This is a genomic window from Streptomyces malaysiense (genome assembly GCF_000980885.2).
GTDB lineage: Bacteria > Actinomycetota > Actinomycetes > Streptomycetales > Streptomycetaceae > Streptomyces > Streptomyces malaysiense.
Map to the genome: position 1 here is coordinate 1 of NZ_LBDA02000020.1, position 98,792 is coordinate 98,792.

89 protein-coding genes and 2 pseudogenes are annotated in these 98,792 nt (G+C 73.4%); 52 read left to right on the forward strand and 39 right to left on the reverse strand.

The genetic code is table 11. The features are described from left to right. Positions 1-209: 209 nt before the first annotated feature. The 6 genes and pseudogenes from VT52_RS38685 to VT52_RS10845 form a co-directional block, all read left to right on the forward strand. Positions 210-371, forward strand: a pseudogene (locus VT52_RS38685) (IS5/IS1182 family transposase); the annotation flags it as partial. 2,772 nt (positions 372-3,143) lie between these two features. Beyond that, positions 3,144-4,079, forward strand: a complete 936-nt coding sequence (locus tag VT52_RS10825) for a beta/alpha barrel domain-containing protein (RefSeq protein ID WP_046419201.1) — start codon at positions 3,144-3,146, stop codon at positions 4,077-4,079. After that, positions 4,076-4,897, forward strand: a complete 822-nt coding sequence (locus VT52_RS10830) for an alpha/beta fold hydrolase (protein WP_046419202.1) — start codon at positions 4,076-4,078, stop codon at positions 4,895-4,897. Before VT52_RS10825 ends, VT52_RS10830 begins: the two co-directional genes overlap by 4 nt. After that, positions 4,887-7,091, forward strand: a complete 2,205-nt coding sequence (locus VT52_RS10835; protein WP_046419204.1) for an isocitrate/isopropylmalate family dehydrogenase — start codon at positions 4,887-4,889, stop codon at positions 7,089-7,091. The genes VT52_RS10830 and VT52_RS10835 overlap by 11 nt, the downstream gene beginning before the upstream one ends. Then, positions 7,088-7,792: an RraA family protein gene (locus VT52_RS10840; protein WP_046419207.1), complete on the forward strand. Its 705-nt coding sequence runs from the start codon at positions 7,088-7,090 to the stop codon at positions 7,790-7,792. Before VT52_RS10835 ends, VT52_RS10840 begins: the two co-directional genes overlap by 4 nt. After that, positions 7,779-8,663: a DUF6282 family protein gene (locus VT52_RS10845; RefSeq protein ID WP_046419209.1), complete on the forward strand. Its 885-nt coding sequence runs from the start codon at positions 7,779-7,781 to the stop codon at positions 8,661-8,663. The genes VT52_RS10840 and VT52_RS10845 overlap by 14 nt, the downstream gene beginning before the upstream one ends. Positions 8,664-8,765: 102 nt before the next feature. Here VT52_RS10845 and VT52_RS10850 read toward each other — a convergent pair whose 3' ends face one another. From VT52_RS10850 to VT52_RS10870, 5 genes are all read right to left on the reverse strand, one after another. Beyond that, positions 8,766-9,668 carry a LysR family transcriptional regulator gene (locus VT52_RS10850; RefSeq protein WP_046419212.1) on the reverse strand — a complete coding sequence of 301 codons (903 nt, stop codon included), beginning with the start codon at positions 9,666-9,668 and terminating at the stop codon, positions 8,766-8,768. A 182-nt stretch (positions 9,669-9,850) separates the two neighbouring features. After that, a complete protein-coding gene (locus tag VT52_RS10855; RefSeq protein ID WP_079174977.1) occupies positions 9,851-11,140 on the reverse strand; it encodes a multidrug effflux MFS transporter in 1,290 nt (429 codons plus the stop codon). 187 nt (positions 11,141-11,327) lie between these two features. Then, positions 11,328-11,525 carry a tautomerase family protein gene (locus VT52_RS10860; protein WP_031050342.1) on the reverse strand — a complete coding sequence of 66 codons (198 nt, stop codon included), beginning with the start codon at positions 11,523-11,525 and terminating at the stop codon, positions 11,328-11,330. 229 nt (positions 11,526-11,754) lie between these two features. After that, positions 11,755-13,215: a cellulose-binding domain-containing protein gene (locus tag VT52_RS10865; protein ID WP_046419216.1), complete on the reverse strand. Its 1,461-nt coding sequence runs from the start codon at positions 13,213-13,215 to the stop codon at positions 11,755-11,757. 138 nt (positions 13,216-13,353) lie between these two features. After that, positions 13,354-14,691 (reverse strand): radical SAM protein, encoded by a 1,338-nt coding sequence (locus VT52_RS10870; RefSeq protein ID WP_046419218.1) that lies wholly within the window; start codon positions 14,689-14,691, stop codon positions 13,354-13,356. Between the two features lie 306 nt (positions 14,692-14,997). Between VT52_RS10870 and VT52_RS39675 the strand changes: the two genes are divergently transcribed. The 3 genes from VT52_RS39675 (at position 14,998) to VT52_RS10885 (ending at position 16,426) form a co-directional block, all read left to right on the forward strand. Further along, positions 14,998-15,201, forward strand: a complete 204-nt coding sequence (locus VT52_RS39675) for a hypothetical protein (RefSeq protein WP_053055463.1) — start codon at positions 14,998-15,000, stop codon at positions 15,199-15,201. Further along, the gene (locus VT52_RS39680) at positions 15,198-15,596 is read left to right on the forward strand and encodes a beta-galactosidase small subunit-related protein (RefSeq protein WP_053055464.1); all 399 of its coding nucleotides are present in this window, start codon (positions 15,198-15,200) and stop codon (positions 15,594-15,596) included. The genes VT52_RS39675 and VT52_RS39680 overlap by 4 nt, the downstream gene beginning before the upstream one ends. A gap of 95 nt (positions 15,597-15,691) precedes the next feature. After that, entirely contained in the window at positions 15,692-16,426 is a 735-nt protein-coding gene (locus VT52_RS10885; protein WP_046419222.1) for an alpha/beta fold hydrolase, read from the forward strand. Here the strand turns inward: VT52_RS10885 and VT52_RS10890 are convergent. Beyond that, the gene (locus VT52_RS10890; RefSeq protein WP_046419224.1) at positions 16,360-17,166 is read right to left on the reverse strand and encodes an isocitrate lyase/PEP mutase family protein; all 807 of its coding nucleotides are present in this window, start codon (positions 17,164-17,166) and stop codon (positions 16,360-16,362) included. The genes VT52_RS10885 and VT52_RS10890 overlap by 67 nt on opposite strands. 120 nt (positions 17,167-17,286) lie before the next feature. Here VT52_RS10890 and mmuM point away from each other — a divergent pair, with 120 nt between their 5' ends. Then, positions 17,287-18,222, forward strand: a complete 936-nt coding sequence (gene mmuM, locus VT52_RS10895) for a homocysteine S-methyltransferase (RefSeq protein WP_046419226.1) — start codon at positions 17,287-17,289, stop codon at positions 18,220-18,222. A gap of 25 nt (positions 18,223-18,247) precedes the next feature. Here mmuM and VT52_RS10900 read toward each other — a convergent pair whose 3' ends face one another. From VT52_RS10900 to VT52_RS10910, 3 genes are all read right to left on the reverse strand, one after another. Further along, positions 18,248-19,816 carry a carboxylesterase/lipase family protein gene (locus VT52_RS10900; RefSeq protein WP_206306488.1) on the reverse strand — a complete coding sequence of 523 codons (1,569 nt, stop codon included), beginning with the start codon at positions 19,814-19,816 and terminating at the stop codon, positions 18,248-18,250. A 284-nt stretch (positions 19,817-20,100) separates the two neighbouring features. Then, the gene (locus tag VT52_RS10905; RefSeq protein ID WP_206306485.1) at positions 20,101-20,352 is read right to left on the reverse strand and encodes a hypothetical protein; all 252 of its coding nucleotides are present in this window, start codon (positions 20,350-20,352) and stop codon (positions 20,101-20,103) included. After that, a complete protein-coding gene (locus VT52_RS10910; RefSeq protein ID WP_046419228.1) occupies positions 20,349-21,212 on the reverse strand; it encodes an isocitrate lyase/PEP mutase family protein in 864 nt (287 codons plus the stop codon). Before VT52_RS10910 ends, VT52_RS10905 begins: the two co-directional genes overlap by 4 nt. A 557-nt stretch (positions 21,213-21,769) precedes the next feature. Here VT52_RS10910 and VT52_RS10915 point away from each other — a divergent pair. Beyond that, positions 21,770-22,402: a VOC family protein gene (locus tag VT52_RS10915; protein ID WP_046419231.1), complete on the forward strand. Its 633-nt coding sequence runs from the start codon at positions 21,770-21,772 to the stop codon at positions 22,400-22,402. Between the two features lie 16 nt (positions 22,403-22,418). Here the strand turns inward: VT52_RS10915 and VT52_RS10920 are convergent, their stop codons facing one another. Further along, positions 22,419-23,726, reverse strand: a complete 1,308-nt coding sequence (locus tag VT52_RS10920) for a YihY/virulence factor BrkB family protein (protein WP_240509711.1) — start codon at positions 23,724-23,726, stop codon at positions 22,419-22,421. A gap of 163 nt (positions 23,727-23,889) precedes the next feature. Here VT52_RS10920 and VT52_RS10925 point away from each other — a divergent pair, with 163 nt between their 5' ends. The 15 genes and pseudogenes from VT52_RS10925 (at position 23,890) to VT52_RS10985 (ending at position 39,066) form a co-directional block, all read left to right on the forward strand. After that, complete coding sequence (locus VT52_RS10925) at positions 23,890-25,527, forward strand: acyl-CoA dehydrogenase family protein (RefSeq protein WP_046419233.1); 1,638 nt, start codon at positions 23,890-23,892, stop codon at positions 25,525-25,527. 340 nt (positions 25,528-25,867) lie between these two features. After that, positions 25,868-27,163: a GAF domain-containing protein gene (locus VT52_RS10930; RefSeq protein WP_420856274.1), complete on the forward strand. Its 1,296-nt coding sequence runs from the start codon at positions 25,868-25,870 to the stop codon at positions 27,161-27,163. Between the two features lie 201 nt (positions 27,164-27,364). Further along, a complete protein-coding gene (locus VT52_RS10935; RefSeq protein WP_046419238.1) occupies positions 27,365-28,696 on the forward strand; it encodes a hypothetical protein in 1,332 nt (443 codons plus the stop codon). An 89-nt stretch (positions 28,697-28,785) separates the two neighbouring features. After that, complete coding sequence (locus VT52_RS10940) at positions 28,786-29,358, forward strand: GNAT family N-acetyltransferase (protein WP_046419239.1); 573 nt, start codon at positions 28,786-28,788, stop codon at positions 29,356-29,358. A 127-nt stretch (positions 29,359-29,485) separates the two neighbouring features. After that, positions 29,486-29,569 carry a putative leader peptide gene (locus VT52_RS39545; RefSeq protein WP_310739661.1) on the forward strand — a complete coding sequence of 28 codons (84 nt, stop codon included), beginning with the start codon at positions 29,486-29,488 and terminating at the stop codon, positions 29,567-29,569. A 155-nt stretch (positions 29,570-29,724) separates the two neighbouring features. Beyond that, on the forward strand, positions 29,725-31,422 hold the full coding sequence (locus VT52_RS10945) for a nitrite/sulfite reductase (RefSeq protein ID WP_046419242.1): 1,698 nt from the start codon (positions 29,725-29,727) through the stop codon (positions 31,420-31,422). Next, positions 31,419-31,595, forward strand: a complete 177-nt coding sequence (locus tag VT52_RS37900) for a hypothetical protein (protein ID WP_167377681.1) — start codon at positions 31,419-31,421, stop codon at positions 31,593-31,595. The genes VT52_RS10945 and VT52_RS37900 overlap by 4 nt, the downstream gene beginning before the upstream one ends. Before the next feature lies 1 nt (position 31,596). Then, complete coding sequence (locus VT52_RS10950; protein WP_046419244.1) at positions 31,597-32,307, forward strand: phosphoadenylyl-sulfate reductase; 711 nt, start codon at positions 31,597-31,599, stop codon at positions 32,305-32,307. A 143-nt stretch (positions 32,308-32,450) separates the two neighbouring features. Next, a pseudogene (gene cysC / locus VT52_RS10955) lies at positions 32,451-33,008 on the forward strand (adenylyl-sulfate kinase); the annotation flags it as partial. After that, positions 33,005-33,940, forward strand: coding sequence for a sulfate adenylyltransferase subunit CysD (gene cysD, locus VT52_RS10960; RefSeq protein ID WP_046419248.1), 936 nt, complete (start codon positions 33,005-33,007; stop codon positions 33,938-33,940). The pseudogene cysC and the gene cysD, both read left to right, overlap by 4 nt. A gap of 2 nt (positions 33,941-33,942) precedes the next feature. After that, the gene (locus VT52_RS10965) at positions 33,943-35,277 is read left to right on the forward strand and encodes a sulfate adenylyltransferase subunit 1 (RefSeq protein WP_046419251.1); all 1,335 of its coding nucleotides are present in this window, start codon (positions 33,943-33,945) and stop codon (positions 35,275-35,277) included. 245 nt (positions 35,278-35,522) lie between these two features. Continuing rightward, positions 35,523-36,632: an aliphatic sulfonate ABC transporter substrate-binding protein gene (locus VT52_RS10970; protein ID WP_046419253.1), complete on the forward strand. Its 1,110-nt coding sequence runs from the start codon at positions 35,523-35,525 to the stop codon at positions 36,630-36,632. A 34-nt stretch (positions 36,633-36,666) separates the two neighbouring features. Further along, complete coding sequence (locus VT52_RS10975) at positions 36,667-37,446, forward strand: ABC transporter ATP-binding protein (protein ID WP_046419255.1); 780 nt, start codon at positions 36,667-36,669, stop codon at positions 37,444-37,446. Continuing rightward, positions 37,433-38,323: an ABC transporter permease gene (locus tag VT52_RS10980; protein ID WP_046419258.1), complete on the forward strand. Its 891-nt coding sequence runs from the start codon at positions 37,433-37,435 to the stop codon at positions 38,321-38,323. Before VT52_RS10975 ends, VT52_RS10980 begins: the two co-directional genes overlap by 14 nt. Before the next feature lie 5 nt (positions 38,324-38,328). Then, the gene (locus VT52_RS10985) at positions 38,329-39,066 is read left to right on the forward strand and encodes a sirohydrochlorin chelatase (RefSeq protein WP_046419261.1); all 738 of its coding nucleotides are present in this window, start codon (positions 38,329-38,331) and stop codon (positions 39,064-39,066) included. A gap of 31 nt (positions 39,067-39,097) precedes the next feature. Here VT52_RS10985 and VT52_RS10990 read toward each other — a convergent pair whose 3' ends face one another. The 3 genes from VT52_RS10990 to VT52_RS11000 all read right to left on the reverse strand — a co-directional run bounded on the left by VT52_RS10990 (position 39,098) and on the right by VT52_RS11000 (position 41,453). Next, positions 39,098-39,421: a hypothetical protein gene (locus VT52_RS10990; RefSeq protein WP_046419263.1), complete on the reverse strand. Its 324-nt coding sequence runs from the start codon at positions 39,419-39,421 to the stop codon at positions 39,098-39,100. Between the two features lie 440 nt (positions 39,422-39,861). After that, positions 39,862-40,878 (reverse strand): ketopantoate reductase family protein, encoded by a 1,017-nt coding sequence (locus tag VT52_RS10995; RefSeq protein ID WP_046419264.1) that lies wholly within the window; start codon positions 40,876-40,878, stop codon positions 39,862-39,864. 23 nt (positions 40,879-40,901) lie between these two features. Continuing rightward, positions 40,902-41,453: a DUF1697 domain-containing protein gene (locus VT52_RS11000; protein ID WP_046419267.1), complete on the reverse strand. Its 552-nt coding sequence runs from the start codon at positions 41,451-41,453 to the stop codon at positions 40,902-40,904. Between the two features lie 303 nt (positions 41,454-41,756). On the opposite strand from VT52_RS11000, the gene VT52_RS11005 reads away from it, so the two are divergent. Then, positions 41,757-42,620, forward strand: coding sequence for a phosphotransferase enzyme family protein (locus VT52_RS11005; protein WP_046419269.1), 864 nt, complete (start codon positions 41,757-41,759; stop codon positions 42,618-42,620). A gap of 88 nt (positions 42,621-42,708) precedes the next feature. Here the strand turns inward: VT52_RS11005 and VT52_RS11010 are convergent, their stop codons facing one another. Beyond that, positions 42,709-43,431, reverse strand: coding sequence for a 3'-5' exonuclease (locus VT52_RS11010; RefSeq protein ID WP_046419272.1), 723 nt, complete (start codon positions 43,429-43,431; stop codon positions 42,709-42,711). A 110-nt stretch (positions 43,432-43,541) separates the two neighbouring features. Then, a complete protein-coding gene (locus VT52_RS11015) occupies positions 43,542-44,780 on the reverse strand; it encodes an SAV2148 family HEPN domain-containing protein (RefSeq protein WP_046419273.1) in 1,239 nt (412 codons plus the stop codon). 280 nt (positions 44,781-45,060) lie between these two features. Here VT52_RS11015 and glgX point away from each other — a divergent pair, with 280 nt between their 5' ends. Then, positions 45,061-47,169, forward strand: a complete 2,109-nt coding sequence (gene glgX / locus VT52_RS11020) for a glycogen debranching protein GlgX (RefSeq protein ID WP_046419275.1) — start codon at positions 45,061-45,063, stop codon at positions 47,167-47,169. Between the two features lie 125 nt (positions 47,170-47,294). Continuing rightward, positions 47,295-49,637 (forward strand): malto-oligosyltrehalose synthase, encoded by a 2,343-nt coding sequence (gene treY / locus VT52_RS11025; RefSeq protein WP_046419277.1) that lies wholly within the window; start codon positions 47,295-47,297, stop codon positions 49,635-49,637. Here treY and VT52_RS11030 read toward each other — a convergent pair. Continuing rightward, on the reverse strand, positions 49,624-50,553 hold the full coding sequence (locus VT52_RS11030) for a LysR family transcriptional regulator (RefSeq protein ID WP_046419280.1): 930 nt from the start codon (positions 50,551-50,553) through the stop codon (positions 49,624-49,626). The genes treY and VT52_RS11030 overlap by 14 nt on opposite strands. An 88-nt stretch (positions 50,554-50,641) precedes the next feature. Here VT52_RS11030 and lpdA point away from each other — a divergent pair, with 88 nt between their 5' ends. Then, a complete protein-coding gene (lpdA, locus tag VT52_RS11035; protein ID WP_046419383.1) occupies positions 50,642-52,126 on the forward strand; it encodes a dihydrolipoyl dehydrogenase in 1,485 nt (494 codons plus the stop codon). A gap of 124 nt (positions 52,127-52,250) precedes the next feature. After that, complete coding sequence (locus tag VT52_RS11040; protein ID WP_046419282.1) at positions 52,251-53,504, forward strand: M14 family zinc carboxypeptidase; 1,254 nt, start codon at positions 52,251-52,253, stop codon at positions 53,502-53,504. A 9-nt stretch (positions 53,505-53,513) separates the two neighbouring features. Here the strand turns inward: VT52_RS11040 and VT52_RS11045 are convergent, their stop codons facing one another. Beyond that, positions 53,514-53,921, reverse strand: a complete 408-nt coding sequence (locus tag VT52_RS11045; RefSeq protein WP_046419284.1) for an SSI family serine proteinase inhibitor — start codon at positions 53,919-53,921, stop codon at positions 53,514-53,516. Between the two features lie 80 nt (positions 53,922-54,001). Continuing rightward, a complete protein-coding gene (locus VT52_RS11050; RefSeq protein WP_046419286.1) occupies positions 54,002-54,565 on the reverse strand; it encodes a DUF1707 and FHA domain-containing protein in 564 nt (187 codons plus the stop codon). Positions 54,566-54,767: 202 nt separating this feature from the next. Between VT52_RS11050 and treZ the strand changes: the two genes are divergently transcribed. Continuing rightward, entirely contained in the window at positions 54,768-56,513 is a 1,746-nt protein-coding gene (gene treZ, locus VT52_RS11055) for a malto-oligosyltrehalose trehalohydrolase (RefSeq protein ID WP_046419288.1), read from the forward strand. A 15-nt stretch (positions 56,514-56,528) separates the two neighbouring features. On the opposite strand, the gene VT52_RS11060 is transcribed toward treZ, so the two are convergent. The 5 genes from VT52_RS11060 to cyc2 form a co-directional block, all read right to left on the reverse strand. Then, a complete protein-coding gene (locus tag VT52_RS11060; protein WP_046419290.1) occupies positions 56,529-57,461 on the reverse strand; it encodes a phosphotransferase family protein in 933 nt (310 codons plus the stop codon). A 72-nt stretch (positions 57,462-57,533) separates the two neighbouring features. Beyond that, the gene (locus VT52_RS11065) at positions 57,534-58,661 is read right to left on the reverse strand and encodes an aminopeptidase P family protein (protein WP_046419292.1); all 1,128 of its coding nucleotides are present in this window, start codon (positions 58,659-58,661) and stop codon (positions 57,534-57,536) included. A 219-nt stretch (positions 58,662-58,880) separates the two neighbouring features. Next, the gene (locus VT52_RS11070) at positions 58,881-59,402 is read right to left on the reverse strand and encodes a PDZ domain-containing protein (RefSeq protein WP_046419295.1); all 522 of its coding nucleotides are present in this window, start codon (positions 59,400-59,402) and stop codon (positions 58,881-58,883) included. Positions 59,403-59,598: 196 nt separating this feature from the next. Further along, entirely contained in the window at positions 59,599-61,482 is a 1,884-nt protein-coding gene (gene phsA, locus VT52_RS11075; protein WP_046419297.1) for an O-aminophenol oxidase PhsA, read from the reverse strand. 118 nt (positions 61,483-61,600) lie between these two features. Beyond that, on the reverse strand, positions 61,601-63,763 hold the full coding sequence (gene cyc2, locus VT52_RS11080; protein WP_046419299.1) for a germacradienol/geosmin synthase Cyc2: 2,163 nt from the start codon (positions 63,761-63,763) through the stop codon (positions 61,601-61,603). Between the two features lie 133 nt (positions 63,764-63,896). Between cyc2 and VT52_RS11085 the strand changes: the two genes are divergently transcribed. Next, on the forward strand, positions 63,897-64,757 hold the full coding sequence (locus VT52_RS11085) for an alpha/beta fold hydrolase (RefSeq protein WP_046419301.1): 861 nt from the start codon (positions 63,897-63,899) through the stop codon (positions 64,755-64,757). Beyond that, on the forward strand, positions 64,754-66,016 hold the full coding sequence (locus VT52_RS11090; RefSeq protein WP_046419303.1) for a cytochrome P450: 1,263 nt from the start codon (positions 64,754-64,756) through the stop codon (positions 66,014-66,016). The genes VT52_RS11085 and VT52_RS11090 overlap by 4 nt, the downstream gene beginning before the upstream one ends. 43 nt (positions 66,017-66,059) lie before the next feature. On the opposite strand, the gene VT52_RS11095 is transcribed toward VT52_RS11090, so the two are convergent. The 3 genes from VT52_RS11095 to VT52_RS11105 form a co-directional block, all read right to left on the reverse strand. Continuing rightward, positions 66,060-67,232 (reverse strand): damage-control phosphatase ARMT1 family protein, encoded by a 1,173-nt coding sequence (locus tag VT52_RS11095; RefSeq protein WP_046419386.1) that lies wholly within the window; start codon positions 67,230-67,232, stop codon positions 66,060-66,062. A 22-nt stretch (positions 67,233-67,254) separates the two neighbouring features. Continuing rightward, positions 67,255-67,899, reverse strand: coding sequence for a ScbR family autoregulator-binding transcription factor (locus tag VT52_RS11100; protein ID WP_037655450.1), 645 nt, complete (start codon positions 67,897-67,899; stop codon positions 67,255-67,257). A gap of 309 nt (positions 67,900-68,208) precedes the next feature. Next, positions 68,209-68,859 (reverse strand): hypothetical protein, encoded by a 651-nt coding sequence (locus tag VT52_RS11105; protein WP_046419308.1) that lies wholly within the window; start codon positions 68,857-68,859, stop codon positions 68,209-68,211. Between the two features lie 838 nt (positions 68,860-69,697). Here VT52_RS11105 and VT52_RS11110 point away from each other — a divergent pair. The 3 genes from VT52_RS11110 (at position 69,698) to VT52_RS11120 (ending at position 71,393) form a co-directional block, all read left to right on the forward strand. Then, complete coding sequence (locus VT52_RS11110) at positions 69,698-70,393, forward strand: DUF6230 family protein (protein WP_046419314.1); 696 nt, start codon at positions 69,698-69,700, stop codon at positions 70,391-70,393. Positions 70,394-70,398: 5 nt separating this feature from the next. After that, the gene (locus VT52_RS11115) at positions 70,399-70,839 is read left to right on the forward strand and encodes a DUF6114 domain-containing protein (RefSeq protein WP_206306486.1); all 441 of its coding nucleotides are present in this window, start codon (positions 70,399-70,401) and stop codon (positions 70,837-70,839) included. Between the two features lie 98 nt (positions 70,840-70,937). Next, complete coding sequence (locus VT52_RS11120) at positions 70,938-71,393, forward strand: tellurite resistance TerB family protein (protein ID WP_046419317.1); 456 nt, start codon at positions 70,938-70,940, stop codon at positions 71,391-71,393. Between the two features lie 65 nt (positions 71,394-71,458). Here the strand turns inward: VT52_RS11120 and VT52_RS11125 are convergent, their stop codons facing one another. The 8 genes from VT52_RS11125 to VT52_RS11160 form a co-directional block, all read right to left on the reverse strand. Further along, entirely contained in the window at positions 71,459-72,379 is a 921-nt protein-coding gene (locus tag VT52_RS11125; protein WP_046419319.1) for an ABC transporter substrate-binding protein, read from the reverse strand. Positions 72,380-72,473: 94 nt separating this feature from the next. After that, complete coding sequence (locus tag VT52_RS11130; protein ID WP_046419321.1) at positions 72,474-73,142, reverse strand: ABC transporter permease; 669 nt, start codon at positions 73,140-73,142, stop codon at positions 72,474-72,476. Next, a complete protein-coding gene (locus VT52_RS11135) occupies positions 73,139-73,792 on the reverse strand; it encodes an ABC transporter permease (RefSeq protein WP_046419322.1) in 654 nt (217 codons plus the stop codon). The genes VT52_RS11130 and VT52_RS11135 overlap by 4 nt, the downstream gene beginning before the upstream one ends. Continuing rightward, entirely contained in the window at positions 73,789-74,901 is a 1,113-nt protein-coding gene (locus tag VT52_RS11140; RefSeq protein ID WP_046419325.1) for an ABC transporter ATP-binding protein, read from the reverse strand. The genes VT52_RS11135 and VT52_RS11140 overlap by 4 nt, the downstream gene beginning before the upstream one ends. A 131-nt stretch (positions 74,902-75,032) precedes the next feature. Next, positions 75,033-75,440 carry a peptide-methionine (R)-S-oxide reductase MsrB gene (msrB, locus tag VT52_RS11145; RefSeq protein ID WP_046419327.1) on the reverse strand — a complete coding sequence of 136 codons (408 nt, stop codon included), beginning with the start codon at positions 75,438-75,440 and terminating at the stop codon, positions 75,033-75,035. Between the two features lie 13 nt (positions 75,441-75,453). Then, positions 75,454-76,845, reverse strand: coding sequence for a UDP-N-acetylmuramate--L-alanine ligase (gene murC, locus VT52_RS11150; protein ID WP_046419330.1), 1,392 nt, complete (start codon positions 76,843-76,845; stop codon positions 75,454-75,456). 124 nt (positions 76,846-76,969) lie between these two features. Further along, positions 76,970-77,443 (reverse strand): indole-3-glycerol phosphate synthase, encoded by a 474-nt coding sequence (locus VT52_RS11155; RefSeq protein WP_206306487.1) that lies wholly within the window; start codon positions 77,441-77,443, stop codon positions 76,970-76,972. A gap of 130 nt (positions 77,444-77,573) precedes the next feature. Next, positions 77,574-78,377 carry a pyrimidine reductase family protein gene (locus VT52_RS11160; protein WP_046419388.1) on the reverse strand — a complete coding sequence of 268 codons (804 nt, stop codon included), beginning with the start codon at positions 78,375-78,377 and terminating at the stop codon, positions 77,574-77,576. Positions 78,378-78,414: 37 nt separating this feature from the next. Between VT52_RS11160 and zapE the strand changes: the two genes are divergently transcribed. From zapE to VT52_RS11190, 6 genes are all read left to right on the forward strand, one after another. Continuing rightward, positions 78,415-79,518, forward strand: a complete 1,104-nt coding sequence (gene zapE / locus VT52_RS11165) for a cell division protein ZapE (RefSeq protein ID WP_046419333.1) — start codon at positions 78,415-78,417, stop codon at positions 79,516-79,518. Positions 79,519-79,639: 121 nt separating this feature from the next. Continuing rightward, positions 79,640-80,218 (forward strand): carbonic anhydrase, encoded by a 579-nt coding sequence (locus VT52_RS11170; RefSeq protein WP_046419335.1) that lies wholly within the window; start codon positions 79,640-79,642, stop codon positions 80,216-80,218. A 79-nt stretch (positions 80,219-80,297) separates the two neighbouring features. Next, entirely contained in the window at positions 80,298-81,305 is a 1,008-nt protein-coding gene (locus VT52_RS11175) for a slipin family protein (protein WP_046419337.1), read from the forward strand. Positions 81,306-81,315: 10 nt separating this feature from the next. Next, positions 81,316-81,906, forward strand: coding sequence for a YbhB/YbcL family Raf kinase inhibitor-like protein (locus VT52_RS11180; RefSeq protein ID WP_079174979.1), 591 nt, complete (start codon positions 81,316-81,318; stop codon positions 81,904-81,906). Positions 81,907-81,977: 71 nt separating this feature from the next. Continuing rightward, positions 81,978-82,820: a PPK2 family polyphosphate kinase gene (locus tag VT52_RS11185; protein WP_046419339.1), complete on the forward strand. Its 843-nt coding sequence runs from the start codon at positions 81,978-81,980 to the stop codon at positions 82,818-82,820. 83 nt (positions 82,821-82,903) lie between these two features. Continuing rightward, the gene (locus VT52_RS11190) at positions 82,904-83,758 is read left to right on the forward strand and encodes a polysaccharide deacetylase family protein (protein ID WP_046419341.1); all 855 of its coding nucleotides are present in this window, start codon (positions 82,904-82,906) and stop codon (positions 83,756-83,758) included. Between the two features lie 3 nt (positions 83,759-83,761). Here the strand turns inward: VT52_RS11190 and VT52_RS11195 are convergent, their stop codons facing one another. Together VT52_RS11195 and VT52_RS11200 are read right to left on the reverse strand one after the other, a co-directional pair. Beyond that, the gene (locus VT52_RS11195) at positions 83,762-84,433 is read right to left on the reverse strand and encodes a hypothetical protein (protein ID WP_046419343.1); all 672 of its coding nucleotides are present in this window, start codon (positions 84,431-84,433) and stop codon (positions 83,762-83,764) included. Further along, positions 84,430-85,293: an ABC transporter ATP-binding protein gene (locus VT52_RS11200; protein ID WP_046419345.1), complete on the reverse strand. Its 864-nt coding sequence runs from the start codon at positions 85,291-85,293 to the stop codon at positions 84,430-84,432. Before VT52_RS11200 ends, VT52_RS11195 begins: the two co-directional genes overlap by 4 nt. A 163-nt stretch (positions 85,294-85,456) precedes the next feature. Here VT52_RS11200 and VT52_RS11205 point away from each other — a divergent pair, with 163 nt between their 5' ends. The 5 genes from VT52_RS11205 (at position 85,457) to VT52_RS11225 (ending at position 91,369) form a co-directional block, all read left to right on the forward strand. Further along, entirely contained in the window at positions 85,457-86,161 is a 705-nt protein-coding gene (locus VT52_RS11205; protein WP_046419347.1) for a peptidyl-tRNA hydrolase, read from the forward strand. 85 nt (positions 86,162-86,246) lie between these two features. Then, on the forward strand, positions 86,247-87,422 hold the full coding sequence (locus VT52_RS11210; RefSeq protein WP_046419350.1) for an MFS transporter: 1,176 nt from the start codon (positions 86,247-86,249) through the stop codon (positions 87,420-87,422). Positions 87,423-87,521: 99 nt separating this feature from the next. Next, entirely contained in the window at positions 87,522-88,814 is a 1,293-nt protein-coding gene (locus VT52_RS11215) for an MbnB/TglH/ChrH family RiPP precursor modification enzyme (RefSeq protein WP_046419352.1), read from the forward strand. Positions 88,815-88,884: 70 nt separating this feature from the next. Next, positions 88,885-89,664, forward strand: coding sequence for a TIGR04222 domain-containing membrane protein (locus VT52_RS11220; RefSeq protein WP_046419353.1), 780 nt, complete (start codon positions 88,885-88,887; stop codon positions 89,662-89,664). Between the two features lie 109 nt (positions 89,665-89,773). Beyond that, positions 89,774-91,369 carry an alpha/beta hydrolase gene (locus tag VT52_RS11225; RefSeq protein ID WP_046419354.1) on the forward strand — a complete coding sequence of 532 codons (1,596 nt, stop codon included), beginning with the start codon at positions 89,774-89,776 and terminating at the stop codon, positions 91,367-91,369. Between the two features lie 3 nt (positions 91,370-91,372). Here VT52_RS11225 and hemQ read toward each other — a convergent pair whose 3' ends face one another. Next, positions 91,373-92,104 (reverse strand): hydrogen peroxide-dependent heme synthase, encoded by a 732-nt coding sequence (gene hemQ, locus VT52_RS11230; RefSeq protein ID WP_046419356.1) that lies wholly within the window; start codon positions 92,102-92,104, stop codon positions 91,373-91,375. A 5-nt stretch (positions 92,105-92,109) separates the two neighbouring features. Beyond that, positions 92,110-93,564, reverse strand: coding sequence for a protoporphyrinogen oxidase (gene hemG, locus VT52_RS11235; protein ID WP_046419358.1), 1,455 nt, complete (start codon positions 93,562-93,564; stop codon positions 92,110-92,112). A gap of 89 nt (positions 93,565-93,653) precedes the next feature. On the opposite strand from hemG, the gene VT52_RS11240 reads away from it, so the two are divergent. Beyond that, a complete protein-coding gene (locus VT52_RS11240; protein WP_046419360.1) occupies positions 93,654-95,039 on the forward strand; it encodes an FAD-dependent oxidoreductase in 1,386 nt (461 codons plus the stop codon). Positions 95,040-95,124: 85 nt separating this feature from the next. Next, the gene (locus VT52_RS11245; protein ID WP_046419362.1) at positions 95,125-95,952 is read left to right on the forward strand and encodes a rhomboid family intramembrane serine protease; all 828 of its coding nucleotides are present in this window, start codon (positions 95,125-95,127) and stop codon (positions 95,950-95,952) included. Positions 95,953-95,955: 3 nt separating this feature from the next. On the opposite strand, the gene hemE is transcribed toward VT52_RS11245, so the two are convergent. Then, positions 95,956-97,023: a uroporphyrinogen decarboxylase gene (gene hemE, locus VT52_RS11250; protein WP_046419365.1), complete on the reverse strand. Its 1,068-nt coding sequence runs from the start codon at positions 97,021-97,023 to the stop codon at positions 95,956-95,958. A gap of 110 nt (positions 97,024-97,133) precedes the next feature. Here hemE and VT52_RS11255 point away from each other — a divergent pair, with 110 nt between their 5' ends. Both VT52_RS11255 and VT52_RS11260 read left to right on the forward strand, forming a co-directional pair. Then, positions 97,134-97,811 (forward strand): DUF3000 domain-containing protein, encoded by a 678-nt coding sequence (locus VT52_RS11255; protein ID WP_079174981.1) that lies wholly within the window; start codon positions 97,134-97,136, stop codon positions 97,809-97,811. Between the two features lie 282 nt (positions 97,812-98,093). Beyond that, on the forward strand, positions 98,094-98,753 hold the full coding sequence (locus VT52_RS11260; protein WP_046419368.1) for a response regulator transcription factor: 660 nt from the start codon (positions 98,094-98,096) through the stop codon (positions 98,751-98,753). Positions 98,754-98,792: the final 39 nt, after the last annotated feature.

Sequence of the window (98,792 nt, forward strand, 5' to 3'; positions counted from 1 at the left end):
GCAGGAGTCCCCGCCCGGCATGGGCAGCGAACTCGGCCTCCCACCGCTCGTCCCAGCCGTAGCGGGCCAGCGGGTGCGACGAAGCGGAAGAAGCCGGAAAAGAGGAGGAATTCAAGGGGAACCCTTCACAAGGGCGGCCCCGGCCACGCGCACGTATGCGCTGCGAGAAAGGTCAGCCGGCGGCCCACGGCCATCGCCTCAAGCGGTGGCAGCGCCGCCACAACAGCACACACGCCAAGATCCGCCGCCTCGGCGAGCAGTCCATGGCCGCCCTGGAGTGCTGGCGCCTCCTACGGAAGCTCCGCTGCAGCACCAACCGCATCACAGCGACCGCCCAGGCCATCCTCGTCCTTCACCACGCTTCAGCGTGAGGTTGGAAAAGGCTCACCGAACAGGCAGAGGGGGCTGCGCTGCGCACCACGCAGCCCCATGCTCACGTCGGGCCAGGCCATATGGCTTTTGGCGGTGGTGTCTGTCACATCGTCATCTTGTGGCAGGGACGTGAGCCTCCATGGCGACACCTGTCGGGATGACGAACGTCACCTCTCAGTCGAAGTCAGCCCCTCCGTAGGAGAGGTGGGATCCCACGCTGGTGCAGTACGCGTAGGACGATATGCCACTGCCGAGCGGTTCCTCCTGGCCGTATACCTCTATTCCGTTTTGACATACGGCCCACGCGCGGAAATGCGTCTCATTAGAGTCCCACCCAGAGGAGCAATTGGCCCCGTAGGTGTTGCTGTCGTGCCAATACGTGCACTGCGGTTGCGAGGCACCGGCGGCTGCAGGAGTCGCGGCGGCTACTCCAAGTACGAGTGGAGCTGCAGCCACGGCGGCGACGGCAATTGCGCGGAACTTTCTCATTCAACTGCCCCTCGGTGAGGATGAATTGGAATTTTCGCCCGTCAGAGCGCGTAGCCTGAGATGACGGGATGTCACGTACCGCAGAAGTGGATCTTACACGCGTTCGGCGCACTCGCATGATGTCCAGCTCGTGATCACGCGAGCCCCAGGAGGGCGAGTGAGCGCTGCACCCTGCGGACGTTGCGCGCGGCCGACCGCGGTGCTTTCGGCGCCGCTCAGCCGCAGGGCGACGAACACGAGGTCAGCGCCAAGCAGTCATCGAACAGGGTGCGTTGTACGGCCCTGCCCCCGGATCGAGGGGACCGCGTTCAGCGGCCGCAGGAGATGGGTGATGGTCCTCCCGCATCCGCGAACGGTCTGACGCGCGAGGCCGCGACCCTGCTCGCAGCGTTCGCGCCATCCAGACTTCCCAGCTTCGCCGCCTCGATCCAGGCAAGCCCGGCAGCAGTCCGCTGTCCGGCCTCAGCCGCCTCCCGGCCGGCAGCGAGGAATTCCTGTATCTGCGCCGACTCGGATGCGGGCCTGGCCGAGGTCGTAAAAGGCTCCCGAGGGAAGTGCGTGGAGTGGTTCGCCGATCCAGCAGAAGTACCTCTCGTGCCAGGGCGCTTGCAAAGTCGCGGTGATCTCGTGGGTGTGCAGGTCACGGCGGTGTGACGATGCCGGGAGGGTGCGCGAGCGGACGCAGCGAAGCTCCGTTGCGGAGGTGATCTTGCCAAGTCGCCTGCGCCCAACGGAGTTTCGATGTGCCGTCAGTCTGCCACCGTCTGTCTGGTCAAGTCGCCCACCCGTCAGCACTGTGCGACGGGTCCGCCGGCCGAGCGGCTGGCCGCGCTGGCCGATCCGCGGTGCCGGCATGGGAAGCGTCGTCCCTTCGTGGCAATGCCGCTGATCGCCTGCTCCGCTGTGGTGACCGGGGCGAGTAGCTTCGCGGCGATGGACGAGTGGGCCACCGACGCCCCACAGGACGTTCTGGCCCGGCTCGGTGCCCGCACCGCGACCGCCCTGGCCGTGCGGGTCCTGCCCAGCGCCGCCGGGACATCGGACCGGTGGCCTCGCCGGACCGACGTCACCTGGCGGGCGGCCAATGCGCGGCGCGGCGCCGGCGCCGCCCACCGCGGCCGACGGGACCAGGGCCGAGACGGCCGGTCACCGGCGGAGCAGCGCGCACGCTCATGGCCGGTCAGGGCGCGGACGCCGTCCGGTCGAGCCGTCGCGTCGTCACCGCACGTGGCGCACAAGGCCGTTGCCGGGTGCACGCCGTCCTCGTGCCAGGCCGAGTAGGCGTTGTGGGGCGCGGCCGGCGCGAGGGCCGCGCCGAGGACTTCCCGCCAGATCGCGGCGGCCGGGCCCCTGTCCGCCGCCCCGCTGAGGCGGCGCAAGGCCGAGGGGGCGTCCGAGGCGTGCGTCCGGACTCCGGCGCTCGCGCGTCTCGTCGGGCGGGGCCGCGAACGGTCCGACCGGTTCCACGATCGCGGCTCTCAGGGGGCGGACCGGTCGCGGCCGCGATTTCGAGGAGCAGGGCACGGCCGCCGCGCCCGCCGAGTGAAGGCGCGGCCCTCGTGGCGGTCTTCGCGTCCGACTCGTCCGGTCGTTCCTGCCGTTCGGGGCCGGGTCCGGGGCGCGCCGGCGCGCGCGAGGCAAAACGGTGTCGAGTCCGTCGAGCGGCACCGGATCGGCTGTCGCGGGCGCCCCTTCGTCGAATCGGGCCGGGGGCGCACAGGGACGGGCTCTTGATTGACAACGCTGTCGTCCGTCATCCTGTAACGCGAATTTGAACGTTCGGTTTCCCGGGCGAGTCCGGTGAGTAAGCCATGACGGCAGCCACCTGGAATCATCACCGATCATGATCGATACCAGAGTGAATTGAGTCTTGGACGACCCGGGCGCCGGTGCTGGACTTGGCGCGTGACGGACCACGCGCGACGAACAGCCCCCACATGCGACGGTATATGGGAAGTAAATTTCTTCGACTAATGCGATGCAATGTGAGAGCGCCGTTCGATCGCCGCCCTCACCTTGCACTTCCCGCGCCGAAACCGCTAGCATCCGTTCCGCCTTCAGGGTCGCGGCCGGGCGAAGTGACTACACGATCGAGCGCCCCGAAGAATTCCGGGTTCGTTTCCATACGGACCTGTTGAAGCATCAATCAGGGCAACGGGGGACGGGGGAAATCGCCACCATGTGTCAGTTATCCATTGACACCGATATTTTTTTACGGTGCACGATGCAAACCTTCTTTCTCGCCCTCCCAGCCGCCAACTCGGACAGTCAACGGAGGAGACATGGTCACCAATCTCGATGTGACGCTGCGAGACGGGGGATACCGCAACAACTTCGGCTTCACGCTCGAATACGCCCTGGAGCACGCCCAGGAGAGCGTCGCGGCCGGTATCGAGTGGGTTGAGATCGGATACCGCAAGGGGTCCTTCCAGCCCAAGCCGGGCCTGGGGCTGACGGGCACGGGCTCCGACGAGTACATACGCGCCATGGCCGAGGTCATCCCGCCCGAGCGGATCTGCATGATCCTGCACCCGAAGAACATCGAGGACGACGACCTCACCCAGATGTTCGAGGCCGGTGTGCGGCTCGTACGGTTCTGCCTGCCGTCCACGACGCCCGAGCCCGGTCTCGCCGTGCTGCGCAAGGCCGCGGACCTCGGCTTCACCACCACCGTGAACATCACCCGCGTCAGCCAGCTCGACCGGCGCCGGCTCGTGGAACTCTCGGCGATGTCCGAGGACGCGGGCGCGGACGTGATCTATCTGGCGGACTCCAACGGCAGCCTGCTGCCGGACGAGGTCTCCCGCCTGGTCACCCTGGTGCGCTCGGTGACCGGCTCCGCCATCGGCCTGCACGCGCACAACAACCTGGGCCTGGCGCTGGCCAACTCCATCGCGGCGGTCGACGCGGGCGCCACCTGGATCGACTCCTCGGTCCTCGGCATGGGCAAGGGCCCCGGCAACCTGATCACCGAGCAGTGGCTCGCCTACCTGGGCCGCGCCGGGCGCACCGACCGGTACGACCTCGGGCGGATCCTCGCCCTGGCGCACCGCATGGAGTCCGAGATCGCCGAGGCGAGACCCTCGCTGCCGCTGCCCGACCTGGTGCTCGGCCACTTCGACCTCTCCGTCGAGGAGCGCGCCAAGCTGCCCGTGGACCACATGGGTGCCGCCTTCAGCGCCGCGCGCGAGCTGACCTCCCCGGTGGTCGCGGCATGACCTCGCCGGCCGTGGCACCGCCGCCGGCCCCGGTCGGCGTGCGCCTGGGCGAGCCGGACGCGCCCCGCACCGCCTGCGTGCTCGGGCCCGTCATGGCCCGCTGGGACCGGGGAGCCTTCTTCGAGCCCGTCGCCGGGGCACTGGTGACGACCGGTCACCGGGTGACGGTGTACGACACCCTGTCGCTGCTGCGCGACGGGGACGACCTCGCGGCCCTCGCCGACCGGTGGGCGGGGGTCCTGCGCACCGAGGAGCCCGACGTCCTGGTGGGCAACGCCCTGGGCGGCGCCGTCGTCCAGCACCTCCTCGACCGGTCCTGGACGCACCGGGCCGACGTCGTCCTGCTGTCCTCCCCCACGGTCGCCGACGGGGTGCTCGACGCGACCCTGGAGCGCATCGCGGCGGCCGTGGCCGAGCGGGGTACGGCCGACGCGCTCGACCTGCTGCACGAGGTGGTCCGCGGCCCGGTGGACCCCGCGCCCGTCCCCGCCCCGGCCGGCCCGCCCGACGCCCCCGACAGCGCGCGGGACGTCGCCGACGACCCGCTGTGCGGCCGGCGCCTGGCCACCGGCCTGCGCCTGCTGCACCGCGCCGATCTGCGAAGCCGCGTCGAGGCGTTCCCCGGCAGACTGCTGCACGTCTACGGCACCGAGTCGAACCTCGTGGGCGAGCGGCACCTCGCAACCGGCCCCGGGCACAGCGGCGTCGGCATCCCAGGGGCGGGCATGCGCCCCCACGCCGACCAGCCGGAGGCCACCCGGCGGGCCGTCGCCGCGTTCCTGGCACCACAGCAAAAGAAGAGGATCCATGACCAGTAAGACCGTCGCAGTACTTCCCGGCGATGGCATCGGCCCCGAAGTACTCGATGCGGCCCTCCCGGTGATCGACGCCCTCGGGCTGCCCATCACCCTCGAACACGGCGACATCGGCTGGGAGTTCTGGCGCACCGAGGGCACCCCGGTGCCGCAGCGCACCTGGGACCTGATCGGCCGCAGCGACGCGGTGCTGCTCGGCGCCACCACCAGCAAGCCGGGGCGCGAGGCCCTGGCCGACCTGGAACCGCACCTGCGCGAGCGGGCCCCGCAGTACGTGTCGCCGATCATCCAGCTGCGCCAGCGCCTCGACCTGTTCGCCAACCTGCGGCCGGTCGAGAGCTACCTGGGCGGCACCCCGTACCGCTTCTGCGTCGTGCGGGAGAACACCGAGGGCCTCTACGCGGGCCTCGACTGGGACCGGGTGCCCGAGGAGATGTGGCCGCTCGTCGCGGACCACCCCAACGCGAGGATCAGCGGCCGCGAGGCCACCACCGCGAGCGTGCGGATGCTCACCCGGCACGGCCTCGACCGCATCCTGCGCTTCGCCTTCGAGCACGCCCGCGCCCACGGGCACCCCCGGGTCACCCTCGCCGACAAGCCGAACGTGCTGCGGCAGAGCAGTGCCTACGCCCGCGAGCGTCTCGAGGAGATCGCCGCGGACTACCCGGAGATCGAGTACGAGATCCTCAACGTGGACGCCGTCGCGCTGTGGATGGCGCGCCGCCCGGAGCGCTTCGGTGTCATCGTCGCCGAGAACATGTTCGGCGACATCCTGTCCGACCTCGGCGGTGGTGTGATGGGCGGGCTCGGCCTCGCGCCCAGCGCCAACATCGGGGAGAACGGCAACTACTTCGAGCCGGTGCACGGCAGCGCCCCCGCGCTCGCCGGTACCGGCCGGGCCAACCCGATCGCCGCGTTCCTCACCGTCGGCCTGCTCCTCGAACACCTGGGCTTCGGCGAGGCCGCGGGCCAGGTGCGGGACGCGGTCTCGCACGTCACGCGCCGCCGGGACCGGGTGACGTACGACCTGGGCGGTTCGGCGACCACCGCGGAGTGCGCCGCGTCGGTGCTGGACGCCTGCCGTGCGGTGCCGCGCGCCCACACCGCGGCCGTCGTGACCGTCGGGGACGAGCTGCTGCGGGCCGTCCTGGAGGACAGCAACGCGGGCGAGGCGTCCCGCAGGCTGGCCGCCCGTGCCGTGCCGGTCCGGATCCGGCACACCGTCGGGGACGACGAGGCGGCGATCGCGGACGCCGTGCGCTCCTCCATCGGCCGCGACGACGTGGTCGTGGTGATGGGCGGTCTCGGTCCCACCTCGGACGACGTGACACGGGTCGGGGTCGCCCGCGCGGTCGGCAGCCCGCTGGAGCACCGCGAGGAGGCGTGGCGGGGCGTCGTCGAGCGGCTCACCCGCTTCGGGGTCGCCGTCCACGAGGACAACCGGCGCCAGGCGCTGTTCCCCGAGGGCGCCGAGCTGCTGCCCAACGCCAACGGCACCGCGTGGGGCTGCCGTCTCGACGTGCGCGGCACCACCGTGGTGATGCTCCCCGGCCCGCCGCGCGAGTGCCTGCCGATGCTCGACGCCTTCCTGCGCGACGGCATCGCCCACCTCCCCGAACCGGAGCCGGTCGCCACGGTGTTCCGCCGCACCCTCGGCGTCATCGAGGCGGACGCCGCCGCCGCGGTGGACGCCCTGGTGCGGGAGCTGGGGCTGCGGGTCAAGCCGGCCTACCGCTGGCACTACCCCTACGTGGACATCCGGATCGACTGCCCGCCCGAGAGCGCGGCGGAGCTGGCGAAGCGGCTGGACGACGCGCTCGGCGCGTACACCGTCACCGGCAGGGAGCGCACCGCCGTCCAGGAACTCGCCGAGCTGCTCGACACGCGCGGCCTCGCTCTGGTGGCCGACGACAAGGTCACCGGCGGCCGGTTCGCGGCCGAGCTGGCCGCCGAGCGGCGGCCGGCCGGGGACCAGGAGCCGTCCGGCCGGATGTCCGTGACGCTGGACGCGGCCTGGGACGGCGGCGGTCCGCAGGACCACACCGGCACCGTCCGCCTGCTGTGCACGGCGCACGAAGGGGCGCGGGAGCGCGCCGGCGAACTGACCGTCCCCAACCGGGGCCCCGAAGTCGTCGCGTACGCCGTGCAGTTCGCGGCCTGGACCATTGCCCGCCGCCTCGTGGAGGAGACCGCATGACCACCGTATCCGCCGACCCGCTGACCGACGCCGGTCTGCGCGCGCGCCTGGCCCGGCTGGACACGGCCGCCCTCTCCGACGCGATGGACAGCCTGCGGGCGGCGCCGTGCGTGCTGCCCGGCATCGCCGCCCGCACGCCCGGCGGCGTGGCCTTCGGGCCCGCGTTCACCCTGCGCTACCGGCCCATCGAGGACGACGGCGGGTTCCACAACGCCGCCAACTACATCGACGACGTGCCGCCCGGCTCGGTCGTGGTCGCGGACAACGGCGGCACCGGCGCCTGCACCAACTGGGGCTCCCTGCTCACCTCGGTGGCGCTGCGCCGGGGGATCGCGGGCACCGTCGTGCACGGGGCCGTGCGCGACGTACGGGAGACCCGCGAGGCCGGGTACCCGCTCTTCAGCACCGCCGTGACCATGGTCAGCGGCAAGAACCGGGTGGTGCTCGAACGCACCGGCGTCGACCTGGACATCGACGGCACCCCGGTCCGCCCCGGCGACCTGGTCTTCGCGGACGACAACGGGGCGCTGCGCATCCCCGCCGACCTGGTCGCCGAGGTCGTCCGCCGCGCCGAGGCGGTCGAACGGACCGAGCGGCGCATCCGGGAGGCCGCCGCGGACGGCACCCGGCTGGACGAGGCGCGGGCCCGCTACGGCTACGCCCGCCCGTGGGAGGACGGGGGTCACGATGACGCCCGCTGAGGCACGGCCCGCGGCCGGCGCCGGACAGGCGGCGTTCGTGGACGTCCACTACCACGTCGGCCCGGACGCCTACGTACGACGGCACACCGCCGTCACGGCCGGCGAACAGTACGCCCGGCTCGGCGGATGGGTGGTGCTGAAGAACCACCTGGGCTCCACCGCGGCCCAGGCCTGGGAGGCCCGTCAGCAGGGCCTGCCCGTCTCCGGATCGATCGTGCTCAACGACATCGCGGGCGGCCTCGACACCCGGGCGGTGGAGCAGGCCGTCGTCCAGCACGGCGAGGACAGCGGGCTGCGCCTGATCGTCCATCTGCCGACGGTGACCGGGCGGACCCACAAGAGCCGCCTGGCCCGTACCCCGGCGCACCCGCTGCTGGCCCGGGACGGGCTGCGGCCGCTCACCGTCACGGACGGGGAGGGCGGGCTCAGGGCGGAGGTGCGGGAGATCCTGCGGATGGCCCGGGACCTGCCGATCGTGATCTCCACCGGCCACGCCGACGGACGCGAGGTGGCGCTGCTGGTCGAGGAGGCGGTGCGGCTCGACGTACCGCGGGTGATGCTCAACCAGCCGGCCAACCCGATGACCGGTCTGACCTGCGCCGATCTTCTGGACATCGCGTCGGCGGAACAGGTCTGGGCAGAACAGACGGCGCTGACGTACCTGCTGGGCTACCAGGACTGGGACGACTTCTCCGCCGTCCTCGCCAAGGTGCCGCGCGCGGTCTACAGCTCCGACCTGGGGCAGACCTCCCAGATGGACATCGGGGAGTGGACGACGCACAGCCGGGACTGGTTCGAGAAGGCCGGTCTCGACGAGGGCCGGGTCACGGAGGTCGTGCGCGACGCGCCGCTGAGGATGCTCAGCCTGTAGGACGGCCGGGACGACCGTGCGCCGGCGCCCCGGGAGGGACCAGGGTCAGGGTCCCTCCCGGGGCGCTTCGCGCCGTGCGCGCGGCCCCCCGGCCGGCGCGGGTCAGACGGAACCCATCGTCTTCCGGCGGACCCGCGCCGCCGTCTCGGTGAGCAGTTCCAGGCGCATCGGGTCGGCGTTCTCCGGCAGCGCGAGGAACATGCGCATGGTGATGGGCTCCCCGTCCAGCGGAAGCAGCGCGATCCGGCGCGAGGAGACCGTGTCGGCCGCCGTCGGGTACATCAGGGTCCAGCCGTCGCCGCTCGCGCCGATCTCGGCGAGGGTGTCCTGGAATCCCGTGAAGGGCGCGCCGAAGGTGGGTTCGAAACCGGCCTTTCGGCACGCGGCGACGACGGCGTCGTGGAGCACGGGGTTCTCGGCGCGGGCGGCGATGCGCAGCGGAACTCCGGCCAGGTCGGCGAGGTTCAGGCTCTCGCGGCCGGAAAGCGGGTGCGCGGCGGGGAGGGCGGCCACCAGCGGGTCGTGCCAGAGGGTGAGCAGCCGCAGTCCGGGGGCGCTTTCGACGCCCCGCACGAAGGCGGCGTCCAGCCGGCCGGCCCGCACCTCCTCCAGGCGGTTGTGGGCGGCGAGGGTCTGGAACTCGAAGCGGGTGCCGGACCCGGCGCCGGGCAGCGCGTCCAGGAAGTCGTCCAGGCGCTCGCCCAGGGCGGAGCTGATCCCGACGCGGAAGGTGGCGTCCTTCTGGGCGGCCAGCCGCTGGGCCTTGGCGGCGAAGGAGTCCAGCGCCTTCAGCAGTTCGCGGCCCTCGGGCAGCAGGGCCTGGCCGGCCGCGGTGAGCGTGACCGTGCGGCTGGAACGGTCGAAGAGCTGGGTGCGCAGTTCCCGTTCCAGCCGGCGCACCTGCTGGCTGACCGCGGGCTGGCCGATGTGCAGTCGCTGCGCCGCCCTGCCGAAATGCAGTTCCTCCGCGACGGCGACGAAGTACTGGATCTGGCGCAGTTCCACAGGACCCCCCAATCCTCGACGGGCGGCCCTGTGATGGAAAGGCAGAACATCCATGTTGATGAATAGATCAATACAGATTTCGGGGTCGCCGCAGAGGAATCCTCGCACATCCGGCAGCGGCACCCGTACGCGTCCGCGCCGCGCGGGTGCCGCTGCCGTCGGTCGTACGGCCCGGTGGGGCCCTATTCCATGGCGGCTTCCTGGAGGTCCGCGGCCGGGCGGTCGGCCGGGCGTTCTCCGCCGCCGCGCGCCGGGGCGGGCGCGGGCGCGGCCGTACGGGAGGCGAGCGACAGGAACAGGGCGAAGGCGCAGATGCCCAGCACCGCGGCGGCCAGCACGAACCAGCCGAGGGCGAGCAGATCACCGGCGGGCAGCCGGCTGGACAGGTAGATGCCCAGCGACGCGGAGAGCAGCTGGAGCGCGCCCATCAGGCCGGACGCCGAACCGGCGGTCGAGCGGAAGGTGGTCACGCCCGCGCTCATCGACAGCGGCAGCAGGAAGCCGTTGCCGAACGTCATCACCGGCATGAAGACCAGCACCAGCAGACCCCAGCGGCCGCCGGCCCCGCTGAGCCCGAGGCCCAGCATCATCAGCGCGCCCACGAGGAAGAACCCGTAGCCCGTCCACAGCAGCCGGTTGACGGACCGCGTGCGGACCAGGGAGCGCGAGGTGAGGTTGCCGGCGACATAGGCGAGCGAGACGGTGATGTAGCAGTAGCTGGTGGTCTCGGTGGCCAGCCGCATCTTCTCGAACACCAGCGGGGAGGCCGCCAGGTAGCCGAAGTAACCGCCGTACGCCACGCACAGGTTGACGGTGTAGGCCCAGAACAGCGGGCGGGACAGCAGCTTCGGGTAGCTCCTGAGGGTGGCGCCGAGGTGCTTGCTGCGCCGCTCCGGCGGCAGGCTCTCGGGGATCGCGGTGACCATCGCGACCAGGGTCACCAGGCCGATCACCGCGGTGACCACGAACGGCGCGCGCCAGGAGACGTAGGTCGTCAGGTAGCCGCCGATCAGCGGGGCCACGGACGGGGAGACACCGACGATCGGCATGACCGTGGCGAACATCCGGGCCGCGTCCTTCTCCTCGTACAGGTCGCTGATCACGGCCCGGCCGAGCACCATGCCGGAGCCGGCACCGAGCGCCTGGAGGAGCCGGCTCGCGCCGAACACCTCGACCGTGGGTGCCGCGGCGCACGCCAGGGAGGCGAGGACGAACAGGCCGAGTCCGGAGACGATGACGCGCTTACGGCCGTACGCGTCGGATATGGGCCCGTAGACCGCCTGCGAGACCGCGATGCCGATCATGAACGCGCTGAACGTCCACTGCACCGACGCGACCGGGGTGTGGAAGGCGTGGGCGGTGGCCGGCACGCCGGGCAGGTTGATGTCGGAGGCGAACAGGCCACCCGCGTTCAGCGAGGACAGGACGGCGAGCAACAGCGCGTAGGGGGTGCGTGTCGATGCGGGCTTCATGGCCGTGGCAACTTCCTTGGTCAGGGCTTGAGTCGGTGAGGAACTCAGCGGGCGGAACCGCCGCCGGGCGCTCGCCGCCCGCCGCGGAGCCCGCGCCGCCGTGCCGTCGACCGAAAGGGGAAGCCGTTCCCGGGCGAAACGGGGGATGTTCGCCCGGGAACGGCGGCTCGGGTGTCGGCCCCTGGATTCAGCGCTTGGCGGCGCGCGCGGCCAGCGTCTCGCCGGCGATGGACCAGCTGTCGGTGCCGATCTCCTGCACGGTCACCCAGACGCTCTCCGGCTTGCTGCCGGTGGCCTTGACGTACGCGTCGGTCAGCTCACGGACCAGCTCGGCCTTCTGCTCGGCGGTCTTGCCGGGGGTCTGCTGCACGTGGATGAGAGGCATTGCGTTCTCCTGGATCGAGGTCGCGCCGATGGCGCACGGTCCACGGCCGGTTCGGCCGGGATCCGCCGTGGACCCAGTCCAGCACCGCACCGGGGGCCGTCCAAGACGCAATCCGCTCTGAGAACGATCATGATTTGTGATACGTCCAGGTGGGGCGGCCGTACGACGCATCGTCAGGTAGAGACCAGTCACCGCCGGGCAGGTGCCCGAGCGACGGAAGGGAAGGGCCCTACGCGCAGCGCCGGCCGTCGAGCGTGAAGGCGTCCGGGGCGCGGTCGGCGCTCGTCCAGGTGCCGGTGAAGCCGAAGGACACGGCGGTGCGGGCCGGGACGTCCCCGTCGTACTCGGCGGCGGTGGCGGTGACCCGCGAGCCGTCCTGCCGGACGGTGGCGCCCCACGCCTGGCCGATCCGCCGGCCGTCCGGGAACGCCCAGTCGACCCGCCACCCGTCGAGGGGCCGCTCGGCGGTGACGGTGACGGTGGCCTGGAAGCCGCCGGGCCACTGGCCGACGAGGTCGTAGGCGACCCGGCAGGCGGACGGCGGGCCGGCCGGGGGGACCGGGACGCCCACCGGGCCGCGGGCCGGCGAGGAGAGGCCCCTGGACGGGGAGTCGGGGGTGGGCGCGGGCTCCGCGCGGCCCGGCTTCCGGCCGCTCGGCCCGGCGGGTACGCGGGGGGAGGCGGACGGGGACGCCGGCTCCGGCCCGGGGATCGGCTCGCGGTCGGACGTCGGCGCCGGGGAGGAGCCCGCGGTGCCGGGGCGGGCGCTGGTACGGCCGCCGCTTGGGACGGTTCCGTCACCGGGCGCGCCGGTGCCGTCGGGCGCCATGGTGTCGTCGCGGGTGGCGGCGGTGTCGTCCCGGGCGGTGAGGGAATCCGCGCCCGGACCGCCGTACGGCATGAGCGAGGCGCCCAGCGCCATCGCCGACAGCAGCAGGGCGGTGGCGAACATCCCGCCCCCGCGCAGCAGCCGCCGGAACCCCGCGCGCTCCTCGGGTTCACCCCTCGGGGGCGCATCCGCGCGGCCGGTCCCGAGCCGCGCCGCGGCGGACCGCCGGCGCCGCTCCACGTAGTCGAGGCCGCCCCAGCCGAGCACCCCGCCCGCCAGCACGGCGGCCAGCCCGGCGCCCTCGGGCTCCGGAGCGTCACCCCGCGCGCGCTGCCAGCACTCCCAAAACAGCGCCCGCACCCGGTCGAGTTCGGCGCGCCCGGTGGCCGGATCCAGACCGAGCCGGTGCGCCGCCGCGGGCAGTGGCAGGGCCTCCACCTCGGCAAGCCAGAGCAGCGCCGCGTCCGTCCCGCCGAGGTCGCGCAGGGCCCGCAGCACCGGCGGGTGGGCGCGGGGCGAACCGGTGAGCCGGGACGCCTCGGGCGATGCCAGCCACTGGGGCAGGCCGGGGGCGAGCAGCCGGCCCCGGCCCGCGGCCGACCAGTCGGCGGCCGTGGCGCGGACGGCGGTGAGCAGGGCCGGGATCGTCGGCAGCCGCGCGGGGCGGCGGCCCGCGCCGCGCACATGGGTGCGTCCGGCGGCGCGGATCTCACGCATGCCGAGGGTGAACGCCTCGGTGGCCAGCCGGTGGGCGGTGGCGGAACCGGAGGCGCACAGGGCGGCGTACGAGAGCACCGCGTCCCAGGACTCCGAGAACAGCGCGGCCTCGGTGTCGTCCTGGAGGGTCGGCAGGTCGGGCATGGAACTCCTGCATCACGGGCGAGGTCAACTCACCACTGGGACGACGGAGTTGGCATAAACCTCGCGGAACCGAGCCTTTCACGGGCCCGGCCCCGCTGACAAGCGGCCCGTGCGCGAGCGGTCACGCACAGTCACGGTTCAGGCCTTGGCCGACTCCTCGTCCCCGGCCGGGTCCCGGGCGGGGAGGCTGTCCATGAAGGAGCTGACCGAGAAGACCGCGCGGCCGGGTCCGGGCGGGCCGTAGCCGGGCGGGGAGGACAGCCCGAAGTCCTCCATCGTCTGCCGGTATGCCTGGAGCAGCCGGATGTGGTACTCCAGCGGCGCGCCCTGCGGATTGGCCTTGCCGAGCGGGGTGGTCGGCTCCGGGCACCAGGTGGTGAAGCGGGGCGTGATCCCGTGCGACATGAAGAAGCGCAGGCCCTCGGTGGTGGACGCGATCGCCTCGTCGACGGTCGTGAAGCCGAAGGGCTCCGCCATCTCCACGCCCGCCACGAAGTTGGGGATCACATTGCGCGCGCCGAAGATCTCGGCGGAGTCCAGGATCCGCTTGTGCCACTCGTCGCGGCCGACGTAGCGCTCCTTGCCGGGGCAGTACAGCTCGAACAGCCGGCGGTCCCACACCTCGAAGTTGGGGTGGTAGATCTGGACGCCGTAGTCCTTGAACCGCTGTACGTCGTCCTTGGGCAGCGCCTGGGCGACGACCTTGCCGATCCAGCGGCCCGGGAAGCGCTCCTCGATGGCCTTGGCGTAGTGGCCGTAGAAGTCGGCCTCGTCGCGCCCGGCGACCGTCTTGGTGATGGCGCCGCCGGTGAGCGTGTAGGCGGTGGACGCCTTCTGGGTGTCGTACCGGTCGATGATCTCCAGGGCTTCCAGGACCTCTTCCACGTCCTTGACGCCCGTGTACGGCCGCCCCGCCGCCTTGTGCTGGCGCCAGTTGTGGTTGATGTCGCAGTACTGGCACTCCTCCTTGGCGCCGAAGTACTGGCAGACCCGGAAGACGGTCAGGTAGATCAGGTAGCCCCACTGGATGGTGGGCGCGACCTCCATCACGGACTTCCCGTTGGAGAGGGTGTGCCGGTAGTACTCCGGCATCGGCGGCACCCCGACGTCGGCGATGCGCCTGCCGTCGAGGTAGAGGCCGAGCACTCCCCCGTCGTCGGCGGCGACCCGGTAGGGGGAGGCGGGGTTCACCCGTACGGAGACGACCGTACGGCGCAGGTCGTACGGTCCGCCGGTGAGGATGATCTCCTCCGGGGGCCGGCGCAGCGCGGCCTCGCCCAGCTCGGGCAGGGTGCCGTGGTCGAAGGAGAAGATGAAGTAGGACTTCGGTTTGACGTCCCCGCCCTCGTTGTCGCTGAGGGCGGATTTGTCGAAGGCGACACCGCCGCGGAGCAGGTCCTCCTTGAAGACGGCTTCCCGCGGAACATGCGGGAAGCGCTCCATCAGATCCTCGACCAGTGCGGTGCGCGTGCCCATCCGTATGTCTCCTCCCGGCTCAGGCGTACCGCCCAACCGTATGCCCCCTTCTCGGGCGGAGCGGTGCCGGGTCCCGCGGGCGCGTCCGGGAGGGGGCTGCTGCCGGGGGCCCGCGAGCGGGCTCGGGCCGTCCGGTGGTGGACGTACGGCACCTTCCCGGCCGCCACGGTGGGCAGGGCCCGCGGACGCTCGGGCGGGACGGGCCCTCCGGGCCGGGTGCGGCGCGGGCTGCGAGCGGTGCCTGCCGTGGGCCGCGGCGGAGAAGAGGCCCGACGGACCCGCCGCCCCGGCGAGAGGACCGGCGGCATGAGGGAGACTGCGGCCGACCGGGCCCGCACCATCGCCTACGACGCGAAGGAGTACCGGCGCCCGGCGTCGCTCGACGGGCTGCGCGCCCTGGTGTCCGCCGCGGCGAAGGTGCGGGTCCCGGGCAGCGGGCGCTCCTTCGACCGGATCGCCGACCCCGGCCCGGACGGCGTGCTGCTGTCGACGGCGGACTGGCACCGGTGATCGAGGTGGACACGGCGGCGCGGACGGCGCGGGTCCCGGGCGGCGTCCGCTACGCCGAGCCGGCCCGCGCGGTGCACGCCCACGGCTTCGCCCTGCTGGATTTCGAGGCGGTCGCCGGATCCGCCTACAGCGTCAGTGTGTTCACGGACTGGCGGGAGCCTGGTTTCCGGGAGGTGTGGGTCGAGCGGCGCACCGACCGGCCGGCCGAGCAGTTGGACGCCACCGCCCATCGCACGGACCTGGTGCCGGGCGAAACGGTCCGGGTCGATCCGGACCACGCCCGGCACGGCATGGGCTCCCAGCCCTGCGGCCCCGGACCACTGCCCCGCTGCCGGCCGCACGCGCGGCCCGCGGAGTTCTCCTTCGTCCTCACCCCCGATCCGGGCACCGCCTGAATTCGCAGGCCCCGGGGGCGGGCCGGGACGTACTGTCGGCCGGTCAGGACGATCGGCGCCCGGACCTCGGACGCCGGCCCCGGAGAGGATGGACGATGACCGAGACGGCGGACGACGGCCGCGACCACTATGACGTCACGGGCGAGGGCCCCGTGCTGTTGCTGCTGCCGGGCGGCGCCGGGCATCCGATGGGGCTCGGGCCGCTGGTCGAGGCCCTGGCCGGGCGGTTCACCGTGGTGACGTACGACCCACTGGGGCTCGCCCACGGCCGGCTCGGCCTGCCGGTGCCGGAGCAGCGGGTGGCCGACTGGAGCGAGGGGGCGCACCGGGTGCTGGAGGCGGTGCTGCCCGAGGGCGGGTCGGCCTACGCGTTCGGCACCAGCTCGGGCGGTGTCGCGGTGCTCGACCTGCTCGCGCGGCATCCGGAGCGGCTGGCGCGTGTGGTCGCGCACGAGCCGCCGTGCGTCACCGTGCTCCCGGACGGTGCGGAGCGGCGCGCCGAGCTGCTCGGGCAGCTGGAGGACGGTGAACGGCCGCCCGCCGAGGGCGAGTCGGCGACCCCGATGGGGGTCTTCCTGGCCCGGGTGCTGCGCCCCTTCACCGCGTACACGCCGCCGCTCGCACCGGTCGCGGCCCCGCGCCTCACGCTCGTCGCGGGCACCGACTCACGTGGTCAGCTCCTGCACCGTACGACCGAGTTCCTGGCCGGGCGGCTCGGCGCGGCGTTCACGGAGTTCCCCGGCGGGCACCTGGGCACGCTTGATCACCCGGTGGAGTTCGCGGAGCTGCTGGCCGGGACGCTGCGCTCCAGCGCGCGGACCTCGTCGTAGGAGGGGGTCGTGCCGCCCGGCGCCCGCCCGGCGGCGATGTCCGTCATGGCGTCCAGGGCCGCGCCCAGCGCCCTGCGGTACAGCAGGGAACCCAGGCTGATCCGGGCCACGCCCAGCTCGGCGAGGCGGGGGACGGTGGGTCCGGCGGGCGAGTGGAGGATGTTGAGGGGGACGCCGAGGCACCGCACGAGACCGGCGATGCGGGCCGGATCGGTGAGACCGGGCACGAACACGCCGTCCGCGCCCGCCCGTTGGTAGGCGTCCAGGCGGCGCAGGGTGTCCTTCTCGTCGCCGTCCCCCGACCAGTACGTGTCGGTCCGGGCGTTGACGAACATCCCCGGTACGGCGGCCTTGACGGCGTGGATCTTCGCGGCGAGCAGCTCGCTCGCCCCGAGCCCGTCCTCCAGATTGACGCCGACCGCGCCGACGGCCCACAACTCGGCTGCCAGCCCGGCCACTTCCTCCGGGTCGTCGCCGAAGCCGCCCTCGGCGTCCACCGACAGGTGGTACGGCTCGGAGCCGAGCGCCAGGGCGAGCCGCACCGTGTGCTCCCGGGTCGCCGCCGCCCCGTCGGGCAGCCCGGCACCCGCGGCCACCGCGAGGCTCGACGTGGCGATCGCGGGGAAGCCACGGGCGGCCAGGGCGGCGGCCGAGGCGTGATCCCAGGCGTTGGGCAGCAGCAGCGGCTCGCCGGGGCGGTGCAGCGCGGCGAAGGAGGTTCCCCTGAGGTCTGCGGTCATGCGGCCACGCTAGCCCCGGGCCGTTTCGGCGCGGACCGAAACGTGTGCGGGCCCCGGCGTTCCCGCCCAGCCCCTGGACACACCCGCCCGTCGCCCACCCGGTGGACTAGCGTCACCGTCATGACCGGCAACACCCCCGCCCCCGCCCTCGCCGCGGCCCTCGCCGCCGGGACCGTCGTACTCGACGGCGGGCTGTCCAACCAGCTGGAATCCGCCGGGCACGACCTGGGCGACGAGCTGTGGTCGGCGCGGCTGCTCGCCGAGCGGCCGGAAGCGATCACCGAGGCGCACCTCGCCTACTACCTGGCGGGCGCGAGCGTGGCGATCACCGCCAGCTACCAGGCCACCTTCGAGGGCTTCGCCCGGCGCGGCGTCGACCGCCCGGCGGCGGGACGCCTGCTCGCTCTGAGCGTCCGGCTGGCCCGGGAGGCGGCCCGGCGGGCCCGGGACGCCGGCGTGGAGCGCCCGTTGTGGGTGGCCGCCTCGGCCGGACCGTACGGCGCGATGCTCGCGGACGGCTCCGAGTACCGGGGGCGCTACGGACTCGGCGTGGCCGAACTGGAACGCTTCCACCGGCCCCGTCTCGAAGCTCTGGCCGCCGCCGCGCCGGACGTCCTGGCCCTGGAGACCGTCCCGGACACCGACGAGGCGACCGCGCTGCTGCGGGCGGTGCGCGGCCTGGGGGTCCCGGCCTGGCTGTCGTACACGATCGACGGCCCGCGCACCCGCGCGGGCCAGTCCCTGGAGCGGGCCTTCGCGCTCGCCGCCGACGCGGACGAGATCATCGCGGTGGGAGTGAACTGCTGTGCCCCCGGGGACGCGGGCCCCGCCGTCGGCCTCGCCGCCCACGTCACCGGCAAACCGGTCGTCGTCTACCCCAACAGCGGCGAGTCCTGGCAGCCCGCCGCCCGCTCCTGGACCGGGCCCGCCACCTTCACCCCCGCCCAGGTCACGTCCTGGCGCGACGGCGGCGCGCGCCTGATCGGCGGCTGCTGCCGGGTGGGCCCGCGGAGCATCGCCTCGATCGCGCGGACGCTTCGGACGGAACCGGTCTGAGCGGCCGCCGCCGGGCGGGCCGGCCTCAGCGCCGCCGCGCCCCCACCGAGCGGCGCAGCCGGCGCATGGCGGAGGCCAGTTCGGCGCCGGGGGCGCGGGGGACGGAGGCGGGACGGGACGGCGGGGTGCGGGGGTTGACGGACCAGAGGGCGTACTCGGCGTCGCGGGGGCCGTGGGCGGTGTACGCCGCGCCGTCGCCGAAGACACGGACGGGGTGCGTGGGGTTCCAGGACTCCCAGCCGGGGTCGCCGGTGCTCGCGAAGCGCACCCAGGCGCCGTGCATCTCGTCGCACAGGCCGTGCGGGGCGCCCTCTCCGGCCAGTTTCTGGGATTCCGGGATGTCGCCGGAGTCGAACACGAAGCCGAGTTCCAGGGCGTGGCAGGCGCCCAGGCCGGGGCGCAGGGAGGGCCAGGCGAACTCGTAGAGATGGCTGGTGGCGGGGCGGGCGTCGGCGAGGCGGTGCAGCGGGACGCGCAGGATGTGGTCGGTGACCATCTGGCCGACGATCTCGGCGGCGCCCGCGTCCGGACGCAGGGCCCGGTAGCCGCGCGGTATCTCGTGGCCCGCGTGACAGCGGGCCATGGCTCCGGCGACGGCGACGGCCCCGAGCCGGTCGATGTGCTCCAGCAGTCCTCCGGGCACCAGCCACAGCCGGTACTCGTCCCGGGTCCAGCCCATCAGCAGGTCCACGCCCTGGGCGGTGTCGCCGTCGACCAGGGCGCGCAGCGGGTCGCGGGGCACCAGGTCGCCGTCCACGACGATGCCGAACGCCGGTCCGCCGAGCACCGGGCTGGAGAGCCGGCCGACCTCGGCCTGGGTGCGCAGCAGCAGTTCGCGGTCCACGGCGGCGAAGGCGGCGGCGGTCGCCGGGATCTTCAGCCGGGTGGCCATCCGGCGCACCATCCGGCGCACCTTGTCCCGCTCGGAGACCTCCGGCGGGCCGCTCTGGAGCACCGCGCGGCGGATCAGGCCGTCGGTGTGCGGCGAGGCGAGCAGGACGCCCGCGCTGATCGCGCCGGCCGACTGTCCGCCCAGGGTGATCCGGTCCGGGTCGCCGCCGAACACCTCGATCGTCTCGTGCACCCAGCGCAGCGCGGCGAGCTGGTCGCGCAGTCCGGGGTTGGGCGGTGCGTCCGGGAACAGTCCGTAGCCCTCGATGCCCAGCCGGTAGTTGACCGAGACACAGACGACTCCGTCGCGGGCGAAGGTGCGGCCGTCGTAGACCGGGACGGCCGAGGAGCCCCTGGTCAGGGCGCCGCCGTGGAGCCACACCAGGACGGGCAGCCGGGCGCCGGGGGCCGGTTCCGGCGTCCAGACGTTGAGGTTGAGGCAGTCGTCGCCGGGGATCGCGGGGTCGCAGAGGTACTGGGCGAACGCCTCGGAGTACGACGGTTTCGGCGCGGTCGGGCCGAATCGGGCCGCTTCCCGCACACCGTCCCAGGGCTCGGGCGGCTCGGGCGGCCGGAAGCGGCGGGGCCCGACGGGCGGCGCGGCGTACGGGATGCCCCGGAACACGGCGACGCCGCGCTCGTAGCGGCCGCGTACGGCGCCGTGGGGGGTTCGGACCACCGGGCCCGTCGGGTCTGCCGTCATCACCCACCAGCCCTTCACCGTCATGCACCCTTCATATTCAGAGCACCACAGGACCCTGGTGTATTCCGGTGCACAGACCTCCGGCTGGGCCGTTCGGCCCACCGGGGTGCCTCCCGCACCGGGGGCCGGGACCGACGAGGGCCGGGCGCCCCCTCGCGGGGGGGGATACCCGGCCCTCGCCGCCCCGAGCACGCGGCCCGCGTCTGCCGGCCGGCCGCGTGAGCGCGCGCCCTCTTCTCAGCCCCTCTCCTCAGGCGGTCTCTGAGGCCCTCTCCCCAGGCACCTCAGTCCTCGTCCGGTGCCGGAGGATTGCCGAGGAGCGCCTCGATCGCGTCCACCGCGCTGCCGTCGTGGTCACTGCCCGCGTCGCCCTTGCCGGTCTGCACGTTGGCCGTGCGGTCGACCTCCAGCCAGGAGTCGGCGTGCGAGTTGTCGACCACCGTGACCAGGCTGTTGTCCGCGAGTGCCGGGGCGGCGCCCGCGCCGAGGAAGGCCGCGGCGAGCGCGGCCGCCGTACCGATACGGGCGGCCCTCACACGCCCGCGCTCTCCGGGACGAGCCGGTCGCGGGCGATGTTGCGCTCCAGCAGGGTGGTGGAGGCCCGCACCCCGATCCCGCTCGCCGGGTCCACCACGGGCAGCCGGCCGTCGGCGGCCTTCAGCCCGGTGAGCGCCGAGTCCATCGCCTCGTGCGCGGCGAACAGGCACGGCGTGCTGTAGATGGCGACGTCCACCCCGAGGTCGGAGAGCTCGCCGAGGGAGAGGCGGGGCGACTTGCCGCCCGCGATCTGGTTGAACAGCAGCGGCTTGCCGCCGACGACCTCGCGGATCCGCTTGATCCACTCCACGCTGCGCACCCCGTCGACCAGCACCACGTCCGCGTCGGTCGCGGCGAGCCGCTCGGCGCGGTGCAGGATGTCGTGCTCGTCGGTCGCGTCGGTGCGGGCGACGACGACCAGATCCGTGCGGGTCTCCAGGACCTGGTTCAGCTTCTCCAGGTACTCCTCCAGCGGGAGCACCTGCTTGCCGTCGGCGTGACCGCAGCGGCGGGGCCGCTTCTGGTCCTCCAGGATCACCCCGGAGGCACCGATGCGCTCCAGGTGCTCGACGACGTGGCAGGCGACCTCGGGGTCGACGTACCCGTCGTCGATGTCCACGAGGAGGTGGTGGTGCGGGAAGGCGCCCCGCAGCCGCTGGACGAAGGCCACCATGTCGGGCCAGGCGATGAATCCGATGTCCGGCAGGCCGTAGTACGAGGCGGCGAAGCCGAATCCGGAGACGAACATCCCGTCGTAGTGCTTGGCCGCGATCGACGCCGAGTACATGTCGTAGACGCCGATCAGCGGTGTGGTCCCGGGCCCGGCGATGCGGTCGCGCAGCTTCTTACCGTGGGTCAAGGTCCGGCTCCTTCTGTGGGTACGACACGGCGGCGGAGGCCGCCGCCTCTCACTGCCCTTTACCAATCCAAGAGCATCTCTAGGTACTCACATTGACTTGCCATGACGCCAGCTTTACTCACTGGAATGGCGCAATCCGTTCACCGCAGAAACGTCACTGGAGGAGCCGAACCGCCCAACCGTTCACCCGTCCGAGTGAGCGAGGAAAGTCCGGATCACGGCAGGTGGAGCACGCGCCGGTGGGGGTGCGGCGGCGCGGCCGCGCGCACCCGGCGTAGCCGTCCGTACCCGGTGCGGGCCGCCGCGCGCACCCCGGCGAAGCCGCCCCCGCCGCCGCGTGGCCGGCGAGCCGGCCGAGGGTCCGTACCGCGACGACGTCGGCCGGAACGGAGTCGTGCCGGTCCCCGGCGGTGGGCGCGCACGGGCGGAGGGGCGGGAGCACGCGATGACCTGAAGAGGCGGGTCCGCGGCAACCGGCGCGCATGTCACGGCCGATGGGCGCCGACCCCGGGTGACGGCCTTGAACGGGGCGGCCGTTGACCGTAGCCTCCCACGGGGTGAACGCCATTCCCGCGCATCTGGACCACCTCGTCCTCGCCACCCCCGATCTGGCCGCGTCCGTCGCCGAGTTCGCGCGGCGCACCGGGGTGACCCCCGCGCCCGGCGGAGCGCACCCCGGCCACGGCACCCGGAACCACCTGGTGGGGCTCGGCGGCCGGGCCTATCTGGAGATCGTCGGCCCGGACCCGGACCAGCCCGCGCCGGCCGGTGAACAGCCCTTCGGTGTCGGCCGGTTGCCCGGACCGCGCGTACTGACCTGGGCGATCAGCCCGCCGGACCTGGACGGGACGATCGCGGCCGCCCGTGCGCGGGGCTACGACCCGGGGCCCGCGCACCCGATGAGCCGCCGCACCCCGGACGGCGAGCTGCTGCGGTGGCGGCTGACCGGCAGCGAGCAGGCTCACCCCTCGGGCCTGGTGCCGTTCCTGATCGACTGGGGCGGCTCGCGCCACCCCGCCGACTCGGGCCTGCCGGTCACCCCGCTGCTGGAGGTGTCCGCGACCGTGCCGGGACCGGACGAGGTGCGCGGCCCGCTGGCGGCCCTGGGCACCGGGCTCGACCTCGCCGAGGGGCCGGTGGCGCTCCGCTTCACCGTGGACACGCCCCGGGGCCCGGTCACCTTCGGCTGACCGCGACACGCTCGCGTCACCACTGGCGGTGCGGGGTCCCGCCGTTCCCGTTCCCGTTCCCGTTCCCGTTCCTGTTGCTGCCGTTGCCGTTGCCGTGACCGCTGCCGTTGCCGTCGGTGCTGTCGCCCACGGCGTGGGGGCCGCCGCCGTCGGCCTGGTCCCCGTTCCCGTTCAGCTCCTTGTGCGGCTCCCGCCGGTGCGCCCCATGGCCGCCGCGCGCGTGCCCCCGCAGCCGCGAGGTGACGTCCTCCGGCGGCAGGAAGCGCGACCAGCGCTCGGGGAACTCGGACGGCATGTCCGGGTCGTCGGGGTCGTCCGGGAAGTCCTCCCCGGCCGCCCTGGCCCGCGCGACGTACTCGGCGACCTGTGCCTGGCGCACCCGCTCGTTGGCCTCGCGCGCGGCGGCCGTGGCGGCGGCCGGCCAGACCCGGTCGATCGCGGCGTTGACCGCCGCGCCGACCAGCACGGCGAAGGCGGACACCCCGATCCACAGCATGACGGCGACGGAGGCGGCGAGGGAGCCGTAGATCGTGGCGCCCTCGATGGTGTGCACGAGGTAGATGCGCAGCAGGAAGCTGCCGAGGACCCACATGGCGAGGGCGACCAGCGCGCCGGGCACGTCCTCGATCCACGGCGAGCGCACCGGCACGGACACGTGGTAGAGCGTGGTCAGGAAGACGACGGACAGGACGATGACGACCGGCCAGTACAGGACCTGTACGAGCGTCTCCGACCAGGGCACCACCCGTACCACCGCGTCCGGGCCCGCGACCATCAGCGGCAGCGCCACCGAGCCGATCAGCAGGGCGACGATGAACAGCACGAAGGACATGATCCGGGTGCGGACGATGCCCCGGACACCGTCGAGGCCGTACATGACGGTGATGGTGTCGATGAAGACGTTCACCGCGCGGGAGCCCGACCACAGGGCGAACAGGAAGCCGAGGGAGATGACGTCGGGCCGGCCGCCCTTTATGACGTCGTGCAGGATCGGTTCGGTGATCTCCTTGACGCCCTTGTCGGACAGGACGGTCCGGGAGGCGTCGAGGAGGTTGGTCTCCAGGCTGCCGATCGTGTGCGCGCCGGTCCAGGTGTCGACGTAGGCGAGCAGCCCGATGAGGCAGAGCAGCAGCGGGGGAACGGACAGCAGGGTGAAGAACGCGGCCTCGGCGGCGAGGCCGAGGATGCGGTACTCCATGCAGGAGTTGACGGTGTCCTTGAGCAGCAGCCAGGCGGTCCTGCGCTTGGACACGTTCCGGTAGAGAGCGCGGGCCCGGTGGAACCGTCCGACCGGCCGTTCGGGGGAATCACTTGCTGGCTGCACGACCCAAAGGTATCCGCAGCGAGCGCCCCCGCTCACCTCGCGGGGCGTTCCGGCGGCCGCCCGCGCGCGAGCCGCACACCGCTGTCCCGGTTCCTCCCGCCGCCCCGGCTCCCGTGTCACCCTGGAGGCCCGCACCGCCGCCGTTCCGGGTAGGTTCGCAGTCATGGCAGGCTTCTCCACCCACACCGTGACGAACCAGCCGCCCCCGCAGGCCGGCCACGACCTCTTCGCCACCGACCGTGCGCTGGTGGACGCCGTCGAACGGCACACGCCGGACGAGCTGCTCGGCGAGGTGCGCGCGGAGCTGTCCGCGCTGGGGCTGGCCGGCGGCTCGGCGCAGCTCCAGGAGTGGGGCAGGCAGGCGAACGAGCAACCGCCCCGGCTCCGCACCCACGACCGGTACGGCCACCGGATCGACGAGGTGGAGTTCCACCCCGCCTGGCACCGGCTGCTCGGCAAGGGCGTCTCGGCCGGACTGACCGGAGCCTGGGCCCGGCCCGCCGGCCATGTGCGCAGGGCGGCCGGGTTCCTGCTGTGGAACCAGGTCGAGGCGGGCACCTGCTGCCCGCTGTCCATGACCCACGCGGCCGTGCCCGCGCTGCGCGCCGATCCCGCGCTCGCCGCACTCTGGGAGCCGCGGGCGACCTCCACGGTGTACGACCCCGAGCTGCGGCCCGCAGCGCGCAAGCCCGGCGCGCTGATCGGGATGGGCATGACGGAGAAGCAGGGCGGCAGCGACGTCCGCGCGAACAGCACCCGGGCGCGTCCGCTCGCGGAGGAGGGCACCTACGCGCTCACCGGGCACAAGTGGTTCTGCTCCGCCCCGATGTCGGACGCCTTCCTGGTGCTGGCGCAGGCGCCCGAGGGCCTGACCTGCTTCCTGGTGCCCCGCGTCCTGGAGGACGGCACCCGCAACGTCTTCCTGCTCCAGCGGCTCAAGGACAAGCTGGGCAACCGGTCCAACGCCTCCGCCGAGGTCGAGTTCGACGGCACCTGGGCGCGCCGGGTCGGCGAGGAGGGGCGCGGAGTGCGCACCATCATCGGGATGGTCTCGGCCACCCGGCTGGACTGCGCGCTCGGCTCGGCGGGCCTGATGCGGCAGGCGGTGGCGCGGGCGGTGCACCACTGCGCGTACCGCGAGGCGTTCGGCGGGCGGCTGCTGGACAAGCCGCTGATGCGCAACGTGCTCGCGGATCTCGCGCTGGAGTCGGAGGCGGCGACCGCGCTGGCGCTGCGGCTGGCGGCGGCGTACGACGACGGGGGCGAGCGGGAGCGCGCCTTCCTGCGGCTCGCGGTGCCGGCCGCCAAGTACTGGATCACCAAGCGGTGCGCGCCCGTCGTGGTCGAGGCCGCCGAGTGCCTGGGCGGCAACGGGTACGTGGAGGAGTCGGGGATGCCCCGGCTGGTGCGCGAGTCGCCGCTCAACTCCGTGTGGGAGGGCGCCGGTAACGTGCAGGCGCTCGATGTGCTGCGGGCGCTCCGGCGGGAGCCGGGGGCGCTGGACGCGTGCCTCACCGAGATCGGGCGGGCGCACGGCGCCGACCACCGGCTGGACCGCGCGGTGAAGGACCTCTTCGGCGAACTCGCCGACCTGGAGGGCGCGGAGGGCCGGGCGCGACGGCTGGCGGAGCGGCTCGCGGTGGTGCTCCAGGGCTCGTTGCTGGTGCGGCACGCGCCGCCGGAGGTCGCGGACGCCTTCTGCGCCTCCCGGCTCGGCGGCGACCACGGCGGGACGTTCGGGACGCTGCCCGGGGCCCTGGACCTGGCGTCGGTGGTGGAGCGGGCACGGCCGGTCCCCTGAGTCGCCCCGCTCTCGGTGACGCCGGACGCCCTGGCCGAAAACCGCCGGTGACCGGCCAGGGGTGGTGCTGCGCCGACACGGCACCACCCCCGCCACACGGGCCGCCTCGGCCCGTGGACGCCACGCGGGGCGTCCTGGTCAAGTCTCGGGCGGGATCCGCCGGTTCACCAGGGTTGCAGGGGGTTGCAACTTGTCGGCGCACATGCGCGGAGTCTGTGCCTCCGGCCTGCCAGGCCCGGCACTATGTGAGGGACGACCGACCGGAAAGCGCCGCCCGGACGGCTGGAAGAGTGTGTACGACCCCCCTTCTCCCGGAGGAGAACCCGTGGTGAACCCGCCGATGAACGTGGCGCGCCTGGCCGCCGTGGACGCGACGCGGGCGGCGCGGGTCCTGAGCGAGGTGCGCGAGGCCGCGCTCGCCGGGCAGCGGGTGCCGCTCGCGCCTCGGCCGGTGATCGAGCAGTCCTGGGAACGGATGCTGCGCGGCGGCGTCGACCCGGACCGCGGCTTCAGATCCGGGCTGCTGCCGCCGGACGAGGTACGCAGGCGGCGCGAGGAGTCGCCGCTGCGCCATGTGCTGCCGGTGTTGCGCGAGGGGCTGCTTTCGGTCGCGGACGTCGCCCAGCACATCATGGTCGTCGCCGACGCGGACGGGCGCGTGCTGTGGCGCGAGGGGTCCGCGCCGGTGCTGCGCAAGGCGGACGGGCTCGGTCTTGAACCGGGCGCGGACTGGCGGGAGGAGGTCGTCGGCACCAACGGGGTGGGCACCCCCGCGGTCGTGCGGCAGCCGGTGCAGGTCTTCGCCGCCGAGCACTTCGTACGGTCGCACACCTCGTGGACGTGCACGGGGGCGCCGATCTCGGATCCACGGGACGGCCGGCTGCTCGGGGTGGTGGACGTGAGCGGCCCGCTGGAGACCATGCATCCGGCGACCCTCTCCTGGGTGAACGCGGTGGCGAAGCTCGCCGAGGCGCGGCTGCGGGAGTCGCACCTGTGCTCGCTGGAGCGGCTGCGGGCGGTCGCGGCGCCGGTGCTGGCCCGGCTGGACGGGCGGGCGCTGGTGGTGGACCGGGACGGCTGGCCGGCGGCGGTGACCGGGATGCCGTATCTGCGGCGCGTGACGCTGCCCAGGTCGCTGGTGCCGGGCCGGCGGTGGCTGCCCCCGCTCGGCTGGTGCGCGGCGGAACCGCTCGGCGAGGGCTGGCTGCTGCGGACCGACGAGGAGCCGGGCGCGGCGGCCGTCTCCCGCGTCGTGCTGGACCTGTCCCGGCCGGGGCGCGCCGCGGTGACCGTGTCGGCGTCCGGCTCGGTGGGCGGCTGGTCGCGGGAACTGAGCCCGCGCCACGCCGAGTTGCTGTTCCTGCTGACCGAACACCCGGACGGACGCGGGGCGGCGGAGCTGGCCGGGGATCTCTTCGACGATCCGTCACGTACGGTGACGGTGCGGGCGGAGATGTCGCGGATCCGGCGCTACCTCGGGGGACTTCTGCAGCATCGGCCCTATCGCTTCTCCGACGCGGCCGACGTCGAGGTCGTCCTCCCCGAGGACCCCCGTGACCTGCTGCCCCGCTCCAAGGCGGCGGCGGTGGCGCACCGGCGGGCGGCCCCGCGGAAGGAGCGGCCGCGGCCCGCGTGACGCCGGTGGCACGGCGCGTCCGGCATGACTTCCCGGTATTTGCGGGGTCTTCGCCCTGCGCGGACCGTCACTGCCGTAGCATCCCCTACGGGCCCGACCGCGGTGTCAACGCCACGACCGGCGGGCGCAGTTGACCCACCTCGGCAGGGGGCCGGGGCGACGGCGCGCGCCGGAGCGAAAGGGCCCTGAAGAGGGGACGACATGAAGCGACGCGGCAGACATCGCCGGCGCAGGCGGGGCGCGGCCCTGCGCGCCGTACTGGCCGGGACCGCGCTGGCCCTGACCGCGGCGGCCACCGTGATCAGCGCCTCCCAGGCGCAGGTCACCGAGCGTCCCGGCGCGCTGAAGCCGCTCACCTCCGCCGCGGACACCGGCCGGCTGCGGCTGCGCGAGCACCTGGTACCGGCCCGTGCCCTGGACACCCTGGCGGCCTCGATGGGCCGGCCGGTGGGCGTGACCGCCGTGCTCGCGGACACGGACCGCACCCTGCGCGAGGGGTCCGGCTGCGACGACACCGACCGCGCCTCCCTGCCCGTCGCGCCCGCCCCCGGCCGTGCCTACTGCTGGGACCCGGCCGACACCGGGGCCACGGGCTGGCGGCCGGCCTCGGTGGCCACCTCCGGGGACGCCGGCACCGGGGTGCGGGGCACCCACCGGGTCCTGCTCAGCGGCTGGACCCACAGCACCCGCACCGGCCCGAGCGCCGAGCGGGGCCTCGCCCGGGTCGCCTTCGTGGACGCCGACGATCCGGACCGTCCCGCCTACCGCTGGGTGCTGCTGGTGGTGCCGGTGGACGGCGGCCACGACTACCGGGGTCTGGGCTCCCGGGTCTCCTCCATGGTCTGGTACCGGGACAAGCTGCTGGTCACCGCCCGCCATGACGATTCCGCCGCGTTGTACGTGTACGACCTCGGCCGGATCCAGCGCGCCACGGTCGACGGGCCCGCGATCGGCCGGGTGCGCGGCGGCTGGTCCGCCGACGGGTACCGGTACGTGATGCCCGCGGTCGGCAGCTACAGCTTCACCGCGGGCCGCTGCTCCGCCACCGGGGCGCCCTGTCCCGGCGCGCTCGCCCTCGACGCGGGTACGGCGCCGGCCAGCCTGGTCGCCGCCGAGTGGACCTCCCCGGGCGGCGAGCGCCCCGCCCGGCTGTGGCGGTACCCGTTCAGCGCGGACCCGCGCCGCGAGGGGCTGTTGGCCGCCGGTGCCGGGGGCCTGGTGGACGCGACGGAGGAGTACCGGACCAAGGTGACCGGGATCCGGGGCGTGTTGTCGTACCGGGAGCCCGGCGCCCGGCGCACATCCTGGTATGTGGGACGGCTGCCCGGCTCGCAAGACGGGCACGGCGGGCTGTGGCGGCAGGACACCCGGGGCGCGAAGGCGGCGGAGTGCGGCGCGGACGCCACGCACCGCTGCTGGGCCGAGTCCGCGGGCTCCCTGTCGTACTGGCGGGAGACCGGTGAGGTGTGGTCCGTGTCCGACCGGATGCTGTTCGCGGTGCCGCTGGCGGGACTGGAGCGGTCACTGGGCTGACCCGCCGGCCCGTTCCCGGTCCGACCTCCCACGAAGGCGGGCGGGCGGTCGATCGACAGACACCGGGACGGGATGATTCCCTGGCCCGCATGAGCAGCGTCCCTGTCACCACCTGGTTCCTGGAGCAGACGTCCCCGGCCGATCTGCTGCCCGCCGCCGCCCCCGAGGGCGACGTGCGGATCGTACGGGCGGAGGTGCCCTCCCCCGAGTTCAACCGGTTCCTGTACACGGCCGTCGGCGGGGACATCCGCTGGACCGACCGGCTCGACTGGTCGTACGCGCGCTGGCGGGACCTGGTGGAGCGGCCCGGTGTCGAGACATGGGTGGCGTACGACCGCGGCACGCCGGCCGGCTACATCGAGCTGGAGGCGCAGGACGACGGCGCCGTGGAGATCCTCTACTTCGGGCTGCTCCCCGCCTTCCGCGGCCGCGGCATCGGCGGCCATCTGCTGGCGCGCGGCACCGCCCGCGCCTGGGACTTCGCCGAGCGCCGGCCGGGGCTGGCCCCGACCAAGCGGGTATGGGTGCACACCTGCGACAAGGACGGCGAGTTCGCCATGGCCAACTACCAGCGCCGGGGCTTCAAGCTGTACGACACCCGGGTCGAGCTGGAGCCGGACGTGCCGAACCCGGGCCCGTGGCCGGGCGCCCACTCGGCCTGACCTGTCGCGCCGAGACCTCCCGCCCCGTATGTGAGCCGACACACCCTTGTCTCGCGATTCGAGACAAGGGTGTCCACATGACGGAAGAAGCTGGACTCTGTCCAGATCGCCGTGACACGCTGCCGTCATGCCTGGAACTGGAATTGCCTTGGTGAGTCGGCGACACGTCGACCTCGGCCGCATGTCCAGCGCCATCTGTCCGGCGAGCTGACCTCTCCAGCGCCGCCGTTCCCCGCACCCCGCTTCCCGCTCGACCGCTGTCCGCGCCCGGCCCTCATCTCGAGCCGCGCGTGTATTTCCGTGCAGGTCAGAGCCTTCCAGCGCAGATTCTCCCTGTCCGCAGCCTGTCCGAAGGACGTAGCAGCCATGGCCGCCTCCCCACAGAACCCCGCCGCCTCCGCGCCCCGCCGCAAGGTGAGCCGTCACCGCGGTGAGGGCCAGTGGGCCCAGGGCCACTTCACGCCGCTCAACGGCAACGAGCAGCTCAAGAAGGACGACGACGGTCTCAACGTACGGACACGTATTGAGACGGTCTACTCCCAGCGCGGCTTCGCCTCCATCGACCCGAACGACCTGCGCGGCCGGATGCGCTGGTGGGGTCTGTACACCCAGCGCAAGCCCGGGATCGACGGCGGCAAGACCGCGGTCCTGGAGCCGGAGGAGCTGGACGACGAGTACTTCATGCTGCGGGTGCGGATCGACGGCGGCCGGCTGACCACCCGGCAGCTGCGGGTGATCGGTGAGATCTCCCAGGAGTTCGCGCGCGGCACCGCGGACATCACCGACCGGCAGAACATCCAGCTGCACTGGATCCGCATCGAGGACGTGCCGGAGATCTGGCGGCGGCTCGAAGAGGTCGGCCTGTCCACCACCGAGGCGTGCGGGGACACGCCCCGGGTGATCCTCGGCTCCCCGGTCGCGGGCATCGCCGAGGACGAGATCATCGACGGCACCCCCGCCGTCGAGGAGATCCACCGCCGGGTCGTCGGCAATCCTCTGTACTCGAACCTGCCGCGCAAGTTCAAGTCCGCGATCTCCGGCTCGCCGCTCCTCGACGTGGCGCACGAGATCAACGACGTCGCGTTCGTCGGGGTCGAACACCCTGAGCACGGACCCGGTTTCGACCTGTGGGTCGGCGGCGGGCTGTCCACCAACCCGAAGATCGGTGTCCGGCTCGGCGCCTGGGTGCCGCTGGCGGAGGTCGCCGACGTCTACGAGGGCGTCATCTCGATCTTCCGCGACCACGGCTACCGACGGCTGCGCAACCGGGCCCGGCTGAAGTTCCTGGTCGCCGACTGGGGCGCGGAGAAGTTCCGACAGGTGCTGGAGGACGAGTACCTCCGGCGCAAGCTGGTCGACGGCCCGGCGCCCGCGCAGCCCGTGCGGCGCTGGCGCGACCACGTCGGGGTGCACCGGCAGCGGGACGGCCGCTTCTACGTCGGGTTCGCGCCGCGCGTCGGCCGGGTCGACGGCACCACGCTGGCCAAGATCGCCGATGTCGCCGAGGCGCACGGCTCCGCGCGGGTGCGGACCACCGTCGAGCAGAAGATGATCGTGCTGGACGTCGAGCAGGAGCAGGTCGAGTCGCTGTCCTCGGCCCTGGAGTCGCTCGGCCTCACCGTCTCCCCGTCCACCTTCCGGCGCGGCACCATGGCCTGCACCGGCATCGAGTTCTGCAAGCTCGCCATCGTGGAGACCAAGGCGCGCGGCAGCTCCCTGATCGACGAGTTGGAGCGCCGGCTGCCGGAGTTCGACGAGCCGCTGACCATCAACCTCAACGGCTGCCCGAACGCCTGCGCCCGGATCCAGGTGGCCGACATCGGGCTCAAGGGCCAGCTGGTCCTGGACGACGACGGCAACCAGGTCGAGGGCTACCAGGTGCACCTGGGCGGCGCGCTCGGCCTGGAAGCGGGCTTCGGCCGCAAGGTACGCGGCCTGAAGGTCACCTCCGAGGAACTGCCCGACTACATCGAGCGGGTGCTGCGGCGCTATCTGGCCGAGCGCGCGGACGGCGAGCGGTTCGCCGTCTGGGCGGCCCGCGCATCCGCGGAGGACCTGTCGTGAGCGAGCGTGCCGCCCCCTTCTACTGCCCCTACTGCGGCGACGAGGACCTGCGTCCGAGCGAGGAGGGCCACGGCGCCTGGGAGTGCGGGGCGTGCAACCGGGCGTTCCGGCTGAAGTTCCTCGGACTGCTCGCGCAGGGGCTGCGCCGGGCCGACGACCAAGAGGCGAGCTGACATGACGACCCATCAGACAGAGCTCACCGACGACGAGTTGCGGGAGCTGGCCGAGCGGGCCGGGCGGGAGCTGGAGGACGCCTCCGCACTGGAGATCCTGCGCTGGGCGGTGGACACCTTCGGTGAGGGGTTCTGCGTCACCTCCTCGATGGAGGACGCCGTGGTCGCCCATCTCGCCTCCCGGGTGCGCCCGGGGGTGGACGTGGTCTTCCTGGACACCGGCTACCACTTCCCGGAGACCATCGGCACCCGGGACGCCGTGGCGGCGGTGATGGACGTCAACGTCCTCACCCTCACGCCGAGGCAGACGGTGGCCGAGCAGGACGCCGAGTACGGCCCGAGGCTGCACGACCGCGACCCCGACCTGTGCTGCGCCCTGCGCAAGGTGCGCCCCCTCCAGGAGGGCCTGGAGAACCACCGGGCCTGGGCGACCGGTCTGCGCCGCGACGAGTCGCCGACCCGGGCGCACACCCCGGTGGTCGGCTGGGACGAGAAGCGGCGCAAGGTCAAGGTCTCCCCCATCGCCCGCTGGACCCAGGACGACGTGGACGCCTACGTCGCCGAACACGGTGTCCTCACCAACCCGTTGCTGATGGACGGCTACGCCTCCGTCGGCTGCGCCCCCTGCACCCGCCGGGTGCTGGAGGGCGAGGACGCGCGCGCCGGACGCTGGGCGGGGCGCGCCAAGACCGAGTGCGGACTGCACGGATGACGGATCACCGGACGGGGTCCCGGCAAGCGGCCCAGGCCCAGTCCCGGACCGAGTCCCAACCCCAACCCCAGCCCCGCTCCCAGCCCAAGTCCCACTCCCACTCCCGCTCCCACTCCCACTCCCAGACTCAGACTCAGACTCAGACTCAGACTCAGGAGAACGACGTGACCACCGGAGCCACCGTCTGGCTCACGGGTCTGCCGAGCGCCGGCAAGACCACCATCGCCCATGAACTGGCGGGCCGGCTGCGCGCCGGGGGCCGCCGGGTCGAGGTGCTCGACGGCGACGAGATCCGCGAGTTCATCTCCGCGGGCCTCGGCTTCTCCCGCGAGGACCGGCACACCAATGTGCAGCGCATCGGCTTCGTCGCCGAACTGCTCTCCCGCAACGGCGTGCTGACCCTCGTACCGGTGATCGCACCGTACGCGGACAGCCGGCACGCGGTGCGGGGGCGGCACGAGGAGAACGCCACCCCGTACCTGGAGGTGCACGTGGCGACGCCCGTCGAGGTGTGCAGCGTCCGCGATGTGAAGGGGCTGTACGCCAAGCAGGCCGCGGGCGAGCTGTCCGGGCTGACCGGTGTGGACGACCCGTACGAGGAGCCGGCCTCGCCCGAACTGCGCATCGAGTCGCAGCACCAGACCGTGCAGGAGTCCGCGGCCGCCGTGTCCGCCCTGCTCAGCGAGAGGGGACTGATATGACCACGCTCGCCGAGGTCCAGGGCGGTACGGACAGCCCGTACGCCCTGTCGCACCTGGACGCGCTGGAGTCCGAGGCCGTGCACATCTTCCGTGAGGTGGCGGGCGAGTTCGAGAACCCGGTGATCCTGTTCTCCGGGGGCAAGGACTCGATCGTGATGCTGCACCTCGCGCTGAAGGCGTTCGCGCCGGCGGCGGTGCCGTTCTCGCTGCTGCACGTGGACACCGGGCACAACTTCCCCGAGGTGCTGGAGTACCGGGACCGCGCGGTCGAGCGGCACGGGCTGCGTCTGCACGTGGCCTCCGTGCAGGACTACATCGACCGGGGGGTGCTCAAGGAGCGCCCGGACGGCACCCGCAACCCGCTCCAGACGCTTCCGCTGACCGAGAAGATCCAGTCGGAGCGGTTCGACGCGGTCTTCGGTGGCGGGCGCCGGGACGAGGAGAAGGCTCGGGCCAAGGAGCGGGTGTTCTCGCTGCGCGACGAGTTCTCCCAGTGGGACCCGCGCCGCCAGCGCCCCGAGCTGTGGAACCTGTACAACGGCCGGCACGCGCCCGGTGAGCACGTCCGGGTGTTCCCGCTGTCGAACTGGACAGAGCTGGACGTGTGGCAGTACATCGCCCGCGAGGGCATCGCGCTGCCGGAGATCTACTTCGCGCACGAGCGCGAGGTGTTCCAGCGGGCCGGGATGTGGCTGACGGCCGGTGAGTGGGGCGGCCCGCGCGAGGACGAGCCGGTCGTCAGGCGCCTGGTGCGCTACCGCACGGTCGGTGACATGTCCTGCACCGGGGCCGTCGACTCCGACGCGACGACCCTGGACGCCGTCATCGCGGAGATCGCCGCGTCCCGGCTCACCGAACGGGGCGCGACCCGTGCGGACGACAAGCTGTCCGAGGCCGCGATGGAAGACCGCAAGCGCGAGGGGTACTTCTAACCATGAGCACAGTCACGACCGAAGCGCTGGCGGCCACCACGCTGCTCAGGTTCGCCACCGCGGGCTCCGTCGACGACGGCAAGTCCACCCTGGTCGGACGGCTGCTGCACGACTCCAAGTCGGTCCTCGCCGACCAACTGGAGGCCGTGGAGCGGGCGTCGGCGAGCCGCGGCCAGGACGGCCCCGATCTCGCCCTGCTCACCGACGGGCTGCGCGCCGAGCGGGAACAGGGCATCACGATCGACGTGGCGTACCGCTACTTCGCCACTCCCCGGCGGCGGTTCATCCTCGCCGACACCCCCGGCCATGTGCAGTACACCCGCAACATGGTCACCGGCGCCTCCACCGCGGAGCTGACGGTGATCCTGGTCGACGCCCGCAACGGCGTGGTCGAGCAGACCCGCCGGCACGCCGCGATCGCCGCCCTGCTGCGCGTCCCGCATGTGGTGCTGGCCGTCAACAAGATGGACCTGGTCGACTACCGGGAACCCGTCTTCGCGGCGATCGCCGAGGAATTCACCGCCTACGCCACCGAGTTGGGCGTCCCCGAGATCACCGCGATCCCGATCTCCGCGCTCGCCGGCGACAACGTGGTGGAGCCGTCCGCGCACATGGACTGGTACGGCGGGCCCACCGTCCTGGAGCACCTGGAGACCGTCCCGGTCAGCCACGACCTGGCCCACTGCCACGCCCGGCTGCCGGTGCAGTACGTGATCCGCCCGCAGAGCGCCGAGCACCCCGACTACCGGGGTTACGCGGGCCAGATCGCCGCGGGCAGCTTCCGGGTCGGCGAGGAGGTCACGGTCCTGCCGTCCGGGCGGACCACGACGGTCTCCGGCATCGACCTGCTGGGCGAACCTGTCGACGTCGCCTGGACCACCCAGTCCGTGACCCTCCTGCTGGCGGACGACATCGACGTCTCGCGCGGCGATCTGATCGTGCCGGCCAAGGACGCGCCGCCGACCACGCGGGACGTGGAGGCGACGGTGTGCCATGTCGCCGACGCCGCGCTGACCGTCGGCCACCGGGTCCTGCTCAAGCACGGCACCCGGACCGTCAAGGCGATCGTCAAGGACATCCCGTCCCGGCTCACCCTGGACGACCTGTCCCTGCACCCGCACCCCGGGCGGCTCGCCGCCAACGACATCGGCCGGGTGAAGATCCGTACCGCCGAACCGCTGCCCGTCGACTCCTACGCCGACTCGCGCCGCACCGGCTCCTTCATCCTGATCGACCCCGCCGACGGCACCACGCTCACCGCGGGGATGGTCGGCGAGTCCTTCGCCGCGCCGGAGCCGGTCAAGGACGTGGCCGACGACGGCGGCTGGGACTTCTAGGCATGGACTCCCACGGTTTCCGCGCCATGTTCGCGAAGGCGGGCGGGCGGGTCGGCAGCGGCGTCCTCGGCTGGGGATCGCCCCGAACGGAGTTCGGGGGAGGACAGGGCGGGGTGGCGCGATGTGTGCGCTGACGTACGCGCACCGCTCGCGCGCCCTCCCCCCGCACAGACGAAGACCTGCCGACCTCCCGGCCACGACCTGAGAGACCGTGACCAGCCGGGCCAACGAGAGGAACCCCTCCCGTGCCTGCCATCACCCCCCCGTTCCCGCGCCGCTCGGCAGTCGTGCTCGCGGTCCTGCCGCTGCTCACGCTCACCGCGTGCGGCTACGGCTCCGAGGCCAGGAGCGACGACACGGCCAAGGTCGCCCCCGGGGCCGAGAAGATCGACGGTCTCGGTTCCGTCAAGATCGGCTACTTTCCGAACCTGACGCACGGCACCGCGCTGGTGGGCCGGGAGCGGGGCCTGTTCCAGAAGGAACTGGGCGCCACCAAGGCCGAGTACGCCACCTTCAACGCGGGGCCCTCCGAGATCGAGGCGCTGAACTCCGGCTCCATCGACATCGGCTGGATCGGCCCGTCCCCGGCGATCAACGGCTACACCAGATCCGGGGGCAAGTTGCTGCGGATCATCGGCGGTTCGGCGTCCGGCGGGGTGAAGCTGGTCGTCGACCCGAAGAAGATCAGGTCCCTGAAGGACGTCAGGGGCAAGCGGATCGCCACCCCGCAGCTGGGCAACACGCAGGACGTGGCGTTCCTCGACTGGGCCGCCGGACAGGGCTGGAAGGTCGACCCGCAGAGCGGCAAGGGCGATGTCACGGTCGTCCGCAGCGACAACAAGGTGACGCCCGACGCCTTCAGGTCCGGCTCCGTCGACGGCGCCTGGGTGCCGGAGCCGACCGCGTCCCGGCTGGTCTCCGAGGGGGGCAGGGTGCTCCTGGACGAGTCCTCGCTGTGGCCGGGCGACAAGTTCGTGATCACCAACATCGTCGTGCGCCAGGCGTTCCTCAGGGAGCACCCGAAGGCGGTCGAAGCGGTCCTGAAGGCGTCCGTCGAGGCCAACAAGTGGATCAACGCCGAACCGGAGCAGGCGAAGCGGGCCGTGAACAGGCAGCTCGCGGACGACTCCGGCAAGGCGCTGCCGGCCGATGTGCTCGACCCGGCGTGGAAGTCCGTCCGGTTCACCGACGACCCGCTGGCCGCCACCCTCGGCACCGAGGCGGCGCACGCGGTCCGGACCGGTCTGCTGGAGAAGCCGGACCTCAAGGGGATCTACGACCTGACGATCCTCGACACGGTGCTCCGGGCCGAGGGCGAGAGCCCGGTCGACGCCGCCGGCCTCGGCACCAGCTGAATCCGCCCCGAAGACGTCCCAGGAGGTGACGACCATGGCCACGACCCTCGCCAAGGCCGCGCGGTCGGTGGAGTACGCCGCACGCCTTGAGCATGTATCCAAGTCCTTCGCCACACCGGGCGGGTCCCAGCTCGTCCTGGACGACATCAGCCTCGATGTCGCGCCCGGCGAGTTCGTCACCCTCCTGGGCGCCTCGGGCTGCGGCAAATCCACGCTGCTCAGCCTGGTGGCGGGCCTGGACGAGCCCAGCACCGGCACCATCCGCACCGACGGCCGCCCCGCGCTGATGTTCCAGGAACACGCCCTGTTCCCCTGGCTGACCGCCGGCAAGAACATCGAACTCGCCCTCAGACTGCGGGGAGTTCCCCGCCCCGAGCGGCGCGGCAGGGCCGAGGAGCTGCTCGAACTCGTCCGCCTCCAGGGCGCGTACGGCAAGCGCGTGCACGAGCTGTCGGGCGGCATGCGCCAGCGGGTCGCGATGGCCCGCGCCCTCGCCCAGGAGAGCCAACTCCTGCTGATGGACGAGCCGTTCGCGGCCCTGGACGCCATCACCCGGGACGTGCTGCACGACGAGCTGACCCGGATCTGGTCGGAGACCGGCCTGTCCGTGCTGTTCGTCACCCACAACGTGCGCGAGGCCGTGCGCCTCGCCCAGCGGGTCGTGCTGCTGTCCTCCCGGCCGGGCCGCGTGGCCCGCGAGTGGGAGGTCGGCATCCCGCAGCCGCGCCGTATCGAGGACGCACCCGTGGCGGAACTGTCCCTGGAGATCACCGAAGTACTGCGTGGGGAGATCCGCCGCCATGGCAAGCACTGATACGACGACCACCGGCGCCCCGGCGGCGGGCAGCGTGGAGGCGGGTCTCGACGCGCTGGAGACGACCCGGTCGAGCCGTACGCCCTGGCGCAGGACCCTGGTCGACAAGGTCCTGCCGCCGCTCGCCGCGATCGCCGTCGTCCTCCTGGTGTGGCAGGGTCTGATCACCCTGAGGATCGTGGACGACCCGACCAGGCTGCCCACGCCGGGCGCGGTCTGGGGCGCCTTCCGCCACGACTGGCTCCAGGGCAGGCTGCTCGGCTACATCTGGACGTCCGTCTCACGCGGTCTGCTCGGCTTCTGCCTCGCCCTGGTGATCGGCACCCCGCTGGGGCTGCTGGTGGCCCGGGTGAAGTTCGTGCGCGCCGCGATCGGGCCGATCCTCTCCGGCCTCCAGTCGCTGCCCTCGGTCGCCTGGGTGCCCCCGGCCGTGATCTGGCTGGGTCTGGACGACTCCATGATGTATACGGTGATCCTGCTCGGCGCCGTGCCGTCCATCGCCAACGGGCTGGTGTCCGGCGTGGACCAGGTGCCCCCGCTGTTCCTGCGCGCGGGCCGCACGCTCGGCGCCACCGGGGTCAAGGGCACCTGGCACATCACGCTGCCGGCCGCGCTGCCCGGCTATGTGGCGGGCATGAAGCAGGGCTGGGCCTTCTCCTGGCGCTCCCTGATGGCCGCCGAGATCATCGCGAACTTCCCCGACCTCGGCACCGGTCTCGGCCAGCTCCTGGAGAACGCCCGCACGGCCAGCGACATGGCCATGGTGTTCGAGGCCATCCTGCTGATCCTGTTCGTCGGCATCGCCATCGACCTGCTGATCTTCAGCCCGCTGGAGCGGTGGGTGCTGCGCAGCCGCGGCCTGCTGGTGAGAGGCTGATCCGGATGGCAGCGCCCGTGCTCCTCGTCATCGCCCACGGCAGCCGCGACACGCGGCACGCCGCCACCGTGCACGCCCTGGTGGAGCGGGTGCGCGCGCAGCGCCCCGGGCTGCGCGTGGAGACCGGCTTCCTGGACTTCAACGTGCCGTCCGTGCAAGGCGTGTTGCGGTCCCTGGCGGCGGAGGGCGTCCGGGACGTGGTGGCGCTGCCGCTGCTGCTCACCCGCGCCTTCCACGCGAAGGCCGACATCCCGGCGGTGCTGCGGGCGGCGCCGGCCCGGCTGCGGATCCGGCAGGCGGAGGTGCTCGGCCCCTCGCCACTGCTGCTCACGGCGCTGGAGCGACGGCTGTACGAGGCCGGGCTCAGCCCCTCGGACAAGTCCTCGACCGGGGTCGTACTGGCCTCGGCGGGGTCCAGTGACCCGGAGGCGATCGCGGTGATCGCCGACATCGCGCGGGAGTGGTGGCACACCGGTTGGTGCGCCGTGCGGCCCGCGTTCGCCTCCGCCCGTCTGCCGCGCACCGAGGACGCCGTACGGGAGCTGCGCGCGCTCGGCTGCGCGCGGGTCGCCGTCGCGCCGTACGTCCTGGCCTCCGGCTTCCTGCCGGACCGCATCGCGCGCGGCGCGGCCGGGGCGGACGTCCTCGCCGAGGTGCTCGGGCCCGCGCCGGAGGTGGCGCGGCTGCTGCTGCGCCGGTACGACGCCGCGTGCCGCCCGGCGCTCCACGCGCTCGGCGCCTGAGGGGCCGCCACCGCCCCGGGGCGGCCGGCGGTCACAGTCCCAGGGCCTGCACCAGCTGCCGGGTGTAGGCGAGGCTGGCGGTGCCGGCCGACGCCCCGATGCAGATGTCGTCCAGGGCGGAGCGGATGCGGCCGCGGTTGGGCGGCAGTCCGTCGTCGGCGGATTCCGCGAAGGCCGCCTCGATGATCTGGCCCTGGCGGACCAGCCCGGGGCACTCCCTGCGCAGCGCCTCGGTGAGCCGGGCGGAGACCGCGATCAGGGCCTCCAGCGGCGGCGTGCCGTGGGTCAGGTCGAGGCCGACGAACTCACCGTACTGTCCTGGTCCGTTGAGGTGTCCGTAGTCGTAGGTGCTCATGTCCAGTCCTCGCTCGTGGATCAGAGGTAGGCCGAAAATCGCCACTCCCGCGGGTGGCCGGGTGTCCGCCGACGGCCCCGGCCGCGCTAGCGGAACGGGCCGCACACGCTCCGGTGCGGGGATGGGCGGTGCCGTTCCGGCCGTCCGGCGTGCTTCACCCTAGGGACAACGGGACGGACTTGTCGCGTTGTTCGCGGAGCCGTCCCCGTACGAGTGAGGGCCGTGGTAAAGACCGTCGCGGTCCGGCGTTCCCCTGTGACGTCGGACCGCGACGGCACTTCGTTCTGCGCCGGGGGTGACCCGGGTGTCACAGGGGGCGGTCGCGTCGAGCCTCCTCAGGGGCGGTTATCGGCCACCGTGGAGGAGGTCCGTTCGAACTCCGGTTCAGGGAAAGCGGAATCGACCGTTCGGGATCGTTCCCGCGTACGCCCAAGGGAAGCTCAGGCCGACGCCCGCCGCGCCTCGTCGGCCAGCCGGACGAGGTCGGCGAGCGGCAGGGAGCCGGGCGCCCGGTGCTCGCGGGCGAAGGTGCCGGCGAGGCGCTGGAGGAGTTCGTTCAGCGGGGTGGGCACGCCGTGCAGCCGGCCGAGCAGGACGATCTCGCCGTTGAGGTAGTCCGCCTCGATGCTGCCTGTGCCGCGCGCCAGGGACTGCCAGGAGGAGCCGCCGCCGCGCGGGGCACCCTCCAGCGGAACCAGGGTCACCTTGTCTGCGCGCACCGCGCGCTGCTCCTCGCCGCTCGCGTGGGCGATCCCGGCGGCGGCCAGCACGGCCTCCCCCTCGGCCCGTACCCGGGCGTACAGCTCTTCGGCGGCCGTGCCCTCGATGGGGCCGCTCACGGCCTCCTGCGCGTTGGCGAGGTTGCCGAGCAGCTTGGCGTACTGCCAGCGGGCCACGTCCGGCACGACCGGCGCCTCGAAGCGGGCGCCCGTGAGGTCGGCGGCGATCCGCCGGGCGGTGTCGTCGGTGCCGCCCTCGGCGCGGCCGAGGTGGAGGATGCCGGTGAGCGGGGTGCCCGGGGCGGAGACGACGCCGGGCTCCACGAAGGTGGAGGGCAGCCAGACGCAGACGCCGTACACCCGGCAAAAGCGGCGCAGCGCGATCCGGGGGCTCTCCACTCCGTTCTGGAGGCAGAGCAGCGGCAGCCGTTCACCGGCGGTGCCGCCACCGGCCACCGGGGCGCCCGCCCAGGCGTCCAGCGCGGCCGCGGCGTCCTGGGTCTTCACGGCGAGCAGCAGGACGTCGTCGGCGCGCAGCTCGCCGAGCGGCTCCGGGCCCTCGACGGCCGGCAGCCGGTACGTCGACTCCCCTTCGGGGACGCGCAGTCGCAGGCCGTGCTCGCCGAGTGCCGCCAGGTGCCCGCCGCGGGCGACGAGGACGACCTCGTGTCCGGCCTGGGCCAGCCGTCCGCCGACGGTGCCGCCGACCGCCCCCGCTCCGATCACGATGTAGCGCATGGACCCGGTCCCCTCACCCTCGCTCACGCCGGTGGCGCGGTCAGCTCGGCGAGCCTGACCACGGTGTTCCAGTTCCGGCTGGTGGCGACCAGGTCCTTGGTGGCCCGCGGCCGGTTCAGCGCCTCGGCGAGCCTGGAGCGGCCGAGGCCGTCGGGCGCGTACAGGTACAGGCAGCGGTCCCCGATGCGGAACTCCTCCGGGAGATGGGCGGCTTGGTCGACATGTGCGTAGCGCTCGGGGGTGACGGGCGCGGAGAAGTAGGTGACGTGCAGCTGTCTGCCCTCCAGTTCGGCGGCCGGGAAGGGGCAGGCGCGGACCACCTCGGCCAGATAGGCGTGGTCGCGCACGAGCACGTCCACCGGGAAGCCGAAGCGTTCCTCGATCGCCCGGGTCAACTCGCCCGCCAGGGACTCCTCGTCTCCCCGGTCGGCGGTGAACACGGCCTGTCCGCTCTGGAGATGGGTGCGGACGCCGGTGTGTCCCAGAGTGTCGAGCAGTGCGCGCAGGTCGGCCATCGGGAGCTTCCGGTTGCCGCCGACGTTGATCCCGCGCAACAGCGCCGCATAGGTCGTCACACGGTGAGTCTAGAGCGGCCGTCGTGCCCCGTGGGGGCGGGCACGACGGCCGGTACCCGGCCCCCGTGGGGCGGGCTGCGCGAAACAATGCCGCTTCGGCGGGGGCCGGATCAACCTCTGAACGCAGCTGTGACTTGTTCAACAAGCTTTCGTAATCACAAAGTGGATCTCTGACGGCGGAACGGACATCCCATGACGTCCGGCGGGGCCGGGCCCGCCCGAGTGGGAGACTGACCGGGGGAAACGGCGGGTGCCGGCTCCCCGGGAACGGCTTGAAGCAGACGGTGGCACGGAGGCGGCACGATGGACGAGGCGCGGGCGCGGGACGTACTGGCCACGGCGGGCGTGCCCGCGGTGGCGGCCGGGGACGCGGCCCTGATCGCGCTCGGCGAGAACGCCGTGTTCGCCGCCGGTGACCTGGTGGTCAAGGTGGGGCGCGACGCCGAGCTGCTGGAGCGGGCCCGGCGCGAGGTGGAGGTCGCCGGGTGGCTCGCCGAGGCGGGCGTGCCCGCGGTGCGGGCGGCCGAGCCGGAGCCGCGGCTGGTCGCGGGCCACCCGGTGACGGTGTGGCACCGGCTGCCGGAGGCCGTGCGCCCCGCCGGGCCGCGTGACCTGGCCGAACTGCTGCGCCTGGTGCACGCCCTGCCCCGGGCGCCCTTCGCGCTGCCGCCGCGTGAGCTGCTGGGCGGGGTGGAGCGCTGGCTGCGGCTCGCGGGCGAGGCGATCGACCCCGAGGACGCGGCCTGTCTGCGGGCGCGCCGGGACGGTTTCGCGGCGGCCGCGGCCGCGCTGACGCCCCGTCTGACGCCGGGTCCCGTGCACGGCGACGCGCTGCCCCGCAACGTCCACATCGGGCCCGAGGGGCCGGTCCTGGTGGACCTGGAGACCTTCTCCGCCGATCTGCGCGAGCACGACCTGGTGGTGATGGCCCTCTCTCGCGACCGGTACGGGCTGCCCGCCGAGTCGTACGACGCGTTCACCGGGGCCTACGGCTGGGACGTGCGCGAGTGGGAGGGCTGCTCGGTGCTGCGCGGCGCTCGCGAGACGGCCAGCTGCGCCTGGGTCGCCCAGCACGCGCCGAGCAATCCCAGGGCCCTGGCCGAGTTCCGCCGCCGGGTGGCGTCGCTGCGGGACGGGGACGAGTCGGTGCGCTGGTACCCTTTCTGATCCCGTCGGCCGCACCCCCGCGGCCCGGTGCTCCCGGCCCGGTCCCGGTGCTCCGCCGCCGTCCCCGCAATCCCTCGGACGGCCTTCGTCACACCGTCTCGGGGGTCAGCTCCCGCAGCGGCCACAGCCCGTCCACCACCGCCGCCGCGTCCCCCTTGCGGCGCAGGAATGCCTGGAAGTCGGCCGCCCATTCCGCGTACCACTCGATCTGGCGGCGGTGCAGTTCGGCCGGGCCGAGCGCGGCGATCTTGGGATGCCGGACGGCTATCGCGGTGGCCAGGCGGGCCGCGGCGAGAGCGTCGGCGGACGCGTTGTGCGCCGCGTCCAGGACGACGCCGTACTCGGCGCAGACCGCTTCCAGGTTCCGCTTGCCGCGGCGGTAGCGGTCCGCCCGGCGGTCGATGGTGTACGGGTCGATCACCGGCGCGGGCGCGGTCCCGCCGAGGCGCTCGGCGAGGGACGGCAGCCGGTGGCGGCGCAGTTCGGCGGAGAGCAGGGTGAGGTCGAACGCCGCGTTGTAGGCGACGACCGGGACGCCCGCTCTCCAGTACGACACCAGGGCCTCGGCGATGGCGTCGGCCACCCGGTCGGCGGGCTCGCCCTCGGTGACCGCCCGCTCGTTGCTGATCCCGTGCACGGCGACCGCGTCGGCCGGGATCTCGACGCCCGGATCGGCCAGCCACTCCCGGTGGCCCAGCGGCTCACCGGACCTGACCTCGATCACCGCGCCGGTGACGATGCGTGCCTCGCGCGGCTCCGTGCCGGTCGTCTCCAGGTCGAAGCCGACCAGCAGCTCCTGGTGCCACCCCATGGGCGGTCCCCCTTCTCGATGGTGCGTTCCCCCAGTGGTCTCCACCCTCGCACGGGGCACTGACAATCAGAGGACCGCGTTCCGCTCTCCGGTGAGACCCGAGGGACAGATCAGGACACGGAGCGCGAATCAGTCCATGCCAGCTCGAATTCCTCACGGTACGTCGGGAACAGCCCGGCTTCACCCGTGTCGTCCGACTTGACCAGGCGGCTGCCGTTGCGCAGCACCAGGACCGGCGACTCCATCCCCCGCGCCCCGCGCAGATAGGACTGCACCACGGCGACGCCGTCGGTGCCGTCGCCGTCCACCAGGTAGGCGGTGAAGCGGGGCGTCTCGTCGTACACCTGGATCTGGAAGGCGTCCGGGTCGCGCAGCCGGGACCGCACCCGGCGCATGTGCAGGATGTTCATCTCGACGGAGCGGCTCAGTTCGCCCCGTTTCATCCCGAGTTCGCGCTCGCGGCGCTTGACCGAGCTGGAGGCGGGGTTGAGGAAGAGCAGCCGGACCCGGCAGCCGGACTCGGCGAGCCGGACCAGGCGCCGGCCGGAGAAGTTCTGCACCAGCAGATTGAGGCCGATGCCGATGGCGTCCAGGCGCCGGGCACCGCCGAAGATGTCCTCGGCCGGGAACTGGCGCATCAGCCGCACCCGGTCGGAGTGGACGGCGACCACGTCGGCGTACCGGTCGCCGACCAGGTCCTCGACCGCGTCGACGGGCAGCCGGCGCGCGGAGGGCACGTCACCGCCCGCGCCGAGCGTCTCCAGGAGCCGGGCGGAGGCGCGCTCCGCCTGGCCGAGCACCGCCTCGGACAGGGCACGGTTGCGGGAGACGACGTTGCGGGTCACCTCCAGCTCGTCCAGGGCTAGTTCGAGGTCCCGGCGCTCGTCGAAGTACGGTTCGAAGCAGGGCCAGTGCTGCACCATCAGCTCGCGCAGCTGGGGCAGCGTCAGGAAGCTCAGCACGTTGTCGTCGGCCGGGTCGAGCAAGTAGCCCTTGCGGCGGCTGACCTCGCGCACGGCGACCGCGCGCTGCACCCACTCCTGGCCGGCCGGTCCGGCGGCGGCGACCACCCACTCGTCGCCGTGCACGGGCTCGTACACCGGCCGCAGGACGGCGGCGACGACCGAGCGCAGCCGCTGTTCCACGAGGTTCAGCCAGATGTAGGCCCGGCCGGCCCGCTGGGCGCGGGTGCGCACCTCGTGCCAGGCGTCCGCGCCCCAGTCCAGCTCCGGCCCGATGGATCCCGCGTCCATCGGCCGCGCCAGGGACACCGCGCCGGGCGGGACGTCCGCGGAGTCTCCCTCGTGACCCTCGCCACCAGGGGGCAGCTCCAGCCCTCCCGAGCCCACCCGTGCACCGCCTTCCGCCCCCGGGCCTTTCCCGTCTCAACGATCAAGGAAGGGTACTCCGGGAGCGCCGCGCGGTGCAGCCGGATGGACAGGTCGGTTCCCCGCCTGCTTTGCTCAACTGCTCTGCTTTCGCAGTCCGTTCCCCACCGGACGTACACGGGGAGTGAGCGGTTTCATAGCCGGGGGTACCCGGCCGGGCCCGTTCCCGCTTTCGGGGAGACTTCGTGCCGTCTCGCGGACCGGCCCCCGGGCGGCCCGCCCACCTGGGAGAGTCGTTGCCATGCAGGTCTGGCCTGGAGAGACGTATCCGCTCGGCGCCACGTACGACGGCGCCGGCACCAACTTCGCGGTCTTCACCGAAGCTGCGGACCGAGTGGAGCTGTGTCTGCTGCACGACGACGGCTCGGAGACGGCGGTGGAACTGCGCGAGAGCGACGCCTTCGTACGGCACGCGTACCTGCCGGGGGTGATGCCGGGACAGCGCTACGGATTCCGGGTGCACGGCCCCTACGACCCCGGGCGCGGGCTGCGCTGCAACGCGGCGAAGCTGCTGCTCGACCCGTACGCGAAGGCGGTGGCCGGCGCGGTGCGCTGGGGCGAGGAGGTGTACGGCTACCATTTCGACGCGCCCGAGCGGCGCAACGACCTGGACTCGGCGCCGCACACCATGACCTCGGTGGTGATCAACCCGTACTTCGACTGGGGCGACGACCGGCCGCCGCGCACCGAGTACCACCACACGGTGATCTACGAGGCCCACGTCAAGGGCCTGACCATGCGCCACCCGGGCCTGCCGGAGGAACTGCGCGGCACGTACGCGGCCCTCGCCCACCCGGCGGTCATCGGACATCTGACCGATCTCGGCGTGACCGCGCTGGAGTTGATGCCGGTACACCAGTTCGTCGACGACCACCGGCTGGTGGACCTGGGCCTGGGCAACTACTGGGGCTACAACACCATCGGGTTCTTCGCCCCGCACAACGCGTACGCCTCCTGGGGCGACCGGGGCCAGCAGGTGCTGGAGTTCAAGTCGGCGGTGCGGGCGCTGCACGAGGCCGGGATCGAGGTCATCCTGGACGTCGTCTACAACCACACCGCGGAGGGCAACCACCTGGGTCCGACGCTCTCCTTCAAGGGCATCGACAACCCCTCGTACTACCGCCTCACGGACGATCCCCGCTACTACATGGACACCACCGGGACCGGAAACTCGCTGCTGATGCGGTCCCCGCACGTGCTCCAGATGATCATGGACTCGCTGCGCTACTGGGTCACCGAGATGCATGTCGACGGCTTCCGCTTCGACCTCGCGGCCACACTGGCCCGGCAGTTCCACGAGGTCGACCGGCTGTCCTCGTTCTTCGACCTGGTGCAGCAGGACCCGGTGGTGTCCCGGGTGAAGCTGATCGCCGAGCCCTGGGACGTGGGCGAGGGCGGCTACCAGGTGGGCAACTTCCCGCCGCTGTGGACCGAGTGGAACGGCAAGTACCGCGACACGGTGCGGGACCTGTGGCGGGGCGAGCCGCGCGCGCTCGCGGAGTTCGGCTCCCGGCTGACCGGCTCCTCCGACCTCTACCAGGACGACGGCCGCCGTCCGCTGGCCTCCATCAACTTCGTCACCTGCCACGACGGTTTCACGCTGCGCGACCTGGTGTCGTACGACGACAAGCACAACGAGGCCAACGAGGAGGGCAACCGGGACGGCGAGAGCCACAACCGGTCCTGGAACTGCGGCGTCGAGGGCGAGACCGACGACCCCGGCGTGCTCGCGCTGCGCGACCGGCAGAGCCGCAACTTCCTCGCCACGCTGATGCTGTCCCAGGGCGTGCCGATGATCAGCCACGGCGACGAGTTCGCGCGCACCCAGCGCGGCAACAACAACGCCTACTGCCAGGACAACGAGATCTCCTGGCTCGACTGGCCCGAGGACGGCGGGGCGCTGCTGGAGTTCCTGCGCACCATGGTGTGGCTGCGCCGCGACCACCCCGTGCTGCGCCGCCGCCGCTTCTTCCACGGCCGCCCGGTGGAGGGCGGCCACGGCGAGCTGTCGGACATCGCCTGGTTCACCCCGGGGGGCGCCGAGATGACCCGGCGGGACTGGGACGCGGCGGGGGAGTCCGCGCTGACCGTGTTCCTCAACGGCAACGCCATCTCCGAGCCGGGCCCGCGCGGGGAGCGGATCACCGACGACTCCTTCCTGCTGATGTTCAACGCCTCCCCGCGGCCGTTGGAGTTCCGGGTGCCGGTGAACCACGGCCGGCGGTGGCAGGTGGTGGTCGACACGGCCCGCGCCGAAGGGGTCCCGCCGGGTTCGGGGGCGAAGGCGGGGGCGGGCGACCTGCTGACGCTGGAGGACCGCAGCCTCGTGGTCCTCCAGCGTCCGGCGTAGGAGGACATAGGCCATGTGGGTGAGCGCGAATCGGCCGCCTCGCCCACCGGCCCCGTCCGGGTGACACGAAACGCGGCGGGGCGGGTACGTAGGTCCCCATGACCTCTGCGCGACCCGGACCGGGGATGCCCACGGCCACCTACCGGCTCCAGCTCCAGCCCGCCTTCCCGTTCTCGGCCGCCGCGGCGGCCGTCCCGTACCTGGCCTCGCTCGGCGTCTCCCATCTGCACCTGTCCCCCGTCCTGGAGGCCGTCCCGGGTTCCACGCACGGCTACGACGTGGTGGACCACGGCCGCGTCCGCGCGGAACTCGGCGGCGAGGAGGGGCTGCGCGCGCTGTCCCGGACCGCCCGGGAGCACGGCCTCGGCCTGGTCCTGGACATCGTGCCGAACCACATGGCGATGGCGCCCGGCCACAACCGCGCCCTGTGGGAGGTGCTGCGCGAGGGGCCGGGATCGCCGTACGCCCGCTGGTTCGACATCGACTGGGACGCCGGGGGCGGGCGGGTGCTGCTGCCCGTCCTCGGCGGCCCGCTCGGCACCGAGCTGGAACACCTGAGGGCCGACGGCGACACGCTGCGCCTGCGGGACCAGGTCTTCCCGCTGCGCGCCGGCACCGAGCGGCTGCCGCTGCCCGAGCTGCTGGACGCCCAGTGGTACCGCCCGGTCTGGTGGCGGCTCGCCCGGACCGAGCTGAACTACCGGCGGTTCTTCAGCATCTCGGAGCTGATCGGGGTGCGGGTGGAGGACTCCGAGGTGTTCGACGCCACCCACGCCAAGATCCTCCAGCTGCTGGACGAGGGCGTGGCCGACGGGCTGCGCGTCGATCATCCCGACGGGCTCGCCGACCCCGACGGCTACCTGGCCCGGTTGCACGAGGCGAGCGGCGGCCGCTGGACGGTGATCGAGAAGATCCTCGCCGACGACGAGCACCTGCCCCCTTCCTGGCCGGTCGCGGGCACCACCGGCTACGACGCCCTGCGCCGGGTCGACGGCCTGTTCACGGACCCGGACGGGGCGGTCGAACTCCTCACGGAGTACCGCGGGTTCGCGGCCCCGCAGCAGGACCGCGGCGGCGCCTGGGACGCCACGGTCCGCCGCGCCGCCTACAAGGTGCTCACGCACGAGCTGGCCACCGAGACGGAGCGGCTCACCCGGGTCGCGGCACGGCTGTGCGCCGGCTCTCCGGACCTCGCGCTGCGCGACCGGGCCCCCTGGGCCCTGCGCACCGCCCTGGAGGAACTCCTGGTCCGGATGCGGGTCTACCGGCCGTACGCCTCCGGGGACGCGGCCGCCGTCATCACCGAGGAGGCCGCCGAGGAGGCCCGGCTCGCCTTCGCGGTCCCCGAGGAGGCCGCGGCCGTCGACCTCGTGCGCGGGCTGCTCGTCGAGGCGCCCGGCGATCCGGCCGCGCCGGACCACGCCGACCGGCTCGAACTGCGCACCCGGTTCGCGCAGACCGCCTCCGCGCTGCGGGCCAAGTCGGTCGAGGACACGGCGTACTACCGCTACGTGCCGCTGCTGTCGGCGACCGAGGTGGGCGGCGACCCGGGCCGGCCGGGGATCTCCCCGCGCGAGTTCCACGCGTACTGCGCCCGCGTCCAGCACGAGCGGCCGCGCACCGGTACGGCCGTCACCACGCACGACACCAAGCGCAGCGCCGACGTCCGCGCGGCCCTCGCCGTCCTCACCGAATGCCCCGGCCGCTGGGCGGAGCTGGTGACCGAGGTGACCCGGTCCGACGAGGGCTCCCCGGACCGGCAACTGGCCTGGGCGGCCTGGCAGACGGTGTTCGGCCTGGGCGTGGCCGACGAGGAGCGGGTGGGGCGGTACCTGCTGAAGCATGTGCGCGAGGCCGGCATGTACACCAGCTGGACCGAGCGGGAGGCGCCGTACGAGGAGGCGGTGGCGGCCTTCGTCGCGGCCGGACCCTGCGGCCCGCCCGGCGAACGCGTGACCGCCTTCCGCAAGTCGCTGGAGCCGCACATCCGGGCCAACGTCCTCGGCACGGCCCTCGCGCACCTGACGATGCCGGGCGTCCCGGACGTGTACCAGGGCGCCGAGGGCGAGTTCCGCGCCCTGGTGGACCCGGACAACCGCCGCCCGGCGTCCCTGCCGCCCGGGAACCCGGGCGAGAAGGCCGCGCTGACGCGCGCGGCGCTGCGGCTGCGCGCCCGCAGGCCCGACGCCTTCGGTGCGTCCGCCTCGTACGACCCGCTGTCCGCCGAGGGCCCGGCGGCGGAGCACTGCACCGCCTTCACGCGCTCCGGGGAGGTGGTCACGGCGGTGACCAGGCTCTCGCTGCGGCTCGCGGAGTCGGGCGGCTGGCGGGACACGAGCCTGCCGCTGCCACCCGGCCGCTGGACCGATGTGCTTTCACCGGCGCGGGAGTTCACCGGCCGGGTACGCCTCGCGGACCTGTTCGGAGCGCGGCCGGTGGCGCTGCTGGAGCGGATCACCCAGGAGTGAGGGGCAGCCGGTCGGGCCGCCCCGGAAGGCCGCTCACGGCGGGCCAGCGGGCGCGCAGCAGCTCCACGAGGGCCGCGGCGGCCGCCGTGGGCGCCGTGCGGGCGTAGACGGCCAACGGGCGCCGCCAGGACGGCTCGGGGGTCAGGAGCACACACTCCTCACCCACGGCGCCGCGCACGATGTGGGCGGGCGCGGCGCACACGCCGACCCCGGCGGCGGCCATCCGCACGGCCGTCGAGGACTGCTCGGTCCACACGGCGGTCCGGGGCGCGAACCCGGCCCGCCCGCAGGCCCAGTCGAGGAACCGGACGCCGTGCACGACGGGCTCCATGGCACAGCGGACCCAGGCACGGTCGGCCAGCCCGGACAACGTCACCGCCGAACGCCCGGCGAGCCGCTCGTCGAACGGCACCACCAGGACGATCTCCTCCGCGCCGATCGGTACGACGGCGCCGATCGGCTCGGCGGGCTCGGGCCCGACGGCGAGGTCGGCGGTGCCGCGCCGCACGGCGTCCTCCAGGGCCTCGGCGGTGGCGTACTCGTGCAGCCGCAGCAGGACCCCCGGGTGGGCGGCGCGCCAGCGGGCGAAGACGTCGGGCAGGGCGCCGACGGCGATGGAGTGCAGTGCGGCGACGTGCAGTTCGCCGCCCTCGGCCCCGGCGGCGGCACGGGCCGCGCGGCGCGCCCGCGCGGCGCTGCGCACGGCGAGTTCGGCGTGCGGCAGGTAGGCGCGGCCCATCGGCGTGAGCCGGGCGCCCCGGGGCAGCCGCTCCAGCAGGGCCCCGCCGACCTCCTTCTCCAGTGCCTTGATCTGGTGCGAGAGCGCGGACTGCGTGACATGCAGGGTGTCGGCCGCGCGCGTGAAGGACGCCTCCTGGACGACCGTCACGAAGTACTCCATCTGCCGCAGGCTCAACTTCGTGTCCTCCCATGAGCATTGCGTATGGATTCCACAAGAACATTGCCTTGGACTCATGGCAAGGGGTGGCCGCAGGCTGATGGGCATGAGCACGGACACAGCGGACGGCACGGACAGGGTGGACGGCACGGACACCGCGGATGTCGTCGTGATCGGGGGCGGTACGGGCGGCTACGCCACCGCGCTGCGCGCCGCCGCCCTCGGTCTCGGCGTCGTCCTCGTGGAACGCGACAAGCTGGGCGGCACCTGCCTGCACCGCGGCTGCGTCCCGAGCAAGGCGATGCTGCACGCCGCCGAACTGGTCGACGGCATCACCGAGGCACGGGAGCGGTGGGGGGTGCGGGCCACGCTGGACTCCGTCGACTGGCCGGCGCTGGTCGCCACCCGGGACGACATCGTGTCGCGCAACCACAGTGGGCTGCGGGCGCACCTGGCGGAGGCGGGGGTACGGGTGCGGCCGGGCAGCGCGCGGTTGACGGGGGCGCGGACGGTGCTGGTGGAGGCCGGACGGGAAGAGGGCTCGCGAGCCGGGAGCGCGCCCAGCGTGCACCACCTCACCGCGCGCCGTGGCATTGTCCTCGCCACCGGTTCACGCCCCCGCGCGCTCCCCGGGCTCGTGCCGGACGGGCGGCGGGTGGTGACGAGCGACGACGCGCTGTTCGCGCCGGGGCTGCCGGACTCGGTCCTGGTCCTCGGCGGGGGCGCCATCGGCGTGGAGTACGCCTCCCTGCACCGCTCCCTGGGTGCGGAGGTCACCCTGGTGGAGGCGGCCGAGCGGCTGGTGCCCCTGGAGGACCCTGACGTCAGCCGGCACCTCACCCGGGGGCTGCGGGGGCGGGGCATCGACGTCCGGACGGGGGCACGGCTGCTGGACGCGCGGGTGCTGGACGACGGTGTACGCGCCCGGGTGCGCGTGGCGAGCGGCGAGACCCGGACGCTGACGGTTCGGCGGCTCCTGGTGGCGGTCGGCCGGGTTCCGGTGACCGAGGGCCTGGACCTCGCCGCGGCCGGGCTCGCGGCGGACGCGCGCGGGTTCGTCGTACCGGCCGACTGGGACCGGCTGGAGACCGCCGTGCCGGGGATTCATGTCGTCGGGGATCTGCTGCCGCCGCCGTCGCCCGGTCTTGCGCACGCCTCCTTCGCCGAAGGGCTGGTCGTCGCCGAGACGCTCGCGGGGCTGCGGCCCGCGCCGGTCGACTACGCGGCCGTACCCCGGGTGACGTACTCCTCGCCGCAGACCGCCGCCGTCGGGCTCACGGCGGACGAGGCGCGGGCGAGGGGGCACGAGGTGACCGTGCGCGGCATGCCGCTGACCGCCCTCGCGAAGGGGATGGTGCACGGCCGGGGCGGGATGGCGAAGGTGGTCGCCGAGGCCGGTGGCGGGCGGGTGCTGGGGGTGCATCTGGTCGGGCCGCAGGTCTCGGAGCTGATCGCCGAGGCCCAGCTGATCGTCGGCTGGGACGCCGAACCGGCCGACGTGGCCCGGCACGTGCACCCGCATCCCACGCTCTCGGAGGCGGTGGGCGAGGTGTTCCTGGCGCTCGCGGGACGGGGGCTGCACCAGCGGTGAGCACCGCGAACGCGGTGGCACCGGCTCCGGTTGGCACATGCCGCGCGGGCATCCGGCCGGACGCTTGACAGCCACCGCGCACCGTGCGGGACTGGGAGGGCGAAGCAGGGCGGACGAATCGGGGGTGAGTCTCCTGCCGGAGCTGCGCTATCCCAGCGTTCCCGAACTGGTCGCCTGTGCGCAGGCCTTGGCCGCTTCGGAACCGCGGCTGTGCGCGCTGCGGCAGGTGGGCCGCTCGCGCGCGGGACGTCCGCTGCACCTGCTGTCGGTGGGGCACGCGCGGCGGTCGGTGCTGGTGGTGGCGGGCGCCCACGCCAACGAGCCGGCCGGCGGCTCGACCTTGCGGGCGCTGGCCCGACGGGTGCTCGCGGAGCGCGAGTTGCGCGCGGGCACCTCCTGGCACTTCCTGTTGTGCGCGGACCCGGACGGCGCCGCCCTCCATGTCACCCCGGCGCCGCGCAGCCTGCTCGACTACCACCTCGGCTTCTACCGGCCCACGGGCGCCGAGCAGCCCGAGTGGTCGCCGTCCGTGCTGCCGCCGGACCGGCTGCCGCCCGAGACCCGGGCCCTGACCGGGGTGATCGACGAGCTGCGCCCCTACCTCCAGGTGACCCTGCACGGCACCGATCTGGGCGGCAGCTGGGTGCAGCTGACCCGGGACCTGCCGGGGCTCGCGGAGCCGTTCGCCAAGTCCGCGGCCCAGTTGCACATCCCGGTGGAGACGGGCGCCTCGGACGCCGCGGGCTGGCCGGCGTCCGGGCCCGGGGTGCATGTGATGCCGGGGCCGGAGACGGGCGTCGCCTACCCGAGCATGCCGGACGACGCCCGGCACAGCACCTGGTACCGCACGCACCGCTACGGGGGCCTGACCGCCGTGGTGGAGGTGCCGATGTGGGCCAGCGACCTGGTGGACGACCCGGCCCCGCACCCGGCACCGGCCGCGGCGATACGGCGGCTGGCCCGGCGGCTGCTGCGCGACTCGCTGGAGGTGGAGCGGGTGCTCGCGGAGGCGCTGCCCCGGCTCGACGGCGCCGGGGGGCCGCTGCTGCGGGCCGCGCGCTGGGCGCTGGAACTGATCCCGGGCCTGGCCGAGGACTGGACCCACACCGCGCCGGCCGGCACCACGATGGCGTACGTCGGCAGCGTGGACGCGTTCGGGCGGCGGCTGCCGCTGCGGGCCGCCGCGATGCTGCTGCGGGTGCTGCGGGAGAGCGACGACCGGGCGGCGCCGGGCCTCGAACGGCTCGTCGCCGGCTGGTCCGACGCCTTCGCCCAGCGCTTCCGGGCCCGCTGGGTGCCCCTGGACCACCAGGTGGAGCACCAGTCGCGCACGGTACTGCTGGCGGCCCGGCAGGCCCGGGAGCCGGCGTGTCGATAGGGCCGCCGGTCAGTCGCCGAGGTCGAAGACGGAGCCCGTCCGCGCCCGCAGTTCGCAGGAATTGGTGTACGTCCGCCGGAAGTCGACCGCCCGGCCGTTCCAGCGGCCGCGCGCCGTGGCGGTGACCGGGGAGTAGATCCGCGGGCAGAACACCTTGCGGGCCGGGATGCGGTCGATGTCGCCGCGGGCCGCGGACAGTTCCGCGCACGCCTCGGCCGCGTACGGATGGCCGTGGGGCGGCAGGCAGCGCAGCAGGGCGCTGTGATCGCCGCCCGCCCGGTCGCCCGACCGGGTGATCGTGAGGTGCAGCCGGTTGCCGTGCGAACGCGGTGCCGCCTGGGCGGGGCCCGCGGCGAGGAGACCGGTGGCGGCCAGGAGCACGCCGGCGGCCGCTGCCGCTCTGGTGAAGTACGTCATGCCCGTTGCATCGGCAGGACGTCCCCCGCTCCGCAGTGCGGGTCACCCGTTCGAACGACCGCGGCGCCGCGGCCGCGCGCTCAGCTCAGCGAGAGCCGGTAGGCCACCCGCCCGAACGCCACCTGGTCGCCCTCGCGGACCGCGACCGCTCCGATCACCCGGCGGCCGTTGACCGTGGTCCCGTTGGTGGAGCCGAGGTCGCGCAGGATCCACAGCCCGCCCTGGTGGCTGAGTTCGGCGTGCACCCGGGAGACCGTCTCATGGGTCAGCCGCAGCCCGTTGCCGGGGTCGCGCCCTATGCGCAGCGGATGGCTGTGGGCCGGTCCCGGCAGCAGCAGCCTGGGCAGCCGCTCGGCCTGCCAGGCGCGGCGCAGCCGTACCGTGAAACCGGAGACCGCCTCCACGGTGCCGAAGACCGCGCGGGAGAAGCGGTTCTCGCGGGGCAGGTCGGCCACGAGGACGGCGAGTTCGTCGGCGTGCCGCGCGGCGAGCGCCAGTTCCATGCGGCGCACGAACGTCTCGTGCGACAGCCGGCCCTTGGCCGCGCCGTCCCGCAGCACCTCCAGCGCCGCCTCCCGCTCCGTGTCGGACAGCCGCGCGGACGCCGGGGCCGGGGCGGTGGGGAACTCGAAGGACGACGTCACGCCTGTGATTGTCGGTCAGTGGGCGGCGAGTGTCCAGAAAGGGGGCAACCGGCGCCCGCCCGGCGGTACTTCCGCGCGGCCCGCCGGAGGACGGCGCGCGACACCTGACGGTGAAGGCCCGGATTGGAGGGGAGATCGACGACGGGGGCGGGCACGATGGGAGCGCGGGACATCACGGGGAACAGACGAAGGGGAACCGTCCGTGCAGTTCGAGGTGTGGGCACCGCAGGCAGACCGGGTGACGCTCCGGTGCGAGGGCGCCGCCGAGGCGATGGCGCGCGATCCGGAGCGCGCGGGCTGGTGGAAGGGCGAGGCGGCGGCGGGTGACGGCGCCCGGTACGGGTTCGCGCTGGACGACGGTCCGGTGCTGCCCGACCCGCGCTCGCGCCGGCAGCCGGACGGGCCGGACGGGCTCAGCGCGGTCGTGGACCAGCGGCGGTACGCGTGGCGGGTTCCGTGGCCGGGGCGGGCGCTGCCGGGCGCGGTGCTCTACGAGCTGCACGTGGGCACGTACACCCCCGAGGGCACGCTGGACGCGGCGGCGGCCCGGCTCGGTCATCTGGTGGAACTGGGCATCACACACGTGGAGTTGATGCCGGTATGCCCGTTCCCCGGGCGGCACGGCTGGGGGTACGACGGGGTGGCGCCGTGGGCGGTGCACGAGCCGTACGGCGGCCCCGAGGCGCTGAAGCGGTTCGTGGACCGGGCGCACGAGCTGGGGCTCGGTGTCGTACTGGACGTCGTGCACAACCACTTGGGGCCGTCGGGCAATCATCTCCCGTCATTCGGGCCGTACTTCACCGACACGCACACCACGCCGTGGGGCGCGGCGGTGAACCTGGACGCGCCCGGTTCGGACGAGGTGCGCGCGTTCCTCGTCGGCAGCGCGCTCGCGTGGCTGCGGGACTTCCGGCTCGACGGGCTGCGCCTGGACGCGGTGCACGCGCTGTACGACACCCGGGCCATCCACTTCCTGGAGGAGCTGTCTGCGGCGGTCGACCGCCTCGCCGCGGAGGTGGGCCGCCCGCTGTTCCTGATCGCCGAGACCGATCTCAACGACCCCCGCTTCATCACACCGCGCGCGGAGAACGGGCTCGGGCTGCACGCGCAGTGGAACGACGACTTCCACCACGCCCTGCACACCGCCCTGACCGGCGAGTCCCAGGGCTACTACGCGGACTTCGCGCGCGATCCCCTCGCCGCGCTGGCCAGGACACTCACCGGGGGCTACTTCCACGACGGCACGTACTCCGGCTTCCGGGAGCGGCATCACGGCCGCCCGCTGGACCGCGCGCGGGTCGCCGGGCACCGGCTGCTCGGCTACTCGCAGACCCACGACCAGATCGGCAACCGTGCCCAGGGCGACCGGCTCTCCGCACACCTCTCCCCCGGCCTGCTGGCCTGCGCGGCGACGCTGGTGCTGACCGCGCCGTTCACCCCGATGCTGTTCATGGGCGAGGAGTGGGCGGCGGGCACGCCCTGGCAGTACTTCGCCGACCACACGGACCCCGGCCTCGCCGAGGCGGTACGGCGCGGGCGGCGCCGGGAGTTCGCGGCGCACGGCTGGGCCGAGGAGGACGTACCGGACCCGGGGGACCCGGCGACCCGGGACCGCTCCTGCCTCGACTGGTCGGAACCCGGACGCGCGGAGCACGCCCGGATGCTGGACTGGTACCGCCGGCTGATCTCGCTGCGCCGCGACCAGCCGGACCTCACCGACCCGGACCTCGCCGACACGAAGGTGGCCTACGACCGGGAGGCCCGCTGGCTGGCCTTCCGGCGGGGCGACGTACGCGTCGCGGTGAACCTGGGCGGGGAACCGGCCGCCATCCCCCTGGGCACCCGCCCGGCCCTGGTCCTCGCCGCCTGGGAGCCGGTGGCGGCCCCGGGCGCGGACGGCATGCTCCAGCTGCCCGCGGAGTCGTGCGTGGTGCTCAGCCAGCCCTGAGGCGGCAAAGGCCCGTCACGGCTCCTCCCCGGCCGTCTTGAAGTCCGTCACCCGCTCCAGCAGGATCGGCTCCCACGCCCGGCGCAGCTGGGTGCGCAGCAGCGTCGGGTCGCCGGGGGCGCGGCCGTCGAGGCGGTCCATGAGGCGCAGCACCGTGTCGCAGCGGGCGAGCCACAGGCCGCGCAGGCAGGGGCGGGCGCCGTACCCGGCGAGGGTGGCGGCGCGGACGGCCGCCGGGGAGCCGACGGCGACGGCGAGCCCCGCGATGTCCTCGGCCGGGTCACCGAGCGCCGCCGCGGTCCAGTCGAGGACGCCGCGCACCCGCCCGTCCGCGCCGACCACCACGTGCTCGCCGGTCAGCCCGTGGTGGGTGAGCACCGCGACGCCGGGCTGCGCGGCGAGCTGGGCGGCCCCGGCCGGGGTGAGCTGGTGCATCGGCGCGGCGTCGAACTCGTCGGCGGCGGCGAGCCGTTCGGCCGCGTGCACGGCCATCCGGCGCAGCGCCTCCAGGGAGCGCGGGGCGGCGCGCGGCACGCCGAGCGACTCGGCCTGCCGTACCGGCACCGCGCGCAGCCCGGTGAGCAGCCCGGCGAGATCGGCCTCGCCGGCCGCCGAGACCTCGTGCTCCTCGGCCGTGCCGCCGGGCACCACGGTGTCCAGGGTGCAGGCGAGACCGGGCGCCCAGTCGGCGTGCGCGACACTGACCGGCACCGCGACCGGGACGTGCGGGCGGACCAGGGCGCGCAGCCGCAGCTCCCGGCGACGGCGGGTGGACGCCTCCCGGTCGGGGGCGAGGCGCAGCACCTGGCGGGTGCCGACCCACCAGGTGTACGCGTGCCCCTCGCGCACGGGCCGGACGTCGGGTCCGTCGCCCTGCGGGCCTTCCTTGAGCAGCGAACGGACCAGCTGGCGTACGGTGTCCGCGGTGGGGGTCGGTGCCTGGGTCATGGATCGCGCGTTGCCGTTCCGGGTGTCGTCGGGTGTGGTCGCCCTGGTCCCCCTGGGCTCGGGCTGGGGCCGTCAGTCCACTATCACCATCTCGCGGCCGGTGTTGTTGAGGCGGCGTCCGCCGTCCTCGGTCACGGTGACGATGTCCTCGATGCGCACCCCGAAGCGGCCGGGCAGATAGATGCCGGGCTCCACCGAGAAGCACATCCCGGGCACCAGCGGCAGCTCCTCGCCCTCGATCATGTACGGCGGCTCGTGCGTGGTGACGCCGATGCCGTGCCCGGTGCGGTGGATGAAGTACTCGCCGTACCCGGCCTCGGTGATCACCTCGCGGGCGGCGCGGTCGACCTCCTGGCAGGCCACGCCCGGCCGAACCGCCTGGTAGCCGGCCTCCTGGGCCTCGCGCACGATGTCGTGGACCCGGCGCTCCTCCTCCGTGGGCTCGCCGACGTGCACGGTGCGCGTGGTGTCGGAGCCGTAGCCGTCCTTCAGGCCGCCGAAGTCGAGGACGACCATGTCGCCGCGCCGGATGACGCGGTCGCCGACCTCGTGGTGCGGGTTGGCGCCGTTGGGGCCGGAGCCGACGATGGTGAAGTCGACCTGGGAGTGGCCGAAGCGGCGCAGCAGCGCGGCGAGGTCCCGGCCGATGTCGGACTCGCGGCGCCCGGCGAAGGTCACCTCACGGATCTCCTCGAAGGCCGCGTCGGCCGCGGCTCCGGCGGCCGCGAGCAGCTCCACCTCGGCGGCGTCCTTGACCGCGCGCAGCATGGGCAGGGCGTCGGTGAGCGCGGCGTAGGAGCTGCCGGGCAGGGTGCGCTGGAGGCCGAGGACGTGCATCGCCCAGGTGTTGTCGCTGATGCCGTAGCGGCCGCCGCCGTCGAGGAGCTCGGCGGTGACGGCGTAGGGGTCCTTGCCGTCGGTCCAGTCGCGCAGCGTGAGTGCCTCGCCCGCGGCGGAGTGCTCCGCGTCCGGGGCCTCCAGGGTGGGGACGACCAGCACGGGGTCCTGGCCGGGGGCGAGGACCAGGAGGGTGAGCCGTTCGGTGACGGCGGTGGGAGTGTAGCCGGTCAGCCACACCATGTCCGGTCCTGGTGCCACGAGCAGCCCGGCGAGGCCGGCGTCGGCCGCGGCGCGCGCGGCGCGCTCCATGCGGGCCTCGTGGTCGGCTGCGCTGAAGGGCGTGGTCGTACTACCGGTCATCCGGGCCTCCGGGCGGTTCTGGCTGGTCGGGCGGGTTCCGGGGCGCGCGGAAGGCGCCCCGGGCAGCATCCTGCCCGCCCGGACCGGGCCACGCGAGCCGATCGGAGGATCCCACGTCCGCCGGGTACGGCGGAGTTCCGCGCGCGGCGGGTCGCGGGGGTGGGCGGGACGCTCGGCCCCCGGCCGTCCTCACCCGCCGGCCGCCGGGCGCCGCCGCGCTCAGGTCACGACGCCCGGCACCACCGTCAACTGCTGGAACCCACCGCCGCTGTGCCGCACGGTGAGCAGGACCTCGCTGCCGGGACGGGCACGGGCGACCGCCCGGGCCAGGCCGGCGGCGGTGTCCACCCGCGCGCCGCCGAACCGGAGCAGGACGTCCCCACGGGCCAGACCGGCCCGGTAGCCGGGACCGGGCGTGTGCACACCCACCACCAGCGCGCCGGGACTCCCGTAGTCGACGGCCTCCACCCCCAAGGTGGCCTGGGGACCGCTCTCCCGCGCGGACCCGGCCGCGGGACTCGACCCCGGCGCGCTGTCGCGGCCCCCGCCGAGCACCGTGGCACCGACCGCGCCGATGCCCACGCCGGACAGCACCAGCAGCGTGCCCGCGCAGGCGCCGAGCAGCAGGGTCCGAGGCCGCCGGCCGCGCCGGGACGCGGTGTGCGGGTGGTGGGCGGGGCCGCCGCCCGTCCTGGGTCCCCGGCCCGGCAGCGGCCTGGGCCGCAACGCAGTGTGTTCCATGGTTCGCTCGCCTCCGGCCGGTGACCTACCCGGCTCACCGGCCCGCGACGAGACTCGAACGAGTGAGACTGCGCGGAGGCCGGCGGCGGGTAGTCACTACGGACGCCCCGAGCACCGGCCCCGGCCCGCCGCCGCTCCCGCCGACCGCCGCTCCCGCCCGTCGTCGCCCCGGCCCGGCGGTGACCCGGTGGCCGGCTCAGCCCATGCGCCCTCCGTGGCCGCCCCCGTGCGGCGCGCCGTGGCCGAACCTCATCGCCTCGGCCGGCATGACGACGAACGGGCGCATCATGCCCATGTCCTCGTGCTCCAGCAGATGGCAGTGGTACATGAACCTGCCGTACGCCCCGTCGAAGCGGCCCATGACCCGCAGCAGCTGGCCGCCGGGCACCCGGAAGACGTCCTTGTACCCCTGCTCGTTGGGCGCGAGGGGGATCGCGGTGCCCGCGTCGTGGCGGACCGGCGCGCGGGTGCCGCCGGCCGCCGGGTCGAAGCCGGACACGTCGTAGGCGTCCCGGCCCAGCAGCTGGAAGTCGGCCAGGTGGATGTGCATGGGGTGCACGACGGGCGCGAGGTTGAGGAAGCTCCACTGCTCGTAGCTGCCCTCGCCGACGGTGAACCCGAGTCCGTCGTTGAAGGTCCGCGCGATGCGCCGGTACGTCTTCGTGGTGCCGTCGGGGCCGGTGAGCTGGATGACGCCGTCGGCCGGGAGGGTCAGCCCGTCCGTGCCGGTGACCTCGGTCATCTCCCAGATCTCGGGGTGCCCGCCCGCGCCCCTGGTGGCGGGCGGGGTGAGCACGACCAGCCGGTGGCCGTGCGGGAGTTCACGGGTGAGCCGGCGGAAGGAGCCGGACAGGACCTCGGGCAGCTCGAAGGTGTCGCGCTCGGCGGCCTCGTGGACCCGGAACTCCATGACGGCCGGACAGCGCACGTCGCCGGCCGGGTCGGGCACGCCCGCCGGCCGGCCGGGATCCTTGTTGACCAGCCGGAGGGTGCGGCCCGCCAGCCGCCGGAAGTCGACCAGCAGGTCGAAGCGTTCGGCGGGAGCCGCGGTCAGGGCGGGCAGTTCCGGGCCGAAGTCCACCGGCACGGGCCGCGGCAGCAGCCCTCCGTCGCTGCCGATCTGGTGCACGACGCCGGGCACCGGGTCGCCGTCCTCGTCGATCAGCACGAGGTCGAAGATGCGCGCGTTCGAGGCGTTGACCAGGCGGAAGCGGTACCAGGCCGAGTCCACCTCGGCGTACGGCCAGATGCGGCCGTTGACCGTGGTGTAGGGCCCGGTGAACGGGACGGACACCGGCTCGCCGGTCTCCGGGGCGCTCTCCCGCACGACGACCGTCTTGTGCAGCAGCCGTCCGTTGAGCCGCCCGTCCTCGTCGGTGTCGAGGTTGCGGTCGGCGAGCAGCAGCGGGATCTCCCGCTTCCCGGACGGCAGCCGCAGGGCGTCCTCCTCGTCGTCGCGGACGAGGTAGGTGCCGTAGAGCCCGGCCATCACGTTGAACCGGGTGATGTTCATGGCGTGGTCGTGGTACCACCACTGGGTCGCCCGGTGGTCGTTCGGGTACTCCGACAGCTGGGCGTCGCCGGAGCCGACGGCGTTGTCCGCCCAGCCGTCGTTGCCGCCGCCGGTCCGGGCGCCGTGCAGATGGGTCACCGACCAGGCGGGCAGGGCGGCGACGTCCTTGTCGGGTTCCGCCCCGCCGCGGCCGGGCTCGGTGGTGGCGGGCGCGGTACCGGGCGCGCGGAGCGCCGCCGCGACCGCGGTCACCGGGTACTCGGCGCCCTTGGGGATGCGGTTGGTCCAGGCGATGCGGATACGGCGGCCGCGCCGCACCTCGATGGTCGGGCCCGGGACATGGCCGTCGTAGCCCCACATCAGAGTGGGCGGCAGCTGCGGGTGCAGCCGCACCCAGGTCGGGCGCAGGGCGATCTCGGTCTCCTGCCGGACGTCGGCCGTGGTCGGCCGCAGCACCGGCGGCACGGTCAACGGCGCGACGTACGGCCGCAGTTCGTCCGGTGCCTGCTTCTCGTCCCCCGTGGCGCCGGTGATCCGCCCGACGGCCTTCTCGAAGATCTCGGTCAAGCTCGAACACCCCCGTGTTCTCGCATCGTGTCGTTCCCCTTGACGGTGAAGACCGCGAAGAGTCCGCCGAAGTTCCCCGAATGCCCTACTCCGTACGAGTAGATTCCGAAACGGCCGTTCAGCCCAGGGTGAGGAGCGGCCGCGCGGGCGGGCGCTCGGGCAGGAAGCCGTGGGCGCGCCGCGCCAGCCAGGTGTCCTTGTAACGGTCCACGCTGCGGTGCCAGTTAAGGATTCCGGCCAGCCAGTTCCGGAGGTCGTCGACGTAGCCGTCCATCGCCGCGCGGGCCTGCGGGGAGAGCCCGAAGTCGTCGTACAGCACGGGCAGTTCATGGGCGACCACGTGTTCGAACTGTCGCATGCGCTGGGTGGTCAGGTCGTGTACGACGCCGAGCGCGGCCGGGTAGTCGACGCCGAAGAAGTTCTGCACGACCAGGACGGCGTTGTGGATCTCGCCCTCGTACTCGATCTCCTTCTGGTACGAGAAGATGTCGTTGAGCAGGCAGGCGTAGTCGACGGCGGCGTTCTCCAGGGAGCGCACCGGGCCGCTGCGGTAGAGCTCCGGCGGGACCGCGGGGCCCCGGCCCGTCCGGCACAGGCTCAGCGTGAGGTCGGAACCGAAGGTGGCACGGCGCATCTCCAGGTAGTCGACCGGGTCGGGAACGCGGTTCTGGAGCTGGTTGGACAGCTCCCACACCCAGCTCTCGGTCATGGTGTCCACGGCGGCCTTGAGGACGCGCCGCTGCCCGGTGCTCATCGAGGCGGTGGTGCGGGCCCACAGGTCGCTCAGGGAGCGTTCCATGGCGTTGCCGGGGACGGGCGGGGCCTCGCCGTCGACGGGCATGCAGGCCGACAGCCGGGCGGTGGTCAGGCGGGCGGCGGCCAGGTCCCGGCGGTGGCCGTGGACCAGGGGGTAGTAGTCGTCGCCGTAGGTGCCGAAGGCGAGCCACTGGGCGCTGAGGTCCAGGGCCTCGGGGGTGGCGTCGGGGTCGAGGCCGGCGGAGCACAGGGCGAGATCGCAGGCGCGCAGCCTGTCCTCGTCCCAGACGCCCTCCTGGAGGATGCCCATCCGGTCGCACCAGGCACGCAGGTTGCGGCGGGCGGCGTCCAGGTGGGGGCTGAGCCCCAGCGCGAACGGCATGTGGAACTCGGGCAGGATCGAGGGGCCGACCTTCTGGTGGGGCACGTGCGCGTGGGCGCGCGTCCGCTCGTGCGCGGCGGCGGCGAGCAGGGCGCCGACCTGGGCGGCGGAGGTGCCGGGGCCGCCGGGCAGCCGCCAGGGCGAGTCGTTCCGCGCGCCCTTGTTCATGTAGCGGCTGGAGCGCAGGTGCCATTCGTGGCCGCCGCTCTGCCAGTCCTGGAGTCCCTTGGCGTAGGCGGCGATCGCGCCCGTCTCGGCCGGGGTGAGGCAGTGCTCCAGGGCGACGGCGGGCACCTCGGTGAGCGCGGTGTGCTCGAACTGGTGCAGGCGCGAGGTGAGGATGTCGTTGACCGTGTCGGCGGCCTCCTGGGTGGTGCAGCCGAAGAAGGTCTCCAGGACCAGCACGCCGTTGCTGTTCTCGCCCTCGTCCTCCACTTCGCGCTGGTACGAGAACAGGTCGTTGCGCAGATGGACGGCGTCGGCGAAGGTCTCCATGAGCACCCGCAGCGGCCTGGTGGCGGCGACGGCGGCCGGCACCTCGGCGGTCGCGTACTCCACGAGCCCGGCGGACCACGGCGCGCCGCCCACCTTGCGGCGCATCTCGATGTACTCGACGGGGTTGGCGATCCGCCCCTCGTTGATGTTGGACAGCTCCCACATCGACTCGTTGAGCAGGTGCTCGGTGGCCACGGAGAAGCGGCGGCGCCAGTCCAAGGACATCGCGGGCACCGTACGCGCCCACAGGTCCTTCAGACCCGCCTCGACCGGGTTCTCGGGCTCGGGCACGGCAGTCTGCGAGTCGATCGGCATGAACAGCGGCAGCCGGTCGAGGTGGGCCTTGCCGGCGGCGCGGTCCTGGGTCCGCTTGAACATGTCCAGGAAGTGGTCGTCGAAGAAGAACACCCACACGTACCAGTCGGTGATCAGCGAGAGGGCGGGGCCGTCGCAGTCGGGATGGGTGTAGGCACACAGCAGCCCGTAGTCGTGCGCGTCCAGGTCGGACCGGTCCCAGATCCCGGAGCCCTCCAGCATGCCCATCTCGCCCGCCCACGCGGCGGAATGGGCGCGCGCCTCGTCGAGGTGCGGATTGAGCCGCGCGGGAAACGGCATGTAGAAGTGCGGGAGTTCGAACGGCTGCGTCATGGCCGGGCCCTACCCGGCGGCCCGAACACCCATCCCACACGCGGGACATGATCACACCATCGCGTGAACCGACCCCGAGGCGTGCCCCGTCCGCGCCCTTGCCGTGCTCGGGCGTCCGGGCCACGGTAGGCGCATGGACTCCTTCGTGCTGCCCCATGAGCTGCACGGCGACGGCGCCCACCGGGTGTTCGCCGTGCACGGCTGGTTCGCCGACCGCTCCGCCTACGCAGCCGTCCTGCCGGACCTCGACCGCGCCTCCTTCACCTATGTGCCGGTCGATCTGCGCGGCTACGGGGAGGCCGCGGACGCCCCGGGGCCGTACACGACGGCTCGGGCGGCCGTGGACCTGGTGGCGCTGGCCGACCGGCTCGGCTGGACCGAATTCTCGGTGATCGGGCACTCCAAGGGCGGCGCGGTGGCCGTGGGGGCACCTCCCACGCCTTCAAGGCAGTGGGGGAGGCTGCTCGCGCTGGCCCCCGGGCGGCTGCGCCGGATCATCGGCGTCTCCCCGGTGCCCGCCTCGGGGATGCCGCTCTCGGGCGAGCAGGGCGCGCTGTTCACGGGCGCGGCGCACCGGGCGGCCGACCGGCGCGCGATCATCGACTTCACCACCGGCGGCCGCCGCCCTGCCGCCTGGCTGGACCGGATGGTCCGGCTGTCGTCGCGACGCAGCGACGCGAAGGCGTTCGGGGCCTGGCTCGACTCGTGGGCGGGCGAGGACTTCCACACCGAGGTGACCGGCAGCGAGGTGCCCGCGCTCGCCGTGGCGGGCGAGCTGGACCCGGCCCTGTCGCCCGAGGTGATGCGCCGGACCTGGCTGTCCTGGTACCGGCACGGCCGGCTCGTCGCCCTGCCCGGGGCCGGCCACTACGCGATGGACGAGACGCCGCTGGAGCTGATCCGGGTGGTGGAGGACTTCCTGCGCGCGGACGGGCGGGACGGGACCGCGCCGGACGGTGCCGGGACGGACGCGGACGGCGGCGGGGTGGCGTGAGCACGGGGACCGCCCGTCCGGTGCCGGACGTCTTCGACCCGCTGCGGTACGCCACCGGGGTGCCGTACGACGCCTACCGCGTGCTGCGCGACGAGCATCCGGTGGTCCGGCAGGAGGAGCCCGAGGTGCTGGGCTGGCCCGCCGGGCCAGGGTTCTGGGCGGTGACCCGGCACGCGGACGTCGTGCGGGTCCTGAAGGACCCGGCCGCGTACTCGTCACACCTGGGTGCCACCCAGATCCGGGACCCCGACCCCGAGGACCTGCCGTTCATCCGGCGCATGATGCTCAATCAGGACCCGCCCCACCACGGCAGGCTGCGGCGGCTGGTGAGCCGGGCGTTCACCCCGGGGCGGATCGAGCGGTTCGCGGCCCTCGCCCGGAACCGGGCGCGGACACTGCTCGCGGCGGCACGGGAGCGGGCCGCGCGCCAGGACGGCACGGTCGACCTGGTGGCGGCCGTCACCGACGAGTACGCGCTGCTCAACCTCACCGATCTGCTGGGGGTCCCGGACGGCGACCGGCGGCTGCTGCTGCGCTGGACACAGCGGGTGATCGGCTACCAGGACCCGGACGAGGCCGCTCCCGTGGTACTGGACGGCTCGGGCAAGCCGCCGAACCCGCGCTCCCCGGCGATGCTGCGGGACATGTTCGCCTACGCGCGCGAACTGGCCGCGCACAAGCGCCGGTACCCCGCCGACGACATCATGACCACACTCGCCACCGACCCCGAACTCACCGGGCCCGAACTGGAGATGTTCTTCTTCCTGCTCACGGTCGCGGGCAACGACACCGTCCGCAGCGCGGCCCCCGGCGGCCTGCTGGCCCTGGCCGAACACCCGGCGTGCTACGAACTCGTGCGCACCGGGAGGACCGGACTCGGCACGGCCGTCGAGGAGTTGCTGCGCTGGCACCCGCCCGTGCTGACCTTCCGGCGCACCGCCGCACAGGACACCGAGCTGGCGGGCCGGCGCATCCCGGCGGGCGACAAGGTCGTGGTCTTCCACGCCTCCGCCAACCGCGACGAGCGGGCCTTCGACGACCCCGGCCGGCTGGACCTCGCCCGCTCCCCCAATCCGCACGTCTCCTTCGGGGACGGCCCGCACGTCTGCCTGGGTGCCCACTTCGCCCGCCTGCAACTGCGGCTGCTCTACGCGGAGGTGCTGCGCGCCCTGCCCGGACTGCGGCCCGCTGGCCCGGCCGAGCGGCTGGTGTCCAACTTCATCAACGGACTCAAGACACTTCCGGTACACATCAGTTGATCCGGTGGGTCGGACCGTCGGTCGGACCGGTCAGTCGACCTGGTCAGTTGACCTGGACCAGCGCGTGCGTGCCGTCCGTACGCCAGCGCTGTCCCGCCGCCACCAGACGCGCCTCGGTGGCGGCGGTCAGTCCGGTGACCACCTCCGACTTCAGGGTGCGCAGCGCGGCCACCGGACCCGGGAAGTAGGCGGTCGCCGCGGCGAAGGAGGCGGTCGGCGGCCGGCGCCGGTCCCCCACCAGACGACGGTAGTTGAGGTCGCCCTTGAAGACGGTGAGGGTGGCGGCGGCGAATTCGGCGCGCAGGTCGTCCGGCATCCGCTCGTACGGCAGCGGGGCGCAGGAGAAGGGGTGGGCGCGCACGGTGAGCCGCCCGTCGGCCATGGCGCGGCGGAGCAGCCGCCCGTGCTCTCCGGCCGCGCCCGGCGCCGTGCGCAGCCGTTCCAGGCCGTCGAGCACATCGGCCATGATCGCGTCCGAGACGTAGTACGGGTGCGGCTTGACGTGCAGCACCGCCCGCGCGATCCGGTCCCCGGCCAGGAGGTGGGCGAGCAGCAGCAGGTCGGGGACGAGTTCGCGGCCGGCGTTGTCCGCGACCAGGACGAGGCCGGCGGTGCCGTCGGGCGGGAGCAGCGACCACAGCCGCTCGCTGTCGTCGGCGACCAGCGCGGGCGCCGGCTCGCGGTCCTCGGCGCCCTCGGCGGACAGCCGGAAACCCAGGTCGGCACGGTTGCCCCAGAGCGATCCGTGCAGCAGGGCGCGGTCCCGCTCCGGCTCCGGCAGGTCCCGCAGGCCGTCGAGGGCGGCGAGCTCCCGGTCGGTCTCCGGCGCGTCCAGCTCCGCGCGCTTGACGGGCCGGAAGGGGTCGATGCCTCGCCAGGGTCCGGGTGCGAAGTAGCCGACGGCTTCGAGGAGGCGGCGGTAGAAGTAGCTCTCGGACCACAGCCACGGCACGTCGAACCAGGACCGTCCGGCGTACTCGGCGAGGCCCCACGCTTGCCACGCCGCCCGGTCCGGGGCGTCGGCGGGCAGGGGTTCCACGGTCCCCTCGGCGCAGTTCCTCAGCAGCTCGTCCAACGCCCGGCGCTGCCCGGGGCCGTACGGGAGGGCGTCCCGCACCTGGCGGATGATCGCCGGGTGCCGCTCGGCGAGCACACCGTGCGGGAAGGACCCGGGTTCGTTGCCGAGAATCACGGATGCGAACGGGGTTTCGGGCATGTCCGTCACCGTACCGCGCGTCTCACGCGGTTCTGATCTCCCGCTCCAGCTGCGTGGCGAGGGTGACGTAGCGGGGGCGGCGGTGCACCGGCACCAGGCCGCGGATCATCAGGTGCCACATCTCGGCGACCCGGCGCGGCAGGCGTCCCACGGGTTCGAAGCGGCCGGCGACGCGGGTGCCGAAGAAGAAGCAGACGAGCGAGTGGGCGGCGGCGGAGACATCGAGGTCCCCGTGCACATCGGCCTCGCGTACGGCCCCGGTGAACTTGCGGGCGGCGAACTCCAGCCATTCGGTGTAGGGGTGGCGCAGCGGCGGCCGTACGGTGACGTCGGCGGTGGCGAGGCGCAGTCCGGCGCGCGGCACCGGGTCGTCCACGGCGAGCCGGGCGATCCCGAAGGTGGTGCGCATCAGGCCCTCCAGGGAGGAGTAGCCGCGGCCGTCGAGATCGGCCACCAGGCGGCGGGCGGCGCGGTTCTCCAGCTCCAGGATCGCGTGCGCCAGGTCCTCCTTGGCGGCGAAGTGGAAGTAGAGGGCGCCCTTGGTGACCTTCGCGTGTGCGACGATGTCGCTCAGACTGGTGGACTCGTAGCCGTGTTGGTCGAACAGATCGGCGGCGGCCGTGATGATCGTGGCCCGGGTCTGTTCGGCGCGTAACTGCCTCGCCATGCTGGGACCCCTCCTCGCGAGACGAACGAACGGGACATGCGGTTTGTTTTTAACCCCTTGCATACGATAACTCACTGAATGACAGCGGGAGTCCCCATGATCGCCACGATACGAGGCGGACGGCCAGGTCCTCAACGACGTCTCACCGGAGGGCCGGAAAAGACCAACTTCCCTGCTCCGTAGGGCAGTAAGCCCCCTTCGGCGGGGCGGCGCACAGCAGGGCGGCGCCGCCGCGATGCCGGAGCGCACCGCGTCGGCGCCGCCTGGGCGCTGCGTTCAGGACGGCCCGAAACGACCGCCCGCGGGACATCAGTTGACGTAGACCGAGGCCCCACCGTCCGTCACCGGCGCGTACTTGGCGCTGAAGTAGGCGGTGGAGAAGCAGAGCGAGGACCCGGAGGTCTTGGTGAACTGCTGGTTGGTGAAGGTGATGCTGTTGTCGGCGTTGGCCGTCGTCCCGGACAGGCTCGGCCCCCGGTAGACGCAGGTGACGCTGCCCAGCAGGGTGCTCAGCTTGACCGTGGACTGGATGACGGAGCCGCTCGGGGGCGTCACGGTGAGGGTGCCACTGGAGGAGGCGGCCGCCGTGTAGGGCAGGTTGTCGATGGTCACGCTGTTGACACCGAGGACACCGATGACGTTGCTGGTGCAGCCGCTGAAGGTCTGCCCGGTGAGGGACTCGGTGGCGGTGCCCGGCGCGGTCGGGTTGGCGGTGACCTTGGCGGTGAACTGGGAGGTGCCGCACTTCACGCCGCTGGTGCCGGTCGAGCTGGAGTAGAAGGTGGCCGAGGTGCCGCTCGCCAGGGGCGCGGTGAGCGTGTCGCCGACCGCGACGGCGGTGCCGCCGGCGCCGCCCGTGGTGAGGACCGTGCCGGCGGCGGAGGCCGGACCGGCCGACACCAGGGCGAGCGCGGTGGCGGTGGCGGTGCCGGCGAGAGCGATGAGGGTGCGCGTACGCATGCGGGTGCCTCTCTGGTGGGGTGGGGAATCGCGGACGTGGGGGGTGGGGGCGGTGCGCGCGGTACGGGGCGGTGCGCGCGGTACGGGGTGGTGCGCTTGCGGCGCGCGGCCGGGTGACGCGATGACGCGGCGGTGCTCCGGCGGTGCGCGGCCGTGCCGGTTCGGTGCGGATGCCGCCGCCGGCGCGGGTCCGTCACGCCTTCTCCTTACGCGACGGACCGGCGACGGCGGCGGGCCGGACACCGGCCGGTACCCGGGGGGAACCGGCCGGGCCGGACGAACAGGGGGTGCCGGTACGGACCCGTGGGGGAGCTGTCCGTGCCGTGATCGCGCCGAGTGCGGGAAGATCGCCGTTCGGGGCGGCCGCCGTCCGAAGGGGCCGGCGTGCCGGGCGGCACGCGTGCCGGGCGGCACGCGTTCCGGACGGTCGGCGCCCGATGGAGCGGGTGCCGCGAAGGGGCCGGGAACGCGGCCGGCGCCCATGGAGGACACGGCCGCCGCCGCTCGGGGATCCGGCGCCACGGATCCGTGGAATCTGAGGAATTTGTAACCCCGTCAACCAACGGCGTCAACCCGTCGGATGCTCCAACACCTCCGCACACGGGGGAAGTTGAGCGCTTCGTGGGGGTCGCACGCACCGCCGACACCCTTTTTTCACATCTCCCTTGACCCCAAAATGTAACCGGCGGTAACTTCCTCGAAAGGCTACCGCCGCGTAACGAGAAAGCCCTTGCACCCGCCGGGAGTGCGAGGAGGCGTCCGCGGCGGCCGCTGTCCGCGCCAGGACATCGCGCCACTGAAGCCCAACCCGCATTGATCCATGCCCACGGGAGCAGACATGGCCTCGTCCCCGGACCCCTCGTCCACCGGCAACACCCCCGAGAACCCGGAAAGCGGTTCACCGTCCGAAGCACCGAGCGGCACCGCGTCGCCCACGGCCGGGAGACGGGGCCGCGTCCGGGCCCGCCGCGCCGCGGTGATGGCGGTGCCCGCCACCCTCGTCGCCGCCGGCCTCGCGGTCCTCACCGCGCAGGGCGCGCTGGGCGTGCAGTTCTCCATCTCCGGCATGCCGTTCACGGTCACCGCGAGCCAGCTGGACGGTACCGGCTTCGAGCAGTTCGGCGGCCTGGACAACATGGCCGACAACAGCCCCAACGCCGGTGACACCGGCGGCCAGGTCCTCATCGTCACCTCGGCGATCAAGAAGGCGACGCTCACCAAGCTGTGCCAGAGCGTCGACCTCGGCGGCACCAACCTGCTGATCACGGCGGGCACCGGCGCGACCAAGGTGAGCGCGTCCGATCTGACCACCGACTCCACCGAGATGTCCGGTGACGCGTCCTTCAACCACATCGAGATCGGCAACGACGCGAGCACGCTGACCGAGGCCGACGCGAAGGGCCCGAAGGGCGTCTTCAGCCAGCAGGCCGACAGCGTGCACATCGACCATCTGCGGCAGACCAACTACGCGACCACGGCAGGGGTGTTCAAGCTGCCGGGTCTCAAGCTGCGCTTCAGCGACTCGGGTTGCTGAGCGCCGTGGAGGACAGTCCCCGGCGGGGACCCCGGCATTCCTTCCGGTCCTGGCGGGCCCGCCGGCCGTTCTGGGGCGGGCTGCTGCTCGCCCTGGCCGGCGGCGAGATCCTGCTGACCGAGAAGGCGTCGCTGAAGGTCGTGATGCACATCGGCATGCAGGGGCTCGCCGGATATCTGCTGCCGGGTCTGATGGCGCTGCTGGGCCTGCTGATCCTCTTCAACCCGGCCCAGCGGCTCTTCTACTCCATCGTCGGGGTGCTGGTGTCGCTGGGCACCTGGGTCACGTCCAACCTGGGCGGCTTCTTCGTCGGGCTGCTGCTCGGCGTCGTCGGCAGCTGCCTCGCCTTCGGCTGGCTGCCGGACCAGGAGCCCCGGGTGGGCCGCCGCGAGCGCCGGCGCCGGAAGCGGGCCCTCGCCGAGGAGGCCGGGACGAGCGCGGTATGACGCCCCGGAACTTTCCGGCCCCACCGTCAGTTTCTACGGTGTTGTAGAAGTTGCCGGTGGGTGCCGCGGGGCACCTGCCGTTGATATGAGGAGCGAGCATGGCCCTGTGGGACCGCGTCAAGGAATCCGCGTCGCAGATGCAGACCCAGCTGGTGGCGAAGAAGAACGACCTGAAGAGCGGTGCCTTCCGGGACGCGAGCATGGCCATGTGCGCCCTCGTGGCCGCCGCGGACGGCACCGTCGACCCCTCCGAGCGCCAGCGCGTGGCCCAGCTCATCGCCACCAATGAGGTGCTCCAGAACTTCCCCGCGGACGACCTGCGCCGCCGCTTCGAGGACAACCTGAACAAGCTCACCACCGACTTCGCCTTCGGCAAGGTGAGCGTCCTCCAGGAGATCGCCAAGGCCAAGAAGAAGCCCGCCGAGGCCCGCGCCGTCATCCAGATCGGCATCGTCATCGGCGGCGCCGACGGCGACTTCGACAAGACCGAACAGGCCGTCGTCCGCGAGGCCTGCTTCACCCTGGAACTCCCGCCGCACGAGTTCGACCTCTGACCGACGCGACGGGGGCGGGGCCGTGACCTTCCGGCCGCGCCCCGCCCCCAGACGTGCCGGTCCGCTCAGTCGAGCCCCGCCGACTTCAGCCACGCCTTCGCCACGTCCAGCGGGTCCTTGTGCTGGAGCTGGACCTGGGTGTCCAGGTCGAGCAGGGTCGTGGTGTCGAGTTTGGCGGAGACCGCGTTCAGGGCGGCGACGCCCTTCTTCGGGAGGGCGGTCTTCGAGACGACGGGCTGGATGTTCTGGAAGCCGAAGAGGTTCTGGGGGTCCTGGAGGACGACGAACTTCTCCTTGGCGATGGTGGGGTCGGTGCTGAAGATGTCGGCGACCTGGACGTCGTTCTTCTTCAGCGCCGTCTGGGTGAGCGTGCCGCCCGCGTCCAGCGCCTTGAAGGACTTGAAGTCGAGGCCGTAGACGGACTTCAGGCCCACCAGGCCCTGCTGCCGGGTCTGGAACTCCGGCGAGCCCCCGATCACCAGGTCCTTGGCGACGGCCTTCAGGTCGGCCGCGCCGGACCGCGCGGTGAGGTGGTACTTCCGCGCGGTCTCGGCGTTGACCGCCAGGGTGTCCTTGTCCTGCGCCGACGAGGGGTCCAGCAGGGTCAGCCGGGAGGCGAGCTTGGCCTTGATCGCCGCCGTGGTCTCCTCGGCGCTCTTCGGCGTCGCCTTGGGGTCGAGATAGGCCAGCAGCGCCCCGTTGTACTCGGGCAGGACGGCGACGGAGCCGTTCTTCAGCAGACCGTAGGTGGTCTCGCGGCTGCCGATGTTCGGCTTGTACGTGACGTCGATCCCCTTGGCCTTGAGCGCCTCGCCGTAGATGTCGGCGAGCAGGTTGCTCTCGGGGAAGTTGTTGGAGCCGACGACCACACCGTGGGACTTGGAGGAGCAGCCCGCGAGCAGGGCCGTCGCCGTCGCGAGCGCGACCACCGCCGCCGTGCCCCGGTTCCTCCGTATGGACCTGCTGATCTGGGTTGTTGAAGTCACTACCTGATCCAATCCGCGGGCTTGACAGCCAGTCAACCGCGCACCCCGCTCTTGTGACGCATTCTTGATGAAGGCCGCGCTGCCGGCCGGGCGGTCAGGCGCTCCTGCGCACGCCCCGGGACACCGTGAGCCGAAAGGCCGCCCAGAACAGCAGGAGGGTCACCAGGGCGAGCCCGGCGACCAGGGCCGCGCCGCCCACGACCTTCTCGTAGTCGCGCTGGTAGAGGCCGTCGATGATGTACCGGCCGAGCCCGCCGAGACCGACGTACGCCGCGATGGTGGCGGTGGAGATGATCTGCACGGCCGCCGTGCGCAGCCCGGAGAGGATCAGCGGCAGCGCGACCGGCACCTCGACCCGGAACAGCACCCGCGCCTCGGACATCCCCAGGCCCCGGGCGGCGTCCACCGGGGAGGGGTCCACGGTGCGCACCGCCTCGTAGGTGGTGACCAGGATCGGCGGCACGGCGAGCACCACCAGCGGGATCATCACCGGCACCAGGCCGAGCCCGATCCACAGGACCATCAGCACCAGCAGCCCGAAGCTGGGCAGCGCCCGCCCCGCCGTGGCGATCAGCGCGAGCGCGTTGCCGCCCCGGCCGTAGTGCCCGGTGACCAGGCCGACGGGCAGCCCTATCACGGCGGCGATCAGCAGCGCCTCCAGGGAGTAGGTGACGTGCTCGGCGAGGCGGGTCGGTATGCCGTCGTAGCCGTGCCAGTGGGCGCCGTCGCCGAAGAAGGCGTGGACGAGGTTCAGTACGTTCACCGGGCGGCGCCCTTCCTCGGCATCCAGGGGGTCAGCAGACGGCGCACGAGGACCAGCAGCGCATCGGCCAGCACGCCCAGCACCGCGGTGGTCAGTACCGAGTTAACGGCCAGGGCGGGCCGGTGGTAGGTGGTGGCGTCGTAGAGCATGTTGCCCAGGGCACCCTGGTTGCCGATGAGCATGCCGACACTGACCAGGGACAGGCTGGAGATGACCGCGACCCGCAGACCGGCGATGATCGCCGGTGCGGCGATGGGGAGTTGCACCTGGAGATAGCGGCGCAGCGGGCCGAAGCCCATCGCCTCGGCGGCGGCCAGCGTCTCCTTCGGCACCGAGCGGACGCCGTCCACGATGCCGGGCACCAGCACCACCAGGCTGTAGACCGCGAGCGGGATCATCACCGTGGTCTCGCTCTGCCCGAAGTAGTCGATGAGGACGACGAAGAAGGCGAGCGAGGGGATGGCGTAGAGCACGGTGGTGAGGCCGAGCACGGGCGGGTAGATCCAGCGGAACCTGGCGCACAGCTGGGCGACGGGCAGCGCGATGAGCAGCCCGGCCAGCACCGGGATCAGCGCCTCGCGCAGATGCAGCCCGACGAGGCCGAGGTAGCTGTACTGGAGGTCGCTCGGCAGGTCGAAGAAGCCGTTCATCGGGCCGCCTCGACAGCGGTGGCCGCCCGGCCGTGTGCGGCGCGGATCGCCTCTCCGATGGCCCGCTGCGACACGACACCCACGGCGCGCCCCTCCCCGTCCACCGCGACCGCCCATCCGGTCGGGGACAGCACGGCCCCGTCCAGGGCGGTGCGCAGCGAGTCGGTGCCGGGCCGGAACGGCCGCCCGTGGTCCAGGAGTCGGTCCCGTTCGAGCGGCACACCGGGCTCGGCCCAGCCGAGCGGCCGTCCCTCGGCGTCGGTGACCAGGAGGTAGGGCGCGTCGGCGCCGGCGGCGAGCCGCTCGGCGTCCGCGTCGAGCGGGACGAGCGGCCCGGTCGCCAGCTCCAGTGCGTCGGCGGGGAAGAAGGACAGCCGCCGGATGCCCCGGTCGGCGCCGAGGAAGTCCTCCACGAAGGCGTCGGCGGGTGCGCTGAGCAGCTCGGCCGGCGGGGCGAACTGGGCCAGCCGGCCGCCCTCGCGCAGTACGGCGACCATGGTGCCCAGTTTGATCGCCTCATCGATGTCGTGCGTGACGAAGACGATCGTCTTGCCCAACTCGTCCTGGATCCGCAGCAGTTCGTCCTGGAGCCCCTTGCGGACCACGGGGTCGACGGCGGAGAACGGCTCGTCCATCAGCAGCACCGGTGGATCGGCGGCGAGTGCGCGGGCCACCCCGACGCGCTGCTGCTGCCCGCCGGAGAGCTGGTACGGATAGCGCTTGGCCAGCGAGCCGTCGAGGCCGACCCGCTCCATCAGCTCCGCGGCCCGTCCGCGCGCCTTCTGCTTGCTCCAGCCGAGCAGCCGGGGCACGGTGGCGATGTTGTCGAGGATGGTGCGGTGCTGGAAGAGCCCCGCGTTCTGGATGACGTAACCCATCGAACGCCGCAGGGAGTCGACCGGCTGCTGCCGGATGTCCGCGCCGTCCAGCAGGATGCCGCCCTCGGTGGGCTCCACCATCCGGTTGATCATCCGCAGGGTCGTCGTCTTGCCACAGCCGGAAGGCCCGACGAGGACGGTGATCGCGCGGTCCGGTATGTCCAGCGACAGCCGGTCGACCGCGACCGTCCCGTCGTCGTACCGCTTCGTGACTGCATCTATCCGTATCAAAACGGCGAACACCCTTCGGGTCTGACAGCTCTCCGCCCGCCCGCGGCCACGGCACGGCCGACGACGCGCGGGCCGTTGCCGCGAAAGTCTAGACGGCAACGGCCCGGTCCATCCGGCCTGTTCGAGGCGGGTCAGCCCTCCTCGGGCGCCAGCCTCAGCGAGATCGAGTTGATGCAGTACCGCTGGTCGGTGGGGGTCGGATACCCCTCCCCCGCGAAGACATGCCCGAGGTGGGAGCCGCAGCGGGCGCAGCGCACCTCGGTGCGGACCATCCCGTGGGAGCGGTCCTCGACCAGCTCCACGGCGTCGGTGTCCTTCGGGTCGAAGAAGGACGGCCAGCCGCAGTGCGAGGCGAACTTGGTCTCCGAGGTGAACAGCTCGGCCCCGCAGGCGCGGCAGGAGTAGACACCCTTGGCCGTGGTGTCCGTGTACTCACCGGTGAAGGCGGGCTCGGTCCCGGCCTGGCGCAGCACCGCGTACTCGTTCGGACTCAGCTCCGCGCGCCACTGCTCGTCCGGCTTCTCGATGTCGTACGACATGGGTCTCAGCCCCTTACTGCTGCGACAGGCGGTCCAGGATCAGCGGGCCCAGGTCGGTCACATCACCCGCGCCCATGGTGAGAACGAGATCACCGGGCCCGGCCATTCCCGCGATCACGGCCGGGATCTCCGCCTTGTCGTGCACCGCGGTGACCTCGGCGCCCGCGGCCCGCGCCGACTCGATGATCAGCTCGCTGGTCACACCCGGGATCGGGTCCTCGCGGGCCGGGTAGATGTCCAGGACCACCGAGGCGTCGGCGAGCGCCAGGGCCTGGCCCATCTCCTTGCCCAGCTCCTGTGTGCGGGAGAACAGGTGCGGCTGGAAGACGACGAGGATGCGGCCGCCGCCCGCGGCGGCCCGCATGGCCTCCAGGTCCGCGGTCATCTCGGTGGGGTGGTGGGCGTAGGAGTCGATCACCTGGACCCCGGCGGCCTCGCCCTTGAGCTGGAGGCGCCGCTTGACCCCGGTGTAGGCGGCGATCGCGGGCGCCAGCTCGGCGGCCGGGATGCCGAGCGCGGCACCGGCGGCGAGCGCGGCTACGGCGTTGAGCGCGTAGTGCCGGCCGGGCACGGAGACCGCGAAGGTCAGTTCCTCGCCGTCGATCACCGCGGTGACCAGGCTCTTCAGGCCCTGCGGGACGATGGCGGTGACCCGCACGTCGGCGTCCGCGGCCTCGCCGTACGTCACCGTCCGCACCGATCCGGCCAGCCGCCGGGTCAGCTCGCGGGCGCCCTCGTGGTCGGCGGAGATCACCAGGGTGCCGCCGGGCACGATCTTGCCGGCGAAGGTCTCGAAGGACTCGTAGATCTCGTCCATCGAGGCGTAGTTGGCGTGGTGGTCCAGCTCGACGTTGAGGACGATGGCGACCTCGGGCGCGTACTTGTGGAAGCTGCGGTCCGATTCGTCCGCCTCGGCGACGAAGATGTCGCCCGTGCCGTGCAGCGCGTTGGAGCCGGGCTCGTTCAGGTCGCCGCCGATGGCGTACGACGGCTTCAGGCCCAGCTCGCCGAGCGAGACGGCCAGCATCGAGGTGGTGGTCGTCTTGCCGTGGGTGCCCGCCACGGCGATCGGGCGCAGCCCCGTCATCAGCGCGGCCAGCGCGTCCGAGCGGTGCACGACCGGGATGCCCAGCTCGGCGGCGCGGGCCAGCTCCGGGTTGTCCTCGCGGATCGCCGAGGACACGACGACACAGCCGGCGTCGTCGGCGAGGTGCCCGGCGGCGTGCCCGAGGTGCACGGTGACCCCGAGCGCCCGCAGCGCCCGCGCGGTCGCCGAGTCCTTGGCGTCGCTGCCGGCGACCTCGGCCCCGCGCTGGGCGAGGATCTTCGCGATCCCCGACATCCCGGCGCCGCCGATGCCGATGAAGTGCGGTCGGTCCATGGCGGCAGGAAGGCCGGGTGCCATGCGTTTCTCCCCAGAGACGGTACGAGCCAGAGCGGGGCCTAGCCTATGCGCTCGGCCCCCGCCTCCGTCGAAGCCCCTGCGCTTCGCCGTGGGAAAACGGCCGCGCGCCGCCGTGGGAGAGCGGCTACGCCTTGCTGTGGGAGAACAGCTTCAGCACCGGGACCCCCACCTTGTGCCGGGCCCGCGAGGCCCAGTCCCGGTGGAAGAACTCCTCCACGTAGTGCGGATCGGTGAGCACGATCACCTCGTCCGCGCCCACCTCCGCCACCATCGCCTTCAGCGCGTCCAGCGGATGGTCCTCGACCAGCCGCCCGTCCGCCGCGCTGCCCGAGGCCCGCAGGGCGGTGAGGGACACGTCCAGGGCCTGCCGGCCGACGCTGCGCGCGTCCTCTCCCTCCGGGGTCTCGTGCTCGCGCACCGCCTCGTCCAGTTCGCCGAGCGCGATGTCGTCGATGGCCCGCAGCAGGCGGTCCGCCTGGTCGCCGCGCGGCTGGAGAAGCACATGGAAGGCGACCGGCTCGTCGCCGTGCAACGTGGTGACGAACTCGACGTCCGCGGACGTCATTGCCTTCTCGATCATCAGAACGCTTGTGAACACCAAACGCCTCTTCTCCTCCGTGGGCCGTGGCCAGCCCCCTGCGGAAACCATTTTCCCCCGCGCCTGCCCGGATACTGCGCGTCTAAGTGTGCCCGTCGCAGACCAAACGGAACGGTACATTCCGCCGATTTCAGGGCCGACGGTAACGACTGAACAGAAATCCGTCCTCCTCCAGGAGGGACACGAGTTCGAATCGGTGCGGCACGGCGACCGACGGCCCCCCGGCGACGCGCGGCGCGCCCCCCGCGACGAGCGTCGGCGAGAGGGTCAGGCACAGCTCGTCCAGCAGACCGGCGGCGATCAGCTGGCCGAGCAGCCGGGGCCCGCCCTCGGTGAGCAGCCGGTGGTGGCCGAGCCCGGCGAGGGCGCGTACGGCACGCTCGGGGTCGACGCCCGCCCCCTCGCCCGCGACGACCACCCGGGCGCCGGCCTTCTCGGCGGCGGCGACCTTCTCGGGCGCGGCCGCGGCGCCGGTGAGGATCAGCGTGGGCACCAGGGGCGAGGTGAACAGCGGGAGCGAGAAGTCCAGGTCCAGGCCGGCCGTGACGACCGCGACGGCCGGTGCGGGGCCCTGGCCGGCCGCCGCCCGCGCCGCGGCGAACTCGGCCCGCGCGCGGGCCGGACGGTACCCCTCCTGCCGTACCGTTTCCGCACCGACGACCACGACATCCGCGAGCGCCCGCAGCGTGCCGAAGATCCGCATGTCGGTGGCGCCGGAGATGGGCTGGGAACGTCCGTCGTGCTCGGCGGCGCCGTCGAGCGAGGACACCATGTTGCCGCGCAGCCAGGGCCGCTTCGCCGGGTACGCGTAGGCGGCGGCCAGCTCGGCGAGGCTCCACTCGCGGTCGGCGGTCAGGGCGGCGCTCCCGCTCCCGCCGTCTTTGCCGGAGGTCCGGGCCGGTGTCTCGTCGGTCACAGGGAACAGGCGTCGCATGTCGTGCAGTGTGACACGGCGCTTAGCATGGTTGACCGTGTCGTCCTCCACCACCGCCCCCGGATCCAGCGCCCTGACCGAAGCGGGCCCCCTCTCCCTCTGCGAGCGCGAGCCGCACGTCCCCGCGGACCGGCTGGTCGCCGAGATGGTGCCGCCGCCACGCTTCGACTCGGTCCGCTTCTCGACGTACATACCGGACCCGAACCAGCCCAGCCAGACCGAGGCCGTCACGGCCCTGGAGGGCTTCGCGGCCGGGCTCGGCGGGGCGCACGCCTCCGGCGCGGGCCGGCGCGGCTTCCTCGGCTTCGGCCGCGCCAAGGCACCCAAGGCTCCGGCGGGCCCCCGCGGCGTCTACCTCGACGGCGGCTACGGCGTCGGCAAGACCCACCTGCTCGCCTCCCTGTGGCACGCCACCCCCGCCGAGCCCTCCCGCAAGGCGTTCGGCACCTTCGTGGAGCTGACCAACCTGGTCGGCGCCCTCGGCTTCCAGCAGACCGTGCGCACCCTGTCCGAGCACCGGCTGCTGTGCATCGACGAGTTCGAGCTGGACGACCCGGGCGACACGGTGCTCGTCTCGACACTGCTCGGCAAGCTGGTCGAGGCCGGTGTCGCGCTCGCCGCCACCTCCAACACGCTGCCCGGCAAGCTGGGCGAGGGCCGGTTCGCGGCCGCCGACTTCCTGCGCGAGATCCAGGGCCTGTCCGCGCACTTCCGCGCCCTGCGCATCGACGGCGAGGACTACCGCCACCGGGGCCTGCCCGAGGCCCCGGCGCCGTTCACCGACGAGCAGGTGGCCAAGGCCGCGTACGCCACCGAGGGCGCCTCCCTCGACGACTTCCCGCACCTGCTGGACCACCTGGCCAAGGTGCACCCGAGCCGGTACGGCGCGCTGACCGACGGCCTGAGGGCGGTCTGCCTCACCGATGTGCGCCCGGTGCCGGACCAGTCGACGGCGTTGCGTCTGGTGGTGCTCGCGGACCGGCTCTACGACCGCGAGGTGCCGGTGATGGCGTCCGGGCTGCCGTTCGACAAGCTGTTCAGCGAGGAGATGCTGAACGGCGGCTACCGCAAGAAGTACTTCCGCGCGATATCCCGCCTCACCGCGCTCGCCCGGGACGCGAAGGGGCTCGCCGGCTCCTGACCGGGGCTCCATCCCCCCATAGGGTGAATTACCACCCTTGGGGGGCTTTGCCGCGCTAATGTCTTTCTTGACCTTCCATTGACCAATGGTTGGCTCGCGCGAGAGGCATGGACGGCCCCCTATGCAGCCCCTCATCGACAACGCCCGCAACTTCGGACACCGCCCCGAGGAGTTCGCCCGGCTCGCCGCCGGCCAGTCCCCGCAGGTCCTGTTCATCACCTGCTCCGACTCCCGGGTCGTCCCGGCCCTGATCACCGGCGCCCGCCCCGGCCAGCTGTTCGAGCTGCGCACAGCGGGCAACATCGTCCCGCCGCACACCTCCACCCACCCCACCAGCGAGGCCGCCACCATCGAGTACGCGGTGGAGGTGCTCGGCGTCCGGGACATCGTGGTCTGCGGCCACTCGCACTGCGGCGCGGTCGGCGCGCTGGTGCGGGGCGACGACCTGACCGCCGTACCGGCCGTGCGCGACTGGCTGGCGCACGCCGCGCCGCGCCCGTCCGGCGCGCCGGAGGATCCGGAGGTCGCCGAGGCCGTGCAGTGCCATGTGCTGACCCAGCTGCTGCGGCTGCGCTCCTACCCGTGCGTGGAGCGGGGACTCGCGGAGGGCCGGCTGGGGCTGCACGGCTGGTACTACGAGGTGCACACCGGCGCGGTGCGGGCCCACCGGGCGGAGACCGACACCTTCGAATCGCTCTGATCCGTTCGGACCAAAAAAGGCATATCGTTGCATCAACGGATGAAATTAATGAATCAGACCTCTGTGTGAGGAGGTCGTCATGGTCCCGGAGCTGACGGGGGCGATCGTCGCGCTGATCTGCGTCGCCCTGGTGTACATGGGGATGGCCGCCCGCGTCGTCAAGCAGTACGAACGCGGGGTGCTGTTCCGGCTCGGCCGGGTCGCCGGTGACGTACGGCCGCCGGGTCTCACGCTGATCATTCCCATCGTGGACCGGCTGGCGAAGGTCAACATGCAGATCGTCACGCTGCCCATCCCCGCCCAGGAGGGCATCACCCGCGACAACGTCACCGTGCGGGTGGACGCGGTCGTCTACTTCCGGGTGGTCGACGCGACGAGCGCGCTGATCAAGGTCGAGGACTACAAGTTCGCCGTCTCGCAGATGGCGCAGACCTCGCTGCGCTCGATCATCGGCAAGAGCGACCTGGACGATCTGCTCTCCAACCGCGAGAAGCTCAACCAGGGTCTGGAGCTGATGATCGACAGCCCGGCCGTGGGCTGGGGCGTCCAGGTCGACCGGGTCGAGATCAAGGACGTCTCGCTGCCCGACACGATGAAGCGGTCCATGGCCCGCCAGGCCGAGGCGGACCGGGAGCGCCGGGCCCGGATCATCAACGCCGACGCCGAGCTCCAGGCGTCCAAGAAGCTCGCCGAGGCCGCCCAGCAGATGTCCGGCACCCCGGCCGCGCTCCAGCTGCGCCTGCTCCAGACGGTGATGGCCGTCTCGGCGGAGAAGAACTCCACGCTGGTCCTGCCGATCCCGGTGGAGCTGCTGCACTTCCTGGAGCGGGGCAACCGGGACGACGCGCCCGCCGCCGGCGGTGCGGCGCACCGGGCCCCCGAGCCGGGCCCCAAGGAGATCGCCCCTCAGGAGTCGGCCTCCGCGACCGCCCCCGAGGAGACCGCCACGAACGGCGGCCGGACACGGACCCCGGACCTCGCCCCCGACCGGGCACCGGGCCCGGACCTCAACGGCGCACCAGGCCCCGGCCCCGAGATCGGCCGCCACCTCGCGCCGAACCCCGGCACGGGCCCCCGCCCCGACTAGATTGCCGGGCATGCGCAGAAGCCTGGCGATCGCGGCGGTCGCCCTGACCGCCGCCACGGGCTGCGGAGGCGGCACCGGCGACGCGTCCGGTGCCGCCTCCCCGGCACGCACGGCAAGGACCCCGGCCGCACCCGCCGCCCGCCACCTCACGGTGACGAGCACGGCGTACCCCGACGGCGGCACCGTCCCCCGCCGCTTCACCTGCGACGGCGCGGACGTCTCACCCCCGCTCGCCTTCTCCGGGGTGCCCGCGGGCACCCGCTCCCTGGCCGTGACGGTGCGGGACCTCGACGCGCCGGGCGGTACGTTCACCCACTGGCTGATCTGGGACATCGACGCCGGCACCCGCCGGCTGTCCGCCGGGGCGCACCCGCGGGGCGCCGTCGAGGGCCGCAACGGCTTCGGGAGGACCGGCTACGGCGGCCCCTGCCCGCCGCACGGGGACCACCCGCACCACTACGTCCTCACCGTCTACGCGGCCGACCGCCGCCCGCCGCTCTCCCCCGCGGCGTCCGCCGGCGCCTCCCCCGACGACCTGCGGCGCGCCCTGTCCGGCCACACCCTCGCCACGGGCACCCTGACCGGCCGCTACGGCCGCTGAGCCGCTTTGGGCAGGCGTGTCCGGGGCCGGGCGGCGCACCATCGAAGGACTCCGAGCCGGAAGGGACGCCCGTGCCGAAACGAGATCTGCGGGAACTGCTGCGCCTCCCGGCGGGCGGGAGCGTCGACCTGGCCGCGCACGACCCGGCGGCCACGCCGGGCGCCCCCGGCGGCAAGACCGCCGTGCTCGCCGACGCCGAGCGCATGGGCGGGGAACTGGCCGGGCTCCAGGAACGGCTGTGGGCGGCGGGCACCGCGGGCGACCGGCGCCGGGTCCTGCTGGTGCTCCAGGGGATGGACACCAGCGGCAAGGGCGGCACGGTCAAGCATGTGATCGGCCACCTCAACCCCTCGGGCTGCCGTATCCGCGCCTTCAAGGCGCCCACCGCCGAGGAGCTGCGGCACGACTTCCTGTGGCGGGTGCGGCGGGCGCTCCCGGAGCCCGGTGAGATCGGCATCTTCGACCGCTCGCACTACGAGGACGTCCTGGTCGCCCGCGTCCGACAGCTGGTCCCGCCCGCCGCCGTCGGCGGCCGCTACGGCCGGATCAACGACTTCGAGCGCGCCCTCGCCGAGGACGGCGTGACCGTGGTCAAGTGCTTCCTCCATCTGTCCTACGAGGAGCAGCGCCGCCGGCTGCTGCGCCGCCTCGACCGCCCGGACAAGCGCTGGAAGTTCGCGCCCTCCGACATCGACGAGCGCGCCCTGTGGCCCGCCTACCAGGAGGCGTACGAGCTGGCACTGGAACACTGCGCCACCCCGCCCTGGTACGTGGTCCCCGCCGATCACAAGTGGTACCGGAACTGGGCCGTCGGCCGTCTGCTCCTCGAACACCTGCGGGAACTGGATCCCGAGTACCCGCGGTTCCCGTTCGATCTGGCCGAGTGCCGCGAGCGGCTGCTGAGGGAGACGTGACCCGACCGCCGCGCGGGTGACCGTACCGCCGCGCCACGGAACATATCGCCATACAAACGGTCAATCAGTTCTACGTTCGTACGGTGATCCCACTAGCACGCCGTATTACCGCCGTCTGTGCCCTGGGCGCGGCTCTCGCCGCCTGCGGAACCGCGGGCCCCACGGGCAGCACCCGCCCGGCCCCGGCCAAGTCCCCCGTCTCCGCCTCCCCGTCCGCCACCCGTCCGCCCGTGCTCGCCCCGGGCCCCGGCGGCCTCACCCCGGTCTTCGAGCACGGCCCGCGCACCATGGGCAAGATCGTGGCGTTCACCTTCGACGCCGACATGACCGCAGACGAAGGCCCCCGCGCCGCCGCCGGCGAGCACTTCGACAACCCCGGCCTGATCGGCGCCCTGCACACGCTGAAGGTGCCCGCGACCATCTTCATGACCGGCAAGTGGGCCGAGCAGTACCCGGACGAGGCCCGCAGCCTCGGGGGCGACCCGCAGTTCGAGGTCGCCAACCACTCCTACAGCCACTACGCGTTCACCCCGAGCTGCTACGGCCTGCCGACCATGGGCGTGGCCCAGGCCGGCGCGGACGTCGAGCGGGCCTACACGGCCTTCCACAAGGCGGGCCTGCGCAACGTGCTGCCGTACTTCCGCTTCCCCGGCGGCTGCTACGACCAGAAGTCGCTGCGCGCGCTCAGCGGGCTCGGGATGACCGCGATCCAGTGGGACGTGGTGAGCGGGGACGCGTTCGCGACGGACGCCGACGCGGTGGCCAAGCAGGTGCTGGACGGGGTCCGGCCCGGCTCGGTGGTCATCATGCACTGCACCCGCAGCGCCGCCCCCACCACCGAGCAGGTCGTACGCACCGTCGTACCGGAGCTGCGCAAGCGCGGCTACACGTTCGTGAAGGTCTCCCGGATGATCGCCGCGAGCCAGGGCCGCCGCTGACGGTCAGGGCGCCCTGCGGGCGGTGAGCGCGCAGGCCGCGGCGAAGGCCGCGGCCGCCAGCAGGGCCGCCCCGGCCAGCGGCAGCAGCGGCACCGGCACCCGGCCGGACTGCGAACCGGTGACCAGGCCGCTGACCGCGGCCTGCGCCGGGGAGCCCGCGAGCACCGTCGCCAGCAGCGCGCCCAGCAGCATCGCCGGGACCGCGCGCCCGGCCGAGCGCAGCAGTGGCCAGTGGGTGAGCGCGCCGACGGCCGCGCCGAGCAGCGCGCAGGCGTACGCGGCCGCCAGTCCGGCCGCGCCGGCGGCCGGGCGCGCCACCCTGACCTGGGCACCGTCGCTCGCCGGGTCGCTGATCAGGGTGACGACGAGCGTCGCCGCCGTGCCGAGGACGGCCGCCGCGAGCAGCGCCGTGAGCAGACAGGCGAGGTGCGCCCGCGCGGGTCCGTGCGGCGCGGCCACGACGGCACGGGCCGCGGGCGGCTCCCCGGTGACACAGATCCGCACGAGCCAGGCGGCCACCGGCAGCAGCCCGGCGGCCGCGTACCCGAGCGAGTCCAGCACGGGCTGCCCGGCCTGCACCCCGATCGCGAGGAAAGCGGCGTACAGGATCAGCGGAGCCGGCCACCGCTGCGAGCGCAGCAGCAGTTCGACGTGGTAACGCAGGAGTGCGCTCATGCCCGGCTCCCGGGGTCGAGGGGTGGTGCGACGCTGACGACGTGCCAGGGCGGGCGGGCGGCGAGCAGGGTGCGCAGCAGGACGTCGGAGCGGGAGGCGGGGACGGTCAGCCGGTGGCGGCCGGAGTCCGTCTCCTCGGCGGTGCTGACCAGCCGTGCCGCGTCGGGCGGCAACCGCGCGCCGGCCGCCCCCCGCACCACCACGACGGTGTGCGGTCCGAGGCCCGTACCGTCACCGCCCGTACGGGCCTTGAGCCCGCCGTCGACCAGGGTGTACGTCGCGTCCGGCGCCCCCGCCAGCCGTCGTGGGTCGTGGTCCACGAAGACGACGGCGCCGCCCGCGGCGGTCCGTTCGGCCACCGCCCGTTCCAGCTCGTCCCGCGCCTCGGCGTCGAGCCCGGTCCACGCCTCGTCCAGGACCAGCAACTCGGGGTCGGCGAGCAGGGCCTGCGCCACGGCGACCTTCTGGCTGCCGCCCTTGGACAGCCGCGCCATCGGCGTGCCGGCGTACGCGGCCGCCCCGAACCGTTCCAGCCAGGCCGCGGCCGCTCGGGCGGCCGACCCGCGGGACAGGCCGTGTACGGTGCCGAGCCGGGTCAGGTAGCCGGCGGCCGTGAAGGGCAGCACGGACGGGAACCGCTCCGGCACATAAGCCGTGCGGGGGCGGCCGGTGACCCGGCCCTCGCTGGGCGCGTCGAGCCGGGCCAGCAGGCGCAGCAGGGTGGACTTCCCGGTGCCGTTCGCCCCCTCGACACGGGTCAGGGTGCCGGGGGCGATGGCGAGGTCGACGCCTCGTAACACCCAGGGGCCGCGGCCGCCGTAGCGGCGGCCCACGGCATTCAGTCGCAGGTCACGGTGCATGGGGCCATTCTTCTTCAGGCGGCCCGCCGGGCGGTGGCGGTCCTCGCGGTCCGGGACGCGCGCCGGTCGCGTGCCGGTCGCACGCTGTAGGACGCGCAGGGCGGGGCGCGCGTTGCGGACGCGCGTTGATCGGCACGGGCGCGGCTTCGTAGGGTGGCCCCTCGTGAGCGATGTTCCGATCCCCGCCGAGAACCCCCCTGCGTCCGCGCGCGACGAGGCCCCGCAGTACGTGCTGCCCCTCGTCGTCCGCCTCGAACGCGACACGCCGCCCGCCCGTACCGACGCCCTGGAGACGTCCGCGCGGGCGGTCCTGACGCTGCTGGGCGACGAACGGGCCCTCGGGGACGGCGAGTGGGCCGAGGCCGTACGGAACTGGGAGGACGCCCGGATCCGCAAGGTGGTCCGGCGGGCCCGGGGCGCCGAGTGGCGGCGGGCCGGGACGCTGCCGGGGATCACGGTGACCGGCCGGACCGCGGAGGTACGGGTGTTCCCGCCGATCCCCCTGGACGGCTGGCCCAAGGACCTGGCCAAGCTCCAGGTCTCCGGCACCGAACTGGACGACCCGGAGCCGCCGTCGGAGACCGACCGCACCGCCCCCGTCCTGTGGCTCAACCCGGACCTCGTGATGTCCGCGGGCAAGACCATGGCCCAGACCGGCCACGCCGCCCAGCTCGCCTGGTGGGCCCTGCCGGGCGCGGCCCGCACCGCCTGGCGCGCCGCCGGCCACCCCCTCTCCGTCCGCACCGCCACCCCCGCCGAATGGACCCGGCTGACGCACAGCGGACTGCCGGTGGTCCGCGATGCCGGTTTCACCGAGATCGCCCCGAATTCGTGCACGGTGGTGGCGGATCATCCGGCGCTGCGCTGACACGGGAACCACGGCGGGGGCACCGGGAACCGGGGCGCGGAGGACCGTCGGCACGCCCCTGGGCATCCCCGCCTTCCGGCGGTTCATGGCGGCGAACCTCATCTCGGCGACCGGGTCCGCGATGGCGCCGCTCGCGCTCGCCTACGCGGTGCTCGAGGAGGGCGGAGGGGCCGGTCCGCTCGGGCTCGTGCTCGCGGTGGGCACCGTGCCCACGATCCTGTTCCTGCTCATGGGCGGCCTGTTCGCGGACCGGCTGTCGCGGAGCCGGATGCTGTTCCTCGGGAATCTGACGGCGGCGGGCGCGCAGGGGGTGCTGGCCGTCACCGTGGCCACGGGGCACGCGACGACGGCGTCGATCGCGGTGTGCGGCTTCGTGTCGGGGACGGCGGCGGCGTTCATCGTCCCGGCCGCACAGGGCGCCGTCGCGCAGATCGTCCCCGAGGAGCACCTCCAGCGGGCCAACGCGTTGCTCAGGCTGCCGGGCAACGCGGTGAAGGTGCTGGGCCCGGTCGCCGGCGGTTTCGTCGTCGCCATGAGCGGCGCGTCCTGGGCGCTGGCCTTCGACGCGTGCACGTTCGCCGGCGCGGCCGTCCTGCTGCTGGGCCTGCGCCTGGCCGTGCCGCCCGCCGCGGCCGGTGGTGTCCTGGCCGACCTGCGGGCCGGCTGGACGGGGTTCTGGTCCCGTACCTGGCTGTGGACGTACACGGCCGCCGGGACCGTCCTCGTCGCCGCGTGGCTGGCGGGCTTCCAGCTCCTCGGCCCCCTGGTCGCCGCCCACAGGTACGCCGGGGCGCGCGACTGGGGCCTGGTGCAGGCGGCCTTCTCCTGCGGCCTGCTGGCGGGAACCCTGGTGTGCCTGCGGTGGAAGCCGTACCGGCTGCTCGCGGTCGCGGTCGCCGCGGGCGGTGTGCTCGCGCTTCCCCCGGCGGCCCTGGCCTGGGGCCTGCCGCTGCCGTTCGTCCTCGCGGCCGCCTTCCTGGCGGGGGCCGGGCTCGATGTCGCGGTGGTCGCCTGGACCACCGCGTTCCAGCAGCACGTGCCCTCGGCGGAACAGGGCCGCATGAGCGCGTTCAACGGTGTCGGCGAACGGCTCGCCATCCCTCTCGGCTATCTCGTCACCGCCCTCGCGGCCCGCGCGTGGAGCAGCCGGGGGGCGCTGCTGGCCTGCGCCGCGCTGATCGTCGCGGCGACCGCGCTCAATCTCTGCGTCCCGGATCTGCACCGCGTCAACCGGCTCACGCGGGACACCCGCCCGGCCTGAACCTCAAATGTTGCTCTGAAGACGGCCGGGCGGGGTTCGCGGCGGGTCGGCGGGGTCATGTACGACGCGTGCGCCGGGGGGCGAGGAGGGGGACAGGCCATGGGGAGACTGGGGACCGGGATCGGCTGGCGGCCGGAGATCGCGGGGGCCGTGGAGCGGATGCCCGGGATCGACTGGGTGGAGGTCGTGGCGGAGAACGTCTGCCCCGGCCATCTCCCCGAGTCGCTGGGCAGGTTGCGGGAGCGCGGGGTGACCGTGGTGCCGCACGGTGTCTCCCTCGGGCTCGGCGGGGCGCAGCGGCCCGACGCCGGCCGGCTCGCGGCGCTCGCCGAACGCGCTCAGGCGCTCGGGTCGCCGCTGGTCACCGAGCACATCGCGTTCGTCCGGGCGGGCGGCGCGCTCACCGCCTCGCCGCCCCTGGAGGCCGGTCATCTGCTGCCCGTGCCGCGTACCCGGGACGCGCTCGACGTGCTCTGCGAGAACGTGCGCATCGCCCAGGACGCGCTGCCGGTGCCGCTCGCCGTGGAGAACATCGCCGCGCTGTTCTCCTGGCCGGGTGAGGAACTGACCGAGGGGCAGTTCCTGTACGAGCTGGCCGAGCGGACCGGCGTACGGCTGCTCGTCGACGTGGCCAACCTGCACACCAACCACGTCAACCGCGGCGAGGACCCGGCCGAGGCGCTGGCCGGACTGCCGCTGGAGGCGGTCGCCTACGTCCATGTCGCGGGCGGCGTCGAGCGCGACGGCGTGTGGCACGACAGCCACGCGCATCCGGTGCCGGAGGCGGTGCTCGGCATCCTGGGCGACCTCGCCTCCCGGGCCGCGCCGCCCGGCGTCCTGCTGGAACGCGACGAGAACTTCCCCGAACCGGAGGAACTGGAGCGGGAGTTGGCGGCGATCCGGAAGGTGGTGGAGGGCGGGCGACGGGTGGACGTACAGGCGCGGCCCGTCGTCTCCCCGGTGCGCGCGGGCTCCGCGAACGCCGACGACGCCGAGGACACCCGGCAGCGGCTCGGGGTCGCGCAGGCCGCCGTGCTGTCCTGCCTGGTGGCCGGGACGCCCGTGCCCGAGGGGTTCGACCGGGTACGGCTGGGGACGCAGGCGCGGGCACTCGCCGCGAAGCGCGCGGACGTGGTGGCGAAGGTGGCCCCGGAGCTGCCGGTGCTGCTCGGGGCCTCGTACCGGCCGGCGTTCCTGGAGTACGCGCGTCAGCGGCCGATGGGTGCGGGGTACCGGCGGGACGCGCTGGACTTCGCCGCGTTCCTGCTGGCCGGGAAGCGGCCGGACCTCCCGCGGCGGAGGCTGCGGGAGTGGTGGCTGGACCGCTGCGGCCCGGCGCCGCGGGGGCGGCTGGCGCGGGCGGCGCGGAGAGTGCTGCCGGGGCGGGGCTGAACCGGCGGAACGCGATCCGCATGTGAAAAATCCTGGCGCCCGCGCCGTCCCCTGGCATACAAAACACCTCATGTTCTGGCTCCTCCTCCTGCTCCTCGCCTGGGCGTTCACCGGTACGGCCTGCGTTCGCCTCTGTCTCGCGGCGGTGCGCGCCGCGGCCACGGACACGGGCCCCGCGGCGGAGGCCGGAGACCACGAGCTGACCCTGTACGAGGCCGCCTTCCTGTCCGGCGGACCCCAGCGCGTCGCCGACGTCACCCTCCTGTCCATGGCCCGCCAACGGCGGCTCCACCTCGCCCACACCGGCTGGGCCACCGTCGTGGACCCGCACGGCCGGGACGAGATCGAGCGGTCCGTCATCGGGGCGATCGGCCCGGAAGGCCAGTCCCGCATCGCACCGGTACGCACCCGCGCCGCCCGCACCGACGCCGTACGGCGCCTCGCCGACCGCCTCGTGCGCAGCGGCCTCGCCGTCCCCGACGCCGCGGGCCCCACCGTCGGCACGGCCGTGCGCCAGGTCCGGGCCGCCGCACTCGCCGTGCCGGTCCTGGCCGTCATCGCGCTGCTGCTGCCCGTCCAGGCCGACACCTCACGCCTGATGGTCGGCCTGTGGTTCCTGCTTCCGTTCACGCTGTCGCTGAGCTGTCTGGCCATAGCCCGCTTCGAGGTGCACCCGTACTCGCCGTGGGCCTCCCCCGCCGGGCAGCGCCTGCTGGGCGCGCTGCTGCGGCGGCGCTCCGGTGCCGAGCCGTCGTTCCTCACCTGCGTCGCGCTGCGCGGCATCCGCGCGATCGGCGAACCGGAGCTGCGCGCGGCCTTCGCCCACCGCGACGCGCCACACCGGGAGTAGGGGGCGCATCGGGGTGCCGGCGGCCGACACCGCCCGTGCGGTGCTTGCCTTCCGCGGTGGCGGAACGAAACATCCCTGGTGTTCGCGGCCGTGACCGAAGGGATGCTGGATGAAAGCCGTCGCCCTCTGCTCGGCCGCCGCCCTGCTGCTGACCACCCCGGCCACCGCCCCGGCGGACGGCGCGCGGAGCCCGTCCGGCGCCGCCGAACTCCGGGGCACCGTCGTCGCCGCGCTCCGCGCCCGCGCCACCGGCATCCACTACGGCGCATGTGACCCCGCCGAGGTGCCACCCGTCCCGCACTCCCCCGCCGGTCTGCGCTGCGGCACCGTCTCCGTCCCCCTCGACTACGCGCACCCCGACGGGAAGCGGATCGGACTCACCGTCAGCCGCACCCCGGCCACCGGGAAGGACGGCGAGCGGGCGGTCCCCCGGCAGGGCGCCCTCGTCTACGACCCCGGCGGCCCGGGAGCCTCGGGCATGTACTTCGCGCTGGCCGGCACCCTGCCCGCCTGGAAGCGGATCGCCGCCGCGTACGACCTGGTCGGCTACGCCCCGCGCGGGGTGGGCCGCTCCGCGCCGCTGTCCTGCGAGGACCCGAAGCGGTTCGGCAGGGCGCCCAGCCTGGCGCCGACGCGGCCCTCGGAGCCGTACAAACGCCGGCGAGTGGCGCAGGCGAAGGCGTACGCCCGCGGCTGCGCCCGGCGTTCGGGCCCCGGGCTGCGCTTCTTCAACTCCCTGAACAACGCGCGGGACCTGGAGGTGCTGCGGGCCGCGCTGGGCGAGGACCGGCTGACGTTCATGGGCGCGTCGTACGGCACCTACTTCGGCTCGCTGTACGCGGCGATGTTCCCCTCCCACGTGCGCCGGATGGTGCTGGACGCGGCGGTGAACCCGGATCCGGAGCAGATCTGGTACCGCGGCAACCTCGCCCAGTCCGCCGCGTTCGAGCGGCGCTGGGCGGACCTGAAGGGCTGGATCGCCCGGCACGACGACGTCTACCGGCTCGGCGACACGCCGCGGAAGGTGCAGGGCGCCTACGACACGGCGGCCGCGCGGCTCGCCCGGCGGCCGGCGGGCGGGAAGGCCGGACCGGGCCAGTTGCAGAACGCGTTCCTGACGGCCGGGTACTCCGACAGCTACTGGCCGAGCCGGGCCGCCGCCCTCTCCGCCTATCTGCACGGCGATCCGAAGCCGCTGGCCGAACTGGCCTCGCCGGACCCCGGGTCGGCCGCCGCGGCGGAGAACGGCAGCGCCGTCTACACGGCCGTCGAGTGCAATGACGCGCCCTGGCCGACGAGTTGGGCGGTGTGGGACCGGGACAACACCCGGCTGGCCCGCGTCGCGCCCTTCGAGACCTGGGACAACGCGTGGATGAACCTGCCGTGCGCCTACTGGCCGGCACCCCGGCAGCGGCCCCTGGACGTGCGCACCGGGCCCGGCGCGCTGCCCCCGGTGCTGATCCTGGCGGCCGAACGGGACGCGGCCGCGCCGTACTCGGGGGCCCTGGAGATGAACCGGCGGCTGGCCGGCTCCCTGCTGGTGACCGAGCGCGGCGCGGGCACTCACGGCATCGGCGGCGGCCCCAACAGGTGCGTCGACGGCTACCTGGACGACTACCTGCTGACGGGCCGCCTCCCGGCGCGGAACGCGTCCTGCGCGCCCCGCGCCGAACCCGAGCCCGGCCCGGAGCCGACGGCGGGCTGAGCCCTACGCCAGCCCCGCCACCAGGTCCGCCACGTCCTTGCGGCGGCCCGTGTAGAACGGGACCTCCTCACGGACGTGCATCCGGGCCTCGGAGCCGCGCAGGTGGCGCATGAGGTCGACGATGCGGGACAGCTCGTTCGCCTCGAAGGCGAGGATCCACTCGTAGTCGCCCAGCGAGAACGAGGCGACCGTGTTGGCGCGCACGTCCGGGAATCCGCGGGCCATCTTGCCGTGGTCGGCGAGCATGCGGCGGCGGTCCTCGTCGGGCAGCAGGTACCAGTCGTACGAGCGCACGAAGGGGTAGACGCTCACGTAGTCGCGGGGCGTCTCGTCGGCGAGGAACGCCGGGATGTGCGAGCGGTTGAACTCGGCCGGACGGTGCAGCGCCATGTTGGACCACACCGGCTCCAGCGCGCGGCCCAGCCTGGTGCGGCGGAAGAGGCTGTACGCCTCCTGGAGCTGGTCGCTGGTCTCCGCGTGCCACCAGATCATCACGTCGGCGTCGGCCCGCATACCGGACAGGTCGTAGGTGCCGCGGATCGTCACGTCCTTGGCGGCGAGCTGGTCGAACAGCTCCTGGACCTCGTCGGCGTAGCCCGCGCGGTCGGCCGGCAGCACGTCCTTCAGCTTGAAGACCGACCACAGGGTGTAGCGGATGACATCGTTCAGGTCCTTGGCCAGCTTGCCCTTGTTGGGGATCCTGCCGGACTCGGTGGTGGGGGCGTCGTCACTCATGGTTCCTATTCTCCTGCTCCGCCGTGGAGGCTCTGCACCGGGTGGGCCGTCAGCTCCTCGACCCCGCGCAGATCACCGGACAGCTGGTCGACGGCCGCGTTGGCGCTCGCGACGCAGGCGGGGATGCCCACGCCGTCGTACTGCGCGCCGCAGACCGCGAGGGCCGGAAGGGCGGCGATGTGCTCGCGGACGCGCGCCACGCGCGCGTGGTGCCCGACCGGGTACTGGGGCAGCCCGTCGGTCCAGCGGGTGACCCGGGTCTCGACGGGCGCGGCCTCGATGCCGACGGCCTCGCGGAGGTCGTGCCGGGACACCTCGACCAGGCCGGCGTCGTCCCGGCCGAGGACCGCCGTCTCGCCGTGCCGCCCGACCGAGGTGCGCAGGACGACCGTGTCAGGGTCCTCGTCGGCGATCCAGCCCCACTTCTGGGAGGCGAACGTGGCGGCCTTGATGGTGCGTCCGTCGACCGGCGGCACCAGGAAGCCGCTGCCCTCGGGCAGGGACAGGTCGGCGCGCCGGTAGGCGAGGGTGATCAGGGCCATCGAGGCGTACTCGACGGCGGCCAGCTCGGCGGCGGCCGCCGGGGACTCGGGGCGCAGCAGCCGGGCCGCGGCCGGTGCGGGTACGGCGACCACCACGGCGTCGGCGTGCAGCCGCTGTCCGGCCGCGGTGACCCGCCAGCCGCCCGCGGCGTCCCGGCGCAGCTCGGTGACGGGCGCCCCGGTGCGGATCTCGCCGCCGCGCGCCCGGACGGAGTCGGCGACCGCGAGCGGCAGGGTGCCCACGCCGCCCTCGATGCCCATGAACACGGGCCCGGCCTGCTGAGCCGCGGCCGCCCTGGCCTGGATCTCGCGGACGCCCTCGGTCAGGGAGGCGTGCGCGCGGGCGGCCTGGAAGAGCTGGGGGACGGCGGAACGCATCGAGATGCGATACGCGTCGCCCGCGTACACCCCGCCGAGCAGGGGTTCGACGAGACGGTCCACGACCTCGCGGCCGAGGCGCGCCGCCACGTATTCCCCCACCGCGACGTCGACGCCGACCTCGGTGCGGGGCAGGACGGTGTCCTGCTCGATACGGGCCAGGCCGTCCGCGGACAGGACGCCGGCGAGCGCGGCGGCGGTGCCGGGCACGCCCATCACATGGCCCTTGGGCATGGGGCGCAGCGCGCCGCGGGTCCAGATGGCGGCGCTCGCGACGGCGGGGGTCCGGAGCCGGTCGCCGAGGCCGACCTCGCGGGCGAGGGCCACGGCCTCGGGGCGGCGGGCGAGCATCGACTCGGCGCCGAGGTCGACCCGGACGCCCGCGATCCCGCCGGGCAGCAGCTTGCCGCCGACCCGCTCGGACGCCTCCAGCACCGTCACCCGGGCCCCGCGCTCCAGCAGCCGGTGGGCGGCGGCCAGACCGGCGATGCCGGCTCCGATGACGACGGCGTGCACCGGACTCGTACCCCTTGCGCTCATGGTCCCCACTCTCTCAGACCGCGCCGACGGCGCTGACAGGGCCGTAGGTCCCGCGCCGCGACGCCGTCAGGACCCTCTAGCGTGTCCCCATGAGCACGCATCAGGGGCGGGAGCGGCTGGTCGTCGTCGGCGGGGACGCCGCGGGCATGTCGGCGGCTTCGCAGGCGCGGCGCCAAAAGGGGCCCGGGGAACTGGAGATCGTGGCGTTCGAGCGGGGTCACTTCACCTCGTTCTCCGCGTGCGGCATCCCCTACTGGGTCGGCGGCGCCGTGCCCGAGCGGGACGACCTGATCGCCCGCACCCCCGAGGAGCACCGCGCCCGGGGCATCGACCTGCGGCTGCGCACCGAGGTCACGGAGATCGACGTGGCGGGGCAGCGGGTACGCGCGCGGGACGTGGATTCCGGCGCCGAGTCATGGACGTCGTACGACAAGCTGGTGATCGCCACGGGTGCCCGTCCGGTCCGTCCCGAGCTGCCCGGCGCGGACGCCCCCGGGGTGCACGGCGTGCAGACCCTGGACGACGGGCAGGCGCTGATCGACACGCTGGCCCGCGCGAAGGGCCGGCGCGCGGTCGTCGTGGGCGCCGGGTACATCGGCGTGGAGATGGCCGAGGCGCTGATCGACCGGGGCTTCGAGGTGACGGTCGTCAACCGCGGCGAGCAGCCCATGTCGACCCTCGATCCGGACATGGGCCGCCTGGTGCACCGCGCCATGGAGGGGCTCGGCATCACCATGGTGAACGACGCCGAGGTCACCAAGATCCTCACCGGCGAGGGCGGCCGGGTCCGCGCGGTGGCCACCCAGCACGCCGAGTACCCGGCCGACGTGGTGGTCCTCGGCATCGGCGTGCGCCCCGAGACCGGCCTCGCACGCGCCGCCGGGCTGCCGCTCGGCGCCCACGGCGGGCTGCTCACCGACCTGGCCATGCGGGTGCGCGGCCACGGGAACATCTGGGCGGGCGGCGACTGCGTGGAGGTGCTGAACCTGGTCTCGGGGCAGGAGCAGTACGTCCCGCTGGGCACCCACGCCAACAAGCACGGCCAGGTCATCGGCACCAACGCGGGCGGCGGCCACGCCACCTTCCCGGGCGTGGTCGGCACGGCGGTCAGCAAGGTCTGCGACCTGGAGATCGCCCGCACCGGTCTGCGCGAGAAGGACGCGCACCGGGTGGGCCTCACGTTCGAGGCGGTCACCATCGAGTCCACCAGCCGGGCCGGCTACTACCCGGGGGCCTCCCCGATGACCGTCAAGATGCTCGCCGAGCGCCGCACCGGACGGCTGCTGGGCGTGCAGATCGTGGGGCGGGAGGGCGCGGCCAAGCGGGTGGACATCGCGGCGGTGGCGCTGACCGCGCGGCTGACGGTGGAGCAGATGACCGCCCTGGACCTCGGCTACGCGCCGCCGTTCTCGCCGGTGTGGGACCCGGTCCTGGTGGCCGCGCGCAAGGCGGCGCGGAAGGTACCCGGGAACTGACCCGGAGCCGACCGATGCGGGGACCGGCACGCGGGCCGGGCGGGGACGGCCGATTGGCCGGGATCCGGCCGGGCACTACTCCTGTGTGGTCATCCCCGTCCATGACATCAACCCGGTGCGCCGCACCCCCTGGGTGACGTACGCCCTGATCATCGCGAACGTCCTGGTGTTCCTCTCGACGCCCGGCATGCCCGGCTCCCTGGCCGGCGGCGAGAGCCTCGCCCAGCTGTGCCATCTGGAGGCCTTCATGGACCGCTTCGCGGCGGTCCCGACGGAGCTGGTGCACGGCCGGATCCCGCAACTGGTGCCGACGGGCCAGGTGGGCGTCGGCCCGCACGGCCCCGGATGCGTGGTGGCCCCGCGCGGCTTCCACAAGTCGGCGCCGCTGTCGGTGTTCACGGCGATGTTCGTGCACGGCAGCTGGCTGCACCTGCTGGGCAACATGCTGTTCCTGCTGATCTTCGGCAACAACGTCGAGGACCGGATGGGTCACATCCGCTTCTTCGTCTTCTACGTCGTCTGCGGCTACGCGGCCGGGTACGGCTTCGCGCTGCTGAACGCCGGTTCGAGCGACCCGCTGATCGGCGCGTCGGGCGCGATCGCCGGGGTGCTCGGCGCCTACATCGTGCTCTGGCCGAGAGCGCGGGTCTGGGTGCTCGTGCCGTTCCTGGTGTTCCTGCCGCTGCGGCTGCCGGCCTGGCTGGTGCTGGGCTTCTGGTTCGCGCTCCAGGCCGTGTACTCGTCCGGGCAGGGGGTGTCCGACGCGGGGACGGTGGCGTACGTGGCGCACGTGATCGGCTTCCTGGTGGGCCTGTTCATCGCCCTGCCGCTGAAGCCCGGCACCCCGCCCCCGCCAAAGCCGCCCGGCCTGCTGTTCGGCAGGCGCGCGCGGCCCCACTACCAGACCTGGTGAGCGTCAGCGGGCGCTCGCGCCGTGGACGTACTCCGCGAGCCGGGTCAGCGCGTCCGGGTCGGTGCCGGGCATCACACCGTGACCGAGGTTGAAGACGTGGCCCTCGAGACCCGCGGCGGCGTCCAGCACCTCCTGGGCCTTGGCCTCGACGGCGTCCTTGCCGGCGAACAGCACGGTCGGGTCCAGGTTGCCCTGGAGCGCCTTGCCGGGGCCGACGCGGCGGACGGCCTCGTCCAGGGGGACGCGCCAGTCGACGCCGACGACGTCCGCGCCGGCCTCGCCCATCAGACCCAGCAGCTCGCCGGTGCCCACGCCGAAGTGGAGGCGCGGGACGCCGTAGTGCGCGACCGCGTCGAAGACCTTGGCCGAGGCGGGCAGCACCGAGCGCCGGTAGTCGGCGGGGGCGAGCGCGCCGGCCCAGGAGTCGAAGAGCTGCACCGCGGAGGCGCCGGCCTCGATCTGGACCTTGAGGAAGGCGGCCGTGATGCCGGAGAGGCGGTCCAGCAGGTCGGCCCACAGCTCGGGGTCGCCGTACATCATCGCCTTGGCGTTCTCGTACGTCCGCGACGGGCCGCCCTCGACCAGGTAGCTGGCCAGCGTGAAGGGGGCGCCGGCGAAGCCGATCAGCGGGACGGGGCCCAGCTCGCGGGTGAGCATCCCGATGGCCTCGGTGACGTAACCGACGTCCTCGGGGGTGAGATCGCGCAGCCGGGCCAGGTCGGCGCGGGTGCGGATCGGCTGCTCGACGACCGGTCCGACGCCGGGCTTGATGTCGAGGTCGAGGCCGATGGCCTTCAGCGGGACGACGATGTCGCTGTAGTAGATCGCCGCGTCCACGCCGTGCCGGCGCACCGGCTGGAGGGTGATCTCGGTGACCAGCTCGGGCCGCGTGCAGGACTCCAGCATCGGGATGCCCTCGCGTACCTTGCGGTACTCGGGCAGGGAGCGGCCGGCCTGCCGCATGAACCACACGGGGGTGTGGGGCACGGGTTCACGCCTGCACGCCTTGAGGAAGGCGCTGTCGTACGTCGCGGTCGGCTGCTTGCCCCGGGGGGCGTCGTTGGCGGTCACGGGAAAAGTCTCGCATGCGGTGTGGACGGGCCGTGCACAGGCGGCGAGCAAGCGCACGTCGCGGGGTGTCTTGCCTGCGCAGACGCCCGATTCCCCTTACTCTTCCCCGCATGGCTGCGGCTCACGGACACAGGTCGGATGGCGCTGACGGATTGGGCGACGTGAAGGACACCGAGGGGGCGGACCGGCACTCGGGTGCGGCGGGTCCACCGGCGTTCCGGGCCGCGGTCGAGGCCCTGCGCGGCTGCCGGCTGCGCCCGCAGGTCGAGGTGGAGCCGACCCCCGCACCGCAGCGGCTCGCGCCGTACGCGTACGCGCTGGAGGCGGTGGTGCTCGACGGCGAGCAGGAACTGGCCGACGGGCGTCTGGTGCTGCTGCACGACCCGGCCGGGCACGACGCCTGGCGGGGCACGTTCCGGCTGGTGACGCTGGTGCGGGCGGAGCTGGAGCCGGAGATGGCGGCCGATCCGCTGCTGCCGGAGGTGTGCTGGTCCTGGCTGACCGGGGCGCTGGGGGCGCGCGGCCTCGGCTACGGCGAACCGAGCGGCACCGTCACGCGCGCCAGCTCGCACTACTTCGGTGGTCTCGCCGACCGGCCGGCCGCCTCGCAGATCGAGATCCGGGCCTCCTGGACGCCGCGCGAGGGCCGGGGCGGGGTGCCGGACGCGGGCGCCCACCTGACCTCCTGGTGCGATCTGCTGGCCCAGGTCGGCGGGTTGCCGCCGGCCGGTCCCGGCGACACCTCGGTGGTGACGCTGCCGCAGCGCAGGGGTCCGCAGTCCCGGTGAAGTGACGGCGGGTCACGGCCGCCGTCAGCCTCCGGAGTGCCTTGTTGACCATCTCTTTGTCGATACGGCCACATTGTGTACTCGAATCGCATTCGCTCGAACCGATTCGATCTTCGGGTGATCGACCGCGTGTCCGAATTGCACGGATTGTTACTCACTAGATCGTGATCACTCTCTAAAGGCGGACACGTTTGCTGCCGAAGACGACTGTGACCTTGAAAGCACGGTTCGTCCCGGCTTCTTCCCCCACAAGCCGGCCCCGTCCCCCACCCAGGAGGCCTGGTGTCCGTTCTCCTTGAGCAACCCGCAAGCCTGGTCGCCTACCGCCCGAACAAGCCGACCGCCATGGTGGTCGTGGCCGACCCGCGCGTGCGTTCCACCGTCACCCGTCATCTGTGGGCGCTCGGTGTGCGCGATGTGATCGAGGCCTCGTCCATCGCGGAGGCTCGTCCTCGCATCGGCAACCCCCGCGACATCTGCGTCGCCGACGTCCACCTGCCCGACGGCTCCGGCCTGACCCTGCTCTCCGAGACCCGCGCCGCGGGCTGGCCCAACGGGCTCGCCCTCTCCGCGGCCGACGACATCGGCGCGGTCCGCAACGCCCTGGCCGGCGGGGTCAAGGGCTACGTGGTCACCGGCACCCGCACCAACATCGGGCTCCCCACGCGGCCCGGTGCCGCCCCCCTCGGCGGCGCCGCCCGTATGCACCGCCGCCCCCCGGGTGCCCCGAGCCACCCGGGCGGCTACCGCGAACTGTCCGGACGCGAGGTCGAGGTGCTGCGCCTGGTCGCCGAGGGCCAGTCGAACAAGGCGATCGGTGTGTCCATGGGCCTGTCCGCCCTCACCGTGAAGAGCCACCTCGCCCGCATCGCCCGCAAGCTGGGCACCGGCGACCGGGCCGGCATGGTCGCCGTGGCCCTGCGCACCGGAATCATCCACTGACCCCTCCCCCTCCGCCGCCCCCGGCCTCCCCGTCCTCCG

What these genes read in the sequence shown, in the direction of transcription:
- VT52_RS11045 (WP_046419284.1), bottom strand. Translation starts at nt 53,921, where the DNA reads ATGACGTACTTCACCAGAGCGGCAGCGGCCGCCGGCGTGCTCCTGGCC.
- VT52_RS10865 (WP_046419216.1), bottom strand. Translation starts at nt 13,215, where the DNA reads ATGCCCGACCTGCCGACCCTCCAGGACGACACCGAGGCCGCGCTGTTC.
- VT52_RS11225 (WP_046419354.1), top strand. Translation starts at nt 89,774, where the DNA reads ATGAAAGCCGTCGCCCTCTGCTCGGCCGCCGCCCTGCTGCTGACCACC.
- hemG (WP_046419358.1), bottom strand. Translation starts at nt 93,564, where the DNA reads ATGAGCGCAAGGGGTACGAGTCCGGTGCACGCCGTCGTCATCGGAGCC.
- lpdA (WP_046419383.1), top strand. Translation starts at nt 50,642, where the DNA reads ATGAGCACGGACACAGCGGACGGCACGGACAGGGTGGACGGCACGGAC.
- VT52_RS10995 (WP_046419264.1), bottom strand. Translation starts at nt 40,878, where the DNA reads ATGCGCTACATCGTGATCGGAGCGGGGGCGGTCGGCGGCACCGTCGGC.
- cysD (WP_046419248.1), top strand. Translation starts at nt 33,005, where the DNA reads ATGACCACGCTCGCCGAGGTCCAGGGCGGTACGGACAGCCCGTACGCC.
- VT52_RS11095 (WP_046419386.1), bottom strand. Translation starts at nt 67,232, where the DNA reads ATGCCCGAAACCCCGTTCGCATCCGTGATTCTCGGCAACGAACCCGGG.
- VT52_RS10835 (WP_046419204.1), top strand. Translation starts at nt 4,887, where the DNA reads ATGACCAGTAAGACCGTCGCAGTACTTCCCGGCGATGGCATCGGCCCC.
- VT52_RS10825 (WP_046419201.1), top strand. Translation starts at nt 3,144, where the DNA reads ATGGTCACCAATCTCGATGTGACGCTGCGAGACGGGGGATACCGCAAC.
- VT52_RS11060 (WP_046419290.1), bottom strand. Translation starts at nt 57,461, where the DNA reads ATGACCCAGGCACCGACCCCCACCGCGGACACCGTACGCCAGCTGGTC.
- VT52_RS10925 (WP_046419233.1), top strand. Translation starts at nt 23,890, where the DNA reads ATGGCAGGCTTCTCCACCCACACCGTGACGAACCAGCCGCCCCCGCAG.
- VT52_RS11170 (WP_046419335.1), top strand. Translation starts at nt 79,640, where the DNA reads ATGCAGCCCCTCATCGACAACGCCCGCAACTTCGGACACCGCCCCGAG.
- VT52_RS11105 (WP_046419308.1), bottom strand. Translation starts at nt 68,859, where the DNA reads ATGCGTACGCGCACCCTCATCGCTCTCGCCGGCACCGCCACCGCCACC.
- VT52_RS11070 (WP_046419295.1), bottom strand. Translation starts at nt 59,402, where the DNA reads ATGGAACACACTGCGTTGCGGCCCAGGCCGCTGCCGGGCCGGGGACCC.
- VT52_RS11255 (WP_079174981.1), top strand. Translation starts at nt 97,134, where the DNA reads ATGGCTGCGGCTCACGGACACAGGTCGGATGGCGCTGACGGATTGGGC.
- VT52_RS11175 (WP_046419337.1), top strand. Translation starts at nt 80,298, where the DNA reads ATGGTCCCGGAGCTGACGGGGGCGATCGTCGCGCTGATCTGCGTCGCC.
- VT52_RS10935 (WP_046419238.1), top strand. Translation starts at nt 27,365, where the DNA reads ATGAAGCGACGCGGCAGACATCGCCGGCGCAGGCGGGGCGCGGCCCTG.
- VT52_RS10990 (WP_046419263.1), bottom strand. Translation starts at nt 39,421, where the DNA reads ATGAGCACCTACGACTACGGACACCTCAACGGACCAGGACAGTACGGT.
- VT52_RS10980 (WP_046419258.1), top strand. Translation starts at nt 37,433, where the DNA reads ATGGCAAGCACTGATACGACGACCACCGGCGCCCCGGCGGCGGGCAGC.
- VT52_RS11110 (WP_046419314.1), top strand. Translation starts at nt 69,698, where the DNA reads ATGGCCTCGTCCCCGGACCCCTCGTCCACCGGCAACACCCCCGAGAAC.
- cyc2 (WP_046419299.1), bottom strand. Translation starts at nt 63,763, where the DNA reads ATGACGCAGCCGTTCGAACTCCCGCACTTCTACATGCCGTTTCCCGCG.
- VT52_RS10840 (WP_046419207.1), top strand. Translation starts at nt 7,088, where the DNA reads ATGACCACCGTATCCGCCGACCCGCTGACCGACGCCGGTCTGCGCGCG.
- VT52_RS10985 (WP_046419261.1), top strand. Translation starts at nt 38,329, where the DNA reads ATGGCAGCGCCCGTGCTCCTCGTCATCGCCCACGGCAGCCGCGACACG.
- VT52_RS11195 (WP_046419343.1), bottom strand. Translation starts at nt 84,433, where the DNA reads ATGAGCGCACTCCTGCGTTACCACGTCGAACTGCTGCTGCGCTCGCAG.
- VT52_RS11160 (WP_046419388.1), bottom strand. Translation starts at nt 78,377, where the DNA reads ATGCGACGCCTGTTCCCTGTGACCGACGAGACACCGGCCCGGACCTCC.
- VT52_RS10870 (WP_046419218.1), bottom strand. Translation starts at nt 14,691, where the DNA reads ATGGGCACGCGCACCGCACTGGTCGAGGATCTGATGGAGCGCTTCCCG.
- hemQ (WP_046419356.1), bottom strand. Translation starts at nt 92,104, where the DNA reads ATGAGTGACGACGCCCCCACCACCGAGTCCGGCAGGATCCCCAACAAG.
- VT52_RS39545 (WP_310739661.1), top strand. Translation starts at nt 29,486, where the DNA reads ATGCCTGGAACTGGAATTGCCTTGGTGAGTCGGCGACACGTCGACCTC.
- VT52_RS10885 (WP_046419222.1), top strand. Translation starts at nt 15,692, where the DNA reads ATGACCGAGACGGCGGACGACGGCCGCGACCACTATGACGTCACGGGC.
- VT52_RS11100 (WP_037655450.1), bottom strand. Translation starts at nt 67,899, where the DNA reads ATGGCGAGGCAGTTACGCGCCGAACAGACCCGGGCCACGATCATCACG.
- VT52_RS11215 (WP_046419352.1), top strand. Translation starts at nt 87,522, where the DNA reads ATGGGGAGACTGGGGACCGGGATCGGCTGGCGGCCGGAGATCGCGGGG.
- VT52_RS11135 (WP_046419322.1), bottom strand. Translation starts at nt 73,792, where the DNA reads ATGAACGGCTTCTTCGACCTGCCGAGCGACCTCCAGTACAGCTACCTC.
- VT52_RS11085 (WP_046419301.1), top strand. Translation starts at nt 63,897, where the DNA reads ATGGACTCCTTCGTGCTGCCCCATGAGCTGCACGGCGACGGCGCCCAC.
- VT52_RS10930 (WP_420856274.1), top strand. Translation starts at nt 25,868, where the DNA reads ATGAACGTGGCGCGCCTGGCCGCCGTGGACGCGACGCGGGCGGCGCGG.
- glgX (WP_046419275.1), top strand. Translation starts at nt 45,061, where the DNA reads ATGCAGGTCTGGCCTGGAGAGACGTATCCGCTCGGCGCCACGTACGAC.
- VT52_RS11220 (WP_046419353.1), top strand. Translation starts at nt 88,885, where the DNA reads ATGTTCTGGCTCCTCCTCCTGCTCCTCGCCTGGGCGTTCACCGGTACG.
- VT52_RS10900 (WP_206306488.1), bottom strand. Translation starts at nt 19,816, where the DNA reads ATGACGGCAGACCCGACGGGCCCGGTGGTCCGAACCCCCCACGGCGCC.
- VT52_RS11200 (WP_046419345.1), bottom strand. Translation starts at nt 85,293, where the DNA reads ATGCACCGTGACCTGCGACTGAATGCCGTGGGCCGCCGCTACGGCGGC.
- msrB (WP_046419327.1), bottom strand. Translation starts at nt 75,440, where the DNA reads ATGTCGTACGACATCGAGAAGCCGGACGAGCAGTGGCGCGCGGAGCTG.
- VT52_RS10845 (WP_046419209.1), top strand. Translation starts at nt 7,779, where the DNA reads ATGACGCCCGCTGAGGCACGGCCCGCGGCCGGCGCCGGACAGGCGGCG.
- murC (WP_046419330.1), bottom strand. Translation starts at nt 76,845, where the DNA reads ATGGCACCCGGCCTTCCTGCCGCCATGGACCGACCGCACTTCATCGGC.
- treY (WP_046419277.1), top strand. Translation starts at nt 47,295, where the DNA reads ATGCCCACGGCCACCTACCGGCTCCAGCTCCAGCCCGCCTTCCCGTTC.
- VT52_RS39675 (WP_053055463.1), top strand. Translation starts at nt 14,998, where the DNA reads ATGAGGGAGACTGCGGCCGACCGGGCCCGCACCATCGCCTACGACGCG.
- VT52_RS11210 (WP_046419350.1), top strand. Translation starts at nt 86,247, where the DNA reads ATGGCGGCGAACCTCATCTCGGCGACCGGGTCCGCGATGGCGCCGCTC.
- VT52_RS10965 (WP_046419251.1), top strand. Translation starts at nt 33,943, where the DNA reads ATGAGCACAGTCACGACCGAAGCGCTGGCGGCCACCACGCTGCTCAGG.
- VT52_RS10860 (WP_031050342.1), bottom strand. Translation starts at nt 11,525, where the DNA reads ATGCCTCTCATCCACGTGCAGCAGACCCCCGGCAAGACCGCCGAGCAG.
- VT52_RS10830 (WP_046419202.1), top strand. Translation starts at nt 4,076, where the DNA reads ATGACCTCGCCGGCCGTGGCACCGCCGCCGGCCCCGGTCGGCGTGCGC.
- mmuM (WP_046419226.1), top strand. Translation starts at nt 17,287, where the DNA reads ATGACCGGCAACACCCCCGCCCCCGCCCTCGCCGCGGCCCTCGCCGCC.
- VT52_RS11005 (WP_046419269.1), top strand. Translation starts at nt 41,757, where the DNA reads ATGGACGAGGCGCGGGCGCGGGACGTACTGGCCACGGCGGGCGTGCCC.
- VT52_RS10890 (WP_046419224.1), bottom strand. Translation starts at nt 17,166, where the DNA reads ATGACCGCAGACCTCAGGGGAACCTCCTTCGCCGCGCTGCACCGCCCC.
- VT52_RS10855 (WP_079174977.1), bottom strand. Translation starts at nt 11,140, where the DNA reads ATGAAGCCCGCATCGACACGCACCCCCTACGCGCTGTTGCTCGCCGTC.
- VT52_RS10945 (WP_046419242.1), top strand. Translation starts at nt 29,725, where the DNA reads ATGGCCGCCTCCCCACAGAACCCCGCCGCCTCCGCGCCCCGCCGCAAG.
- VT52_RS11120 (WP_046419317.1), top strand. Translation starts at nt 70,938, where the DNA reads ATGGCCCTGTGGGACCGCGTCAAGGAATCCGCGTCGCAGATGCAGACC.
- VT52_RS10950 (WP_046419244.1), top strand. Translation starts at nt 31,597, where the DNA reads ATGACGACCCATCAGACAGAGCTCACCGACGACGAGTTGCGGGAGCTG.
- VT52_RS11065 (WP_046419292.1), bottom strand. Translation starts at nt 58,661, where the DNA reads ATGACCGGTAGTACGACCACGCCCTTCAGCGCAGCCGACCACGAGGCC.
- VT52_RS11010 (WP_046419272.1), bottom strand. Translation starts at nt 43,431, where the DNA reads ATGGGGTGGCACCAGGAGCTGCTGGTCGGCTTCGACCTGGAGACGACC.
- VT52_RS10975 (WP_046419255.1), top strand. Translation starts at nt 36,667, where the DNA reads ATGGCCACGACCCTCGCCAAGGCCGCGCGGTCGGTGGAGTACGCCGCA.
- VT52_RS11240 (WP_046419360.1), top strand. Translation starts at nt 93,654, where the DNA reads ATGAGCACGCATCAGGGGCGGGAGCGGCTGGTCGTCGTCGGCGGGGAC.
- VT52_RS10940 (WP_046419239.1), top strand. Translation starts at nt 28,786, where the DNA reads ATGAGCAGCGTCCCTGTCACCACCTGGTTCCTGGAGCAGACGTCCCCG.
- VT52_RS11180 (WP_079174979.1), top strand. Translation starts at nt 81,316, where the DNA reads ATGCGCAGAAGCCTGGCGATCGCGGCGGTCGCCCTGACCGCCGCCACG.